Origin of the sequence: Streptomyces sp. NPDC048434, from assembly GCF_043200375.1 — a bacterium.
Classification (GTDB): Bacteria; Actinomycetota; Actinomycetes; order Streptomycetales; family Streptomycetaceae; genus Streptomyces.
The window spans coordinates 1-94,409 of the sequence record NZ_JBICXQ010000036.1 but is presented as its reverse complement, the minus strand read 5'-3'; the positions used below and the strand labels follow the sequence as shown (position 1 = coordinate 94,409).

Here is a 94,409-nt window from a genome sequence, read left to right as displayed (position 1 = left end):
ACCCGGCTCGGCCGGACACTCCCCGCGCGACGCTGGTCGGCCCGACCAAGACCAGACCTGCCAGCCGGAAAACAACCTAAATCACCGGTATTGCGTCTAGACCCATAGCGCGCATCAGGTGGACCGAGAGGCTGTTCTTGCTGCGGGCGTTGTGCACCGAGTTCACGATGGCATCCGCTGGGCGGTGGACCAGGTCGCGGAGGTCCTCGCGGTGCAGGTGGGTGGAGTTCGTGCCGGGGCGACGGACGAGGGTCAGCGGGCTGCCGTCGGGCAGCAGCAGCCCGAGCAGAATCTGGGTGTATCCCTCGGCCTCTGGGACCATGGTCAGCTGGGCGCCGCCGAGCATGTACTCGACAGACCTGACGATGAAGGTCTTCCCGGTGTCGGAGGCGCCGTAGATCGTAGTGAGCTCGGGGCCGAAGACGATTTGCGCTGATGGCTTGCCCGAGCCGGCGTAGGTGAGGTGGACCAGCTGGAGACTACCCACGATGGCCCTCTAACGGGCGGGTGGTCACGGGGGCGGGGGGAATCGTTAGCAGGGACCGGGTGGTGGCGCGTACGTCGGTGTCCGGGGCCCATTGGTGGACGGCCCACTCGGCGCGCTCGCGGAGCCGCAGGACGTACGGGGCTTCGAGAACGTCCACGAAGGCCGGGCCGCGTTCAGTGGCTCGGTAGACTAGGCCGGTCCCGTCAGCTTCGAGTTCGGCCAGGCCGGCGCGGATGAGCACCAGAAGTGCCTGTTCGAGGACTGTGCGCTTCAGGCCGAGCTCTCCCGAGTGAGCTGGCAGGTCCGGGTGCAGGCTGGGCGGCCCGTCGAACTCTCCGCTGTGCAGCACGGCATGGTCCAAGAGCGCGAGCTGGGCCAGGTCCAGAGCATCGGGATGGCTCTCCGAGAGCAGTACCAGTGCCCGCACGCCGATCTCCAGTGGGCTGTTCAGCGGTTTCATGTCCCTTCTCCCTCACACCACGTGAGCTCGTTCTCGTTCGCCAGGTGATGACATACCCCGGTACGGTCCAGAGTTCTCACGTGCTGAGCGAAAACCGTCTGCGTCAGCCCGGCACTGATCGCCTGCGAGGTGACGGCCTGCAGGCGCTTCCACCCCGTGGGGTGGTCATCCCTCGCCACGTCGATCACGGCGTCGTATACGTCCTTGACAATGGCCTCGAAATGACCCGCGGGGTATGCCTCCTCCCCGAAGCGGCGCAGAGACTCGGCGCTGAAGAACGCTTCACGCTGGTGGCGCAAGTGAGGGCCAGCCGTGGGATGCTGCGCAATCTGGGTAGCGGTGCTGGCATCACTGGGCCAGCGCTCGGCGTAGACTTGGACGAGCTGCTGCACGTAGCGGGCCTCGCGCGGTTCCAGCTTGTCGGGCGGTTCCATGACGGCCGGGCGGGGCGGGGTCTCCGGCGGGAATCGCTTCACCCAGAAGTCAGTAGTCTTGTGCTGTTCAAGCATCTGCTTCATGTTGACGGTCTGAAAGATCTCGAATGACGTAACCGCCGCCAACTCCTCGACCTCGCGCCTCAACCGCGGTCCCAGGTCCGTGATGACCTTGTCCGTGGTCTTGCCTAGCGCCTCCACGAAGTCCTTGCGAGTACCGACCGGGCGTTGCAGGGCCTGCTGCAGACTGGGGCCGATGGACGGAGCAACGAAGGTGTACTGCTCCGGCACGATGAACTCACCGGTGACCACGCCCGCGAACATCTTCCGAATCTCACCCGCGGCGGTGCTCCAGGCCAACGTTCCCTTGTATCGCTTGCACTGGTAGTTGTGCCAGGGGCCTTCCAGGCCCTGGCGAGTGAGGAATGCGGCCACGTCGATGCCGTGGTCGCCAGCGCCTCCCTGGCGCACCACCCGCACGTACAGGCTGTCCAGCGCGGGTACCCACTCCTCGACGAACCTCTCGAACTCGTCAGGATCGTAGGTGAAGACGATCTTCTCAGGCGATGGCATGGCCGGAAACTGCATGGCCGTTGGATAGTTGAGGATGAGCGACGGGGCACCTGCCCGGCTCCCTGCATCCTGCGGGCCCTGACTCGGATCCAACATCTCCCCCTGAATGCCGCCGCCATTTTCCGCGATGGGCCCACTAGAGGTATCACTGGCAGGTCGTTCACGAAAAGACCACGACCGAACGAGTACGAGCCAGGGACCGGGGCGCCCTGCGGGCAGACACATGTGACGGGTGTGACCTGGTGATTCGTCGGCTGACCGGCTCCCGCGCTGGACGGTCAGCCCTCCGGCGGCGAGGTCGGGGTCCCTTGCCGCCGCCCCTCGGTCAGTAGAACTGGAAGTGTTCTTCCCGCTCAGCATGTCTCATGAGACATGCGCCGTGCAGCGAACGACAGATGTGGATAGTTGAGACGCAGGAAATCCCGACGACCGTTAGCTAGGAGGCGAAGGCGCACCGATGGGGTCGCCGAACCCGTTGCCCTTGTGGAAGTCCAGGCGCTTGATCGCGGCTGCGACAACTGGGGTGATCAGCTCCGGCTCGTCCTCGGGGCGGGTGAGGTCGACAGCACCGAGTTCGCGTGCCCAGCCGGCAAGGCGGAACCTGTTGGAGGCCAGCCGGAATACGCCGGAAACGTGCCGTAGACCGTCTGCGGTGGTGATCTGAAGCTCGCTGGCCCACCGGCGGATCACCCGCTCGTGGGTTCTTCTGATGATTCGCGGCGGGGTGGCTGGGGCTTCTTCGCTGGTCATGTGCTTGTGGTGTCTGTGATCGACTCGGCTGCGTGTGCTTCGTATGAGTGAGCGGCCGGGATCATGCGGCGCATGGCTTCGGTGGAACGTACCGCGTATCCGCGGTTCAAGCGCACGATCTCCTCTCGCGAGTTGCACGAGGCGTTCACCCCCGGCACGGCCGAGGTGGCGTGGGCGCGGGGCAAGGCGCGCTCGCCGGAGCATCTGCTGGCGCTGGTAGTGCTGCTGAAGAGCTACCAGAAGCTGGGCTACTTCCCGGATCTGGGCGAGGTGCCGGAGTTGGTGGTCGGGCATGTGCGCGGTCTGCTGGAGCAGGACGAGAGCGTGTCACCGCGGCACGACTCGGTGCGTACGGCTGCGCGGCAGCGGGACTTCATCCGTGAACGGATCGGCGTGGCCTACGACATGGAGAAGGCCCGGGAGGTCGCTGCAGTGGCGATTAGGGAGGCCGTGCAGACCAAGGACAACCCGGCCGACCTGATCAACGTGGCGCTGGAGAAGCTGGTCAAGGCGAGGATGGAGCTGCCCGGCTACAGCACGCTGGACGAGATGGCCTCGGCGATCAGGACCGAGGCGAACGAGGACTTCTTCGCAGCGATCGTGTCGCGGATGGACGAGGTCGACCGCGCCCGGTTGCTGGGACTGCTGCGGGTGCCTGCGGGCGGTCGCAGCAGGTTCGACGAGCTGAAGCGCCCGGCGAAGGCGCCGACGGTCTCCCACCTGCGCGAGCACCTTGCCCACCTGGACAGGCTGGAAGCGATGGGGGCGACGGCGACATGGCTTCAGGGGGTTCCGCCGGGGAAGGTGGAGCACTTCGCTGGGCAGGCGAAGGTGCTGGATGCCGCCGAGATGTCCAAGGTCGGCATGGTGCAGCGGTGTGCGCTGCTGGCGAGTCTGCTGCACATGGCGAAGGTGCGGGCCCGGGACGAGCTGGTGACGATGCTGTGCAAGCGCATGGGTCGATCACGAAGAAGGCAAAGGAGGATCTGGAGAAGATCCGTGAGCGGCACCGGGCGGAGTCCGAGCGACTGATCGCGGTGCTGGGTGAGGTGCTGGAGGCGGCCAAGGACGCGGTCGGCTTCGACGGGGAGTCGGTCACCGTCCCCGCCAGTGCCCGCAAGCAGAACGCGGTGCACGCCGAGTGCGGCAAGGCGGTGCTGGAGCGGCTGGAAAAGGCCGGCGGGCTGGCCAAGCTCTCGGAGGACCACGAACTGGTCTCCGCCCACCACGGCGACAACTACGCGCCGCTGATGCGACGGCACTTCCGCAGCCACCGTAAGGTTCTGCTCGACCTGACCGAGACCTTGTCGATGGTCGCCACCTCCACCGACGACACGGTGCTCCAGGCGGTGGGGTTCTGCCAGGCCATGCGGCACCGCGGCAGCCAGTGGGTGCCGGTGACCTACACAGTCACCCAGGGGGACGGCACTGAGAAGACGAAGACGGTCTCGGCCGACTTCGCCTCGCAGATGTGGCAGCGCATTCTGTTCGACAAGCACAAGCCGGGGAACATCAACCGGCGGCACTTCGAGGTGTGCACGCTCTTCTACCTCACCCAGGAGCTGCGGACCGGAGACGTGGCGGTCATCGGCTCGGAGTCGTACGCCGACCTGCACGACCAGCTGCTGTCCTGGCAGGCGTGCGAGCCGCTGGTCGCCGACTACTGCGAGCAGGCTGGGCTGCCCGCCACCGCCCCGGCGTTCACCGCGGCGCTGAAGCAGAAGCTCACCGCCACAGCCGCGAAGGTGGACGCCGGGTACCCGGACAACGCGGACCTGACCATCGACACCGCGTCGGGGAAGATCGTGCTCACCCCGCGCAAGGGCAAAGACCGCCGCAAGTCCGCGCAGGACCTGGAGGCGGAGATCCTGCGCCGGCTGCCGGAGTGGAGCCTGCTGGACGTGCTCGCCCGCACGGCGTACTGGATCCGGTGGTGGCGGCACTTCGGCCCGGCCTCCGGAAGCGATCCGAAGATCCGCGACAAACTCGCCCGCTATGTCCTGACGGTCTTCTGCTACGGGACGAACGCGGGGCCCGCGCAGGTCGCCCGGCACATGCGGCAGAAGGTCTCGGTGCACGAGCTGTCACTGGCGGGCAATCAGCACATCACCACGGAAAAGCTGAACGCCGCCTCGGCGGACGTGATCGACATGTTCATTCAGCTCGACCTGGCGCACGTGTGGGGCGATGTCGGCAAGGCCGGGATCGACGGCTCCCAGTACTACACCTGGGAGAACAACATGCTGGCCGAGTCCCACATCCGGTATGGGGGATTTGGCGGCATCTCGATGAGGCACGTGTCCGATACCTATATCGCGCTCTTCAGCCACTTCATCCCGTGTGGCGTGTGGGAGGCGGTGTATCTGTTCGAGGGCCTGTTGAAGAACCAGTCCGAGGTGACCGTGGACATCGTCCACGGAGACACGCAAGGCCAGTCGCTGCCTGTCTTCGGGCTCGCGCACATGCTCGGGGTGGAGCTGCTGCCGCGCATCCGCAACTGGAAGGACCTGACCTTCTACCGGCCCAGCGCCACGATGAAGTACCAGCACATCGACCCGCTGTTCGGCGACCCGCAGAAGGACGTCATCAACTGGCGGCTGATCGAGAACCACTGGCAGGACCTCATGCGCGTGGTGCTGTCGATCCGCGAGGGGCGGCTGTCCTCGGCCGCCCTGCTGCGCAGGCTGGGCAACGAGTCCAGGCGCAACCGCATCTACCAGGCGTACCGCGAGCTCGGCCGGGTCATGAGGACGATCGTGCTCCTCAGGTTCTTGTCGGAACCGGAACTGCGCGAGTCGATCCAGGCGATGACGAACAAGGTCGAGGCGTTCCACAAGTTCAGCAACTGGCTGATGTTCGCCTCCGACGTGCTCCAGGACAACGACCCGGACCACCAGGAGAAGACCATCAAGTTCAACGAGCTGCTGGCGAACTGCCTCATTTTTCATACCGCGGTGGACATTACGAAGGTGGCCAATGACCTCATCGACGAGGGGTGGGAGGTGGACCCGGTGGACCTGGCCACCGTCACCCCGTACATCACCAGCAAGACCCGCCGCTTCGGTACCTGGCACCTGGACATGGAGCCGCCCGAGAACGAAGCGGTAGGGCGGCTGCGGATGGCCGCGTGACGTTGTGGTCCATGCCATGAACTGCGCCAGTACAGCCGAAGGGGCACCCGAGCTCCAATAGCGCGCGCTCTGCAACCACCTTGTCGAAGACGGCCCGCAGCTTCGGCTCACTGTTGGGCAGCTGCTTGTCGAAGACCCTATTGCCGGCCGGGGTGAGTCCGTGGCCATGGTGAGCGGTCTCGCTGACGTCCATCCCGAGGAAGACGCACACGTCGCCGATGTCGACATCGTGCTCCCAACTGCTTCGGTGTGGTGCTGGCCAGGGAGCTGGAGACGGCTCTGGTGGCGAACTCCCGGCCGTGGATGCACTCGGTCTTAATCAGCATGATCGCGGTCGGGACGGCCATCGGGCCTTCGCGAAGTGCGCAGGCCGGTGATCACGCCTAACGTGGAAAGGGCGAATAGTGCAAGAGGCCCCAAACGGTGTTGTGTTGCGTGCACTGCCGAAGGGAACCGACCTTCGCCCCCGAGGTCGGGTGCTCGCGCTTCGGCCGCGCTCACGCCGACCCATCCGACCGACGAAGCCTCGACGGCAGGGACGTTCCGATGGACATCGAAATCATGAAAGCCGCACAGCGCATCACAGCCGGCCAGGCGGTCCGCACCACAGGATCAGGCACCGTCACCCCTGCTATCAAGACGGAGGAGTTGCATACCAGTCCGTTCTTCGGGGTTGCTCTGGAAACGGTGGATCCCCCACACAACGTCAAAGTCAGAGTTCAAATAAGTGGTGTTTTCACCCTTCGCAGCCTGGGCCCCGATAAGCCCGGCGCGGTTGGCGCGGTTGGCATCGACAGTTCGGGACAGCTCGTCCGCGCTGCAAGTAAGAAATGCGTGAGCGCTCCGAACTGGATCGGCGACTGCGATGCTTCAGGCACGGTGACAATCCGCCCCCGCCGCGACACGCGCCTGAGCGTGCTCGACTTCGGAGCAGTGGGAAACGGCAAAACCGATGAAGGCGCCGACGACGCGGACGCGATCCAAAGTGCCCTGGACTGCGCGATGCGATTCGACACTACTGACGGCAGTGTCGTCTACCTCCCTCCGGGAGACTACCGTATTAAGAAGCCTCTCCGTATCTCGAACGGTTGCATTCTGGAGGGTGCCGGCCTTGCTTATCATGACGAAACCAGCCGCATACTCGCAGATGTCAAATCCGGAAATTTCAACCTCTCTGTCTCGACTAAAATCGGTGAAGTCGGCGGGGGGACAGCGCGGGAGACCGTTTATTGCGCAATTGCCCTGGTGGGCTATGAGACCGGATTGGCCATGACGCCCCCTCGCGGGCGTGGGGACTATGCTGTGCTTCGTCAGCTCGCCCTCCATTCGATCCCCGATCAAGGGACGCCGGCCGCCAGCTTCCAGGCTCCACAGATGGATGGCATACGAGTTATGGCGCACGGCGCATGCATCGAGAGCATGAGCGTGGTCAGTTTCAGGCGCAACGGAATAGCGATATCCTCAAGCGAGGTCGCACCGAAGGTTAACGCCAGCGGCGTGCAGATACGTGATTGCCGCCTTACCAGCAATGGCCAAAATGGGCTCGACATCGGCAGCCTGGGCAACGACAACGCCAGTACCATGCTAGTTATGAACGTTGATGCCTCATCAAATGGGCGTGATGGAATTTACGATAATTCGTTCTTGGGCTCCACCTTCGTTTCGTGTCACACTGCAGCAAACCGACACCGAAACTATAGCTGTGAGGGCGGCCCGAGGCCCTCCGTGTACGTCGGCTGCTACGCCGAAGCCGATGCGCCATCGGTATTCAATGGTAGGAATATCGCTGTCATTGGAGGAGATATAGACACCACCTCCGACTCGGTGTTTTGGGGCTTCAACCCTATCGGCAAGGGACCTTCTGCACTCAAGGTGACAAATAACTATTCCAAAGTGCACAAGTATTGGATCGCCGATACGGGGGTCGATATCGAGGAAGGCGAGGTGCAGACACCCGGGAACGGATACAAATATCGAGCAATTCACGCCGGGCATACTTATGGAAAGAACGGCCTACCTCGCGAAAAGAAGGGCATGCCCGACTTCCCGCAGGTGAAGGGCGAAGTGCTGCCAGAGCTCGATGGTTTGGTGTGGGAGTGTGAGGGAAAAAATGAGCCTCAGGTCACAACGTCCAACACCCTCGGCAGCTATGGTGAGGATTCCACGATCATTCAGGATATTCAGTCCTTGAGGGTGGACGGCATGTTGCAAGACGCGGGGAACTCCCTCTTCCGCACCCAAGTCCGGATAAACCCGCGGGATCCTATTAATATTAATAAAGACCCTCTTATTGGCAGGATTCAAACGTCCCTTATCAGTAATGGGTCTTTCCATACGTACTATCAAACCGCGTACGAAAACGGTCCGGTTCCCGGCAAGCTGATGCTTCCGGAAGCCTGGATTGGAAACTACATCTACGGCGAGCGGCGAATCTGTGTAGTTACTGGCGGAACTCCCTTCGATACCAAGGTGGGTAGCTGCAACTTCTACCGCCCGGGTGATCTGCTTATCAGTGCCAAGGGAGATTCAACGCGCCGGGACGAGATCGGGTGGACGGTGACGGCTGCGTGTGGAAGCCGGTCGCTGGCTTCTGGCTGGGCTCCAGGGAAGCATTACGACATAGGGCAAACCGTCACGCCGACGCCCCCCAATGGCTTTGTGTATCGGCTGAAGGAGTACAACGCCGACGGCCCGTTGAACCCGGGTGACAAAATCTCCGGAGGTCCAGAGCAGCCGCGGTCCTGGAACCTGGACCAAGCCCAGGCCCAGAGGGTTGGAGGCGTGACTCACGACAACCACCTAGAGTGGGAGACGCTCTATGACTTGGATGTTCCCGCAAACAGAAAGTGCATTGAACCGATTCCACAGCGTGTGGCAGATCAGAAGAACTCGACCGCGACGGACATTGACCATCTGAAGAGTGATTTCAACGCACTTCTTGCCAAGCTGAGAGCGGCGCACCTGTTGGAAGGAGAATAAGCGGAGGCGGACGGGACTCATACCGGGGATGCCGCATCTCATCGACTCCGCCATTGCGTGAGCTGAGCGTGGTGAACGTTGACGGCACAGCGGGCCGGTGGCACTTCGAAGGCGGCGACTGTTCCAGCAGGACTCTTGTCGCCAACTATGCGAGCACACGCGCGTCGTGACGGTATGACACGTGCAGGGACGCATGAGCGGCGGTTCTGCTTACCGGACATCCCGCACCTGTTGGCTCGTCAGGGTGGTGCCGCAGTAAATACCGGATTTACTGCGGCAGGGCCTCTACCGTGATCACCACGACCTGCGGCGGGGTATTCCGGCCACCGGGGTGAGGTGTACGCATTTACTGCGGCAGCGCTGAGTGGGGCGGGGCGGGCGTGACGATCGAACCATTGACCAAACTCGGGGCCGGGGGCGCGCTTCGGTTGCCGCGCGCCCGAGTGATGCCGCTGTCCGCCCCGCCGGCGTCGTACACCGCGGCGGTCGAGCGGTATCTCACCGGCGCGGGCATCGCGAAGTCCTCCGCGCGGATCTACCGGATCTCGCTGACGACGTGGGGGTGGATGCTCACCGGCGAACCCGCGCCGACCGGACCCGCCCGCCGGGGCGCGAAGCCGCCCGTCTTCCTCGTCGCGGCGATCGACGACCCGGCGCTGCCGGAGGTGCTGGCCGAACTGGCGGCGGCGCGGGCGGACGAGATGGACGCCGACACCGTCAACCGGGAACTGTCCATCGCGCGCAAGGCGATCGGCTGGTGGCAGCGCCAGGGCTGGATCGAAGGCGATCCCACGATCGGCATCGAGCGGCGGCCGGCGCCGCCGGACCGCACCAAGGCCCTGGCGGAGAATCAGATCGCTGCCCTGTGGCGCCTGGACGTCTCACTGCGTGAGAAGACGTTCTGGAAGATGCTCTACGAGTCCGCCGCACGGGCCGACGAGGTGCTGTGCCTGAACGTGGAAGACCTGTACTCGCAGGACAAGCGCGGCAAGATCACCGCCAAGGGCGGCGCGACCGAGTGGATCCACTGGCAGTCCGGCGCCGCCCAGCTCCTGCCCCGCCTGATCGCCGGCCGCACCCGCGGGCCCCTGTTCCTGACCGGTCGCAAGGCCCCAGCCGGAACCGCGACGCTGGACGTGTGCGAGGAGACCAGCCGGGCCCGGCTCTCCTACCGCCGGGGGGAGGAGATCTTCGAGGAGTCCACCCGGCTGCTGGCGAACCCGCTTGCCCGGCCCGAGGACGTCGAGGACCTGGCGGGATGGACATTGCACCGGCTCAGGCACAGTGCGTTGACGCACGACGCGGAGAACGGCACGTCCACGCCGATGCTGCTGGCCCGCTCCCGCCACGCCTCCGTACGGTCCCTGGAACGCTACGCTCGCCCCGGCGTCGACGCGGTCGCCCGGCACGTCGCTGAGCGCGACCCCGCCGCCCGCCGTCGGGGTTGACCCCTGCGGCACGTTTCTGGCGTATTCCGGCTGCCCTCCCTGTTGATGCTCTCCACGACGGCCAGCGACGAACCGCGGGCCAGTTGCGCGGCGAAATCAAGCGTCCCCGCGTCTGGCACGTATGCCAGGACCGGACCGACAGCCAGCACGCAGCAACTCCGAGAAGAGCGGCTCAAACTCGACCGACACCCGAACGCGCCGCATCTCTACGGGCGATATCTCGACCAAATCCAGCTGGCAGATAACAAGGAGTTCATGGACTTGAACGCAGTCGCGAGCGCTATGGCTATCGCCCAGAGGAGAATTACGGGATTCCTGTAGCGTGCTCGGGTGATCGTCGACGTAAGGCCGAACGCCGCATGACTTGGGTAGGTTTGAGTGGTATCCGAAGAATCTAGCGATATAGCGTCTCGCCAGCCGTTCCGGCCGAGGTGGCGCCGGACCGGCCCCATGCAAGTCGACTTCCCGCCGGTCCGCAACGGCATCGACTACCTCGTCAGCGTCGTGGAGCATCTGGACGCCGACACTCACACCGGGCCGCGCGAAATCAAGTACGCCGTCCTGCACCTCCAGGCTGCAGCCGAGGTCCTGCTGAAGTCGCGCCTGCTGCGGGAACACTGGAGCTTGGTGTTCAGCGACCCTGGCAGGGCCACCTCAGAGAAGTTCAGCGCCTCCGACTTCAACAGCTGCGGAACGGACGCCGCCGTAGAACGTCTGAGGAACATCTGCGGCCTCGACATCAACAAGAAGGACGCCGCGGCTCTCAAGGACCTCGGCAAGGACCGGAACGCTCTACAGCACTACGGGCTGACCCACAGTGCAGAGGCCGTGGAGTCACGAGCCGGTGCAGTGCTCGACTTCCTGCTCCGCTTCCTCGACGCCGAACTACTCCCACTGCTCGACGCGCCGGAGCGCAAGAGCATCGAAGAAGACATGTTGCGAGTACGCGGCGGCCTGAACACCATCGAGGCGTTCGTCAACGAACGCATGAACCGACTGCGGGGCAACGAACTCAAGGGCACGACCGACTCGGTTCTGCCTTGCTCCGTGTGCGGGCAGTGGGCTCTCGCCGTCATTCCGAACGGCGCCCATTGCCACTTCTGCGTCACCACGATGAGCGCCGAGGACTTGGCCTTGGCCTTCCAGGAGTTCGAGCCTGGCCATCCGGCCAACGAATGCCCCCAGTGCCACGCTTCGACACTGGCCTGCTTCGCATTCATGGACGGCCCTGGCGAGGAGATGCACTACTGCTTCACCTGCCAAGCCCGCTACAGCCTGGAAGAGTTGGCAAACTGTGGGGGGTGTGGATGCCTCTGGCCCAATGAGGGTGACAACGACGGGACTGCGCAGACCCTATGCGGCGACTGCCGGCGCCGCATCGAAGACGAGGAACTGGCTAGCCGATGGTGACACCCGTACCCGTCACGGCGTACGCGCTCACGTTGACGGTGGACGGCAACGAGCGGTCAGCCCGCTCCGTTCTCGCCATGACCACACCAGACCTGCGTGGTGAATCACCGCTCCACACACGCCGCCTGGACAAGTACCTGACCGCGCTCAACGGCGAGCACATTCAGGGTCAGTTGATATCCGAGAGAGATCGGCCCACCCTGTCAACCCTGGTCACCCTGATGATCTGAGCGCTCCGCAGCGTCTCAGGTCCTGGCCATTCGAGGGCCTGTGACTCACTGAGCAGGGGGCCGGGGCTGGCTCGGAAGGACGCGGACGTTGCTCGGTTGCTCGGTCAGCTGGAGCCGGAGCTGACGGTTCTCCATCACGACCTGGTGCAGTGCACCGACCAGTGCCTCGTTGTCGGCTTTGAGGCGTTCGAGCTCTTTCAGCGCCTCGGCTCGGAGCTCCTTGGCCTTGACCAGCTGCCGACGGAGTCGCTTCTCGCTGTCGGGCATCTCGCCGCGAGCCCGGACCTTCTCGTAGAACTCGTTCTTGAGGTCCAAGTGCCGCTGGGTGAGGGCATTGCGGGGGACGTCGGCCTCCGTAGCGAGGGCGACGATGGTGAGGGCTCCGTTCGACCGCTGCGGGGTTCCGCCGAGGATGCGGTCCATGGCCGCGCGGATGCGGTCGCGTTCGTCGGCCGCGGGGCTCATGCGGGTGTCTCCGAGAGGGGGATCCGTTTGCGGTAGTGCTTGTCCGCGAGGTCGCGCAGGCCCGCGGCATGGTCCCGGAGCCGTTCGGCCAGGGGGGCGGGGACGAAATCGCCGGTGGCTTGCTTGTCGAGTTCGTCGGCCTTGAGGGCGAGTTGGGCGGCGTGCTGGTCGGTGCGGGCGATGTTCGCGCAGGTCGACACGCAACGCTCAAGGATGGGGTTTTCCTGGCTCGCCCGGAGTCGGCAGAGCGCCTTGTCGGGGTTATAGACGCAGGTCAGGAAGGCGTTCGGGTTGTCGTGAACGGCCAGGGCGGGGTTCGTCAGGAGCTTGCGGGCCTGTCGGGCGGTGAAGACGACGCCCTCGAAGGCGGGGGCCTGGCTGGCGGCGAGGATTGCCCGCCGTGCTGCCGGTCCGGAGATTCCACCGCCGACGGCCCGGTCCGCGGCGAGGGTCGCGAGGGTGTCGGCGGTTGCTCTGGCGGTTTCGATGTCGAGCAGGTCGTGGATGCCGTCACGGCTGCGGGAGGCATAGCCGGCGCTGACGGTGGTTCGCATATGGCCGTACTGAATCGCCAGGGCGATCAGTCCTCCCGGACGACGGGCGATGTGCCAGGCCAGGGTGCGGCGGAAGCGGCCCGTGCCGATCGCGCCGTGCGGGTCCGGCGGAATAACCTCGTGCGGACGGTCCAAGCGGTGGGCCAGCTGCGAGGCCCAGTCCACGAAGTGCTCCACTCGCTCGCGCAGGGTCTCGGCGCGAAGCGCGACCTTGGTCCGCTGCCCGAAGCCGCCGAACTGGTGGAACTGGCTGCCGAAGAGGAGTTCCCCGGCGGGGACGACCCGCTCCAGCACGCGGATGGCGGAAACGACCGGGGCGATGGCGACCCAGGGGACGTCTCGCAGTTCACCAGTGGAGAGGTGGTTGCCGTCCTCGTCGACGGCCGTCTTGAAGACGTATCCGTGGATCACGTGCCGCTGGCCGGGCTCGTCTGGCTCGGGGCAGCATCCCGACCGCAGGCCGAGTACTTCGCCGGGCCGCATTCCGGTCAGGTAGGTCAGGACGATGAAGCAGGCCGTGCCCAGGTGGCGCATGAGCAACGGCGCTTCGTCGAAATCGATGTCCTCGGCCCATCTCACGTCGCCGACCTTGCCGTTGATGGGCGAAGGTAGCGGACATCCTCCCGGGTGGGCGGCCAGATACTCCTTCCACCGCTTCCGCTTGCTGGTTGCGATGTTGATCTGGGCCAGGGCCGAGTCGGTGAGGCCGGCGATGTAAAGGGACGCGGCCAGCCGCCGCCCGTTGACGTTGATCGTGGGCATCGGCCGACTGTGCTCGGCCAGCTCGGCGAGGTAGGTGTTCAGCCGGGCCAGGCCCTCCTTGGTCCGCGGGGCTGTCTTCGCGCTCGTGGTCAGCCGCCGATTCTCGGCCCAGGCGGCCAGGATGTCCTCGGCGAAGTCGTCGACCACCCGCAGGGCCCAGATCAGCAGCGGGCCCATCGTCTCCGGGCTGATCGCCTCGGTGAGGTTCTCCCCGCCGGCCGACGCGGCCGGGAGAAAGTCGTCGATCCCCTCGCGTTCCCAGGGCGGTTCGGGGATGTTCAGCAGGAACGCGCTGGTCCGGTCGAACATCCACAGCCTCGTGAGACCGACCAGGTCGGCGCCGACTGTGTTGCGGTTGGCTTTCGGTTTGCGGTTGAGCGACAGCGCATAGTCGCGGAAGTGCTCGTCGGTGCAGGCCGCCAAGCTCGTGACGTCGTGCTTGTTCAGCCAGATCGCGAACCGTCTCCACTGAAGAACCGTGCGATAGATCGTGGCCGCCGACTGTCTCGTCCGCATCGAGGGAGGACGCCCCTCCAGGAAGATATCGGGCAGCGCGATGTTGATCATCAGCCAGGCCAGGTAGCGGAACTCCTCGCGCATCGAGGCCGGGAATGGCTTCCAGAGGACGCGGACCCGTTCCGTACTCGGGTTGGCGTTGATCGGGTCCGTCGACCAGGCGTCGTCGCCGTAGCGGGACACCGGCCCGGTGTAGCCGTCGACGAACAGGGTCTCGGGGATGACGGAAGTGCCGGAGACCGGGACGGTCAGGGGAAGCTCGGCGGTCAGTGTGCTCACGAGTCGAAGTGTCCGTTCAGAAGGTCGTCGATGATCTGTCGGTCCCAGTCGCTGACCTGCTGCTGTGCCTGCTTCCAGACTGCGGTGCCGAGCCGCTGCCGCAGGTCCTCCAGCCGGGCATGGGCGTCGTACCAGTCCGCCATCCAGGTGGCCGGGTCCAGGACACTGCGGAGGTTTCCCAGGGCGGCGTGCAGATGGGCGAGCCGGGGGTGGTGGACAGGGGTGACCCGGGCGTTCGGACACGCGGTGCAGAGCAGGAACGATGCCCCGCAGCCCGCGCCGGGCAGCGTGAACGGGCTGTGCTCGAAGTCTGAGCACGACGTCGTTGCCGTCTCCTGGTCACCGGCCTGCGGAGCGTCGGAGAGCTGGGCCTGCAGCACGGTCCGGCGGGCCGCCTCGACGGCGTCGGTCACGCCGTCCGCGATGAGCTCACCCGCAGCCTCCTGGACTTGAGGCTCGGGCAGCACGTAGACACGGTCGTGGGTGTCCTGGGTGTTCTGGCCGGGCTCGCGGCGGTGCACCACGTTCACGGTCTTGCGGCCCCGCCGAAAGACCTTGCCCGGCAGTCCCTGCTCCTGTGCCCAGAGAGCGGCTGCGTCGGTGCCGGCGCCGAGCCCGAACGGGCCCACCCGGATCAGTTCGCCGACCGAGTTGGTCGCTGTCTCGCTCTTGTTGCCCTTGCTCCGCCAGACCAGCAGCCGGTCGATCTCGGGGGCCTGGTCCGCGACGTAGGCGCGGGCGCTGGCCGTGGCCTCCAAGGCGTCCGAGATCAGCCGCCCGACCGAGTCGGCGCCGTGGTCGGTGATGTTGCGCGACTCGAAGTGGTGCCCGGCGTGACGCCGGCGCTTCTCCAGCTCCAGCCGGTAGACCTTCGCTCCGCTCTTCTCCCCGGAGTCGGGGACGGCCCGCGGGACCGGCATCTCGGCCATGGTGGTGCCGTTGAACCCGAACTCCGTGACCAACAAGACACCGAGCGCGGCCGCCTCCAGCCGCGTCAGGAACAACCGCTTCCAGGTGTGCTCCGGCCTCCCACCGCCCAGCACTTTCACGTAATGGGGGACGATTCCCCGTGTCCTGCCGGTCGCGCTGGTCCGGCGGGGCAGGTCCCCGGTCCGTGCCAGCAGGTCCAGGGCCTCGCCGACCGCCCACTCCTTGCTGCCCTGGGTGAAGTCGCCGTTGCGCCAGGCGTTCAGGTACTCGGTGTTCTCACGGATCCGCAGCAGCGCGGACCGGAAGGTCTGCCGGGCCGCGGCCTTGATCCTGCGGAACTCGTCCGGCTCGAAGGCTCTCTCCTGCACTTTCGGTTCCGGCAGGCGTCGGGCCATCACCGCCCTGACCTCCTGCGGCAGGCGGCTGTCGGCCCGCAGCAGCAGCTGCGTGACCATGATCTGGTCGTAGCCAGTCTGTGCCTTGGTCTTGCGGCTCAGCCGCCAGGCCGACCACATCGTGGCCGTCAGATCCGGGACGTCCGTCGGCGGGTTCTCCTGGCCGGACAGGAACTTGCCCAGGGCATGCAGGTGCCGCCACGTGCCCTCGCTCGTCTTCAGCGACGTCCAGGCGCCGTTGGTGCACTTCTCTGCGAAGAGCACCGCCAGCGAGCGCTGCATCGCCGCCGCCATCGGCAGCCGCCCGAAGTCGTAGGCGCGTGTGGTGCCCTGTTTGGTGGTGTGGCGTACCACCGCGTCGCTCGGGTCCTCGCCGAGAACAGCAGGACGGCGAAACGGCGTCGTGGGCAGGGCGGCCTCGCGGCCGCGAGGGCTCATGCCGACACCGCCGGGATGAGCTTGGCGTCGATGTCCTGGATGCCCTCGCTCTCCTGGGCGATCCGCGCCAGCAGCGAGGTGACCCGATCGTGGGACCACCCCTCGGCGCCGCCCTCCACTGGCTCGGGCTCCGCCATCAGCGACCGCAGTTGCAGGTCGGAGACGGGCGCGAGGTAGATCTCTCGCGTTGTCTCCAACTGGGCATGTCCCAGGAGGTCCTGGACCATCCGCCACGGGTCTCCATAGAGAAGCTGGAAGTCCCGTCTCTCCTCCGGTGTCAGCCCCATCCGCAGGTCAACGACATGGTGCAGGACCACCAGCATGAACAGGGCGAAGGAGTGCCTGGCCATGTGCGGGGTGCAAAACGGCGGCTCGGCGACGACGCCGTCCAGCACCTCGGCGCATCTCAGCGACGCGGCGCGAAAGACGTTCTCCCACGACGCCGGGCGGAACGGCAGACCGGACTCGTTCAACCACAACCACATTGGTTCCGGGCCTGTCGGCCCCTCGATGAACAGCGTCATCCGCTCGGCCACGTCCGCCTCGGACAGCGGCGTCCGCCCCTCGACTCCGTTCTGGTCCCGCCAGTACAACACCGTCTTACGCAGACCCGCGACCTTCGTGACCAGCCGCATCTGCGGCAGACTCTCGTAGCAGCCCTTAGCCTGGGCCCGGCGGATCGCGTCCGCCCGCGACGACTCCATGTAGCCCTCGACGCCGCCGACCACCGGCGCCGAGACGTAGAAGGTGCGGGCCCGCTTCGACTTCGTCACCACCGGCGCCAGGCGCCCCGGGTAGTAGCGGGCACCACCCAGCCGCGTGCGCGGCATCTCGATGGTCAGCAGTGATGCCGCCTCGGTCAGCCGCATTCCCGACGACAGCAGCAGGTCCGCGAAGGCCGCGTTGCGGTCCTCCAGCCGCCCCACCCAGTCCGCCGCCGGCACCCCCTGGGCTGTGTGGCCGCGCAGACCGACGTTCACCCAAAGGCGAAACGTCCGCGGTGTCAGCCAGTGGACATCGCTGGTCTTGGCGTCCTTCGCCCGTGCCTGCGGAACCCGGATCACCTCACCGGTGCGGCCGATGAGGTCGCGCATCAGCACCGGATTCCGTACGACGTGCTCGCGCCGCTCGGCCCACTCGTAGAGGCGGGTGAGCGCGGCCAGTCCCCGGTTCCAGCGGGACCCGCCGATCTTTCCCGGGTTCGCGCTGGCCCGGGTCCGCCAGTACTCGAAGTCCGCGAGGTCGTCGTCGGTGGCCTGGTTCCAGACCTTTCCCCGGTCCCACAGGAAGTCGAAGAACAGGCAGTAGTCGTCCGTGTAGTTGCGCTTGGTCTCAGGCGCCAGCTTCGCGAACCCCGACCGGCACAGGTACAGGCTCAGCAGCTCGTCGATCCGGTAGTCCGGCGACAGCATGATCGGGTCTCCCGGATGGATCCCGAGCCGGTCCTCACGGTCGGACAGATCCTCTATCCCCGCGAGTACGGGTACCCGATCCGCTGGTATCCATCGCCGCTCGGGTACCCAATACACCTGCCACCCCATGTGCCCCGCCTGTTAGTCGTGCCGCATCGACACGCTCATCCAACAGGGAATCGTCGACAGACCACGGCCCGCCACCCCGGCGGCGGCCAGCCGGTGAGGACACGGGTGAACGGGGCGGGGCGGCACACCGCCAGGATCATCGCCAGCACACACAGCACGCACAGCCAGGGACGGCGCAGCACCCTGCGTGCGACCGGTACCAGGACCACCATGGCAGCCGCCAGCACCAAGCCTCCGGCCCAGCCGTCCGGCCAGTCGAGCTCCGCCCCCGGCAGCGCCGCTCCCGTACGGGCGACGCCGGCGATCCACTCGGCCGGCCAGCCCGCGCACCACGTCAGCGCCTGGGCGACCGGCAACGCGATCGGGGCGGCGGCGAGGGCGGCGAAGCCCAGCACCGTCGCGGGCGCCACGGCCACTTCGGCGAGCAGATTGCAGGGCACCGCGACCAGGCCCACCCGGGCCGCCAGCACGGCGACGACCGGTGCACAGACTGCCTGGGCAGCGGCCGCTGCGGCGATCACCTCGGCGATCCGGGGCGGTACCCGGCGCCGTTGCAGGGCGGCGCTCCAGCGCGGAGCGAGCAGCAGCAGCGCGCCGGTCGCCAGGACGGACAGCAGAAAGCCGTAACTACGGGCGAGCCACGGGTCGTAGAGCACCAGCAACAGGACCGCGGCGGCGAGGGCGGGGAGCAGCGAGCGACGGCGACCGGTGGCGATCGCCAGCAGTGTGATCAGGCCGCAGGCGGCGGCCCGCAGCACACTCGGGTCCGGGCGGCACACCACGACGAAGGCGAGGGCGACGGCGCCGCCGATGACGGCCGTGCCGCGCAGTGACAGCCCCAGGCGCGGTGCCAGCCCGCGGCGCTCGGCGCGCGTCGCGAGGTGCGGCGGCCCAACCAGCAGGGCGAGCACAATCGTCAGATTGCTGCCGGAAACAGCCAGCAGATGCGTGAGATCGGTGGCGCGAAAGGCGTCGTCGAGATCCGGCGGCACGCGTGAGGTGTCACCCACCACGAGACCGGGCAGCAGCGCACGGGCATCGGGACGCAGCCCGTCGGTGGCCTCACGCAGCCCGGCACGCAGGTGTCCCGCCAGCCGCTGGAGAGGGGACGGGTCACCGACCTTGACCGGCGCCGCGTCCGCGGTGACCCGGAGCACGGCGGCAGCCTGGTCGGCCGACGACAGGGGCGGTGCGGCACGCGCCACCACCCGGATACGCGTCGACGGCAGCAGCCCGCGCCATGCAGACGAGAGGCTCTCGCGAGCTTCGCGGCCGCGCTCTTCGCTACCCCCTCCACGCTGCTGTACGACCACCAGCACCGGCGTGCGTACGGCCGTGACCTCACCGTCCGGTGCGGTGACACGGACGGCATCGGCCGTGAACACCAGTACCGGGGGCGTCCGTTGAGATCCGTGCACCTTGGGACGGGTCAGTCGTGGATCACCGCTCACCGCCAGCTCCGCCGTGACCCCCGCGTAGCGCTCCGCCAGAGCCGGCAGCGGCCCGCGCCGCACATCCGACGCATGCAGCGCCGCGGACGCAGCTCCCGCCGCGGCACACAGCAGCACCGCGGCCAGGGCCACGAACGCCCCTGCGGACCAGCGACGGGGAGAGCGGAGGCCGGCCGGCCCCGCCCCTGCCCGGGCGGTACCGGCGCCAGGCCGCTCGGCCGCCTCCGGGGCACGATCCGCCCTGCGTCGGACCACCGCCATCCGCCACGCGAACAGCCCGAGCGCCACGGCCACGCCGCAGGCCACCGCCACTCCCCCACCAGGGGCGCCCAGGCTGATCACCGCCGCCGCCCAGGCCGCCAGCGCGGGCGCGACCAGCCGTAGATCGGCCGGGCCCTCTTGATGCGGATCCGAGGCGCCGTACGGCGACACCGCCCTGGTGTGCACGGCGGCACGGACACCGGTCATGGCTGCACCAGGGGGCGCAGATCGGCGAAGCGGCGGTAACCGATGCCGGTCACCTGGCGGAGCTGGTCCACCGAGGTGAACCCGCCGTGCTGGGTGCGGAATTCGACGATGTGCCGGGCCAGGACGGGGCCCACTCCGGGGAGGGAGTCGAGCTGCTGCTCGGTGGCCGTACTCAGGCTGACCGGTCCGGCCGGACCGCCTCCAGCACCCGGTGACCCGCTTCCCGTCCCGCCGGTCCCCGCACCGGCGGCGGCACCGCCCCCGCCGCCGACCGCGCCCCCGGCCGCGCCGGGGGCGCCGACCACGAGCTGTTCGCCGTCGGTCAGCAGACGCGCCCGGTTCAGCCCACCGGTGCTCGCGCCGCGCAACACCCCGCCCGCGGCCTGCAGCGCATCGATCACCCGCGACCCCGGCGGCATCCGGTGAATGCCCGGGTGCCGCACCTTGCCCGTGACGTCGACGACCAGCTGCCGCCCCGCACCGCCCGGTGGACCATGCGCGGCGGCGGACGACGACGGCAGCGACGGTGAGCGCGGGGCGGGGCCGGCTGCCGCCGCGGACCGTTCGGCCTCCGGGGCCCGTACCGGCTCGGGGCGACCGGCCCAGAAATGCTGCACGGCGAATCCCACTGCCACTACGAGCACCAGGACCAGGGCGGCGAGCGTCTTCGGGTCGGTCCCGCACCGTAACTGCACCCAGAGCGGCAGCCGTTCGCGCACGGCGAGCCACATCCGCTCCCGACGGCGCGAACCCGGCGGATCGTGCCCAGGGGGCGGCGGACCGGCCCCGGCCACCGCACCCGCACCCGCACCCGCACCCGCACCCGCACCCGCAAAGATCGCCGCAGCCCGAGCTCGTACCCGCTCGCGCTCCCACTCCCGCCGCTCCGACGCACCGGACGGAGCCAAGGTGCCGGAGGAAGCGGAGAGAGCCGACGCGGGGGCCGATGCGGAGGCTGCGGCCGAGGAGTCCGAAGCGGCACGGGAGAACACCGGAGGCTTCGGAGGCTCCGGAACCGACGAGGCCAGCGACGCCGACGAGGGCAACGGGACAGAAGCAGCTGACGAGGCCGGGGAAGCCACCCACACAGATCGAGACGAGTTCATACCGCTCGACGCTAAGGACCTCGCGCAGATCTCGCCGATCTGCGTCAATTCCGGTGGACAACACCCCAGTTGTGGATAACTCCGTCACCCACAGGGCGTCCCACCGCCCCGCTCACCGCGGCGAAACCACGACCCCCAACAGCCCCGGGCCCGTATGCGCGCCGATCACCGCGCCGACCTCGCTCACCAGGAGCTCGCTCAGCCCCGGCACCCGCTCCCGGAGCCGCTGGGCCAGGGCATCCGCGCGCTCCGCCGCGTCGAGATGGTGGACCGCGATATCGACCTGGCCCCCGCCCGCGCGCTCCACGGCGATCTCCTCCAGCCGGGCGATGGCCTTGGACGCCGTACGGACCTTCTCCAGCAGTTCGATCCGCCCGTCGGCCAGTTGCAGGAGCGGTTTGACGGCGAGGGCGGAGCCGAGCAGCGCCTGGGCGGCACCGATACGGCCGCCGCGGCGCAGATAGTCGAGGGTGTCGACGTAGAAGTAGGCGGAGGTGGCAGCGGCGCGCTTCTCCGCGGCTGCCACCGCCTCGTCGATGTCCCCGCCCGACTCCGCCGTCTCCGCTGCAGCCAGGGCGCAGAAGCCAAGAGCCATCGCGACCATGCCGGTGTCCACGACGTGTACGGGTACCGGCGCTTCCTTGGCCGCCAGCACCGCCGCGTCGTACGTACCGGAGATCTCCGAGGACAGGTGGAGCGAGACGATGCCGCTCGCGCCGGCCGCCGCGACCTTGCGGTACGTGTCCGCGAATATCGAGGGGCTGGGCCGGGAAGTCGTCACGGGCCGGCGCTTCTGGAGCGCCTGGGCGACAGATCTCGCGGAGATCTCGGTGCCCTCTTCCAGGGCCTGGTCCCCCAGGACAACGGTCAGCGGAACGGCCGTGATGCGGTGACGCTCGATAGCCGCCCGCGGCAAGTAGGCCGTGGAATCGGTGACGATCGCGACATGGCGGGACATGACTGGGAGGTTATCCGGGGATCCGGACGCCGCACAGTGCGGGCCCCTCCCCAAGATCTTCCAGGTTTCCCCAAGGCTCTGCCAAGACCCCCCGGGAAGGTGCTGTTCCCGTCCCCGGATCCGCGCGACATCGCTGACGCACCCGGCCCCGCATCGCCGTCTCCCCCGGGCCCCGCCCCCACCCCCTCACCTCTCCAAGGTCCTACGGCCTCACGTAGTCGTACCCTCCGTCCGTGACGACCGCGACGCCCGTGACGCCGGTGACGACCGTGTCGGCCGCGACGTCCGGGGCTCCTTCTGCCACGGGTAGGACGGCTGGGCGCGCGGGTCCCGGGCGGTGATCGCCGGCGGGTCCTCGGAGGCCGCACCCCCGGAGCGACTCTCGGCCGAAGCGCGGCCCGGTCGGGCAGCAGCGTCCGAGGGGTCACCGGCGGCACGCGCCCGTGACTGCCCGTCCGCAGACGGGCGTACGGGCTCCCGCAGCGGGTCCACGGCATCCTCGACCCGGGTCCAGTGGCGCAGCGCCCCCGCCTCGACATCGATCTGGTCGCTCAGCGATGCCAGATCGTCGTCCGCGAACTTGCGGGCGCGGTCGCGGGCGGCCCAGCGCAGCGACTCCGCGGAGTGCGTGAGCCGTTCCAGACGCTCCCGGAGCTCCGGGAGGCGGGCGGCGATGGTGGCCCGGTCAGGCTCACGTTCGAGCCGCTTGAGCTCGTCGTCAAGCTCATGGCCATGGACGCTCAGGCGCTCGAAGAGCCCGATCGCCTCGCTGAGGGAGGCATCGTCGGAGGAGCCGGCGTAGAGCGCCTCCTGGGTGGCACGCATGGACGTACGCAGGGAGAGCCGCAACTGTGCCAGTTCGCCGACCACGCCGGGCTGGGCGAGCTGCCGGGCCCGGAGGGTGGTGTCCTCGACGGTTCTGCGGGCCTGGGCAACCGTCCGGTCGACGCCGCGCTTGGCCGCCTTCACGGCCTTGACCGTGACGAACACCCCTGCCAGGACGAAGAGCACAAAGAGCAGTCCGAGGATGGCGACAGCAGCTTCCATGGGCTCTCCCCAGACGTGTCGGCGGCGCCGGTTTCCTCGCCCGCGCCCTGTACCTCCACGGTAAACGGCTCGGGCAGGTCACGGGTTCCGAACGAACCCCCAACCTGCCCGTAGGGGAAACCACCCATGGCGCCGGCGAGGCAACGGCACGGCGCGTGCGACAACGTCGCCGCCACCGGCCCCGCGGAGCGCCGCGACCGGCCGAAACCCCTGGCCGGGCGCCCGGGAGTCGTCCCGGGCGCCCGCCGGCGACCTACGCCGGGACGATGTTCACCAGCTTCGGCGCCCGGACGATGACCTTCCGGATGCCCGCGCCGTTCAGCGCCGCGACCACGGCGGGTTCGGCCAGTGCCGTCGCCTCCAGGTCCGCGTCGGAGATCGACGGGGCGACCTCCAGCCGCGCCTTGACCTTGCCCTTGATCTGGACGACGCAGGTCACGGTCTCGTCGACGACATACGCCGGGTCGGCCCCCGGGAAGTCCGCGTGCACCACGGTGTCCGTGTGGCCCAGCTTGTGCCACAGCTCTTCGGCGATGTGCGGGGCCAGCGGGGCAATCAGCAGCACCAGCCGCTCCGCGACCGTGCGCGGGATGGGGCCGCCCGCCTTGGTCAGGTGGTTGTTCAGCTCGGTCACCTTGGCGATGGCGGTGTTGAAGCGCAGGTTCGCCATGTCCTGGGTGACACCGTCGATCGCCTTGTGCAGGGCTCGCAGGGTGGCCTCGTCCGGCTCGGCGTCGACGACGGTGACCTCGCCGGTCGCCTCGTCGACGACATTGCGCCACACCCGCTGCAGCAGGCGGTACTGGCCGACGACGGCGCGGGTGTCCCACGGTCGCGACACGTCCAGCGGGCCCATCGCCATCTCGTACAGGCGCAGGGTGTCCGCGCCGTACTCCGCGCAGATCTCGTCCGGAGTGACGGCGTTCTTCAGGGACTTGCCCATCTTGCCCAGGACACGGCTGACCTTCTCGCCCTGGTAGTAGTAGCCGCCGTCGCGCTCCTCGACCTCGGCGGCCGGAACGGCGATGCCGCGGCTGTCCCGGTAGACGAAGGCCTGGATCATGCCCTGGTTGTACAGCTTGTGGAACGGCTCGGAGGACGAGACATGTCCCAGGTCGTGCAGCACCTTGGACCAGAAGCGGGCGTACAGCAGGTGCAGTACGGCATGCTCCGCGCCGCCCACGTACAGGTCGACGCCGCCGGCCGGCCGGCCCTCGCGCGGTCCCATCCAGTACTGCTCGATGTCCGGGGCAACCAGCGCATCGGCGTTGCCGGGGTCCAGGTAGCGCATCTCGTACCAGCACGAACCCGCCCAGTTGGGCATGGTGTTGGTCTCGCGGCGGTAGCGCCGGATGCCGTTGCCGTCGCCCAGGTCCAGGTCGACATTGACCCAGTCCTCATTGCGGGACAGCGGGGTCTCCGGCTGGGTGTCGGCGTCGTCCGGGTCGAAGGTGCGCGGGGAGTAGTCCTCGACCTCGGGCAGCTCCAGCGGCAGCATCGACTCGGGCAGCGCGTGCGCCACGCCGTCCTCGTCGTAGACGATCGGGAACGGCTCGCCCCAGTAGCGCTGCCGGCTGAACAGCCAGTCGCGCAGCCGGAAGTTGACGGTGCCCTCGCCGATGCCCTCGGCGGCCAGCCAGTCGGTGATCTTCGCCTTGGCCCCGGTCACGCCCAGGCCGTCCAGCGAGATCGCCGCGCTCGACGAGTTGACGATCTTGGCGTCGTACGAGGCGAAGGCGTCGTCCCAGGTCGAAGGGTCGGTGCCACGGTCGTCCGACGGCTCGACGACACAGCGCATCGGCAGCTCGAAGGCGCGGGCGAAGGCGAAGTCACGGCTGTCGTGTGCGGGGACGGCCATGATCGCGCCGGTGCCGTAGCCCATCAGGACGTAGTCGGCAATGAAGACCGGGACCTGTTCGCCGCTGACCGGGTTGGTCGCGAAGGCGCCGGTGAAGACGCCGGTCTTGTCCTTGGCCTCGGCCTGCCGCTCGACGTCCGACTTGGACGCGGCCTGCTTGCGGTACGCGGCGACGGCATCGGCCGGGGTGGCGTGCCCGCCGGTCCAGACGTCGTGGGTGCCCTCGGGCCAGGCGTCCGGGACGAGGGAACCGGTGCCGGTGCCGTTGTCGGAGCCGGCGACCAGCGGGTGCTCGGGCGCCAGCACCATGTAGGTGGCGCCGAACAGGGTGTCCTGGCGGGTGGTGAAGACGGTGATCCTGTCGTCGCCCACCGGGAAGTCGACCCGGGCGCCCTCGGAGCGGCCGATCCAGTTGCGCTGCTGCAGCTTGATGGCCTCCGGCCAGTCCAGCGCGTCCAGGTCGTTCAGCAGCCGGTCGGCGTAGGCGGTGATGCGCATGTTCCACTGGCGCAGCTTGGCCTTGAAGACCGGGTAGTTGCCGCGCTCGGAGCGGCCTTCGGCGGTGACCTCCTCGTTGGCCAGCACCGTGCCCAGGCCGGGGCACCAGTTGACCGGCGCGTCCGAGGCGTACGCCAGGCGGTACTCGCCCAGGACATTGGCCTGCTCGATGGGGCTCAGCCCGGCCCAGGGACGGCCGTCGGGGGCCAGTCGGGTGCCGGCCTCGAACTGGGCGACCAGCGTGTCGATCGGGCGGGCCGCGTCCGCCTCCGGGTCGTACCAGGAGTTGAAGATCTGCAGGAAGATCCACTGGGTCCACTTGTAGTACGCCGGGTCGATCGTCTCGACCGAGCGGCGCTGGTCGTGGCCCAGGCCCAGGCGGCGCAGCTGGCGCCGCATGTTCACGATGTTGGCCTCGGTGGAGGCCCGCGGGTGGGTGCCGGTCTGCACCGCGTACTGCTCGGCGGGCAGGCCGAAGGCGTCGAAGCCCAGGGTGTGCAGGACGTTGTGGCCCGTCATGCGCTGGTGGCGGGCGTAGACGTCGGTGGCGATGAAGCCCAGCGGGTGGCCGACGTGCAGCCCGGCGCCCGACGGGTAGGGGAACATGTCCATGATGAACTTCTTGGGGCGGGCCACCAGCTCGGCGTCGCCGGCCAGCTCACCGCTGGGGTTCGGGGCCTCGTAGGTCCCGTTCGTCGCCCAGAAGTCCTGCCAGCGGGCCTCGATGTCGGCGGCCAGCGCGGCCGTATAGCGGTGCGGCGCTGCCGTCTCGGCGGCGTTGGTCGTCTCGCTCATCGTCCTCAAAGCTCCATCGATCGTCTCTGCCTGCGGAAACGCGCCAAAATCCCCGGCACGCCGGAAACAAAAAGACCCCTCGCACAGGAGGGGAAGCCGCGCCGATTCCGACGGGTTCTGTCATCCGTCGGTACTGATCAGCGCGGCCCGCTAAGCAGAAGGCGTACGGCACGCATGGCGTCAGGGTACCGCAGGGCGTACGAGGCCCGCGCTGAGGATTCCCCCAACGCGGGCCCCGCCCCCGTTACCCCTTACTCCTACCGCCGCCCCACCGGGTCACGGACGGCGCGGGGAGGCGGTGCCGCGCCCGGTGTCAGGGGCGGTAGGAGCTCACATATCCGGTGCCCGGCGAGCCGACGCCCGTGACGTCGTCGTAGCCGACACCCGCGTGCAGAGAGCTGTCCTTGCCCAGGCTGCGCAGCGAGGTCGTGGTGCCCTTGCTGCCGTCGGCGCCGTTGACGTAGTCGACGCGGACGACCGCCAGGTCACGGCCGGCACCCAGCGGGTGGTCGGTGACGTCGTGGTAGGCGGCGGTGCCGTAGCGCTGGTAGATGCCGGGGTTGGCGAAGCCGATGGCGACGCCGTGCCGGGCCTGCTGGGCGAGCGCCTGGACGCCCGCGATCACCGGCGCGGCCAGGGAGGTACCACCGATGCGGTACTCGTCATAGCCGAGCTTTCCGCCCGCCAGGGTCTGCGTCTGGCCGACGAGGAAGCCGGTGTTGGGGTCGGCGACCGCGGCGATGTCCGGGACGCTACGCATCGCGCCGCCGCCGTTCGCCTTCGCGAGCCCGTCCGGAACGATTCCGCGCTGGTAGAAGGGCTGCGCGATGGTCTTGCTGGTCCCGCCGCCGGCGCCACCGTTGAAGGCCCCGGGGAATCCGGTCCAGTTGTTGTCCTTGGAGAGCGCGGCCTTCAGAGTGCCCCAGCCGGTCTCCCACTGGTAGGAGTCGTGCTTGCCGACGGCCAGGGAGGTACCGCCGACCGCGGTCACCCAGGCGGAATTCGCCGGGGTGTCGACCTGCTTGGTGCCGGTGTTGGCGACCTCGTCGCCGTTGTCACCCGAGGAGAAGTAGAAGCCGATGCCCTGCACCGCGCCCTGCTGGAAGAGCTGGTCGTAGGCGGCGGCCACGTCCGGGGTCTCGTTCGCCTCGATGTCGCCCCAGGAGTTGGAGACGATGTCGGCGAGATGCCCGTCGACGATCTTGCCCAGGGAGTCGAGCAGATCGTCGTCCATGCAGGAGGCGCCGCCGACGTAGACGATGTCGGAGTCGGGGGCGACCGCGTGGACGGCCTCGACGTCGAGGGTCTCCTCGCCGTACCAGCCGGCCGCGCCGCACTCCTCGATATGCGTGTAGTCCTTGGGCAGCACCTGGGAAAGCTGGCCGTGGCGGTAGCGGGAGTCGCCGTTACGGGCGGCGTACGTGCCCGCGTCCTGGGCGATGGTCGGCGAGGCGTAGGCGTCGGTGATCGCGACGGTGACGTGCTTGCCGGTCCACTTCTTCGCCCCGTAGGCGGCACGCAGCTGCTTGCCGGTGTAACCCTTGATCGCGTACGGCGCCTTGCTCCCGTAGGCGGACGGCAGCTTCTTGTCGGTCTTGGAGCCGTAGTACGACGAGAACGGCCCGGAGTTGCGGAAGACGCCCTCCGGCGGCGGCAGTTCGCTGGAGTGGTGCTTGGCGAGCCGCGGCGCGTTGTCCAGGCCGGTGACCGTCAGCACCGCGCCGGCCAGCGAGGCGGGCGCGGAGGCGGTGGTCGACGGGGCGTGGTAAGTGTGGCCGCTCTTGCGGTAATTGTGCAGATCGGTGGCGAAGGCGCGCTCGGCGTTGCCCGCGTCCCCCTTGACCGTCACATACCGGTTGGTGGTGCCGGTGACCGTCAGGCCGGACTTCTTCAGCCAGTCGGTCACCTTGGTTATCTGGTCGCGCGTGGCGCCGTACCGGGCGCGCACCTGGGCGGCGCTCAGGTACTTCCCGTACGCGGCGGAGTGCGGGTCGGACACGGCCGCTGCGTAGTCCGCGAGACCCTTGGCATCCCGGCCGGCCAGGTAGACGCGGGCGGTGACGTCCGCGGAAGCGGAGGTGGCGCCCTGGTCGGCCTGCCGGGTGGCCCACAGGGGCTTGGTGCCCTGCAGCGCGTGCCGGCCGCCGTCGTGGCCCGCGGCGTCGGCGGCGGGTGCGCCGAGCGCGAGCGCACCGGCGACCAGCGGCAGCGTCGCTGCCCAGGCCAGACCGGCGCGGGCGCGCAGTGATCTGGTGCGGCTTGATCTCATGTAACCCCCTGCTGTGGCGATGCGGTGCGCTGCGGGGTGCCGCGCTGCGCCGGTGCGCAGGTGCGCGGCACCGCACAAGCGGTGAATGCGCGGGATGTGACGTTCACGCGATGCGCCACTCTTTCGGTGAACCGTTCATGTCAGGGGCATGCGATCACCAAGAAGAGACCAAGGAATGGCAAGGACTGGCCAGGAATGGGCAGGGAGCGAACACTCAACTCGCCATAACGGACGCCCCACTGAGGGGATATCAGCGCAATCCGGGAGGAACTCCCGCGGGGCCGGACCGCCAGGGCGCCCGTCGCCGAGCACGCATGACAGAGCGGGCCGTCCACATCGGACGGCCCGCTCTGTTCACTGTGGAGCTAAGGAGAATTGAACTCCTGACCTCCTGCATGCCATGCAGGCGCTCTACCAACTGAGCTATAGCCCCGTATTCTGTTCCCGCGCGGCTCCCCGCTGCGGCATCGCCTACATTACACGGACCTCCCCGGCTTCTGCCAAATCGTTCTGCCCGCCCCCCTTGGCGCGACGCGCGGTACTGTCAGCGAGCCGTGTCCGATTCGTCCTGGGGAGCCGTACGCCGTGACCGCGCTGGAGCTGGACGCGCCCATCGACCCCGGCGGCACCCATCCCGGCAGGGGCATCCTCCGCCGGCACCCGACCCGCGTGGCGGCCCTCGCCTGCCTGATCTCGTTCGCCGTCTTCTGGACCGTGCAGCGCCTCGCCCAGGTGACGATGCTCGACCTCATGGTCTACCGCGCCGAGGGTTTCACCGTCCGCAACGGCGGAGCCCTCTACGACATGGCCGCGACCTCGGCACACCTGCCCAACACCTACCCGCCCTTCGCCGCGCTGCTGTTCACCCCGCTCACCCTCCTCGACGTCCCGGCGATGCGCACCCTCGCCACCGCCGGCAACCTCCTGCTGCTCCTCGCCGTCGTCCACCTCTCGCTACGCCTGGCCGGCCGGCCCCGGCGGCTCCCCGGGCCCGCCGCGACGCTCGCGGTCTCGGCATTGCTGGTGTGGTGCGAGCCGGTGTGGACGACGCTGCGCTACGGACAGATCAACCTGCTGCTCACCGCACTCGTGCTGTGGGACCTCACCCGCAAGGACACCCACCGGCTCGCGGGCATCGGCATCGGTATCGCGGCCGGCTTCAAGCTGACCCCGGCGCTGTTCGCCGTGTTCCTCGCGCTGGCCGGCGCCGTCCGTGCCGGGCAGCTGATCCGCTCCGGCGCGGGGGCCCGCGCCGCCTGGAACCCCTGGCTGCGGCAGGCCTCCGTCGCCACCGCCGCCTTCCTGGCCACCGCCCTCCTCTCCGCGCTCGCGCTGCCGCGCGACTCGCACCGCTTCTGGACCGAGATCGTCTTCGCCGCCGACCGGGTCGGTGAGGTGGAGATCACCGCGAACCAGTCGCTGCGCGGCGCTCTCGCCCGGCTGCTGCACACCCACGACCCGGGCGGCACCTGGATCGTGGTCGCCGGTCTGGCCGCGGCGCTCGGCCTGGCACTGGCGGCCGGGTCACTGCTGCGCGGCCAGCGTGCCTGGGCGGCCGTCGCCTGCGCCGCGACCGCTCTGCTGGTCAGCCCGATCTCCTGGTCCCACCACTGGGTGTGGTGCGTACCGATGATGATCCTGCTCGGCTCCGAGGCGCTGCGCCGGACCGGCACCGCCGCCCGCCGCTGGTGGGCCACGGCCACCGCACTGGGCCTGCTGTTCTGCTCGTTCGCGCTGTGGTGGGTGCCGCACCGCTGGCACCACCACGAGGAACTGCACCAGAACGGCGCCCAGCTGCTGCTCTCCGACGTCTATCCGATCGCCGGTCTTGCGCTGCTGGCACTGACCGGTGTCCGGCTCCGGCGGCTCGCCGGGCGACCGGGGCCTGACAACGAGCCCCGGACGGCCGGCGCCGGCAGTGGTCCGTGAACCGGGCGGCCACATTGCGGAATTGAGCGGTGAGGATCGCACAGTGTCACAACGCCACGTCCCGCGACGCCAGTTCCGTCCGACCGAAACCGCGCGGTACCGCCCGGGATGGCTCAGCACTGATCGATGCTGACCCGTTTTCCGACCGGAACCGTCCGCATCACCCCGGCCCTGCCCAAAGCGACGTCAGGCAACAGGGCGGGCGGACCGGGCGGACGGCTTCCCTCCGCCCTCGCGGGGGCCGACCTCGCTCACGCCCTCGCCCGCCGCCCCCGCCGACGGCACCGCTCAGGCCGTCGCGAACGAGTAGAAACGCTTCAGCGTGCAGTGCTCTTCCAGCAGCCGTCCGTAGATCGGCTCCCCGTCGAGCTCCCGGTAGGTCTCGATGGGGTCGCCCTTTATGACCAGGGCGCGGGCGCACTCCTCGCACCAGTACTGGTAGTCGATATTGACCGGTTCCATGTCGCGGACAATCGGCGTACCGCTGCCGCACCAGTCACATTTCCTGCTGTGGGCGCCCATCCATCAGCTCCAACTGTGGCCGCAGGCCGTACAAACGAAGGAAATGCCCCCGTTGTCACCCAGCACCTGCGCCACATGGGAGGAGCCGCAGGAGGGGCACTGCAGAGCGGAACCGTCGTCGCCGCAGACTGCGGAGACGGGACCGTCAACGGGGCAGGTGAAGCGGAGCGCGTACTCCGGTAGCCAGTCATAACCTTGCGCCTCGGCCACTTCGAGCAGGTCATTGACCTCCTCGAGGATGCTCGTGGGCATCGCGATCTCTCCTCCCCTGCCGGCGCCGTCCGATTCTGCCACGGACCACGGACCGGGTCAGGCCCGCCTTCCCGCCATCCCGGCGAGCCCGCCCGCCGCTGCCGCACCCGCCAGCGCGAGCATGCTGCCCCAAAGTGCCCGCGACGCCGCGCCGGCTCCCGCCTCCGCCAGCCGGTTAAGGAAGAGTGTCCCGAAAAGGGATGTGCCCAGCAGCAGTCCGACCTGGTTGACGGTCACCACGAGACCGCTCGCATCCGACGCGTGCTCCTTGCGTACGGTTCCCAACGCGGCGGCAAGATTGGGGCTGTGGGCGAAACCGAGACCCGCACCGATGCCGACGTACGCGGCGAACAGCCGGACGCCGTCTCCGGCTCCGCCGTCCTTGAACGCCAGCCCGATCCCCACCAGCGCCGCGGACACCAGCACGAACCCGCCCGGGACCAGCAGGGGGTGCAGTCGCGGGGGCAGCCGCCGCCACCACAGTCCCACCGCCCCGTACGCGAGGGCCGTCGGAACGAACGTCAGCCCGGTGCGCAGCGCGCTGTAGTGGAGCGTGTTCTGGAAGTGCAGCGTCAGCACGAACATATAGCCCGCGTTGACCGCCATCACCAGGACAAGACGGATCACCGACAGCGGCATCCCTGGCGCGCCGAGCACCCGGGGCGCGATCAGAGGAGCCCCGCCCCGTCGCGCGCGCCGGGCCTCGTACCCCGCGAACGCCCCCAGCAGCACCCCACCGGCGGCAAGCGACCACCATGTCCACGCCGGCCGGCCCGCCTCCTGGCCGAGCACCAGGGGCACCGTCACCAGTACCAGCGCTCCCGCGAGCAGGACCAGGCCCGGCAGATCCAGGCCACGTGCCGAACCGGACGGCCGGCCCCGGGGGATCAGCCGCGGGCCGGCCGCCAACAACAGTGCCCCGATCGGCACGTTCACCAAGAACACCGGCCGCCAGCCCGCACCGAAGAGATCGGCGCTGACCAGGACGCCACCCGCGATCTGCCCCACCACCGCCCCGACGGCCATCACGGCGGTGTACGCACCGAGTGCCCGTGTCCGCGCCGGCCCCGTATAGGCACGCTGAATGAGCGCCAGCACCTGCGGGATCATCACTGCCGCACCGGCCCCCTGAACCGCCCGAAAGGCGATCAGCTGGCCGGCTCCCGCGGCCAGTCCACAGGCCAGCGAGGCTCCGGAGAAGACCGCGAGCCCGGCCAGAAACGTCCGCCTCGGGCCCAGCAGTTCGCCGATCCGTGCGCCGGTGATCAGCAGCGCCGCATACGTGATGGTGTAACCGGCGATCACCAGTTGCAGCGCTGCGCCCGAGGCATCCAGGTCGGCACCGATCGACGGGGCCGCGACATTGACGATGAAGGCATCGAGCAGGGCCATGAACTGCCCGGTGAGGAGCACCGCCAGCATCGGCCGCGAACTCCGGGCACGGATGCCTCCGTTCCCGCGCACGGAGCCGTTGTCCGTGCCGTTGTCAGTGCCGGCACCTTTAATGGCCGGTGGAGTCGGCACAGTGAGCACGGGCGTCGGCGGCGCCCCCGAGGGGATGTTGTTGTCCGTCATGCCGGTGAGCCTGTCGGCGAACGGATACCCCTCACGAGAGCCCGCCGATGCTGGTACCGACAGCACCTGGCAGGCCCGCGTGCCTGCCCCGACGATGGGGGTGTGAGCAGCATGGTGAGCTCGTCCCGGCGATCGGTCGAGCGACGTCGTCCCGAACTGGCGGCGTTCTTGCGCGGCCGCCGCGCCCGGGTGACCCCTCAGGACGTCGGCATGCCCCCGGGGCTGCGCCGCCGTACTCCCGGCCTGCGCCGCGAGGAGGTCGCCCAGCTCTCCGGTGTCGGCGTGACCTGGTACACCTGGCTGGAGCAGGGCCGCCCCATCAACGCCAGCGGCCAGGTGCTGGACGCCGTGGCCCGTACGCTCCGGCTGGACGACACCGAGCGCGAGCATCTCTACCACCTGGCAGAGGTGCCCTACGCCCCCGCCCGTGAGGCGGACGCACAGTCGGTCGGCCCGGAGGTGCAGGGCATCATCGAGGCACTGGTGCCGCTGCCCGCGGTGGTCTACAACGCCCGCTATGACGTCCTGGCCGCCAACGCGGCCTACCAAGGGGTCTTCCCCACCATGGCGTTGGCGCGCGGCCCGTCCCGCAACGTCCTCTGGCAGCTGTTCACCATGCCGCCCTGTTGCTGCACGATCCTCAACCGCGACGAGGAGTTCCCCGCCCTCGTGGCGCAGTTGCGTGCGGCGTACGGCCGGCATGTGGGCGAGCCGGCCTGGGAATCGCTGATCGGGCGGCTGTCACGGGCCAGTGCGGATTTTGCGCGGCTGTGGAAGGCCGGGGACGTCTCGCCGCCGGGGAAGCGTATGAAGGTGATCCAGCATGCCTCCGTCGGTGAGATACGTCTGATCTCGACGTCGCTGGCGGTGGGCGGAGTCCCGGAGACCCGGATCGTGGTCTACACCCCGGCCGATGAGGAGAGCCGGGAGCTGACGGCGGCGCTGCGCGCTGTCCACGACCCGCTGATCGGCTGCCCGGAGCATCTGCGGCCCGCCTCGGAGGCCCGCGCGGAGCTGGAACGGAGGTGGGAGCGCAGCGGCAGCGCGCACGCGGGCGCTGACCGCGCAGCCCCGGCCCCGGCCCCGCAGGGATTCGGTACGGGTCGCTGACCGTGCCGCCCCGGCCCCCGGCGATTCGGCATAACGCAGAGATCCCGCCTCCGTCTGGAGGCGGGATCATCCGGGCTGTGGAGCTAAGGAGAATTGAACTCCTGACCTCCTGCATGCCATGCAGGCGCTCTACCAACTGAGCTATAGCCCCGGGTCTTGTTCCGCTCCCCCGGGTTTCCCCCGGCGGCGCCGCGAACAAGAAGAACTTTAGCCTGCGACCTGCCCGGATGTGAAATCCGGTCGGCCGGGGCCGCCCGGCGGGCTCAGTCGTCGTCGCCGAGCACCGGCTCCGGCAGGGTGCCGGCATTGTGCTCCAAAAGGCGCCAGCCGCGTGCGCCCTCGCCCAGCACGGACCAGCAGCAGTTCGACAGACCGCCCAGGCCCTCCCAGTGGTGGGCTTCCAGGCCGAGCAGCCGCCCGATGGTGGTGCGGATCGTGCCGCCGTGGCTGACGACGACCAGGGTGCCGTCGTCGGGCAGCTTGTCGGCGTGGTTGAGCACCACGGGGGCGGCCCGGTCGGCGACCTCGGTCTCCAGTTCGCCGCCACCGCGCCGGACCGGCTCACCGCGCTTCCAGGCGGTGTACTGCTCGCCGTACTCCACGAGGATCTCGTCGTGCGTCAGCCCCTGCCAGGAGCCCGCATAGGTCTCCCGCAGGGCCGCGTCATGCGTCACCTCCAGCCGGGTGAGCACGGCCAGCTCGCCGGCGGTCGCCGAGGCCCGCTGCAGGTCGGAGGCGATGATGGTGTCCGGTCCGAGGGCGGCGAGCAGCCGGGCGGCGCGGCGCGCCTGGCCGAGGCCTTCCTCGGTCAGCTCGATGTCCGTCGACCCCTGGAAGCGGCGTTCCAGATTCCAGGCCGTCTGGCCGTGGCGCCAGAGGACGATGCGGCGGCCCCGGCCGCCCTTGGTGCCGTTCAGAGCAGCTCTCCGTCCTGCTCGCCCGCCCTGGCGTCGGCGTGCTCCGCGGCCTTGCCGCGGGTGGCCTTGGCCTCCTCGGGGAGGTCGATCTCGGGGCAGTCCTTCCACAGGCGCTCGAGCGCGTAGAAGACCCGCTCCTCGCTGTGCTGGACGTGCACCACGATGTCGACGTAGTCCAGCAGGACCCAGCGGGCCTCGCGGTCGCCCTCACGGCGGACCGGCTTGGCGCCGAGGTCCTTGTTGAGCCGTTCCTCGATCTCGTCGACGATCGACTTGACCTGGCGGTCGCTGGGTGCCGAGGCCAGCAGGAAGGCATCGGTGATCGAGAGGACGTCACTGACGTCGTACGCGATGATGTCGTGCGCGAGCTTGTCGGCCGCGGCCTGGGCGGCGGCGTTGATGAGCTCGAGGGAACGGTCCGTGGCGGTCACAAGCGGCTTTCCGGGTCGAGGGCAGCCTCTCCGGCCGGGCGGGGCAGCTGGCTCACTGCTGAGCCGCGGCGCGCGCCGCAGTCCCCTTGGGCGACCGGATCGGCGGTCAAGTACCCCTCAAGGGTCTCACGGACCACCGACACTCCCGACTGGGTTTTCGAACCAGTGGGTCGGTTTTGGTGTCCGTGCTGGTCAGCGCCGGGGTGGGGGCTGCCCGGCCCCGCCGGTGGAGACCGACGGAGCCGGGAGCGCCTTGCCCGTCAGCCCTTGTAGTCCTGCCCCAGGAACACGGTGATGTCGGCGTTCGCGGCGCCCTTGCCCTGCTTGACCACGCCCGCCGGCAGGCCCAGTGTCTTGGCGACCTCCGCGGCCTTGGTCTTCTGGGCGGCGTCCGCGTAGGTGATCCGGGACGTGGCGGCCGCGCCGCCGGTGCCGGCGTCGACGAAGCTGTAGCCGCCGTTGAGCAGCTCGACCTGCGCCTTGTTGGTGGCGCCCTTGTTGCCGGTGCCGTTGCGGACCGCGACCCGGGCGGCCGCGTCGGGGGCGGTCTTCTTGACCGTGCCGCCGAGCACGTCCTTGACCACGCCGGTCGCGGCGGCCTGGCTGAGCGTGCCGTTCGCCTGCACGGGCAGCAGGGCCGTGCGGTACGCGCCGGTCTTCACCAGCTCCGCCCGCTGCGCCAGCGAGCTGCCCAGCTGACCCTCCGTGAGCGGCGGGTCGAGCACCTGCAGCAGCGACTTCACGGTGGCGGTGGCGCCGTCGGAGTCACTGGAGACCTTCTTCAGCGTCGCCTGCATGACCTGCCCGAATCGCTGCAGCTGCCGGGTCTGGGGCTCGCCAGGCGCCTGATAGGTGGCATAGGCGACGGCGGCCTGGCCGTTGAGGTCCTGGGCGCTGCCCTGCTTGACGACCGGGGAGGCGCCCTTCTTGGCGCCGGGCACGGTGGCGTCGGTGTCGAGGGTGACCCCGCCGACCGTCTCGACGAGGTTCTCCAGATACGGGGTGTCCAGCCGCCAGCTGGCCTTGAGGTCGGCACCCAGGAGGTTGTTGAGGGAGTCCCGGGTCGGCTCGGTGCCGTCGTCCTTGACGGACTTGCCGAGCGTCGTGGTGCTGCCGTCGTCCTTGGACACGATGAGGCTGTTGGGCAGGAGGACGGTGGTGCCCTTGTGGGTGGTCTCGTTGTCCACGAGCAGCGCCGTCGAGCTGTTCCCGGACTTGGTGTCCCGCAGATGGACGACGAGGACGTCGCGCTTCTGTCCGCCGGCCGCGGCCGCCTGCCCGGTGCCGGGACCGGCCAGGCCGGGCAGTTTGCCCGCCCACCACAGATAGCCGACGCCGCCGGCGGCCAGCAGGGCCAGCACGACGGACAGCGCGACGATCCGGCTGCGGCCGCGCCGCTTGGCCTCCTCGCGCCGCTCGGTGCGGCTCTCGGTGAACTTCAGCCAGTCGATGACGTCTTCGGAGTCCTCGTCCGGCTCCTCGATGAAGGAGAACTCGTCGGTACGGTACTCCGGGTCGCCGGGGGAGGAACCGGGAGAGCCGCCCGCGGCGGCCGGCTCCGCGAGGTCGTCCGCCGGGGCGCGGCGCTGGTCCGGCGGCCGGGGCTGCTGGCCCTGGCGCTGCGGAGCGGGCTCGTCGTAGCGGGGCTGGTCCCCGTAGGAGACCTGCTCGTACGGGGACTGCTGGGACTGCTGCGGGACCCACTCCTGCTGGTGCGGCTGCTGCTGGTGCGGCTGCTGCTCCTGGGGCCGGCCGTACGGGTCGTACTGCTGCGGGTAGCCGGGCTGCGCCTGCACCTGCTGCCGGCCGTACGCGTCGTAGCCGTACTCCGTCTGCCCCTGGTACGTCGGGTGGTCCTGCTGTCCCTGCGGGGCCTGGCCGCCGCCCTGTTGGCCACCGTAGGGGTCATAGCCCTCATAGGCGGAGGGGGCGGCCGGCTGCCCGTAGGCGTCGTAGTGCTGCTCGTACGACGCCTGTGCGGCGTCGCGGTACACCGGCTGCCCGTAGGCGTCATAGGTGTAGCTCGTATGCCCCTGCTGCTCCTGGGCATAGGGATCGTGGGCATACGGGTCCTGCGGCCCGTACGGATCCTGTCGGTCGCTCACCGGTGCCCCTTTCCGTCAGCCCCGTCAGCGGTCGTTGCGGTACAGCTCTTTTTTGTCGATGTAGCGCACCACACCGTCCGGCACCAGGTACCAGACCGGATCCCCCTGGGCGACCCGCGCCCGGCAGTCGGTCGAGGAGATGGACAGCGCCGGCACCTCGACCAGGGACACCGCTCCCTCGGGCAGCCCGGGGTCCGCGAGGACATGGCCGGGCCTGGTCACCCCGATGAAGTGGGCGAGCGAGACCAGCTCCGCGGCATCGTGCCAGGTCAGGATCTGGCTGAGCGCGTCGGCGCCGGTGATGAAGAACAGATCCGCGTCACGGTGCTCCGCACGCAGGTCACGCAGCGTGTCTATCGTGTACGTCTTGCCGCCGCGGTCGATGTCGATACGGCTGACGGAGAACTGCGGATTCGACGCGGTCGCGATGACCGTCATCAGATACCGGTCCTCGGCCGGGGACACCTTCTTGTGGCTCTTCTGCCACGGCTGTCCCGTCGGCACGAAAATGACCTCGTCGAGGTGGAATTGGCTGGCCACCTCGCTGGCGGCGACCAGGTGTCCGTGATGGATCGGGTCGAACGTGCCGCCCATCACTCCGAGTCGCCGCTTCACGGGCCCTGTGTGCTCTCCCATGCGTGCAGACCCTACTGGGCGGCGCGCGATGCCGGGGGCCGGGTGCCGGGGCTCAGCGGTCCCGGTTGAAGCGGGTCGTGATCCAGAGCAGGAGGAGCAGGACAAACAGGGCGCCGCCGCCGGTGACGAAAGGGCTGAGGCTGGCGTGACCGCCCTCGTGGCCGGGTTCGGCGGCGAGGGAAACCAGGGACTGTGCAGTGGTGTGCAGGCTCATCGTCAGCAGAACCAATCCGGGCTGGGGTCGGGCGGAGACTTCCACCACATCGTAAGCGCCGCCTCACCGGGGGCCCACGGCGACTCCGCCCCGGACGCGTCCGGAGAGGCCCGCGGCGGTCAGTCCTGGCCGTAGCCGCGCAGCAGGAACCAGGCGAGCAGGGCCGCGCCCACGAAGCCGACGATGATCACGGTGCGCAGGATCCATCCGGGTCCGCCGTCCCTGGCGGTCTCCTGGGCTGCGGCGAGCAGCACGCTCGGATACGGCATGACGGTGCGCTCCCTCTGGTACGGCCCGTACGGTCTTTTGTACGGGCCTGTGCGGTCATTGGTGCGATCGCCAGCGTACGCCCGAGCATCCAATCGCCTGTCGGTGGCGTCCTCTAGTCTGAAACACACGCAGTCGAACAGGGGGAGGCCCCAATGACGGAGAGCCCAGACGGCAGCGCGAACGTTCCGAGCCGGGACCGGCGGCGATTCCCCGGAATCTCGTCGCGGTCGTACGAGCACCCGGCGGACCGCTCGGCGCTGGTGGCGCTGCGCAAGTTGAGCGGGTTCGACACCGTCTTCAAGACGCTCAGCGGCTTGTTGCCGGAGCGCAGCCTGCGGCTGCTGTTCCTGTCGGACTCGGTGCGGGTGAGCGACCAGCAGTTCGCGCACCTCAACGACATGCTGCGCGATGCCTGCTACATCCTGGACCTGGAGAAGGTCCCGCCGATGTACGTCAACCAGGACCCGCAGCCCAATGCCATGTGTATCGGCCTGGACGAGCCGATCATCGTGGTGACGACCGGTCTGGTCGAGTTGCTGGACGAGGAGGAAATGCGGGCGGTCGTCGGCCACGAGGTCGGCCATGCCCTGTCCGGGCACGCCGTTTACCGCACGATTCTGCTGTTCCTGACGAATCTGGCCCTGAAGGTCGCCTGGATCCCGCTGGGCAATGTCGCGATCATGGCGATCGTGACTGCGCTGCGCGAATGGTTCCGCAAGTCGGAGCTGTCAGCGGACCGCGCGGGGTTGTTGGTCGGGCAGGATCTGCAGGCCTCGATGCGCGGGCTGATGAAGCTGGCCGGCGGCAACCATCTGCACGAGATGAATGTCGACGCCTTCCTCAAGCAGGCGGACGAGTACGAGTCGGGCGGCGATCTGCGCGACTCCGTGCTGAAGATCCTCAACCTGCTGCCGCGCAGCCACCCGTTCACGACCGTGCGGGCGGCCGAGCTGAAGAAGTGGGCGGCCAGCCGCGACTACCAGCGGATCATGGACGGCCACTACCCGCGCCGGGACGAGGACAAGGACACCTCGGTCTCCGACACGTTCCGGGACTCCGCGGCGCATTACGCCGACTCGGTGCGCAACAGCAAGGACCCGCTGATGGGTCTGGTGCGCGACATCGCGGGCGGTGCGGGCGATCTGGGCGGCAAGCTGCGCGACACGGTCTTCCGTGGCGGCACGCGCCCCGACGGCGGCTCGGGCGGCGCCAACGGCAGCAACGACAGTGGTGGATCCGACCGCCCTGAGGGCTCCTAACGAAGCGGATGGCTCGGCTTCGGCTGGGCGGCGGGCGCCAGCTCACCGCAGAGTGAGGGGTTGGCCCGGTCCCTGGCGTAGGGGTCGGTGCCCGTGGGCCGCTCCTTGCCGGCGTGCTGTCCCGCGAACAGCGGGCGCAGCGCGTCGGCAGGCTGCGAGGAGCAGGCCAGCGGCCCGGCCTGCAGGCTGCTCTGGACCACTTCGAGCCGGTGGTCGTTGAGGTTCTCGCGGCTCAGCCGGAAGTGCACCTCGCGCCGGACGGTGACCAGCGAGGCCGCGCCCGGGGTGGCCTTGCCGGCGCCCTGGCCCGAGGCGGCCTCCGACGCGCCGGGGGCGGGCCGTACGGCATAGACGAAGGTGTAGTCGGCGGTGACATCGAGCGCGTCCGGGCTCAACTCCGAAGCGGTGAGCGTGCCGTTGACCCGTACGTTCCGGTCGGCGAGGCGGGTCTGCTTCGGGTCGAAACGGACCAGCCAACCGGTCGCCGCATCGTGGCCGTTGTCATCGGGGCGCGCCAGACTGCGGTCGAACTGGTCGAGTTGGCCGGTGTCGAGCAGCAGCCTCACCGGCCGTACGGCGCCGCCGGTGAGGGTGTCCGGGTCCAGCGAGGAACGGACGATGTAGTCCTTCGCGACGGTCAGGGCGGAGACGATCTGGCCGTCGGAGAAGTGCTCGGTGCGGGTGACGGCGGGCAGATTGACGCCCGCGGCGCCGATCCGGTAGTTGGCCGCGGGGCTGTGGGCGAAGAGATCACCGGGAGTCGCGCCCGGTACCTTCCCGGCCGGCGCCAACGGCACCACCGCGGACCGCAACGGCTGCGCCCGGACCGTCTCGGGGGTTTTGTACGGGTGGCGTACGCCCATGTAGACGGCGGTACCGAAGGCGAGAACGATCAGCAGCACCAGCAGGACGGCCTGCCGGGAGCCGCCCAGCCGCATCCACGCATGCCGGGTTTTGACGGCCGGCGAATGGTGCTCGCCCAGCCGCTCGTCAGCGGAGAATTCCTGCAGCCGCGCAGCCCGAACAAACGATTCGTCGAAGACGACGGATCGGTATTCGTCCTCACCACCTCCCGGGGCGCCGTTGGGCGTCCCTTCGGGAGGGTCACCAGGCCCGGTCATACAACAAGAGTAGGTCTGCCGGGGCGAAGGTAAACGCCGGGGCGATGGGCAACTTCGCCGGTCGATTCCGTTTCGGAAACCCGTTTTGCGGGCACCGTGCCGCGGCGTCAGTGCGACCTGGGCACCGTGGAGAACGACGGGCGCAGGGACTCCGCCGACGGCAGCGAGGGCAGGCCGGGGCGAGCCGTCCGCACGCTGTCCACACCGCCCGTGGCGGGGGCGTCCACCCCGCTGGACGTGGGCGCAGGTGCCGGGCTCTGGGTGCGCCCCGAGGAGCCGCGGTAGACGGCACTGAAGGCCAGCGCGACCAGCCCGATGCCCATCACCACGGCCAGCACCCAGGCGACCGGACGGTGCCAGCGGGTGCTGCTGCGGTAGGGGCGCAGCGCACCGCCGTAGGGGCCGTACGGGCCGTACGGCGGGTAGTCGCCGTACTCACCGTCGTCCTCGTACTCGGCGTAGTCGGTGTACCCGTCGTAGTCGTCGGTCCCCCGGATGCGGCGGTGGCCGCGGGGTCCGATCTCGTCCGGGTCGTCGCCGTCGGAGCCGAAACCGGGCCCGGAGCGGGCCGCCTCGGCCTCGGCGCGCGCCTCGGCGGCGGCCAGCATCCGCTCGACCGCCGAGGGTTCATGAATCCGTGCGGACCGGACGAATTCCTCGTCGAAGACCACGGAGGCGAATTCTTCGTCCGCTTTTCCGTGGCTCCCGTGGTGGTGCTCGTCGGGCTCTTCACCGTCCGGGAACGGCTTGCCCCCCACGTCGTCCGGCACCCGTCCAGGTTAGCCCCGAGCGGTCATTTTGGGCAGAGAGAACGGGGAATCCGGGGGACGCTTCAGCGGGTGTGGCCGTCGCCCGTGAGGATGTACTTGGTGGACGTCAGCTCGGGCAGTCCCATCGGCCCGCGGGCGTGCAGCTTCTGCGTCGAGATGCCGATCTCCGCGCCGAAGCCGAACGCGCCGCCGTCGGTGAAACGGGTCGAGGCGTTGACCGCGACGGTGGTGGAATCCACCAACTGGGTGAAGCGCCGGGCGGCGGCCTGCGACGTGGTGACGATGGCCTCGGTGTGGCCGGAGGTCCAGCGCCGGATGTGCGCCACGGCCGCGTCCAGGTCGGGCACCACGGCGGCCGCGATGTCGTACGAGAGGTACTCCGTCGCCCAGTCCTCGTCGGTGGCGGGGGCGACCAGCCCGGGGCCCGCCTGCTGCCAGGCGGCGTCACCGTGCACGATCACGCCGGCCTGGGTCAGCGCCTCCAGGGCGCGCGGCAGGAACTTCTCGGCGATCCCGGCGTGCACCAGCACCGTCTCGGCGGCGTTGCAGACGCTGGGCCGCTGGGCCTTGGAATTGACCAGGATGTCGACGGCCATGTCGAGGTCGGCGGCCTCGTCGACGTAGACGTGGCAGTTGCCGGTGCCGGTCTCGATCACCGGGACCGTGGACTCCTCGACGACCGTACGGATCAGGGACGCGCCGCCGCGCGGGATCAGCACATCGACCAGGCCGCGGGCGCGCATCAGCTCGCGCACCGAGTCGCGGCTCTCGCCGGGCACCAGCTGCACCGCGTCGGCCGGCAGCCCGGCGCTCTGGACGGCGTCGCGCAGCACGTCCACCAGGGCGCTGTTGGAGGCGTACGCGGAGGACGAGCCGCGCAGCAGCACCGCGTTGCCGGACTTCAGGCACAGGGCCGCGGCGTCCACCGTCACATTGGGCCGGGCCTCGTAGATGATGCCGATCACACCGAGCGGGACCCGGACCTGCCGCAGGTCGAGGCCGTTGGGCAGGGTCGAGCCACGCACCACCTCGCCCACCGGGTCGGGCAGCGCCACGACCTGGCGGACGTCCGCGGCGATGGCCGCGATCCGCTCGGGGGTGAGGGTGAGCCGGTCCACGACCGACTCGGCGGTGCCCGCCGCCCGCGCCTTGGCGATGTCCTCGGCATTGGCGGCGACGAGGGTGCCGGTTTCGGCCACCAGGGCGTCGGCGATGGCGAGCAGCGCTGCGTCACGGGCCGTACGCGGCAGCGGCGCCAGAACGGCGGCGGCCTCCCGCGCGCGGCGGGCGGTCTCGAGGACGGGCGAGGTGTGCGATGCGCTGCTGGTCATGGCCGCAGCCTAACGGGGCGGCAGGCTGCGGCCATGCGGTATCTCACAGCGCGGGACGCGGACGACCGCGGGTCAAAAGGGGTGGACGCCGACCGGTGAGGCCGGCGGCGGGCCGTACCCCTCCGCGATGCGCTGGTGGTAGGTCTCGCGGCCGATGACTTCCAGGCCGACGATCTCCCACGGCGGCAGCCTGGCCGTCGAGCGGTGCTCGCCCCACAGCCGCAGCGCGACCGCCGCGGCGTCGTGCAGGTCCCGCGCCTCCTCCCAGTAGCGGATCTCGGCGTGGTCGTTGGCGTAGCGGCTGGTCAGCAGGAAGGGATGGTCGTGGGCGAGCTGTTCCAGCGCCCGCCGGACCTCCTTCAGCGGGGCCTCGGCGCCCGAGACGCTGAGGGTGATGTGCCACAGCCGGGACACCTCGCGGCGCCCGCCCTCCGGCCCGTGCTGCGCCGCTCCGTCCCGCTGCGCGCCCCGGTCCTCCGGCAGGCCGGTGTCCTCGCCGGTTCCGACGCTGGTCAGTGCGCGTTCCGCCGTCCCTCGGGGCAGCGCCCCTGGGCGCCCTCGTCTCACCGGCGGCCTCCTGTGATGCGAATCGCTCCGCCCTCGGGGGGTGCGGAGCCGTCGTACGTCGGCGGGTGCGCTCGCGCGCTGCGGGCGCCGCTCCCCTGCGGCGCCTCCGCAACAAAGTTGACCAGCCCGCGGCCCGTCGCGGGGCGTTTTCACCAAGGTCTGTACGGAAAGGCTGGTCTCCGCACCACGAGGGTGGGGGGTGTGTACGGAGCGTGACGTCCGCCCGCCGGCGGACGGCCTCAGCGGTGCAGCAGCACCAGATCGTCACGGTGGACGACCTCCCGCTCGTACGCGGGGCCCAGCTCGCGGGCGAGATCGCGGGTCGAACGGCCCATCAATCGGGGGATTTCCCGGGCATCAAAATTGACGAGCCCGCGGGCGACCGCGCGGCCCTCGGCATCCCGCAGCTCGACCGGGTCACCGGCGGAGAACTCGCCGTCCACCGAGGCGATGCCGGCCGGCAGCAGGGAGGAGCGCCGTTCGACGACGGCCCGTACGGCTCCGTCGTCCAGGACCAGGGCGCCACGCGGCGTGGAGGCGTGCGCGAGCCACAGCAGCCGGTCGGCGGAGCGGCGGCCGGTACGCAGGAAGTGGGTGCCGGTCGAGCCGCCGGCCAGTGCGTCCGCGGCGTGCACGGCGGAGGTCAGGACGACCGGGATGCCGGCCGCGGCCGCGATCCGGGCCGCCTCGACCTTGGTGACCATGCCGCCGGTGCCGACACCGGCCTTGCCCGCGCTGCCGATGGAGACGCCCGCCAGGTCCTCGGGCCCGTGCACCTCGGCTATCCGGGAGGTGCCGGGGGTGGCCGGATCGCCGTCGTAGAGGCCGTCCACGTCCGAGAGCAGGATCAGCAGGTCGGCGCGGACCAGGTGGGCGACCAGGGCCGCCAGCCGGTCGTTGTCGCCGAACCGGATCTCGTCGGTGGCGACGGTGTCGTTCTCGTTGACGATCGGTACGGCGCCCATGGCCAGCAGCTGGTCGAGGGTCCGGTAGGCGTTGCGGTAGTGGGCCCGGCGGCTGGTGTCGTCGGAGGTCAGCAGGACCTGGCCGACACGGCGGCCGTAGCGGGCGAAGGACGCGGTGTAGCGGGCGACCAGCAGGCCCTGGCCGACGCTGGCGGCGGCCTGCTGCCGGGCCAGGTCACGGGGCCGCTTGGCGAGCCCCAGGGGCGCCAGACCGGCCGCGATGGCTCCGGAGGAGACCAGCACGATCTCCTTGTCCTCGTGCTTGGCCAGCACATCCACCAGCGCGTCCACGCGGTCCGCGTCCAGTCCCCCGGCGGCCGTGGTCAGCGAGGACGAGCCGACCTTCACCACGATCCGGCGAGCGTCCTTCACGTCCTGCCTTGCGCCTGCCACCTGCATACCCCTCGCCGATCCCACCGCCGTACGGGGGATCATTGCCCGACCCGCACCACGGCCCTACGGGCGCAATCTACGGCAGGGCGGCCTGCGGGCGCTTCGCGATATCGCCTGGCGGACGCGCCGCGGACACCCTGCGGGGGCGGGACCGGCCGGGCCCGGCACGGCGGAGAGGCGCGCAGAACAGGGGCCGCACCTCCTGGATTTTTCCCACCCACGCGGTTTCCCTTAAGACGGCAGCCGAGGCCGAGAGGTTGCGTTCGATTGGTCCGCTTTCGCGGTGATGAGAGCCACAGCAGATTGTCACCAAGGCCAACAAGGTCATACGGTCGGGTGTCCATCGGTCCCGTTTCGCCGCTCCGGCGGCGTCGCAGCGCGGGACCCGGCCGCCCCCCTCGGCCTCCCCTTTGACCATTCGTGCTGCCAGGAGCCCTCCCCCGTGCCTTCCGCCGGAATCGCCCCCCGCCGAGCCGTCCAGCTCGCGGCACTCTTCGCGATGATGGTCGCGTTCACCGCCCAGTTGGTCGGTGCGCTGCTGCCCGTCATTCCGCTGTTCATCGCCGCATCCGTGGTCAACCTCGGTCTCGACCTGGTCCTCCAGCACAAGCAGCCCGGCCTGCTCGCGGTGCTCGGCCGGATCCGGTTCGATGTCACGGTGCGCCAGTTGCTGCGCGACATGCTGATACTGGTCGGCCTGCTGCACATCGACGGCATCAACCCACTTGAGGAGCAGGCGCCGCTCACCATCACCCTGCTCCTCTTCTACGGCACCCACTTCGTGTGCCAGGCGGTCGCCGTGCTGGTCCGCAGGACCCGCAGCCTGCCGTTCGTGACCCGCAACATCGATGCGAGCGAACTGCGGCTGTCCGACGCCCCGCCGCGCATCCTCTCCCGCCAGACCGGTCGCCGGCTGCTGCGCTTCTCCGTGCCCACCACGGTCGGCATGATGCTCACCTCGATCACCACGGACGCGTACTGGGGCGGCATCGGCCTTGCCGTCTCCCTGGCCCTGTCCGCCGGCGGCACCCTCTACCTGGGCACCTGGCTGCTGCCCAAGAGGCGGGTGGCCAGCGAGAAGCAGGCCCTGGAGTGGCTGGACAACTGGCTGGCCGAGTACCGGCCCACGGTCGGCATGTACTTCTCCGGCGGCTCCTCCTCCGCCTACCAGGCCAACATGTGGCTGAGCACCCTGGCCGCCCTGGACGGCAACCCGATCATCGTGCTCCGCGAGCGCTTCATGGTGCAGAAGATCGAGGCCACGGACGTACCGATCGTCTGCATCCCCAAGGTCGCCAACCTGATGCGTCTGGAGCACTCCGCGCTCAAGGTCCTGCTGCACCCGGCGAACTCCGGCAAGACCTCGCAGATCCTGCGGATCCCCTCCATCAAGCACGCCTTCACCAACCACGGCGAGAGCGACAAGCTGTCCTCCTGCAACCCGTACGCGAAGGCGTACGACGAGGTGTGGGTGGCGGGCCCGGCGGCCCGTGACCGCTACCAGCTCGCCGACATCGGCGTCGAGGACAAGGACGTCGTCGAGGTCGGCCGCCCCCAGCTGGCCCCGATCCGGCCGATCCAGCAGCAGGACAGTGCCCCGGCCGACCGGATGACGACCGTGCTGTACGCCCCGACCTGGGAGGGCTGGGACGGCAACCCGGGCAACACCTCGGTGATCCTGGCGGGCGAGAACATCGTCCGCGAGCTGCTCGCCGACGAGAACGTGCAACTGCTGTACAAACCGCACCCGATGACCGGTTCCGTGGACCCGCGCGCGGGCGCCGCCAACAGCCGTATCCAGGCGATGATCACGGAGGCGAACACCCGGCGCAGCGGGGCGCAGACCGGCCCGGAGGCCGCCGCCGAGCTGGCCCGCTGCTCCGAGGAGCTGAATGGGCTGACCACGTCCGCGTTCCGCAAGAGCGCGGACGAGCTGGAGCGGATGCGGCTGCAGGGCACCCCGGAGGAGGGCCGTGCCGCCGCCGTCGAAGCGGCCGTCACCGCCTGGGAGGCGGCGTACTGGAACTCCTTCCCCCGGTGGGAGCACCGCATCATCACCACCGCCCGCCCCGGCATCTTCAGCTGCTTCAACCAGGCCGACGTGCTGATCAGCGATGTCTCCAGCGTCGTCTCCGACTACCTGACCAGCGAGAAGCCGTACGCGGTCGCCAACACCTCGGGGCTGAGCGAGGACGACTTCCGGGCGAACTTCCCGACGGTGCGGGCGGCGACGATCCTCACGCCCGAGGCGCGCGGTGTGGCCGGTCTCCTCGACGCGGTCCGCAACCCGGAGCAGGACACCCTGGCCGCGGAGCGGGCCGAGCTCAAGGAGCATCTGCTGGGCCCGTCGGACCCGCCGTCGTCGGTCCGCTTCAACCAGGCCGCGCTGGATCTGGCCGCGAAGGCCGACGAGCGGCGCGTCCGGATGGAGAACCGGCTGTCCGGTATCCCCGGCCAGCGCTCTCAGGAGGACGTGGACGCCTCCGAGACGGCCGAGCACGAGGCCAACGGCGCCTCGGACACCACGGCCGCCGTCTAGGCCGCAGCGGGCCGCTCACGGCTTCGGCCGCGGCGCAGCCACAACGGGGAAGGCCCCCGGGAGTTCTCCTCCCGGGGGCCTTCCCCGTTGTGGCGTGCCGTGGACCGCCGGGCGGCTCGGTCACGCGGACCGTCAGAAGGGCCGGAAGCCGTCGTACTCCTGGTCGGCCTCGTCCCGCGCCTCGTCCCGGTCCCGGCGGCGCTGCGCGGCCGGCCGGGGCGCCTCCAGGCGGTGGTCCTCGCCACGCCGTCCCAGCATCTCCGCACCGGCCGCCATCATGGGCTCCCAGTCGAAGACGACCGCGTTGTCCTCGGGGCCGATGGCGATGCCGTCGCCGGCGTGCGCGCCTGCCTTGCGCAGCGCGTCCTCGACACCGAGACGGTTGAGGCGGTCGGCGAGGTAGCCGACGGCCTCGTCGTTGCTGAAGTCGGTCTGACGGACCCAGCGCTCGGGCTTCTCGCCGCGCACGCGGAAGAAGTTCTCGCCCTCCTCCGTGATCGTGAAGCCGGCGTCGTCCACGGGCTTGGGCCGGATGACGATACGGGTGGCTTCCTGCACGGGCTTGGCGGCGCGGGCCTTGGAGACGACGTCGGCGAGCGCGAAGGACAGCTCCTTCAGGCCCATGTGGGCGACCGCGGAGACCTCGAACACGAGGTAGCCGCGCTCTTCCAGGTCGGGGCGGATGATGTCGGCGAGATCCTTGCCGTCCGGAACGTCGATCTTGTTGAGGACGACCATCCGGGGCCGGTTCTCCAGGCCGCCGTACTGCTTGAGCTCCTCCTCGATGATGTCAAGGTCGGAGACCGGGTCACGGTCGGCCTCCAGGGTCGCGGTGTCCAGGACGTGGACGAGCACCTCACAGCGCTCGACATGCCGCAGGAACTCCAGGCCCAGGCCCTTGCCCTGGCTCGCGCCGGGAATCAGGCCGGGGACGTCCGCGATCGTGTAGACGGTCGAACCGGCCGTCACCACACCGAGGTTGGGCACCAGGGTGGTGAAGGGGTAGTCGGCGATCTTGGGCTTGGCGGCGGAGAGCACCGAGATCAACGAGGACTTGCCGGCGCTCGGGTAGCCGACCAGCGCGACGTCCGCGACGGTCTTGAGCTCCAGCACGATGTCGCGGGACTCACCGGGCTCGCCGAGCAGCGCGAAACCGGGGGCCTTACGGCGGGCCGAAGCCAGCGCGGCGTTGCCGAGGCCGCCGCGGCCGCCCTGGCCGGCGATGAAGGTGGTGCCCTGGCCGACGAGGTCGGCGAGCACATTGCCCGCGCGGTCCAGGACGACGGTGCCGTCGGGGACCGGCAGGACCAGGTCCTCGCCGTTCTTGCCGGAGCGGTTGTCGCCCGCGCCCGGCTGGCCGTTGGTGGCCTTGCGGTGCGGGTGGTGGTGGTATTCGAGAAGCGTCGTGACGTCCTGGTCGACGACCAGGGTCACGTCACCGCCACGGCCGCCGTTGCCGCCGTCCGGGCCGCCCAACGGTTTGAACTTCTCCCGCATCACGGAGGCCACGCCGTGGCCTCCGTTACCCGCGGCGACGTGCAGCTCGACGCGGTCCACGAAGGTGGTCATGGTGGGGGTGCCTCCAGATAACTACGGGTATGTCGCTGTACTGCGCGAATGTCTCTGTACTAACACGCAAGGGCGGACCGGCCTTCCCGCTCTCGCGGGAAAAGGCGGTCCGCCCCTGAGTGATGCTGATGCTGAGCTATCGCTCGGTCAGGCCGGAATTACTCGGCGACCGGGACGATGTTCACGACCTTGCGGCCACGGTGGGTGCCGAACTGCACCGCACCGGCAGCCAGGGCGAACAGGGTGTCGTCGCCGCCACGGCCGACGCCCGAGCCCGGGTGGAAGTGGGTGCCACGCTGGCGGACCAGGATCTCACCGGCGAGGACGGCCTGACCGCCGAAGCGCTTCACGCCGAGCCGCTGAGCATTGGAGTCGCGACCGTTCCGAGTGGACGATGCGCCCTTCTTGTGTGCCATGTCTCCTCAGTCCCTTACTTCGCCGGAGCGTCGATGCCGGTGATCTTCAGCGCCGTGTGGAGCTGGCGGTGGCCGATCCGCTTCTTGTAACCGGTCTTGTTCTTGTACTTCTGGATCCGGATCTTGTCGCCCTTGTGGTGGTCCACGACCTCGCCCTGGACCTTCACGCCGGCCAGGACCCACGGGTCGCTGGTAACCGCGTCACCGTCGACGACCAGCAGCGTGGAGAGCTCGACGGTGTCGCCGACCTTGCTGGTGGAAATGCGGTCAACCTCGATGACGTCGCCAACAGCAACCTTCTGCTGGCGTCCGCCGGTGCGCACGATCGCGTACACGCGGAACTCTCTTTCGCTAGGAACGGATCCTCTGATGCCAGCCGCTCACACGGGCTCGGGAAAGGGCCCGTGGAATCCGAGTGGACGAGCGGCCTCCCTCGGCGGACCGAGAGGTGTTTGCTCAGGGGTTTGGTGTCACAGACACCGACGGTCAAGGTTACGGGGCCTTGACCAGGGGGTCAAACCGGCCCCGGACCGCTGACGGTCCGGGGCACGGCCCTGCTGCTCAGTCCTCCGTGGAAGCCGACACCGACGCCACCGAGGCCTGCTCGGCGGCAGCGGTCTTCTTGGCCGCCGCCTTCGTCGTCTTCTTCGGAGCCGCCTTCTTCGTGGTGGTCTTCTTCGCCGTGGCCTTCTTGGCGGTGGTGGTCTTCGCCGCCGTCTTCTTGGCCGTGGTCTTCTTCGCCGCGGTCTTCTTGGCCGCGGCCTTCTTGGCCGTCGCCTTCTTCGCGGTCTTCTTGGCCGCGGGCTCCGCCTCCGCCTCGGCGCCCTCGGCGGGCTCCGTGACCTCGGCCGGCTCGGTGACCGGCTCGGCCTGCACCACGATCGCGGCGGCCTCCTCGGCAACCTTGGGAGCACCCGCGGGAGCGGTCGCCTTACGGGTCGCCCGACGGCGCGGACGGGCCGGTGCGGGCTCAGCGGCGGGCGCCTCGGCGACCGGCTCCGGGGCCTTCTCCGGCTCGGCCGGCACCACGATCGCGGCGGCCTCCTCGGCAGCCTTGGGGGCACCCGCAGGAGCGGACGCCTTACGGCTCGCCCGGCGACGGCCACGGCCGCGTCCGGCGGCCGCCTCGGCCTCGGCGGGGCTGCTGAACCATTCGTCGGTCCCGTCCACCGCGGGCTGCAGCTCGGCCTCCGTCACGGGGGCGGGCTCCAGCTCCGGGGCGCCACCGTCCGGCGTCGGCTCGACGACCTCGGCCTCGTGGACATGCGGCTCGGGCTGGGCGCCCTTGCCCTTCTTCTTGCGCTTGCCACCGCCGCCGACCGCCGTCGGCTGGTCCATGTGGACGATGACGCCGCGGCCGTTGCAGTGCACACACGACTCGGAGAAGGACTCCAACAGGCCCTGGCCGACCCGCTTACGGGTCATCTGGACCAGCCCGAGCGAGGTGACTTCGGCGACCTGGTGCTTCGTACGGTCCCGGCCCAGGCACTCCAGCATCCGCCGCAGCACCAGATCCCGGTTGGACTCCAGCACCATGTCGATGAAGTCGATGACGACGATGCCGCCGAGGTCGCGCAGCCGCAGCTGGCGCACGATCTCCTCGGCCGCCTCCAGGTTGTTCCTGGTGACCGTCTCCTCGAGATTGCCGCCCTGACCGGTGAACTTCCCGGTGTTGACGTCGATCACGACCATCGCTTCGGTCTTGTCGATCACCAGCGAACCACCGCTGGGCAGCCAGACCTTGCGGTCCAGCGCCTTCATCAGCTGCTCGTCGATGCGGTACGTCGCGAAGACATCGACGTCCGAAGTCCACTTCTGCAGCCGGTCGGTGAGGTCCGGGGCGACGTGCGCGACATAGCCGTGGATGGTCTCCCACGCCTCGTCACCACTGACGATGACCTTGGAGAAGTCCTCGTTGAAGATGTCGCGGACGACCCGGACGGTCATGTCCGGCTCGCCGTAGAGCAGGCTCGGCGCGTTGGAGCTGCCGCCGCTCTTGGCCTTCTTCTGGATCTCTTCCCACTGCGCCTGCAGCCGCTGGACGTCGCGCGCCAGCTCGTCCTCGCTCGCGCCCTCGGCGGCGGTGCGGACGATGACGCCCGCGTCCTCGGGGACGATCTTCTTGAGGATCTGCTTCAGCCGCGCCCGCTCGGTGTCGGGGAGCTTGCGGCTGATACCGGTCATCGAGCCCTCGGGCACATAGACCAGGTAACGGCCGGGGAGCGAGACCTGGCTGGTGAGCCGGGCGCCCTTGTGGCCGATCGGGTCCTTGGTGACCTGCACCAGCACGGACTGGCCGGACTTCAGCGCGGTCTCGATGCGGCGCGGGCCGTTGGACATGCCGAGCGCCTCGAAGTTGACCTCACCGGCGTACAGCACGGCGTTGCGGCCCTTGCCGATGTCGACGAAGGCGGCCTCCATCGACGGCAGGACGTTCTGCACCTTGCCGAGGTAGACATTGCCGACGTACGAGGTCGCCTGCTCCTTGTTGACGAAGTGCTCCACGAGCACGTTGTCCTCAAGGACGCCGATCTGCGTGCGCTCGCCGCTCTGGCGGACGACCATCACCCGCTCGACGGCCTCGCGGCGCGCGAGGAACTCCGCCTCGGTGATGATCGGCACCCGGCGGCGGCCCTGCTCGCGGCCCTCCCGGCGGCGCTGCTTCTTGGCCTCCAGGCGCGTCGACCCCTTGATCGACTGCACCTCGTCGGCGCTGGTGCTCTCGTCCTTCTTGCGGGGCTCGCGGACCTTGACGACCGTACGCTCCGGGTCGTCCCCGCCTCCGCTCTCGCCCTCACCGGCGTCACCGGTGCGACGGCGCCGACGGCGACGACGGCGGCTGCTGCTGGAGCCGCCCGACTGCTCGTCGGACTCCTCCTGCGCCTCCTGCTCGTCGGCCTCCTCGGCCTCGGCCTGCGCGCTCTCCCGCTCCTCAGCACCGCGGCCCTCGGAGGGCTGCTCCTCGCCGCCCTCGGCGGACTCACCGCGACGGCGGCGACGGCCACCACGGCGGCGGCGGCGCGAGGGGCGGTCGCCGGACTCGTCCTCGCCGTGGACGCCCTCGGCCTGCTCGGCCTCCGGCTCGGCCACTTCTTCGGCTTCTTCGGCTTCTTCGGCCGCCGGCTCCTCGACGGGGGCGGCGGACACCTGCTCGGGCTCGGCCGGGGCGCCACGACGGCGACGGCGGCGCGCACCGGCGGCGGGCTGCTCCTCCACGGCCTGCTCGGGCTCGGCCGGGGTCTCCTCCTGGCGGGCCGCGGCATGGGCGGCGGCCGCGCTCTCCGGCGTCTGGAACATCGGCTCGGTGAAGACCGGCGCCTGGAAGACGGCGGTCGGCGGCCGCTGCGCCCGGCGGCGGCCGCGCTGCGGCGCCTCCTGGGCGGGCTCCTCCTCGGCGCGGGGCGCCTCGGCGGCGGGCTCGGCGGCACGCTCGCCACGGCGGCGCCCCCGACGGCGGGGGGCCTCGGCCGTCTCGGCCTCGGCGGCCGGCGCCTGCTCGGCTTCCGGCTCCGCGGCTTCCTCGGCGGCCTCCGGCGCACCCGAGGGCGCGGTGACCTTACGGGTGGCACGGCGGCGCGCGCGGGCCGGCTTGGCGTCCTCCGCGGGAGCCGGGGCCTCCTCCTCGGCGGCGGGGGCGGCCTGCTCGGCGCTCTCGGCGACGGCCTCGTCGGCGGCGCTCACCTGCGGGGCGCCGGCCGGAGCCGTGGACTTACGGGTCGCCCGGCGACGGGAACGGCGCGGTGCGGCGTCCTCGGTCTCCTCGGCGGCGGCCGGGGCGGCCTCGACGGGCTGCGCGGCGGGCGCGGTCTCCTCGGCGGCGGCCGGCTCCTGGCCGGCCTCGGCCTGCGGGGAGCCGGTGGGGGCGGTCACCTTGCGGGTCGCCCGGCGGCGGCCGCGGCGCGGCGCGGCGTCCTCGGCCTGCGGCTCCTCGACGGCGGCCGTCTCGACGGCGGGCTCGGGGGATGCCTCGACGGCGGGTTCGGCGGGTGCCTCGGCCGGCTCGTCGCCGGTCTGCGGGGCTCCGGTCGGGGAGGTGACCTTACGGGTCGCGCGGCGGCGGGTGCGGGCCGGCTTGGCCTCGTCCCCGGTGGTGACCGCGGATGCGGTGGCTTCCTCGTCGAGGGCCGGATCGGCCGCGGGCGCGTCAGCGGCTTCGGTGCTCACCACCGCGGCTTCGGCGGCACCGTCGGCCACCGGCGGACCGGCCGGCCGGGACGCCGCACGACGCCGGCGGCGTGGCGGCAGCGTGTCGCTGGGTGAGTGGTTGTCGTCGGCACCACGGTCCTCGGACTGCGTGGCGCGGGTGGGCTCAATGGGCTCGAGCATGCGGGCGGTTCTCCCGTCACGCTCCCGGGCGCCGCGCCTGATTCCGGCCGCGGTCCGCGTGATGAGCGCGGTCCCGCTGTCCGGGGCGTGGGCGCCGCACGGGAGCTGTCGTCTCGCTCGCCGATCCCCGTAGGGCAGGGACCGGCGAAAGTCTCCTGGTCAGTGCGTCTGCCGGACCGGGGTGGCTCCCTGGCTGATCGGCGACGCGACGACGGCGGTCCTACGCAGTACCTTCCCCGGCTGCCGGGGAGGCCCCACTCGTCACCTTCGCGGCACTCAGCCCGGCGGCCGTGGATGGGGCGGCCGTGGCAGCGTCGCGGTCGGGCGCTAGCGGGTCAGTCACCGCGCCGGACTCCTCATCGAGCAGCCCCTGCGCCAGCCTGGTCACCGCTGCGGGGACCGGCGGCGCCAGGTCGGCCGTAGCTCGGAGGCCGGACAGGACGTCGTCGGGTCGAACGGCAGGTGTCAGATGCCGAACAACCAGCCGCAGTATCGCACAGGCTTTGCCGTCAGGCCTATCGCTGTCGTGGTCGGCGGCCTCCAGACGCGCCACTGCGGCCCGCGCGTCAAAGGTCCGCATGCCGTTTTTCGTACGCCGCTCGACCTGTACTTCTTCGGCGGCGAGGAACGCCTCGACGGCGCGCTCGGCCGCCGATGCCTCGACCCCGTCGAGCCGGATCTCCCACACCGAGGCCTGGAGCCGGTCGGCCAGACCACTCGTGTGTGCCTCAACGGCGTCGGTCACATCGAGCCCGTCCGGAAGCGACTCGTCGAGAAGGGTGCGGAGAGCGTCCGGATCGCGGCGCTCGGCGAGCTGGATCTCCAGATACTCGGCCTCGCTGCCCGTACCGGTCGGGGCGGCGTTGGCGTACGACACCTTGGGGTGCGGGGTGAAGCCCGCCGAATAGGCCATGGGGACCTCGGCGCGGCGCAGCGCCCGCTCGAAAGCGCGCTGGAAGTCGCGGTGGCTGGTGAACCGGAGGCGGCCGCGCTTGGTGTAGCGCAGTCGGATGCGCTGCACCGCCGGTGCGGGCGGCGGGCCTTCGGGCTGTCGCTTGCCCAGTGTCGTTCAGTCCTTCGTGAGAGCGGTCGTACTGCTACCTAGAGTACGTGTCCGGGAAGCCTCCGGTTCCCGGCGGGGCTGCGCATCGGCCGCCTGCCGGGGCTCCTCGGGCGCCCCGAACAGCGCCCGCCGGATCTCCCTGCGGGTCTGCCGCACGGTCTCGCGGGCGGTGCGCAGCGCCTGCCGGACCGGCCGCCAGATGCCGTCCCTGATGCCGTGTCCGAGCGGGGTGAGCACGTTGCGGTACGCCCACCGGATCGGTTCGACGAGGAGCCACCGCAGCAGCGTGCCGAGGAACCGGCCGATGGCCCGGGAGACGATCCCGGCGGCCCGCCAGCAGTGCCCGAGCGCCGACCCGACCTCGCGCACGACCACCGTCACCACGGCGGCCAGCAGCCGCCCGGCCGGCGCCAGCACATACCGCCACAGAGCGACCAGCGGGACGATCACGAGCCACCGGAAGAGCGTGGCGAGAACGGTGCCGATACCGCGTACCAGCCAGGCGAGGCCGCGTCCGGCCGGCGTCAGCACATATGCGTACAGCCACTGCGCGGGGAGCACCAGCAGATACCGCACCAGCCACGCCAGGGCCGCGCCGATCCCCCGGCCGACGGGTGCCAGCACATACCGCCACAGGGCCACCCACGGCCATACGAACAACGCGCGGCCCAGCCACCGCAGGGCCGCCCCCAGGCCGCGCAGCACCCGGGCGATGCCGTGCCCGACCGGCGTCAGCACATACGTGTACAGCCACTGGGCGGGGAGCACCAGCAGATACCGCACCAGCCACGCCACCGCCGCGCCGATTCCCCGGCCGGCCGGCGCGAGGACGGCGCGCCACAGCCACACCAGGGGGGCGACGACCAGCGTGCGCCAGATCCACCCGATCGGGAGCACGACGAGGGTGCGCCAGGCCCACACCACGGGGATCACGATCAGCGTGCGCCAGGCCCACGCCGCCGGGACGGCCACGAGGGTGCGCCACAGCCAGGCGAGGCCGCGGCCGAGAGGGCGCAGCACGCTCCGCTGCACGGCCCGGCCGGCGGCGGTCAGTGCATCCCACACCAGGCGCACCGGCACCACGAGCACCAGCACCACGATCCGTACCGGCAGCCGGATGACCGTGGTCACACAGCCCTCGCCCGGCTCGTAACGGGCGGGCACCCGCCGGTCCTTGTCAGTGGGCTCCATCCTGTATCTCCCCCTGCGTTTCTGTCCTTGTCCTGCCTGCCCCGGCGCCTCAGACGGGCCGGTGCGGCCGCTGTGAGGCGGCGGCTCCCGCGGAGATCCAGTAGCGCAGCTTCTCGTCGCGCTGGTCCTCGAAGACCCCGCCGCAGGCCTCGATGACCCTACGCGAGCCGGTGTTGGTGTCATCGCAGGTGACCAACACCGGGTCGATGCCCAGCTCGTGATGGGCGACCGGCAGCGCGGCGCGCAGTATCGCGGTGGCGTGGCCGCGGCGGCGGGCGCCGGGTCGTACGGCGTAGCCGATGTGGCCGCCCCAGGTGAGGAGGGAGGGGGTGAGGTGGTGGCGGAAGGTGACCCGCCCCAGGTAGCTGTCCCCGTCCACCCACCAGCGGGTGGTCATGGGGACCACACCGTCGACGCGTGGGTCGCGCAGCACACCGCCGGCCAACTCGACGTAGGCGGCGAAGCCTTCGGCGGTCGGCCAGCGGCTGCGCCAGGTCGTCAGCTCGCGGGCCAGGCCGGAGTGCGGCACGGATTCCGCGCCCTCGGCACGGAACTCGTCCATCGCGGCGAGGAACGAGGCATGGACGGCGAGGGTGGGCGCGACGAGTTGCGGCGGCATCGCCTCATTGTGCGCGAGCATGCCACGGCCCGGCCACCGCGGGTGCGGAGCCGGGCCGAAGAGGCGTGCGGGAGGCGCTACTTGACGACGGTCAGCGGCAGCAGCTTCTTGCCGGTCGGGCCGATCTGGATCTCGGTGTCCATCTGCGGGCAGACGCCGCAGTCGAAGCACGGGGTCCAGCGGCAGTCCTCGACCTCGGTCTCGTCGAGCGAGTCCTGCCAGTCCTCCCAGAGCCAGTCCTTGTCGAGACCGGAGTCCAGGTGGTCCCAGGGCAGGACCTCCTCGTACTCCCGCTCACGGGTGGTGTACCAGGCGACGTCCACGCCGAAGGCGGGCAGCGTCTCCTCGGCGGCCTTCATCCAGCGGTCGTAGGAGAAGTGCTCGCGCCAGCCGTCGAAGCGGCCGCCGCCCTCGAAGACGGCGCGGATGACCGAGCCGATGCGGCGGTCACCGCGCGAGAGCAGGCCCTCGACGATGCCGGGCTTGCCGTCGTGGTAGCGGAAGCCGATGGAGCGGCCGTACTTCTTGTCGCCGCGGATCTTGTCCCGGAGCTTTTCGAGACGGGCGTCCGTCTCCTCCGCCGACAACTGCGGCGCCCACTGGAACGGGGTGTGCGGCTTGGGGACGAAGCCGCCGATGGAGACCGTGCAGCGGATGTCGTTCTGCCCGGAGACCTTGCGGCCCTCGGCGATGACCTTGACCGCCATGTCGCCGATCTGGAGCACGTCCTCATCGGTCTCGGTCGGCAGACCGCACATGAAGTAGAGCTTCACCTGCCGCCAGCCGTTGCCGTAGGCCGTGGAGACGGTCCTGATCAAGTCCTCTTCGGAGACCATCTTGTTGATGACCTTGCGCATCCGCTCCGAGCCGCCCTCGGGCGCAAAGGTCAGACCGGAGCGACGGCCGTTGCGCGTCAGCTCGTTGGCAAGGTCGACGTTGAAGGCGTCGACACGGGTCGACGGCAGCGACAGACCGATCTTGTCTTCCTCGTACCGGTCGGCGAGCCCCTTCGCGAGGTCGCCGATCTCGGTGTGGTCAGCGGAGGACAACGACAGCAGGCCGACCTCCTCGAATCCCGTGGCCTTCAGCCCCTTGTCCACCATGTCGCCGATGCCGGTGATGCTTCGCTCCCGTACGGGGCGCGTGATCATGCCGGCCTGGCAGAAACGGCAGCCGCGGGTGCAGCCGCGGAAGATCTCGACCGACATCCGCTCATGGACGGTCTCGGCCAGGGGAACGAGCGGCTGCTTGGGGTAGGGCCATTCGTCCAGGTCCATGACGGTGTGCTTGGACACCCGCCACGGGACGCCGGAGCGGTTCGGCACGACGCGGGAGATCCGGCCGTCGGCCAGATACTCCACGTCGTAGAACTTGGGGACGTACACGCTGCCGGTCTTCGCCAGGCGGAGCAGCAGCTCATCGCGCCCACCGGGCCGGTCCTCGGCCTTCCAGGCGCGGATGATCTCGGTGATCTCCAGCACCGCCTGCTCGCCGTCGCCCACGACCGCACAGTCCAGGAAGTCCGCGATCGGCTCGGGGTTGAAGGCCGCGTGGCCGCCCGCGAGGATGAGCGGGTGGTCCTCCGTGCGGTCCTTGGACTCCATCGGGATACCGGCGAGGTCCAGGGCGGTGAGGAGGTTGGTGTACCCCAGCTCGGTCGAGAAGGAGACACCGAGCACGTCGAAGGCGCCGACGGGGCGGTGCGCGTCGACCGTGAACTGCGGGACGTGGTGCTCACGCATCAGCGCTTCGAGGTCGGGCCACACGCTGTACGTGCGCTCGGCCAGCACGCCCTCGCGTTCGTTGAGGACCTCGTAGAGGATCATGACGCCCTGGTTGGGCAGACCGACCTCGTAGGCGTCCGGGTACATGAGCGACCACCGCACGTCACAGGAATCCCAGTCCTTGACGGTGGAGTTCAGCTCACCGCCGACGTACTGAATGGGCTTCTGCACATGCGGGAGCAGGGCCTCGAGCTGCGGGAAGACCGACTCGGCAGACATCTCGAACCTTCGTGAGCTGGCGGGGGCGACTCTCAAGCGTAACCGCTCGGAGCCACCCCCTCGGACGGTGACCGGATACTCCGCGGCGGCGGGGTGTACGAGGGCCGGGGCACTGCGCACGCGCCCCGGGGCGGATCACCGCCGCGTCTGCCGGGCCGCGGTGCACCGGCCGGGACGACCGGCGGCCCGTACGGCCGGTCACGGTCGGAGCGCGGCCAGGTGCTTGCGCCGCGAGATCTTCTTCCACAGGCCCGGCAGTTCCCGTTCCCGGTCGGCCGCACGGGCCTCCTCGCGCCCGTGGAGCAGACCGAAGGTGAAGCCGCCCTCACCGGCCTTGTGTGCCTGGACGGCCAGTTCGCGCAGCGCGCCGCGCGCCACCACGCTGTCCTGGTGGTCGCCCAGCAGCTGCTGGACCCGCTTGATCCGCTTGGCGAACTTCTTCGCCGGCCTGCCGAGCGCCGGACGGGCGGCCTCCGCCGCGTACCGCGTCCGCTTGGCGGCCTTGCGGGCGCCGTGCAGCGCCTCGTCCCGCTCCCGCCCGGCCGGTGCCGCCAGCGCGGCCTCCACACGGCGGGCCAGCCGCCGGTAGTCCTTCAGCACGGCCTTGGCCATCACGTCGGGGGCCGGCCGGCCGGCGGCCGGGAGCAGTGGCGGCGCCTCCAGGAGACCGTGCAGGGTCTTCAGCAGCGCCAGATAGCGGGGGCCGTCCAATACGGAGAGCACCTCCCGCCGCGAGCCGGTCCGGCGGCGCTCGGACCAGATGCGCAGCCGGGCGGCCACCGGGCCCAGCCGCAGCGTCCGGGGCACCTCGGCCAGCGCGTCATACAGCCGCGCGGTCAGCACCTCGCGGTCCCGGTCCACCCCCAACTCCGCCGCCAGCCACTTGAGTTCCAGGCCGATGGGCAGGGTGACGCCGCGGTCGAGCACCTTTGTGTACGAGCGGAAGGCGCTGCGCAGCCGGCGGGTGGCGACCCGCATCTGGTGCACCGAGTCGGGCAGATCCCGCCGTACCGCCGGATCCAGCTCGATGATCACCCGCACCTGCTCACGGACATAGCGGAGCACCACGTCTCCGGCGGTGGGCCCCTTCTTCTTCCCGGCCCCTTTGCCCTTGCCCTTGCCCTTGCCCCCGCGCTTCCCCTTGCCCCCGTGCTCGCCGGAGCCTCGGGGGCGCCGCTCGCCCTGTCCCGCGCCGGGGGGTGCGGGCCGGTCGCGCGCCAGGCCCGTCTCGGCCAGCGCCCGCGCCAGCTTCGACTCCGACGAGGCGGGGTGCGCCCCTGCCGCGACCAGTGCCCGGCCGATCTCGTCCAGCAGTGCGGTGTCGTCGCCCCCGACCAGCTCCGCCTCGATCTCGCGCCAGCGGGCCTCGCTCGGCCCCGCTCCGGCCTCCGCGGCCTCCCCCGTCCGCTGCGCGTGCACCTCGTCCACCGCCAGCTCCACGAGCGGTGCGCCCGCGGAGTCCTGCAGCACCCGGACCGTACGCCGCGTCCGCAGCCGTACGAGGGGGACCAGCTCCTGGTCCAGCACGCGTGACCGGACGAGCGCGATCAGCTCCCGGGGCGGCCTGTCGGACAGCGGCGCCCGCACTTCGTCGCGTACACCCGGCGCGACCGGCAGCTTCAGATGCCAGCCCGCATCCTTGCCGCCGGTGCGCCTGCGCAGCGTGATGCGGTCGGCGGCGAGGCGCTGGTCAGGAGTGTCGTAATAGAGGGCGTCAAGATCCTCGACACCCGCCTCCACCACGGTGACGACCCGGCCGACACCGGTCAGGTCGGGCAGCTGCGTGTCGTCGCCGACCTCGTACTTCCGTTCGATCTCCCGCACGGTGTCCGCCATGCATCGAGGCTAGCCACGCACCCCGGCCGGGGCCACCCGCCCGCCCCGGAGAGCCGCCGCGAGGCGGGATCCGGAGCAGTGGTAGCACGCGCCATGCAACATGACTTACCGTGTGTGACGAAGTAAATACGCAGAGTGCAACCGGCGCTCGCTCGACCCCTTCGGGGAGGGAGACACCCGTGCACCCCCCAACCGCACCCGTCGCCCGGACACCCATCCGCGTCTCGTCAGGCGCCCGCCCGTACGTCCTGACCGCACCGAGCACACCCGTCGCCCCGAAGGCCGCCCGCGATTTCGTCCGCGCCGTGCTCCGCCGCACAGCGCTCGCCCCGCTCCTCGACACCGCCGTGCTGCTCACCTCGGAGGCGGTGACCCGCGCCCATCTGCACACGCCAGGGTCCGCGGACATCCTGCTGCGGATGCTGACCGCGGGACACGGACTGCGGATCAGCGTGCACGACGAGGCGCAGGCCCGGATTCCGTCGCCGGCACCGGCGGCCGGCGAGCAGCCGGACGATTACGGGCTGCTGCTGGCCGACCGCCTCGCCGACGACTGGGGCACGGCGCCGTTCACGGGCCTGCCCAGGTCCACCTCGCTGTGGTTCGAGCTGCGCCTGGGGCAGTGACGCGGCGTCAGCGCGAGGCCGACAGGGGGCGCTGTACGCGGATCGACTGGAGCAGCCCGATCGCGATCCAGACCGCGAACATGGAAGTGCCGCCGTAGGAGACGAACGGCAGGGGGAGGCCGGTGACAGGCATGATGCCGAGGGTCATACCGACGTTCTCGAAGGCCTGGAAGGCGAACCACGCGATGATGCCGGCGGCGACGATCGTGCCGTAGAGCTCGGTGGACTCGCGTGCGATCCGGCAGGCGCGCCACAGGACCACACCGAGCAGCACGATGATCAGGCCCGCGCCCAGGAAGCCGAGCTCCTCACCGGCGACGGTGAAGATGAAGTCCGTTTGCTGTTCGGGGACGAACTGGCCGGTGGTCTGGCTGCCGTGGAAGAGGCCGGAGCCGGTCAGTCCGCCGCCGCCGATCGCGATCCGGGCCTGGTTGGTGTTGTAGCCGACACCGGCCGGGTCGAGGCTCGGGTTGGCGAACGCGGCGAACCGGGCGATCTGGTAGGCGTCCAGCAGACCGAGCTGCCAGATGGCGACACAGCCCACGACGCCGGTGCCGGCCAGCCCGAGGATCCAGCGGTTGGAGGCACCGGAGGAGAGCAGTACGCCCAGGATGACGGCGCCGAGCACCATGACCGAGCCGAGGTCGGGCATCAGCATGATCACGCCGACGGGAACGGCGGCCAGACCGAGGGCCTGGACGACGGTGCGGTGACCGGGGTGCGGGCGGTCCCCCGCGTCGACCCGGGACGCCAGGATCATCGCCATGCCGAGCGTGATGGTGATCTTCGCGAACTCGGCGGGCTGGAGCGAGAAGCCGCCGGGGATCGCCAGCCAGGAACGCGAGCCGTTGATGGTGGCGCCCAGCGGCGTCAGCACCAGCAGCGCCAGCACGACCGAGAGGGCGTACAGGATCGGGACCGCACCGCGGAGCGTGCGGTGCCCGAGCCAGATCGTGCCGGCGGCCAGCGTCAGGCCGATGCCGAGATTGAGCAGATGGTGCAGGAAGTAGTAGTACTCGTCACCGTGGTTGAGCTCGGTGCGGTTGCGGGTGGCGGAGAAGACCAGAATCGAACCCATCAGCGACAGCACCAGACAGGACAGCAGCAGCATCCAGTCCAGCTTGCGCAGCACCGAATCGCGCGCCGTCAGCTTGCCCCAGGTACCGAGCTCGGGGGTGTAGCGCCGGATCGAGAACGCCCGGGAGGTATGGCTGGTCGTCACTGTGGGCTCTCCGATGCGGACGGCGACGGCAGGACATACGGCTTGATGGGCTGAGCCTGGATGCTCCCGTCACCCTCGATCTTGGGGAGCGAGCCCTGGGGCTTCGGCAACAGGGCGGCCTTCGGGTTGATCCCTCCCTTCTCGTCGACTCCGTACAGGGCGTTGTAGATGTTGCGTACGGCCGGACCGGAGGCACCGGAGCCGGTACCACCCTGGGCGATCGTCATGACGATCGTGTAGTCCTTGGTGTACGTCGCGAACCACGAGGTGGTCTGCTTCCCGTAGACCTCGGCGGTACCGGTCTTGGCGTGCATCGGGATCTTGTCCTGCGGCCAGCCCTGGAAGCGCCATGCGGCGGTACCGCGGGTGGCCACACCCGCCAGCGCGGAATCGATCTGCCGGAGCGTCTTGGGGGAGTCGGGCAGCTTGCCGTGCGACTTGGGCTCGATCCGCTGCACCCTCTTGCCGTCGGGGCTGACGATGGCCTTGCCGACGGTCGGGTTGTAGAGCGTGCCGCCGTTGCTGATCGCGCCGTAGATGGACGCCATCTGGATCGGTGTGACGAGGGTGTCGCCCTGTCCGATGGCGTAGTTGATGGAGTCGTAGGCGTGCAGCTTCATGCCTTCGAGGCAGCCCTCACGGGCGAGCTTGGTACCGAAGTCCTTCTTCTTGGGCCAGGCCTTGGCCTGCTTGCACCAGCCGGCCTTGTTGGCCTTCCAGAAGGCGTTCTTCCACTTGCGGTCGGGGACCCGGCCGGTGACCTCGTTGGGAAGGTCGATGCCGGTCTCCTTGCCGAGACCGAACTGGTGGGCGGTCCGGTAGAACCAGTCGTTGGGGTCCTTCTTGGGCTTGTCCCCGCCGTCCTTCTTCCACTCCTCGTGCGAGAGCCGGTAGAAGACGGTGTCGCAGGAGACCTCCAGCGCCCGGCCCAGGCTGATGTCGCCGTGGCCCTCCCCCTCGAAGTTCTTGAAGACCTGGCCGCCGATGCTGTACGAGCTGGTGCAGGGGTAGTGGCCGTTGAAGTCATAGCCCGCGTTGATCGCGGCCGTGGTCGAGATGACCTTGAAGATCGAGCCGGGGGCGGCCTGTCCCTGGATGGCGCGGTTCAGCAGCGGATAGTTGGAGCCCTTGCCGGTGAGGTGGGCGTAGTCCTTGCCGGAGATGCCGCCGACCCAGGCATTGGGGTCGTAGTTGGGGTTGGAGGCCATGGCCACCACCCGGCCGGTCTTGGCCTCCATCACGACGACGGCGCCCGAGTCGGCCTTGTAGTTGGTGCCGGTGTTCTTGTCGTGCACCTTGCGGGCGTCCTTCATGGCCTGTTCGAGCTGCTTCTCCGCTATGGCCTGCACCCTCGCGTCGATGCTGGTGACGACGCTCGAACCGCCCTGGCCCTTCTCGCTGTTGGCCTGGCCGATGACCCGGCCCAGGTTGTCGACCTCATAGCGGGTGACGGCTGCCTTGCCGCGCAGCGAGCTGTCGTACGTACGCTCCAGACCGGACCGGCCGATCTGGTCGGAGCGCAGGAACGGCGAGCTGGTGTTCTTGGCCTTGTTGATCTCCCCGTCGGTCACCGGCGAGAGGTAGCCGAGCACCTGGGCGGTGTTGGCGTTGCCGGGAGCGGCGTAGCGGCGGACGGCGGTGGGCTCGGCGCTGATGCCGGGGAAGTCCTCGGAGCGCTCGCGGATCTGGAGGGCCTGCTGGGTGGTGGCCTCGTCGGTGATCGGGATCGGCTGGTACGGCGAACCGTTCCAGCAGGGCTGCGGGGTCTTGGAGTCACACAGCCGGACCTTGTTGCGGATCTCCTTCTCGGACAGGCCGAGCACGTTGGCCAGCCGGCCGAGCACGGCCTTGCCGTCGTCCTTCATCTTCAGCAGCTCGGTACGGCTCGCGGAGACGACCAGACGGGTCTGGTTGTCGGCCAGCGGCACCCCGCGCGCATCGAGGATGGAGCCGCGGGTGGCGGGCTCGATGACCTGCTGGACGTGGTTGTTCTTCGCCTCCGTGGCGTACTCCTGGCCGTTGCGGATCTGCAGATACCAGAGCCGGCCGCCGAGGGTGAGCAGCAGGGAGAAGACCAGGATCTGGATCGCGATGAGCCGGACGCTGACCCGGGAGGTCCGGGTTTCCGGGAGATTACTCATGGCGCGCGGCGCCTCCACGAGAGGTGGTGGTCGGGAAAAGGAAGGGCGTCACAGTCGCTTGACCCCCTTGATGCGGCCCACCTTGTCGCGGGCCGACTTGCCGAGCAGACTGCCGCGCTGGCTGCCGATGCCCGTCCCCGTGCGCAGGGATTTCATGGCGCCGCGGCTGGCCTTGAGTCCCGTACCGGTGGTGAGCCAGCCGTACCCGGAATCCCGGCCGCCGGCCACACCGCTCGGGCTGCCGGAGCCCTCGCCGGCCAGCGGATCGTGCTCCGTTCTCCGTGCCAGTGCCATCACCAGAGGAACGGTGAAGGGGGCCAGCAGCAGGTCGTAGAGGGTGGCGCTGAGCAGCAGTCCGACGATGCCGACGTGGCGGGCGGCGGTGTCACCGACCAGCGCGCCGACGCCGGCGTACATCAGCGTCGAGCCGACGGCGGCACCGAGGACGACGATCAGCGGCAGCGTCGCCGAGCGGTGCCGGCCCGAGTCCGGCTTGGTCAGGCCCGCGGCATAGCCGATGACGCAGAGCACCAGCGCATAGCGGCCGATGGCGTGGTCGGAGGGCGGAGCGAGGTCGGCCAGCAGCCCGGCGAAGAACCCGACCAGCGCACCACCGACATGGCCGTAGACCAACGCCAGACCGACCACGACGAGCAGCAGCAGGTCCGGTACGGCACCGGGAAGTTGGAGTCTGGCCAGCATGGTGACCTGGATGACGAGGGCGACGACCACCAGCGGGGCCGCGAGCAGGATCCGGTTGATGCGCATCGGTCAGCTCCTGGGAGAAGCGCTCGCGGAGGGGGTGGCCGTGACGGTGACCGTCGGCGTCGGCTTCGGCTTCGCGGGCGCCGGCGGCAGGACGGTGTCACGCGGATCCTGGCGGGGCGGTGCGACGACTACGCCGACGATGTCGAGCTGGGAGAAGGCGACATAGGGCCGGACCTGGAGGGCGCGGGTCAGATCGCCGTTGGACGGCTCGACCTTGACGACCTTGCCGACGGGCACGCCGGGCACGAACGGCTTGTCCTTGCTGGAGCCGAAGGTGACCAGGCGGTCGCCCCGCTTGATGTTGGCCTTGCCGTTGAGGAGCTGGACGCGCAGCGAGCCGACGCCCTGCCCGTTGGCGAAGCCGATCTCGTTGGTCTTCTCCATGCGGGTGCCGACGGTGAAGTCGGGGTCGGCGGCCAGCAGGACGGTGGAGGTGTCGGCTCCGACGGTGGTGACCCGGCCGACCAGACCGTCGCCGTTGAGCACGGTCATGTCGCGGGCGATGCCGTCACGGCGGCCGGCGTCGATGGTGACGGTCCAGGAGAAGCCCTGGGCCGAGCCGATGGCGATGACCTGGGCGCCCTTGATGCCGTACTGGCCGGTGCCCGCGGTCTTGAGGATCTTGTCGAGCTGGGCGGCGCGGCTGCGGTTCCGGTCGGAGGAGCCGAGCTTGGCCTTCAGCGCCTCGTTGTCGTGCTCCAGCTTGCTGATCCGGTCGTGCCGTCTGCCGGAGTCCCGCACGGCACCGACGGCGTTGCCGACCGGGCTGACGACGCGGGCGACGCCGCTTTCGACCGGGCCGAAGGCGGAGGCGGCGGCTTGCCGGGCACCATCGAGCGGGGACTGTTCGCCGCCGCGGATATCGACCGTGATCAGCGCGAACGCGATCGCGACCAGCAGCACCAGCAGCAGCCGGCTCTCTCGTGTGTCCCTCACGTGCGGCGGCCGTGTCCTTCCTCGTAGGACCGGCCGGCTGCGGGCCCCGCCGGTCTCGTTCGGGAGTTGAGCGTTGTGCCTTGATATGACGGTGCCGAGGTGAAGCGTCAGCGCACCGTGTCTGTCGGGATGTTGTGCCTGTATATCAGCGATCCGCCGGACGGACCGGCCGCGGTCGCAGGGGTCCCGACCGCCGCGGACGCCGCTCGACGGCCGCGGCGCGGATCGGGACCCGGGCCGTGCTACCTGCGCGGCTGGGAGTCGAGAACCTGCTGGAGCGCCTCGAACTCCTCGACGCACTTGCCGGAACCGAGCGCGACGGAGTCGAGCGGGTCCTCGGCGATGTGGATGGGCATACCGGTCTCGCGGCGCAGCCGCTCGTCGAGGCCGCGGAGCAGGGCGCCGCCTCCGGTGAGCACGATGCCGCGGTCCATGACGTCACCGGACAGCTCCGGCGGGCACTTGTCGAGCGTCGTCTTGACCGCGTCGACGATGGAGTTGACCGGCTCCTCGATGGCCTTGCGGACCTCGGCGGCCGAGATGACGACGGTCTTCGGCAGGCCGGAGACCAGGTCACGGCCGCGGATCTCGGTGTGCTCGTCCTGTTCGAGGTCGTACGCCGAACCGATGGTGATCTTGATGCTCTCGGCGGTGCGCTCGCCCAGCAGAAGGCTGTACTCCTTCTTGATGTGCTGGATGATCGCGTTGTCGAGTTCATCGCCGGCCACCCGGATGGACTGCGCGGTGACGATGCCGCCGAGCGAGATGACCGCGACCTCGGTCGTACCGCCGCCGATGTCCACGACCATGTTGCCGGTGGCCTCGTGGACCGGCAGGCCGGACCCAATCGCGGCGGCCATCGGTTCCTCGATGATGTGGACCTGGCGCGCGCCGGCCTGGGTCGAGGCCTCGATGACCGCGCGGCGCTCGACTCCGGTGATGCCGGAGGGGACACACACGACGACCCGCGGGCGGGCCAGATAGCGCCGCTTGTGGATCTTGAGAATGAAGTAGCGGAGCATCCGCTCGGTGATCTCGAAATCGGCGATCACGCCGTCTTTCAGGGGCCGTACGGCGACGATGTTGCCGGGCGTGCGCCCGATCATCTTCTTCGCCTCAGCACCTACCGCGAGGATGCCGCCGGTGTTGGTGTTGATGGCCACGACCGACGGCTCGTTGAGGACGATGCCGCGGCCCCTGACGTACACCAGCGTGTTGGCGGTCCCGAGGTCGACAGCCATGTCACGGCCGATGAACGACATGTTGTTCCCCATGAGGATACGTCTGGCCTTCCCAACTGGAGCGAATGCTTACTGGAGGTCGGCAGGAGGTGATGCGCTGTGCGGCGCGGAAGTCTCCATCGTAGTTCGTAGTGCGCCCACTCGAACACGTCGGGAGGCTGTTCCGCCATTGTCAGCCGTACACGCACCCGCCCCCCTTAATGGTGACGTCGTGTCGCGGTGATGCGTTCCCCCGATCGTGTCGTATACACCAAAGGGCGACCGATGATTTTGTCGGTCGCCCCTGGTCACGGGGGTTATGCAGCTGACGATCCGTCAGGAAATCCCGGGGAAGAAAATCTTGATCTCGCGCTCGGCGGACTCTTCGGAATCCGATGCATGGATCAGATTCTCTCGGGTGATCGTTCCGAAGTCCCCACGAATGGACCCACTCGGCGCGGCAATCGGGTCAGTCGGACCCGCGAGCATCCGTACGCCCTCGATCACCCGCTCACCCTCGACGACCATCGAGACCACCGGTCCGGAGGACATGAAAGCGACCAGGGGCTCGTAGAACGGCTTGCCGACATGCTCGGCGTAGTGCTGCTCAAGAAGCGCACGGTCCAGGCCGCGCAGCTCCAGCGCGCTGATCGTCCAGCCGGCCTTCTTCTCGATACGGCCGATGATCTCGCCGATCAGACCGCGCTTGACGGCGTCAGGCTTGAGGAGGACGAGGGTGCGCTGGCTCACGGAGGGACTCCCTGGATATGAACAACGGTCAGCGGGTGAACTTGAGGCTACATGGGTGACCAGGGCCTGCCCGGCCCCGCCCCCGGCCTCCGGCACGGCCCCTGAGGGCCTCCCCGCGGCCGGGCCGGGACGGCCCGCTAGGCCGGCTCCCCCGACGCCTCGGCCTGCGCCGCCCAACGGGCCTTCGCCTCATCGATCTTGCGGCCGAAGTGGACCGACGCCCACCACAGGGCCGCGAAGACCACACCCAGGAAGAACATCGTCGGGACCACGAAACCGCTGGCGATCAGGGCGAACTGCAGCACCCAGCCGAGCTGGACACCACCCGGACGGGTCAGCATCCCGCACAGCAGGATGGTCAGCAGCATCGCGATGCCGCTGACCGTCCAGATCGTGGCCGCCGGCAGTGCGGTCATCTGCATCGCGACCAGACCGGCGAAGCCGATCACGAAGAATTCGCCTATCAGAGTGCCGGCACACAGTGTCCGCATGTCAGCTCCTCCCCATCAGCAGCCGGGCCTCGCCGACCGTGATCACCGAGCCGGTCACCAGCACGCCCGCTCCGGAGAACTCGCCCTCTTCCTCGGCGAGGGTGATCGCCGCCTCCAGGGCGTCGTCGAGCCGCGGCTCGACCTGGACCCGCTCGGCGCCGAAGACCTCGACGGCGATGGCCGCCAGCTCATCCGGATCCATCGCACGATGGCTGGAATTACGTGTCACCACGACCTCGGCGAAGATCGGCTCGAACGCCTCCAGGAAGCCCCGTACGTCCTTGTCCCCGCTGGCGCCGACGACGCCCACCAGCCGGCTGAACCCGAACGCCTCGGTGACCGCCTCGGCCGCCGCCCGCGCACCCGCCGGGTTGTGTGCCGCGTCCAGCACGACCGTGGGGCTGCGCCGCACGACCTCCATCCGGCCGGGCGAGGTGACGGCGGCGAACGCGGAGCGGAGGGTGTCGATGTCCAGGGTGCGGGCGTGATCCGAGCCGACACCGAAGAACGCCTCGACCGCGGCGAGCGCCACCGCGGCGTTGTGCGCCTGATGGGCGCCGTACAGCGGAAGGAAGATCTCGGGATACTCGCCGCCCAGTCCGCGCAGCGTCAGCATCTGTCCGCCGACCGCGACCTCGCGGGTGAGCACCCCGAACTCCATGCCCTCACGGGCGACCGTGGCATCCACCTCGACCGCGCGCTTGAGCATCACCGAGGCCGCGTCCACCGGCTGCTGGGCCAGCACGACCGTGGCGTCCTTCTTGATGATCCCGGACTTCTCACCGGCGATCTGCTCGGGCGTCTCCCCCAGCCGGTCGGTGTGGTCCAGCGCGATCGGGGTGATCACCGCGACATCGCCGTCGATGACGTTCGTCGCGTCCCAGGTGCCGCCCATGCCGACCTCGACGACCGCGACGTCCACGGGGCTGTCCGCGAAGGCGGCGTACGCCATCGCCGTGAGCACCTCGAAGAACGAGAGGCGGTACTCCTGCTGGGAGTCGACCATCTCCACATACGGGGCGATGTCCCGGTACGTCTCGATGAACTGCTCGGCGGAGATCGGGGCGGCGTCCAGGCTGATCCGCTCGGTGATCGACTGGACGTGCGGGCTCGTATAGCGGCCGGTGCGCAGGTCGAAGGCGGACAGCAGGGACTCGATCATGCGGGCGGTGCTGGTCTTGCCGTTGGTGCCCGTGATGTGGATGGACGGGTAGGCGCGCTGTGGTTCGCCCAGGATGTCCAGCAGCGCCACGATGCGCTGGACCGACGGGTCGAGCTTGGTCTCGCCCCAGCGGCCGGCCAGCTCCTCCTCGACGGCGCGCAGTGCACGGTCGACCTCGGGGTCGGCCGGCCGGGCGGGAATCCCGTCCCCCTGCGGCGGCCCGGCCTGGGCGCGCAGGGTCCGGCTGCCGGCCTCGATCACCGCAAGATCCGGGTCACGGTCGGTCTCCGCCTCGACCAGTTCGTCGAAGGCTTCGTTCGGGTCGGGGTCGTCGTTCTGGGGGCGCTCGCTCACACCGACCAGTCTACGAGGCACGTGTGACAGCGGTGCGCTGCGCTGCCCTCCCCCGATACCGCGCCGTATGCCGGGGGCCGGCCGGCGCGACCGGCTCCCCGACCGCGCCCGTACGCCGGAGCCGCCCCTCGCCTACGTCAGTGCCGCCTTCATCATGGCCCGCGCGATCGGGCCCGCCAGGCCGTTGCCGGAGACCTCGTTGCGGGCGGCATGCCCGTCCTCGACCATCACGGCCACCGCCACCTGGTGTCCCTTGCCGTCCCCGGCGTACGAGACGAACCAGGCGTAGGGCGTACCGCTGTTGTCGACGCCGTGCTGGGCGGTGCCCGTCTTGCCGCCGACGGTCAGTCCGCCGATCTTCGCGCCGGACCCGGTGCCCTTGTCCACGACCGTCTGCATCGCCGACCGCAGCTGCCGGGCCGTACCCGCCGACATGGCCTTGCCGTCGCCGTACGTCGCCGGCCCGAAGTCCTGGACGGTGTTGCCGCCGCCGTCGGTCAGCTTGTCGACCAGCTGCGGGGTCTTGAGCTCGCCGCCGTTCGCGATGGCCGAGGAGACCATCGCCATCTGCAGCGGGGTCGCCTGGTCGTCGAACTGGCCGATCCCGGAGAGCGCGGTCTGTGCCTCGTCCATGTCGGAGGGGTAGACGCTCTTGCCGGCCCGCACCGGGGTGTCCATCTTGTCGTCGTTGAAGCCGAACTTCTCGGCCTGCGCCTTCACCTTGTCCTTGCCCAGGTCGACGGCCATCTTCGCGAAGACGGTGTTGCAGGAGTACTGGAGCGCGGTGCGGATGTCCGCGTTCTTGCAGGGCGCGGAGGTGTTCTCGTTGGAGAGCTTGGTGTGGGTGTGCGGGAGGGTGTACGGGTCGGGGCTGTCGGTGGGCTCGTCCACCGAGGAGTACAGACCGTTCTCCAGCGCGGCCGCGGCGACCACCAGCTTGAAGGTGGAGCCGGGCGGCAGCGGCTGCCGCAGCGCCCGGTTGACCTCGGGGTGTTCCGCGTCGCCGGACATCTTCTTCCAGGCCTTCTGGTCGGCCCCGGCGGACCCCGCGAACTTCCCCGGGTCGTACGACGGGGTGCTGACCATGCCCAGGGTCCGCCCCGTGGCCGGGTCCATGGCGACGGCGGCGCCCTTCTTGCCGTCCAGCGCCCGGTAGCCGGCCTTCTGCACCGCGGGGTCGACGGTGGTGGCCACATCGCCGCCCTTGGCCCGGGTGCGGGTCAGCGCGTCGGTGGGGCTCTGCAGCCGGCTGTCGGAGCCGTCGAGGAGGTCGCCGTAGAGGCTCTCCAGCTGGTTGTGGCCGTAGATCTGCGAGGTGAAGCCGGTGACCGGGGCGTAGAGCTTGCCGTCCTGGTAGGTCCGCTTGTACTTGAGCGTGGAGGAGGTGGCGGCGGAGCCGGTCACCGGCTCCCCGCCGACGAGGATGTTGCCCAGCGGCGCCGCGTACTTGCCGATCGTCACCCGCGGATTGTGCGGGTCCTCCTTGAAGTCACTCGCCTTTGCGCCCTGAAGCCAGGTGGCCCAGCCCATCAGCGCGACGATGAGGGCCAGACAGAAGATCGAGGCACGGCGCAGGGGCTTGTTCATGGGGCGCGGCTCCTCGTGGTGGACGTGCGGATCTGCCGGAACTACGGCATTCCGGTCCACCGTGCCTCGGCTTCATGAGAGGGCAATGAGAACGGCCGGATGCACCGGCCGGGACAACTTTCCGCCGCCTTTCGCCCTCTTCCACGGCGGGCTGTATTCCTCCCCGGTGATCACCACGAGGCAGCGCACGGAAAGGCAGGAGCTGAAGAGGGGTGCCGGCAATCAGTCAGCGGATGCACTTAATACTGCTCACCGCCTGGACGGTGCTGTGGTTCGTCGTCGTCGAACCGCACGGCGGCTTCTCCTGGCACTATCTGCGCACCGGCGGCGAACTGATCTACCAGGGCGACGCGGGCGACGGCTCCGGCGGGCTCAACCTCTACGCGCACCACCCCGAGCTCCAGATGGGCCCGCTCAGCTTTCTGACGGCCGGCCTGTTCAACCCCTTCCCCGAGGCCACCGGGCAGTTCCTGGCCGCGGCCCTGATGTCGCTGCTCGGCCTGGTCATCGTGGTGCTGGCGGGCCGCAGCGCCGCCCACCACTTCCTGGGCACCGGCACCAACCACCAGCGGCTGCGGCAGCGCGTACTGATCGCCGGGCTGGCCTTCATCCCCATGTGGATCGAGGTGGGGGTCCGCTTCGGGCATCTCGACGACGTCCTCGCGCTGTTCTTCACCGCCCTCGTGGTACGTGCCCTCACCCGGGGCAACGCCGCGCTCACCGGCGCCTGCCTGGCCCTGGCGATGGATTCCAAGCCCACCGCACTGGCCTTCCTCCCCCTGCTGCTCGCCCTGCCGAGGGAGAAGTGGCTGCGCGCCGGGCTGTGGTGCGCGGGTCTGGTCGCGGTCGCCTGGCTGCCGTTCTTCATCGGCGACTCCCAGTCGTTCGCCGCGGCGAAGTTCGCCATCCCCAACCATCCGGCGTCCGCGCTGCGTTGGCTGGGCGTCGGCGACCCCGAGACCCCCGGCTGGGACCGCCCCGCCCAGGCCGCCCTCGGCCTGGCACTGGGCTCGGTCGCCGTCTGGCGGGGCCGCTGGGCGGCAGTCGTCCTGCTGGGCGCCAATGCCCGCATCGTCCTCGACCCCAGCGTCTACACGTACTACACCGCGTCGGTACTGCTCGGCACCCTGCTGTGGGACGTCATCGGCCAGCGCCGACTGGTCCCCTGGTGGAGCTGGCTGGCCCTGCTCACCCTCTACGGCAGTGTCTTCGCGGTCCCCGACGATGCCGCCCGGGGCCTGATCCGCCTGGCGTTCGTGGCCGTCTCGACGGCGTATGTCCTGCTCTGGCCGGTACGCGAACGGGGGCGGCGGGGACCGGGACGCCGCAGGCCCCCCGCCCGTACGGACGAGGGGCCTGCGCACGACGGTCCCCTGGGCGGCCCGGGTCCCGGCCCGGGGCCGGGTGCCGCGCCTACGCCTTGGGCAGGGCCGCCAGCTGCGCGGTGATCCGGACGATGTCCGCCTCCGCGGCCTCCAGCCGGCCGCGGATCTTGTCCACGACCTTCTCCGGCGCCTTGGCGAGGAACGCCTCGTTGCCGAGCTTGGCGGTGGCCTGCGCCTTCTCCTTCTCGGCGGCGCCCAGGTCCTTGGTCAGCCGCTTGCGCTCGGCCTCGACGTCGATCACGCCGGACAGGTCCAGGGCGACCGTCGCGCCCGCGACCGGCAGCGAGGCGGTGGCGCTGAAGTCCTCACCGGCCGGCTGCAGTCGCAGCAGCGAGCGCATCGCGGCCTCGTGCGCGGCCAGTGCCGTGCCGGCCAGCTCCAGCCGCGCCGGGACCTTCTGGCCCGGCTGCAGCCCCTGGTCGGAACGGAAGCGGCGGACCTCGGTGACGACCTGCTGGACGGTCTCGATCTCCCGCTCGGCCGCCGCGTCCCGGAAGCCGCCCGGGGCGTCGGCCCCGGCGACGAGCACAGCCTTCGGCCAGTCGGCGATCACGACCGACTCACCGCCGGTCAGCGTCGTCCACAGGGTCTCGGTGACGAACGGGACGATCGGGTGCAGCAGCCGCAGCGTGACGTCCAGGACCTCGCCCAGCACCCGGCGCGAGGCATCGGCGGCCGGGCCGCCCGCCATGAACGTGGTCTTGGACAGCTCGACGTACCAGTCGAAGACCTCGTCCCAGGCGAAGTGGAAGAGGGTGTCCGACAGCTTCGCGAACTGGTAGTCGTCGTAGTACGCATCGACCTCGGCGACGACCGAGTTCAGCCGGGACAGGATCCACCGGTCGGTCGCCGACAGCTGCTCGACGGGCGGCAGTTCGCCCTCCACCGTCGCGCCGTTCATCAGCGCGAAGCGGGTGGCGTTCCAGATCTTGTTGGCGAAGTTACGGGACCCCTGGACCCAGTCCTCGCCGATCGGGACGTCGACACCGGGGTTCGCCCCGCGTGCCAGCGTGAACCGGACCGCGTCCGAACCGTAGGCGTCCATCCAGTCCAGCGGATTGACCGCGTTCCCGAAGGACTTGGACATCTTCTTGCCGAACTGGTCGCGGACCATGCCGTGCAGCGCGATGGTGTGGAACGGCGGGGTGCCGTCCATCGCGTACAGCCCGAACATCATCATCCGGGCGACCCAGAAGAAGAGGATGTCGTAGCCGGTGACCAGGACGGAGTTCGGATAGAACTTCTCGACGCTCGGGGTCTGCTCGGGCCAGCCGAGCGTGGAGAACGGCCACAGCCCGGAGGAGAACCAGGTGTCCAGGACGTCGGTGTCCTGCGTCCAGCCCTCCCCGGTGGGCGCCTCCTCGTCCGGTCCGACGCAGACGACCTCGCCGTTCGGCCCGTACCAGACGGGGATCCGGTGGCCCCACCACAGCTGCCGCGAGATGCACCAGTCGTGGAGGTTGTCGACCCAGCCGAAGTAGCGGGACTCCATCTCCTTGGGGTGGATCTTGACCTTGCCCTCGCGGACCGCGTCACCGGCGGCCTTCGCCAGCGGGCCGACCTTGACCCACCACTGCATCGACAGCCGCGGCTCGATGGTGGTCTTGCAGCGTGAGCAGTGCCCGACGGAGTGCGGGTACGGGCGCTTCTCGGCGACGATCCGGCCCTCGGCGCGCAGCGCGCCGACGATCGCGGAACGAGCCTCGAAGCGGTCCAGGCCTTGGAAGGGGCCGTGCGCCGTGATCACGCCGCGCTCGTCGAGGACGGCGAGGTTGGGCAGCCCGTGACGGCGGCCGATCTCGAAGTCGTTGGGGTCGTGCGCCGGGGTGACCTTGACAGCACCCGTGCCGAACTCCGGGTCGACATGCTCGTCGGCGACGACCGGGATCCGGCGGCCGGTCAGCGGCAACTCGATCTCGGTACCGACGAGATGGGCGTAGCGCTCGTCCTCCGGGTGGACGGCGACCGCGGTGTCCCCGAGCATCGTCTCGGCCCGCGTCGTCGCGACGACGATGGCGGTGTCGCCCTCGCCGTACCGGATGGAGACGAGCTCGCCGTCGTCGTCCTGGTACTCCACCTCGATGTCCGAGATGGCGGTCAGACAGCGCGGGCACCAGTTGATGATCCGCTCGGCGCGGTAGATCAACTCGTCGTCGTGGAGCCGCTTGAAGATCGTCTGGACGGACTTGGACAGGCCCTCGTCCATGGTGAAGCGCTCGCGCGACCAGGCGACGCCGTCGCCGAGCCGCCGCATCTGGCCGGAGATCTGTCCGCCGGACTCGTTCTTCCACTGCCAGACCCGCTCGACGAACGCCTCACGGCCCAGGTCGTGCCGGGAGACGCCCTCCTTGGCGAGCTCCCGCTCGACGACGTTCTGGGTGGCGATACCGGCGTGGTCCATACCGGGCTGCCAGAGCGTCTCGTAGCCCTGCATGCGCTTGCGGCGGGTGAGGGCGTCGATCAGCGTGTGCTCGAAGGCGTGCCCCAGGTGCAGGGAGCCGGTGACGTTCGGCGGCGGAATGACGACGGTGTACGGCGGCTTGTCGCTCTTCTCGTCCGCCTCGAAGTAGCCCCGCTCTACCCAGCGCTCGTACAGCGGCCCCTCTACATCGGCCGGCGTGTACTGAGTCGGCAGTTCGGGGGCGCTGTGGTTGCTCTGCTGAGTGTTCTCGGTCACGACGGACAGTGTACGGGCGCGGATGTAGCAGCTTCGAATCGGTTTCGCCCCCGGGGCCACGGCTGTCAGCGGCGTCGTACAGGATGTCGGGAGCGCATAAACATCACGCAGAACTCAACTGGCTCCAGTTGTCACGAGGGGAACCGTTCCATGAGCTTCAACCAGCCGCCGCCCGGCCCGTACGGCCAGCAGCCCCAGCAGCCCGGCCCGTACGGCCAGCCGCAGCAGCCGCCGGCCCCGCAGCCGGGTTACGGCTACCCGCAGCAGGGCGGCCAGGTGCCCGGGCAGCAGCAGGGCTACGGCTACCCTCAGCAGGCCCCTCAGCAGGCCCCTCAGCAGGGTTACGGCTACCCCCAGCAGGGCGGCCAGCCCGGCTACGGCCAGCAGCCCCCGTACGGCGGCCAGCAGACCCCCTACGGCATGATCCCGCAGGGGCCCCCGGAGACCGGCGGCGGCAACGGCAAGAAGATCGGCCTGATCGTCGGCGCGGTCGCGGTCGTCGCGGCGATCGGCTTGGGGGCGTACTTCGCGTTCGGGTCGGGGGGCGGGGAGGTGAAGCCGTACACGATCTCGTTGCCGAAAAAGCTGCTGAGTGGGCAGTTCACGAAGACTCAGCGAGCCGGCAACTCGGGTACCGAGGACTTCACCAACGACAAGGAAGCCAAGGCGCTGGGCATCACGAACGCCAAGGGCGTCAGCTCCGGCTACAGGGGCGACGGCGGGCTGCAGCTGACGATCAGCGGCGTGTACGGCACCGTCGCCGACCCGGAAGGAACCGTGGGCCAGGTGCTCGCCAAGGTGGACGAGGGACAGAAGAAGTCCTTCGCGGGCCGGGACGCCAAGATCGAGGACGTCACTCCGACCACCCAGTACTCGCCGAGCGGCTTCGACGGCGCCGTGATGAAGTGCAGGACCCAGAAGATCACGCTCTCTCAGGGCGGCGTGAGCGTTCCCGTCACGGCCTCCACCTGCGTCTGGGGTGACAGCAGCGCCATCGGCATCGTCCAGGTAGCGGCCGCGCCGTCCCCCACCGGTGGCACCACCGCGACGACGCCCAGCGCGGAGCAGCTCTCCGAGAAGACCGCCAAGATCCGCAGTGAGGTCCGCAAGGAGAAGTAGCGCTCCCGGCCCGTCACGGTGCAAGGCGTTCGGCGAGGATCCCTTCTTCGCCGGACGCCTCTCGCTTGCGGTGAGGAGAATCGGCGCACCCGGCAGAACCTCGGCCAAAACGGAGCCGCCCGGCAGCACCTGGCTGCCGGGCGGCTCTGGTACGACTTCGGAGCGCCTACGCGCTCTTCTCCTGCGGCTCCCCCGACTCGCCGCGATTGCGCGGTACCAGGGTCGGGTTCACATTCGAGTGCACGACGTCCTCGGTGATGACGACGCGGGCCACGTCCTTGCGGGACGGGATCTCGTACATCACCGCCTGGAGGACTTCCTCCATGATGGCGCGCAGACCGCGGGCGCCGGTGCCGCGCAGGATGGCCTGGTCGGCGATGGCCTCAAGGGCCGGGCGGTCGAAGTCCAGCTCGACACCGTCGAGTTCGAAGAGGCGCTTGTACTGCTTGACGAGCGCGTTGCGCGGCTCGACCAGGATCTGCAGCAGGGCCTCGCGGTCGAGGTTGTGGACCGAGGTGAGGACGGGGAGGCGGCCGATGAACTCCGGGATCATCCCGAACTTCACCATGTCCTCCGGCATGACGTCCTGCAGCTGGTCCTTGGACTCGATCTCCCGCTTGGAGCGGATCGTGGCGCCGAAGCCGATGCCCTTGGCGCCGGACCGGGACTCGATGATCTTCTCCAGGCCGGCGAAGGCACCGCCGACGATGAAGAGGACGTTGGTGGTGTCGATCTGGATGAATTCCTGGTGGGGGTGCTTGCGGCCGCCCTGGGGCGGGACGGAAGCGGTGGTGCCTTCCAGGATCTTCAGCAGCGCCTGCTGGACGCCCTCGCCGGAGACATCGCGGGTGATCGACGGGTTTTCGCTCTTCCGGGCGACCTTGTCGATCTCGTCGATGTAGATGATGCCGGTCTCGGCCTTCTTGATGTCGAAGTCCGCGGCCTGGATCAGCTTGAGGAGGATGTTCTCGACGTCCTCGCCGACATAGCCGGCCTCCGTCAGCGCCGTGGCGTCGGCGAAGGCGAAGGGGACGTTCAGCATCCGGGCGAGAGTCTGCGCGAGCAGGGTCTTGCCGGAGCCGGTCGGGCCGAGCAGCAGGATGTTGGACTTGGCGAGCTCGATGCCCTCTTCGCCGCGTCCGGGGCCGTTCTCGCCCGCCTGCACCCGCTTGTAGTGGTTGTAGACGGCGACCGAGAGCGCCTTCTTGGCGGGATCCTGGCCGACGACATAGCCGTTCAGGAACTCGTAGATCTCCCGCGGTTTCGGGAGCTCCTCCCACCGCACCTCGGAGGTCTCGGCGAGTTCCTCCTCAATGATTTCGTTGCAGAGGTCGATGCACTCGTCGCAGATGTACACACCAGGTCCCGCGATGAGCTTCTTCACCTGCTTCTGACTCTTTCCGCAGAATGAGCACTTGAGCAGGTCGCCGCCGTCACCGATGCGTGCCACGAGGTGCTTCCCCTTCGCCTGGGATCCGCATTGCTCCGCGGACCCGGGTGCTTGCCTATCGACGGTACCTTGCCGGGCCCCCCGTACGGGCCCCCCTTGGACCGACTCGGTTCACTCGATCCGGGTCCGGTCCAAGGGGGCAACGCTCCGGCTCACTTCGCGAAGATCGCTAGCCGATCGCGACGGACGACTTCCGCGTCGAGACGATCTGGTCGACCAGACCGTACGCCAAGGACTCCTCGGCGGTCAGGATCTTGTCACGCTCGATATCGTCACGGATCTTCTCGATCGGCGTGGAGGAGTGCTTGGCCAGCAGGTCCTCCAGCTGCGAGCGCATCCGCAGGATCTCGTTGGCGGCGATCTCCAGGTCGGAAACCTGGCCCCGGCCGGTCTCACTGTAGGGCTGGTGGATCAGCACACGGGCGTTCGGCAGCGCCATCCGCTTGCCGGGGGTGCCGGCGGCGAGCAGCACCGCCGCGGCGGAGGCCGCCTGGCCCATGCAGACCGTCTGGATGTCCGGCTTCACGAACTGCATCGTGTCGTAGATGGCCGTGAGCGCCGTGAAGGAACCGCCCGGGCTGTTGATGTAGATCGAGATGTCCCGGTCCGGGTCCATCGACTCCAGGCACAGCAGCTGCGCCATGACGTCGTTGGCCGAGGCGTCGTCGATCTGCACGCCGAGGAAGATCACGCGCTCCTCGAACAGCTTCGCGTACGGGTCGTACTCGCGCACGCCCTGCGAGGTGCGCTCGACGAAGCGCGGGACGATGTAGCGGGACTCGGCGCGCGGGCCGGAAAACTCGGACTCCGCAACCTGGGAGAGGCCGCTGCCGGGGTAGTTGTTCATCGTGGTGTTCACCGTCCTGGTGGCGATCAAGTGGGCTGGGGGCTGTAGGGCGAGTGGTACGGGGCTCAGGCCCCGGTGCCGCCCCCGCCCGGAACGCCGGCGGCGGAAGTCATCACATCGTCGATCAGGCCGTACGTCTTGGCCTCATCGGCGGAGAACCAGCGGTCGCGGTCCGAGTCCTGGGTGATCCGCTCGACGGTCTGACCGGTGTGGAAGGCCGTCAGCTCCGCCATCCGCTTCTTGGTGTGCAGCAGCCGCTCGGCGTGGATCTTGATGTCCGACGCGGAGCCGGCCAGGCCCGCGGAGGGCTGGTGGATGAGGATCTCGGCATTCGGCAGCGCGAAGCGCTTGCCCGGGGTGCCGGCGCTCAGCAGGAACTGCCCCATGGAGGCGGCCAGGCCCATCGCGATCGTCACCACGTCGTTCTTGATGTACTGCATGGTGTCGTAGATCGCCAAGCCGGCCGAGATCGATCCGCCCGGGGAGTTGATGTAGAGGAAGATGTCCTTGTCCGGGTCCGCGGCGAGAAGAAGCAGCTGCGCGGTGATCTTGTTGGCGATGTCGTCGTCGACCGGCTGGCCGAGGAAGATGATCCGCTCGCCGAGCAGCCGGTTGTAGACCTGGTCGCCGAGGCCACCGAAGGTCGGCTCAGCGGCGGCGGAAGGCATCGGGATCGTCACGTGTCCACCTGCTCGTTGTCGGACGGCTCCAGGCCGTCTCAGCGTCGTCTGCTGGGGCGTGGGGAGGCGGCGCCGTGTGTGGCCCCGGCGCGGTTTCAGGGACTCCCCTGCCCTCGTATCTACGGACCCTAACGCGCAGGTCGGACAACGCCATCCCGCATCGATAACTGTTCGCTGTGAGCGCAGGCTCACGGGGTGGTACGACCACGGGCCCGAACACGCGGACGTGCGTGTTCGGGCCCGTGATGCAGAGAACTGCGCGCAGGCGCGAGATGTCCGGGGCTCAGGCCTCGGGCTTCTCCTCCGCGCCCTCCGCCTCGACCTCGGCGGCCTCAGTGACCTCGACGGTCTCGGCGGTCTCGTCCTCGTCGTCGAGCTCGATGACCTCGCCGTTGCTGTCCTTGACCGTGGCGGACTCGACGACGACCGCGAGGGCCTTGCCGCGGGCGACCTCACCGACGAGCATCGGCACCTGGCCGCCCTCGACGACGGCCTGGGCGAACTGGTCGGGGGACATGCCGGAGGACTGCGCGCGGCGCATGAGGTGCTCGGTGAGCTCCTCCTGGCTGACGTTCAGCTTCTCCTTGTTGACCAGCTCGTCCAGGATGAACTGGGTCTTGATGCCCTTCTCGGCCTGCTCCTTGGTCTCGGCGTCGAACTCTTCCTCGCTCTTGCCCTGGATCTCCAGGTACTTCGCGAGGTCGAGGCCCATCTGGCCGAGCTGGTGGTTGACCAGGTTGTGCTTGCGGGTCTCCATCTCGTCCGCGAGCAGCTTCTCCGGCATCGGCACCTCGACGAGCTTGAGCAGCTCGTCCAGGACCTTCTCCTGCGCCTGGGTGGCCTGGTCGTACTTCTTCATCTGCTCGAGGCGCTTGCGGCTGTCCGCCTGGAGCTCCTCGAAGGTGTCGAACTCACTGGCAAGCTGCGCGAAGTCGTCGTCCAGCTCGGGCAGTTCGCGGGACTTGACCTCGGTGACCTCGACCTTGACCTCGGCCTCCTTGCCCTCGGCGGAACCGCCCTTGAGCTCGGAGGTGAAGGTGGCGTCGGCGCCGGCCTCCAGGCCGGTGACGGCCTCGTCGATGCCGTCGAGGAGCTCGCCGGAACCGACGGTGTAGGTGACGCCCTGGGCGACGCCGTCCTCCAGGACCTCGCCGTCCACCTTGGCCTCGAGGTTCAGCGTCAGGACGTCGCCGTCCTGGGCCGCACGCTCGACCGGGCTGGTCGTCGCGAAGCGCTCACGCAGCTGCTCGACGGACTTGTCGACGTCCTCGTCCGACACCTCCACGGCGTCGACCTCGACCTCGATGCCGGAGTAGTCCGGGATCTCGAGGGCGGGGCGGATGTCGACCTCGGCGGTGAAGGCCAGCAGCTCGCCGTCCTTCAGCTCGGTGATGTCGACCTCGGGCTGGCCGAGGACGTTCAGCTCACCCTCGTTGACCGCTTCGGTGTAGAACTTCGGGAGCGCGTCGTTGACGGCCTCCTCCAGCACGGCGCCGCGGCCGAACCGCTGGTCGATGACCCGGGCCGGGATCTTGCCCTGGCGGAAGCCCTTCACCGTGACCTGCTGGTTGATCTTCTTGTACGCCGCGTCGAGGCTGGGCTTGAGCTCCTCGAAGGGCACCTCGACAGTGAGCCGAACCCGAGTCGGGTTCAGGGTCTCCACGGCGCTCTTCACGGTTCGGTCTCCTTGGGGCTGACTTCTGGGGTCCTGCTTGAGATCTGCCGACGCCCGATGATCCGGGTCCGGCCGATCACGCCCGGTACACAGACACACGGGCACGCAGCTTGCATAGTAACCGCAAGGAGGATGACGCCCACAACGCGATCTTGGACGGCCGCCGATCTTGCGGCACTGCCATGGTGGGCCGAAGGTTCCGCCCGACTCCGTGCTGTCGGGCTGACCTGCTGCTGGTCGGGGTGGCCGGATTCGAACCGACGACCTTCCGCTCCCAAAGCGGACGCGCTACCAAGCTGCGCCACACCCCGTCGGTGCGACACGTAGGGTACATGGCCGCGGACGGTACGGCTGCCAGTTATCGGGAGCCCGCCGGGGCGTGTGCGGGTGAGGGCGGGCGGCACACACCGTCGGCGTGAAGGGATGTGCGGCGCACCGCCGCGACCCGCTAGGATGCACTGCGTGCCGAGGTCCTGCGACCTGCGGCGCTCGCGGGCGTAGCTCAATGGTAGAGCCCCAGTCTTCCAAACTGGCTACGCGGGTTCGATTCCCGTCGCCCGCTCGTAGAGGAAGCCCCAGGCCGGATGGCCTGGGGTTTTCCGCTTTCCGGAACGGGCTGTCGGGCTTCCGGAGCGGGCTGCGGGGTGTCTGCACCCCTCTTCGCCCGGCGGACGCGAGTGAATAGGGTGGCCGGCATGGAGATCTGGCTCAATCCCGCGTGCTCCAAGTGCCGTTCGGCCGTGGAGATCCTCGACGAAGAGGGCGCCTCGTACACCGTGCGCCGATATCTGGAGGAGCCGCCGGACGCCGATGACCTGCGCGGGGTGCTGGCGCGGCTGGGACTGGAGCCCTGGGACATCACCCGGACCCAGGAGGCCGAGGCGAAGGAGCTGGGCCTCGCGGAGTGGGAGCGCACCGACGCCGCGCGGGAGCGGTGGATCGCGGCGCTGGCGGCACACCCCCGGCTGATCCAGCGGCCGATCATCACCGCGGACGACGGGTCGGCGCTGGTGGGACGGAGCGAGGAAGCCGTGCGCGAGGCAGTGGCGCGGACCGGGGGCGAAGAGACCTCTGACGGCTGAACCGCGTGCGGCGTCCGGCACGGGGTCCGGCGGGCACCCGCCGAGGCGGAGCGCCTAGAAGCTGATGTGGTTGATGGTCTCCGCCAGGGAGTTGAGGAACCGGTTGATGGACGGCGCCATCCCCGTGGAGGCCAGGAAGAAGCCGAACAGTATGGCGACGAACGCCGGACCCGCCTTGATCGACTTCCCTCTGATCAGCACGATCAGAATGATCCCCAACAGCAGCACCACTGACAGCGAAAGAGCCACACTGATCACACCCTCGGTCGGAACGCCTCGCCGGCCCGGGGGCATGCCGCGCACACCCCCCTGCACCCATCGTGCCACCAACTCCATGCCCACTGCAGGCCGGTGACGAATCATCGGCCAACGCTTTGCCCGATTCCAGCCGGTGGTGGGCCGTGGGGCAGCGACAGGGTGACGCGGGGGCGGCGAGGTGACGTCCGTGCGGCGGGCCACGAGCGGCCGGGCCGGGGCGGGAATTTCCCGCCCGACGCGGTGCGGGCAATTCGCTCCGGTCATTCACCCGGGGGCATTCTGATCATTTTCCGGGCCGGATAATTTCCCGTCCGTGGTATCCGTCACTGCCTTACAGCGCACCACGAAGGCTTATTAGCATTCGGACATAAGACTAAGGAATCGGACATTCCCCCAGAGTCGTTTGCGGGGGATAGAGGACGATTTGAGATGACGATAGGGTACGAAACGGACAGCCGTGGGAGGGGGTCTCCGCGGTGTTAGCGGATTTTATCCGCGTCCCGTCCACGGCGGAACCCGGGGAAAAGGGGAATGCTTCCGATGCGGTTTTACGCATTCGCCGACCGCCGCTATCGTGCCTCCAATGTTTCCCGCTGCCCCGACACCCCGACGCGAACTTCCCCCTGCCCGGGCGGCGGAGGGAACCGATCGGCCGGAGCCCACGGACCGGCCGTCCGGCGCGGCGGAGGGTGCGGCGGCGCCCTCACCGAAGACCGGTAGCCGTCACGCGTTCTTCGACAACGCGAAGTACCTGGCCATCGTGCTGGTGGCGATGGGGCACTCATGGGAACCGCTGACGGACAGCAGCCGCGCCGCCGAGGCGCTCTACATGACCGTCTACACCTTCCACATGCCGGCCTTCATCATCATTTCCGGCTACTTCTCGCGCAGCTTCGACATGCGCAGGGACCGGCTGCAGCGGCTGGTCACCGGGGTCGCGGTGCCCTATGTCCTCTTCGAGACCGCGTATGCGTTCTTCAAGCGCTGGGCGGACGACGATCCCGGCCACCCCATCAGTCTGCTCGACCCGTGGTTCCTGACGTGGTTCCTGGTGGCCCTGTTCATCTGGCGGCTGACCACCCCGCTGTGGAAGGTCGTGCGCTGGCCGATTCCGCTCGCGGTGGCCATTGCCGTCCTCGCGTCCGTGTCCCCGGACATCGGCGATGATCTGGACCTCCAGCGGGTGCTGCAGTTCCTCCCGTTCTTCGTCCTGGGGCTGGCGCTGCGGCCGGAGCACTTCAAGCTGGTACAGCGGCGGATCGTGCGGATCGCGTCGCTGCCCATCTTCGCCTGTGCGCTGTTGATGGCCTACTGGGCGGCGCCCCGGATGAGCTCGGCGTGGTTCTACCACCGGGACAGCGCCCAGGAATTGGGCACCACCTGGTGGATCGGCGCGGTGATGACGCTGGCGCTCTTCGGCTGCTCGATCGTGATGGTGGCCTGCTTCTTCTCCTGGGTGCCGACGCGGCGGACGTGGTTCACGGTGCTGGGCGCCGGGACGCTGTACGGCTATCTGCTGCACGGCTTCCTGGCCAAGGGCTCGCGGTTCTGGGGCTGGTTCGACGACTACGCCTGGCTGCACTCGCCGCTCGGTGAGGTCGCGGTCACCCTGATCGCGGGGGGCATCGTGACGGCCCTGTGCACCCCGCCGGTCCGCAGGGCGTTCCGCTTCGCGATGGAGCCGACGATGGCATGGGCGTTCCGTAAGGACCCGGCCGATACGGCACGGGCTCGCGTCAGCGCCTGAGCGCGCGTCCCTCCCGGTCCGGCGGAGCCCGGCCAGGCGGGCGGGGAGAGTGCCCGGACCGCGTCCGCCCCAGGCGCCGGCAACCCAATCCCCGTCCCCGTTACGCGTCCCGGCAGATCAGCAGCAGCGCGCGGTCGTCGTTGACGTCCTTGGCGACGGCCTCGATCAGATGCCAGGCGGCCCCGGCGAAGCCACTAGCGACATAGCGGTCGGCCTCGCCGGTCAGCCGGTCGATGCCCTCGGCGATATCGCGGTCGGCGGCCTCGACCAGGCCGTCGGTGAACAGCATCAGGACATCGCCCGGCCGCAGCGTCCCCTTGACCGGGTCGAACTGGGCGCCGTCGTAGACGCCGAGCAGCGGCCCCTCCCCCGACTTCTCCTCCCAGCGGCCGCTGCCGGCGCTGAGCTGGAGGGCCGGCAGATGTCCCGCGGAGAGGAGTTCGTAGTCGCCGGACTCCAGGTCGAGGACGAGATGGATGGAGGTCGCGAACCCCTCGTCCCAGTCCTGGCGCAGCAGATAGCCGTTGGCGGCGGGCAGGAAGCCGTGCGGCGGCAGCGAGCCGAGCAGGCCGCCGAAGGCGCCGGACAGCAGCAGCGCGCGGGAGGCCGCGTCCATGCCCTTGCCGGAGACATCGGTCAGCACCACTTCGAGGATGTCGCCGCCGTGGGTGCGGGAGGCCACCACGAAGTCGCCGGAGAAGGACTGTCCGCCGGCCGGGCGCAGCGCCATCTCGTGGTGCCAGCCCTCGGGCAACTTGGGGAGTTTGCTCTGGACGCGGATCCGTTCGCGCAGGTCGAAGAGCATCGTGCCGCCGCGCCGCCAGGGCACCCCGACCCGGCTGCGGAACTGCGCGATGAGCAGCCCGAAGAGCCCGACCGCGGCGACGACCAGGACCGTGCCCGGAGTGATCCGGTCCGGTCCTTCGTCGTACGGGCCGAACAGCGCGGCTTCGACGACCAGCGCGGCCGCGGACGCGCCGTACAGGACCAGCAGGTTGGCCGGCCGCAGCAGCAGTCCGCCGGAGATGACCGGGAGGACCAGCGCCGTCGGGGCGATCCATTCGGGCCACCGGAGAGTGCCCGCGGCGATGGCGGGTATGGCGAGGAGGAGGACGGCCAGCGCGAACCGGTCGGAGCCCTCACCCCGGAAGTAGTCGACCCCGGCCTTGCGCACGCCGATGCGGGCCCGGTGCAGACCTTTGTGCATCCGGGCTGTCAGGGGTTCCGTTCCCTGGCCACTTGTCATTTCTCTGGGACCTTATCCACCCGTTCGGCGGCGCGTCGATTCGCCGCACGTCGCACCGTCGGATTGCCGGGAAACACCGTTCGAAATGCGGTCGCGCGGCCGGAGGGTGTCCTGCTAGGCATGGGGTATGGCGACGGAATTGCGCATGCTGCGGGACGTCGAATGGGACAGTTGGTCCGACGCGTTGGACCTGGCGTTCGGCGGGCTTCCGCTGTCTCCCGAGGAGCGCGCCCTCCGGCGTGACCTCACCGAGATCGGGCGGTCGTTCGGCGTCTGGGACGACGGCGACTGCGTCGCCACGGCGGGAGCGTGCTCCTTCGAACTCACCGTGCCGGGCAGGGCCGAAGTGCCGGTGGCGGGCGTCACGATGGTCAGTGTGCAGCCGACGCACCGCCGCCGCGGGCTGCTGCGTTCGATGATGCGGCACCAGATGGCGGACGTCCGGGAGCGCGGTGAGCCGCTGGCGGTGCTGACCGCCTCGGAGCCCGCGATCTACGGCCGGTTCGGCTACGGCCCCGCGGCTCAGAACATGCAACTGACCGTGGACACCGTGCGGCTGCCCGCCCCCGAGCTGCCCGGGGTGGACGGCGTACGGCTGCGGCTGGTGGACCCGGTGGCCGCGGTGGCCGACTGCGAGCGGGTCTATGCCCGGCTGGTGCACGCCCGGCCCGGGATGCTTGCCCGGCGGCCCGGCTGGGAGCGGATCCCCGTACAGGACGCCCCGGACAAGCGGCACGGGGCCGGGGTACTGCAGTGTGTGCTGGCCGAGGTGGACGGCGAAGTGCGGGGGTATGCGCGCTTCGCGGTCAAACCGGGCCACGACCACGCCGGGCCGTCGGGCACGGTGCTGGTGCGGCATGTCGAGGCGCTGGACCCGGTGGGGTACGCGGCGCTGTGGCGCTTTCTGTTCGGCATCGATCTGACGTCGTCGGTGTCGGTGTCCACCCGGCCGGTGGACGATGCGCTGCTGCATCTCGTCCCGGACATGCGGCGGTGCGGTATCCGGCTGAACGAGTCGCTGTTCGTGCGGCCGGTGGAGGTGGGCGCGGCGCTGGCGGCACGGACCTACCGGACGCCGGTGGAGGTGGTGCTGGAGGTCGCGGACCCCTTCTGCCCGTGGAACGAGGGGCGTTGGCGGCTGTCCGGTGACGCGGCGGGCGCTTCGTGCGAGCGGACCACGGACCCGGCGAGCTGGCCCTGTCCGTACGGGAGCTGGGGTCGGCGTATCTGGGCGGCTTCACGCTGTCGTCGCTGGCGGCGGCCGGCCGGGTCCACGAGCTGCGGCCCGGTGCGCTGACGGCGGCGTCGGTGGCGTTCGGGTCGGATGTGGCGCCCTGGCTGCCGTTCGGGTTCTGAGGCCGGCGCCGGCCCGGGCCGGCGGTCAGCCGCCGCCGGCGGACGGCTGGCAGCCCGGGCACCAGAAGAGGTTGCGGGCGGCGAGACCGGCGGTGCGGATCTCGCCGCCGCAGATGTGGCAGCCCTGGAGGGCGCGGCGGTAGACGTACACCTCGCCGCCGTGGTCGTCGACCCGCGGCGGGCGGCCCATGGCCTCCGGCAGATGTTCCGGGCGGACGGTGTCGATCCGGTTGTGCCGGACGCCCTCGGCCATCAGGAACACCAGGTCGGCCCAGATCGCGTCCCACTCGCGGCGGGTGAGGTCGCGGCCGGGGCGGTAGGGGTCGATGTGATGGCGGAAGAGGACCTCGGCGCGGTAGACGTTGCCGACGCCGGCGATGACCTTCTGGTCGAGCAGCAGCGCCGCGATCGTCGTACGGCTGCGGGAGATCCGCTGCCAGGCGCGGGTGCCGTCGTCCTCGGGGCGCAGCGGGTCGGGGCCGAGCCGGTCGTGTATCGCCTGCTTCTCGCCCTCGGTGATCAGCGCGCAGGTGGTGGGGCCGCGGAGGTCCGCGTAGGCGGACGGGTTCGCGAGCCGGAGGCGCACGGTGTCGGTGGGCGGCGGGGCGGGGGCCGTGCCGAAGCCGAGCTTGCCGAACAGGCCGAGGTGGACATGGATCCAGCGGTCCCGTCCGAAGCCGAGGAAGAGGTGTTTGCCGTGCGCCTCGGCGCAGGTCATGACCTGGCCGTCGACGAGGGCCGCGCCGCCGGCGAACTTGCCCTGGGGGCTGCTCGCCCGTACCCGTCCGCCCTCGAAGCGGGAGCGGTGGTCCAGGGCGAGGCGGTGGATCGTATGCCCCTCGGGCACGGGTGTCCTCCAGTGGGCGCGCCCGCCCGCCCCGGCGGCCGGGGGTGGACGGGCGGCGGCGTGAGCGGTGGTCAGCCCTGCGGGTGGTGGGCGGGGACGGGCGGCAGTTCGCCGGTGGTCTCGTAGGCCGAGAGCATGTCGATGCGGCGGGTGTGCCGTTCCTCACCCGAGTACGGGGTGTTGAGGAAGATCTCGACGAACTTGGTCGCCTCCGCCTCGGTGTGCATCCGGCCGCCCACGGAGATGACGTTGGCGTCGTTGTGCTCGCGGCCGAGCTTGGCGGTCTCCTCGCTCCAGGCCAGCGCGGCCCGTACGCCCTTGACCTTGTTGGCGGCGATCTGCTCGCCGTTGCCGGAGCCGCCGATCACGATGCCGAGGCTTTCCGGGTCGGCGGCGGTCTTCTCCGCGGCGCGCAGGCAGAACGGCGGGTAGTCGTCCTGGGCGTCGTAGATGTGGGGACCGCAGTCGACGGGCTCGTGGCCATGGGCCGTGAGCCACTCGACGAGGTGGTTCTTGAGTTCGAAACCTGCATGGTCGGAGCCGAGGTACACGCGCATGCGATGAGTGTGACACGGCCGGTGCCGGGTAGGCGCCGCTGGGTCTTCCCAGGGCTGCGTGCACAGAAAGCCACCCCCCGCCTTCCGTACGCAAGCGCATTGCGCAACCGTCCAGGGTTTCACACAACAATCCGGCTTCAGACCTTCCAATCAACGGATAACGAAGATCTAATGCGGGGGATCCATCCGCGAATCACAAAGGACGGTGCACATGGGCGCGCACCTTCCCCCGAGCTCCTCAGGAGCAGGGGGTACCCCCACCACCACAGCGGTCCCCGGCGCCGGTGGCCCCGGCGGCGGACCCACCGGGGGGCAGTCGCAGGACGGGCTGCAGGCAGGGCTGAAGAACCGCCATCTGTCGATGATCGCCATCGGCGGCGTCATCGGCGCCGGTCTGTTCGTCGGCTCCGGCGCCGGTATCTCGGCCGCCGGTCCCGGCATCCTGCTCTCCTACGCACTGACCGGTCTGCTGGTCGTGCTGGTGATGCGGATGCTGGGTGAGATGGCTGCGGCCTCGCCCACTTCCGGCTCGTTCTCCGCCTACGCGGACCGGGCGCTGGGCCGCTGGGCCGGGTTCACGATCGGCTGGCTGTACTGGTTCTTCTGGTCGGTCGTGCTGGCCGTCGAGGCGACCGCGGCCGCCGCGATCCTCACCGGCTGGGTGCCGGCCGTCCCGCAGTGGGCCTGGGCGCTGCTGGTGATGATCGTGCTGACCGGCACGAACCTGGTCTCGGTCGGCTCGTTCGGCGAGTTCGAGTTCTGGTTCGCCGGGATCAAGGTCGTCGCGATCGTCATCTTCATCGTGGTCGGCGCGCTGGCGGTATTCGGGCTGCCGCCGGGCGGCGCCCCGGTCGGCACGGAGAACCTGACCGGGCACGGCGGATTCCTGCCGCACGGTCCCGGCGCGATCCTCTCCGGCATGCTGCTGGTGGTCTTCTCCTTCATGGGCAGCGAGATCGTCACGCTGGCGGCGAGCGAGTCGCCGAACCCGGTGCAGGCCGTCCGCAAGGCCGTCAACAGCGTGATCTGGCGGATCGCGCTCTTCTACATCGGCTCGATCGCGGTGATCGTGACGCTGCTGCCGTGGAACTCCGCGGCGGTGAAGAAGAGCCCGTACGTGGCCGTCCTGCAGTCGCTGGACATCCCGTACGCGGGCACCGTGATGGATGTCGTGGTGCTGACCGCGGTGCTGTCCTGTCTGAACTCCGGGCTCTACACCGCCTCCCGGATGGCGTTCTCGCTCGGCCAGCGCGGCGATGCGCCGAAGGCGTTCGCCACCGTCAACAAGGGCGGGGTGCCGGCGGTCGCGATCTGGGCGTCGGTCGCCTTCGGCTTCGTTGCGACGATCTTCAGCTACACCTCGAAGGACACCATCTTCCAGTTCCTGCTGAATTCGTCGGGCGCGGTGGCGCTGTTCGTGTGGCTGGTCATCTGCTTCTCGCAGCTGCGGATGCGCCGGATCATCGAACGGGAGACGCCGGAGCGGCTGACGGTGCGGATGTGGCTGTACCCGTGGCTGACCTACGCGACGATCGCGCTGATCCTCTTCGTCATCGGCTACATGTTCTACGACCCGGACGGGCGCAAGCAGATGGTGCTGTCGGTGGTCGCGGCCGTAGTGGTGCTGGCGGTCGGGCTGATCCTGGACCGGCGGCGGCCGCGGGACACCGCGGCAGCGGACGCGGCAAGCACCCCGGGCGTCGGGGCGCGGGCCGGGGACCGGGTCTAGGTCCGGCGGGCCAGGGCCGGACAGGCCCTGGCAGGGCGTACGAACGGGCCGGGCCCCGCATGCACCGTTTCGGTGCGCGCGGGGCCCGGCCCGTTGTCTACGGGGTACGGCGCCTGCTCAGCCGCGGCGCCCGGCCAGCTTCCAGGCCGTCGGCAGCGCGCCCATGGCCAGCGCGGCCTTGAGGGCGTCGCCGATCAGGAACGGGACGAGTCCGACGGCGACGGCCTGGCCGAAGGACATGCCGGTGCTCAGCGCCAGGTAGGGGACGCCGACGGCGTAGATCAGCGCCGTGCCCGCTGCCATGGTGGCGGCGGTGCGCAGCACACCGCGGTCGCCGCCGCGGCGGGCCAGCGCGCCCACGGCGGTGGCGGCGAGCAGCATTCCCACGATGTAGCCGAAGGTGGCGCCGCCGGCGCCCGAGGCACCGCCGGCGAACCACGGCAGGCCCGCGATTCCCGCCAGGGCGTACAGCGCCAGCGACAGCAGACCGCGGCCGGCGCCGAGCGAGGCGCCGACCAGCAGGGCGGCGAAGGTCTGGCCCGTGACCGGGACCGGGGAGCCGGGGACCGGGACGGCGATCTGGGCCGCGACGCCGGTGAGCGCGGCGCCGCCGAGCACCAGCGCGGCGTCACGGACGCGGGCGCGGGAGGCGGTGGCGGCCGGCAGCAGATCGGCGAGGACCTCCCCCAGGCTCTCGGCCTGGCTGGAGGGGGTGCCCCCATCGGGACGGGAAAGAGCGGCAGTGCTCATCGGGGCTCCGCGGGTGTGAGAGGGACAGGACGGGACGCGATGACGTTAGTCCAGCGGACCGCCGGCGATCATCGTGTGGCGGCGACAAAGCCGCACCGGCCCGCTTGGAGAGTTCCGAACAACCGCCAGAATGCCCGGCCGTGGCGAGGCGCGAGACGTCTTTGCAGGTCACGTGATGCTCATCACGGCCCGGACCGCTTCCGGACGCCGGTTTTGTGGTAGCGCGCGACGTGCGGCGACACTGGGGCCGCCCCGCGGTGACCTGTGGAGTTCCCCCAACCTGCCGGCGGCCCCGCCGCCCCGGCCCTTGCGAGAGTACGAGCCCATGCACGACGCACCGACCCCAGCCGTCGAGTCCTCCCCGGGGAGGGGCGCCGACAGGAGCGAGCCCCTGTCCGCGGGCCTCAAGCAGCGGCATCTGACGATGCTGGGCCTGGGCGGAGTGATCGGCGCGGGCCTGTTCGTGGGCTCCGGTGCGGGGATCGCGGTGGCCGGGCCGGGGATCGTGCTGTCGTATCTGATCGCGGGCGCGCTGGCCATGCTGGTCATGCGGATGCTCGGCGAGATGTCGGCGGCGATGCCGGCCTCCGGCGCGTTCTCGGTGCATGCGGAGCGGGCACTGGGGCGCTGGGCCGGGTTCAGCGTCGGCTGGCTGTACTGGTTCCTGCTGGTCGTGGTGCTCGCCGTGGAGGCCACCGGCGCGGCGCAGATCGCCAACGGCTGGGTGCCGGCGGTGCCGCAGTGGGGCTGGGTGCTGATCTTCATGATCGTCTTCACCGCCGCCAACCTGGCCGCGGTGAAGAACTTCGGCGAGTTCGAGTTCTGGTTCGCGACGCTGAAGGTCACCGCGATCGTGCTGTTCCTCGTGCTGAGCCTGCTGGCGGTCTTCGGGGTGCTGCCGGACACCGACCCCGTCGGGACGGCGAACCTCACCGGGCAGGGCGGTTTTCTGCCGCACGGCTGGTCCGGGGTGATCTCCGGGGTCCTGGCGGTGGTGTTCGCCTTCGGCGGCCTGGAGGTCGTCACCATCGCCGCGGCCGAGTCGGACGATCCGGCGCGTGCGGTGGGCCGGGCGGTGCGCAGCGCGGTGTGGCGCATCCTCTTCTTCTACGTCGGCTCGATGCTGGTCATCGTGACGCTGCTGCCCTGGTCGTCGATGCAGCCCGGCAAGAGCCCGTACGTCGCGGTGCTGGACAGCATCGGGGTGCCGGGCGCCGGCCAGATCATGAACATCGTGGTGTTCGTGGCGCTGCTCTCCGCGCTGAACGCCAATCTCTACGGCTCCTCGCGGATGGTCTTCTCGCTGGCCGAGCGGGGCGAGGCACCGCGGGCGCTGCTGAAGGTGTCGGAGGGCGGGGTGCCGCGCCGGGCCGTGCTCGCATCGGTGGCCTTCGGGTTCGTCTCCGTACTGCTGAATCTCGAATGGCCGGATTCGGTCTTCCTCTACATGCTCAATGCGGTCGGCGCGGTGCTGCTCTTCGTGTGGGGCCTGATCGCCGTCTCCCAACTGCGGCTGCGTCCGCGGATCGCCCGCGAGGCACCCGGGAAACTGACCCTGCGGATGTGGGCGTTCCCCTATCTGACCTGGGCGGCGCTGGTGGCTATGGGCGCCGTGCTGGTGCTGATGCTGACCGATGACGCGGCCCGGCCGCAGCTTCTGTGGTCGGCCGGGGCGACCGGCCTGGTGCTGCTCGTCGCGGGCCTGCGCGCGCTCCGGGAGCGCCGCGCGCGCCGCTGAGGCTCGTGCGGCGGGGGTCACACCGCGTCATAACTGACGACGCATCGAACACACACAGTCGCGAAAACGTCTGAATACCGAACATTCGCTGCACGACTGTTGCCCTGAGCGGACACCGGCGCTCAAACTGAGCCCGCTTTGCCGAGGACCCCGGAGTTCAGCCGTCGGCAGGCCCCTGCGCGATCCGCCGCTCCGGCGGGGTCCGGGGGCCCGGCAGCACCGTCGCACCGGTCGCGGCCCGGGGAGAACGCAGTAACGCCTTGCTCCGCTCTCACCTACTGGGACAGGTACGACATGAATCGGACACCCTCGTCCGCCGCACCCGCGCGCGAGCACGGCGACGCGGTTCAGGGCCCCGGCCCCGGCAGCGGCTCCACGCTGTCCAACGGCCTCAAGCAGCGCCATCTCTCGATGATCGCCCTGGGCGGGGTGATCGGCGCGGGCCTGTTCGTGGGCTCCCGCGCCGGCATCGCGGCGGCCGGACCGTCGATCGTGCTGGCCTACGCGGTCTCCGGCGCGCTGGTCATGCTGATCATGCGGATGCTCGGCGAGATGGCCGCGGCGAATCCGGCCTCCGGCTCCTTCTCCGTGCACGCCGAGCGCTCCATCGGCTCCTGGGCCGGGTTCACGGCGGGCTGGATGTTCACCGCGCTGCTGTGTGTGGCGGTGGCCGCCGAGGCGCTGGGCGCCGCGGATGTGATGCTGCAGTGGTTCCCGGGCACCCAGCCCTGGATGTGGGTCCTGCTGTTCATGGTGATCTTCACGGGAACGAACCTGACCGCGGTCTCCAACTTCGGTGAGTTCGAGTTCTGGTTCGCCGCCCTGAAGGTCGCGGCGATCGGCATCTTCCTGGTCCTGGGCCTGCTGGCCATCTTCGGTGTGCTCCCCGGCACCCACGCCCCGGGCACCTCGCACCTCACCGGTGACGGCGGCTTCCTCCCCAAGGGGGTCGACGGCCTGATGGTCGGTCTGCTGGCCTCGGTGTTCGCCTACGGCGGTCTGGAGACGGTGACCATCGCGGCCGCCGAGTCCAAGGACCCGGTACGCGGTGTCGCCAGCGCGGTGCGCACCGCGATGTGGCGCATCGCCCTCTTCTACGTCGGCTCGATGGCGATCATCGTCACGGTCATCCCGTGGAGCGCCCCCTCGATAGCCAAGAGCGGCCCGTACGTGGCGGTCCTGGACTACCTCAAGATCCCGGCGGCCGGCCAGATCATGAACGTCGTCATCCTGGTCGCGCTGCTCTCCGCGGTGAACGCCAACCTCTACGGCTCCTCGCGGATGGCCTACTCGCTCATCTCCCGCGGCCAGGGCCCGGCCTTCCTCGGCAAGGTCAGCGGCGGCGTCCCGCGCCGCGCCGTCCTGATGTGCTCCGCCTTCGGCTTCCTCGCGGTCCTCCTGAGCTTCTGGTGGCCCACCACGGTCTTCCAGTGGCTGCTGAACATGGTCGGCGCGGCCGTCCTGGTGGTGTGGGGCTTCATCGCCACCGCCCAGCTGCGGATGCGGCGGCAGCTGGAGCGCGAGGCGCCCGAGAAGCTCGTGGTGAAGATGTGGGCCTTCCCGGTCCTGACCTGGGTGGCGCTGGCGGGCATCGTCGCCGTGCTGCTGCTGATGCTGCGCGATGAGAACCAGCGGATCCAGCTGCTGTTCACCGGCGGCTTCGGGGCGGTGCTGGCCGTGATCGGACTCGTCCGGCAGCAGTCGCTGGGCAAGGGCGCGGACCTGGCCAAGAAGTAGCGCTCCCCCACTCCCCGCAGGCGGGGGGGGGGGGGGCCCCCCCCCGGGCCCCCCCCCCCCCGCGGGCGGTGGGCCGCGCGCCGCCCCCCCCCCCCCCGGGGAATAACGCAC

General features: G+C 69.8%; 74 protein-coding genes, 4 tRNA genes and 3 pseudogenes. 21 read left to right on the top strand and 60 right to left on the bottom strand.

What is annotated here, in order from left to right:
* Positions 1-76: 76 nt before the first annotated feature.
* From ACGFWI_RS33690 to ACGFWI_RS33675, 4 genes are all read right to left on the bottom strand, one after another.
* Positions 77-487, bottom strand: a complete 411-nt coding sequence (locus ACGFWI_RS33690; protein WP_393909849.1) for a hypothetical protein — start codon at positions 485-487, stop codon at positions 77-79.
* Positions 480-947: an ABC-three component system middle component 2 gene (locus ACGFWI_RS33685; RefSeq protein ID WP_393909848.1), complete on the bottom strand. Its 468-nt coding sequence runs from the start codon at positions 945-947 to the stop codon at positions 480-482. Before ACGFWI_RS33685 ends, ACGFWI_RS33690 begins: the two co-directional genes overlap by 8 nt.
* Positions 944-1,969, bottom strand: a complete 1,026-nt coding sequence (locus ACGFWI_RS33680) for an ABC-three component system protein (RefSeq protein WP_393909847.1) — start codon at positions 1,967-1,969, stop codon at positions 944-946. The genes ACGFWI_RS33685 and ACGFWI_RS33680 overlap by 4 nt, the downstream gene beginning before the upstream one ends.
* Positions 1,970-2,386: 417 nt before the next feature.
* On the bottom strand, positions 2,387-2,704 hold the full coding sequence (locus ACGFWI_RS33675; RefSeq protein ID WP_393909846.1) for a hypothetical protein: 318 nt from the start codon (positions 2,702-2,704) through the stop codon (positions 2,387-2,389).
* A 72-nt stretch (positions 2,705-2,776) separates the two neighbouring features.
* Here ACGFWI_RS33675 and ACGFWI_RS33670 point away from each other — a divergent pair, with 72 nt between their 5' ends.
* The gene (locus tag ACGFWI_RS33670) at positions 2,777-3,736 is read left to right on the top strand and encodes a DUF4158 domain-containing protein (RefSeq protein WP_393909845.1); all 960 of its coding nucleotides are present in this window, start codon (positions 2,777-2,779) and stop codon (positions 3,734-3,736) included.
* Complete coding sequence (locus ACGFWI_RS33665) at positions 3,649-5,835, top strand: transposase (RefSeq protein WP_393909844.1); 2,187 nt, start codon at positions 3,649-3,651, stop codon at positions 5,833-5,835. Before ACGFWI_RS33670 ends, ACGFWI_RS33665 begins: the two co-directional genes overlap by 88 nt.
* Before the next feature lie 67 nt (positions 5,836-5,902).
* Here ACGFWI_RS33665 and ACGFWI_RS33660 read toward each other — a convergent pair.
* A pseudogene (locus tag ACGFWI_RS33660) lies at positions 5,903-6,028 on the bottom strand (IS110 family transposase); the annotation flags it as partial.
* A 353-nt stretch (positions 6,029-6,381) separates the two neighbouring features.
* Between ACGFWI_RS33660 and ACGFWI_RS33655 the strand changes: the two are divergent.
* The 4 genes from ACGFWI_RS33655 (at position 6,382) to ACGFWI_RS33640 (ending at position 11,902) form a co-directional block, all read left to right on the top strand.
* Complete coding sequence (locus ACGFWI_RS33655) at positions 6,382-8,814, top strand: glycosyl hydrolase family 28-related protein (protein ID WP_393909843.1); 2,433 nt, start codon at positions 6,382-6,384, stop codon at positions 8,812-8,814.
* Between the two features lie 395 nt (positions 8,815-9,209).
* Positions 9,210-10,262 (top strand): tyrosine-type recombinase/integrase, encoded by a 1,053-nt coding sequence (locus ACGFWI_RS33650; protein ID WP_393909842.1) that lies wholly within the window; start codon positions 9,210-9,212, stop codon positions 10,260-10,262.
* A gap of 450 nt (positions 10,263-10,712) precedes the next feature.
* Positions 10,713-11,672, top strand: coding sequence for a hypothetical protein (locus ACGFWI_RS33645; protein WP_393909841.1), 960 nt, complete (start codon positions 10,713-10,715; stop codon positions 11,670-11,672).
* On the top strand, positions 11,666-11,902 hold the full coding sequence (locus ACGFWI_RS33640) for a hypothetical protein (protein WP_393909840.1): 237 nt from the start codon (positions 11,666-11,668) through the stop codon (positions 11,900-11,902). The genes ACGFWI_RS33645 and ACGFWI_RS33640 overlap by 7 nt, the downstream gene beginning before the upstream one ends.
* 45 nt (positions 11,903-11,947) lie before the next feature.
* Here the strand turns inward: ACGFWI_RS33640 and ACGFWI_RS33635 are convergent, their stop codons facing one another.
* The 6 genes and pseudogenes from ACGFWI_RS33635 to ACGFWI_RS33610 form a co-directional block, all read right to left on the bottom strand.
* On the bottom strand, positions 11,948-12,367 hold the full coding sequence (locus ACGFWI_RS33635) for a hypothetical protein (RefSeq protein WP_393909839.1): 420 nt from the start codon (positions 12,365-12,367) through the stop codon (positions 11,948-11,950).
* Positions 12,364-14,478, bottom strand: a complete 2,115-nt coding sequence (locus tag ACGFWI_RS33630; RefSeq protein ID WP_393909838.1) for an integrase — start codon at positions 14,476-14,478, stop codon at positions 12,364-12,366. The genes ACGFWI_RS33635 and ACGFWI_RS33630 overlap by 4 nt, the downstream gene beginning before the upstream one ends.
* Positions 14,475-16,241, bottom strand: a complete 1,767-nt coding sequence (locus tag ACGFWI_RS33625) for a hypothetical protein (protein WP_393909837.1) — start codon at positions 16,239-16,241, stop codon at positions 14,475-14,477. The genes ACGFWI_RS33630 and ACGFWI_RS33625 overlap by 4 nt, the downstream gene beginning before the upstream one ends.
* Complete coding sequence (locus tag ACGFWI_RS33620) at positions 16,238-17,653, bottom strand: tyrosine-type recombinase/integrase (protein ID WP_393909836.1); 1,416 nt, start codon at positions 17,651-17,653, stop codon at positions 16,238-16,240. Before ACGFWI_RS33620 ends, ACGFWI_RS33625 begins: the two co-directional genes overlap by 4 nt.
* A 185-nt stretch (positions 17,654-17,838) precedes the next feature.
* Positions 17,839-19,701 (bottom strand): annotated as a pseudogene (locus tag ACGFWI_RS33615) (ComEC/Rec2 family competence protein); the annotation flags it as partial.
* Positions 19,698-20,432 (bottom strand): helix-hairpin-helix domain-containing protein, encoded by a 735-nt coding sequence (locus tag ACGFWI_RS33610; RefSeq protein ID WP_393909835.1) that lies wholly within the window; start codon positions 20,430-20,432, stop codon positions 19,698-19,700. The gene ACGFWI_RS33610 and the pseudogene ACGFWI_RS33615, both read right to left, overlap by 4 nt.
* Positions 20,433-20,610: 178 nt before the next feature.
* Here ACGFWI_RS33610 and ACGFWI_RS33605 point away from each other — a divergent pair, with 178 nt between their 5' ends.
* Positions 20,611-20,886, top strand: a complete 276-nt coding sequence (locus ACGFWI_RS33605; RefSeq protein ID WP_393909834.1) for a hypothetical protein — start codon at positions 20,611-20,613, stop codon at positions 20,884-20,886.
* A 33-nt stretch (positions 20,887-20,919) separates the two neighbouring features.
* On the opposite strand, the gene ACGFWI_RS33600 is transcribed toward ACGFWI_RS33605, so the two are convergent.
* The 5 genes from ACGFWI_RS33600 to ACGFWI_RS33580 form a co-directional block, all read right to left on the bottom strand.
* Positions 20,920-21,765 (bottom strand): DegV family protein, encoded by an 846-nt coding sequence (locus ACGFWI_RS33600; protein ID WP_393909833.1) that lies wholly within the window; start codon positions 21,763-21,765, stop codon positions 20,920-20,922.
* A 210-nt stretch (positions 21,766-21,975) separates the two neighbouring features.
* Positions 21,976-22,812, bottom strand: a complete 837-nt coding sequence (locus tag ACGFWI_RS33595; protein WP_393909832.1) for a hypothetical protein — start codon at positions 22,810-22,812, stop codon at positions 21,976-21,978.
* A 253-nt stretch (positions 22,813-23,065) separates the two neighbouring features.
* The gene (locus tag ACGFWI_RS33590) at positions 23,066-25,963 is read right to left on the bottom strand and encodes a leucine--tRNA ligase (protein ID WP_393909831.1); all 2,898 of its coding nucleotides are present in this window, start codon (positions 25,961-25,963) and stop codon (positions 23,066-23,068) included.
* 313 nt (positions 25,964-26,276) lie between these two features.
* A complete protein-coding gene (locus tag ACGFWI_RS33585) occupies positions 26,277-28,232 on the bottom strand; it encodes a protease pro-enzyme activation domain-containing protein (RefSeq protein WP_393909830.1) in 1,956 nt (651 codons plus the stop codon).
* Positions 28,233-28,592: 360 nt separating this feature from the next.
* Positions 28,593-28,665, bottom strand: a tRNA-Ala gene (locus ACGFWI_RS33580).
* Between the two features lie 152 nt (positions 28,666-28,817).
* Between ACGFWI_RS33580 and ACGFWI_RS33575 the strand changes: the two genes are divergently transcribed.
* Positions 28,818-30,161 carry a glycosyltransferase 87 family protein gene (locus ACGFWI_RS33575; RefSeq protein WP_393909829.1) on the top strand — a complete coding sequence of 448 codons (1,344 nt, stop codon included), beginning with the start codon at positions 28,818-28,820 and terminating at the stop codon, positions 30,159-30,161.
* A 288-nt stretch (positions 30,162-30,449) separates the two neighbouring features.
* Here ACGFWI_RS33575 and ACGFWI_RS33570 read toward each other — a convergent pair whose 3' ends face one another.
* From ACGFWI_RS33570 to ACGFWI_RS33560, 3 genes are read right to left on the bottom strand one after another with little or no spacing between them, the layout of a single operon-like run.
* Complete coding sequence (locus ACGFWI_RS33570; protein WP_393909828.1) at positions 30,450-30,683, bottom strand: hypothetical protein; 234 nt, start codon at positions 30,681-30,683, stop codon at positions 30,450-30,452.
* 3 nt (positions 30,684-30,686) lie between these two features.
* The gene (locus ACGFWI_RS33565; protein WP_393909827.1) at positions 30,687-30,935 is read right to left on the bottom strand and encodes a hypothetical protein; all 249 of its coding nucleotides are present in this window, start codon (positions 30,933-30,935) and stop codon (positions 30,687-30,689) included.
* Between the two features lie 57 nt (positions 30,936-30,992).
* Positions 30,993-32,510, bottom strand: a complete 1,518-nt coding sequence (locus tag ACGFWI_RS33560) for an MFS transporter (RefSeq protein WP_393909826.1) — start codon at positions 32,508-32,510, stop codon at positions 30,993-30,995.
* Between the two features lie 111 nt (positions 32,511-32,621).
* Between ACGFWI_RS33560 and ACGFWI_RS33555 the strand changes: the two genes are divergently transcribed.
* Positions 32,622-33,620 carry a helix-turn-helix transcriptional regulator gene (locus ACGFWI_RS33555; RefSeq protein ID WP_393909852.1) on the top strand — a complete coding sequence of 333 codons (999 nt, stop codon included), beginning with the start codon at positions 32,622-32,624 and terminating at the stop codon, positions 33,618-33,620.
* A gap of 78 nt (positions 33,621-33,698) precedes the next feature.
* Here ACGFWI_RS33555 and ACGFWI_RS33550 read toward each other — a convergent pair.
* The 7 genes from ACGFWI_RS33550 to ACGFWI_RS33520 form a co-directional block, all read right to left on the bottom strand.
* Positions 33,699-33,771: transfer RNA gene (locus ACGFWI_RS33550), tRNA-Ala, on the bottom strand.
* A gap of 112 nt (positions 33,772-33,883) precedes the next feature.
* Entirely contained in the window at positions 33,884-34,537 is a 654-nt protein-coding gene (locus tag ACGFWI_RS33545; RefSeq protein WP_393909851.1) for a histidine phosphatase family protein, read from the bottom strand.
* Positions 34,534-34,968, bottom strand: a complete 435-nt coding sequence (gene rsfS / locus ACGFWI_RS33540) for a ribosome silencing factor (protein WP_393909825.1) — start codon at positions 34,966-34,968, stop codon at positions 34,534-34,536. The genes ACGFWI_RS33545 and rsfS overlap by 4 nt, the downstream gene beginning before the upstream one ends.
* A 260-nt stretch (positions 34,969-35,228) precedes the next feature.
* Positions 35,229-37,073, bottom strand: a complete 1,845-nt coding sequence (locus ACGFWI_RS33535; RefSeq protein WP_393909824.1) for a LytR C-terminal domain-containing protein — start codon at positions 37,071-37,073, stop codon at positions 35,229-35,231.
* Between the two features lie 24 nt (positions 37,074-37,097).
* Positions 37,098-37,709, bottom strand: coding sequence for a nicotinate-nucleotide adenylyltransferase (gene nadD, locus ACGFWI_RS33530; RefSeq protein ID WP_393909823.1), 612 nt, complete (start codon positions 37,707-37,709; stop codon positions 37,098-37,100).
* Between the two features lie 52 nt (positions 37,710-37,761).
* A complete protein-coding gene (locus ACGFWI_RS33525; RefSeq protein WP_393909853.1) occupies positions 37,762-37,968 on the bottom strand; it encodes a hypothetical protein in 207 nt (68 codons plus the stop codon).
* A 74-nt stretch (positions 37,969-38,042) separates the two neighbouring features.
* Positions 38,043-38,192: a hypothetical protein gene (locus ACGFWI_RS33520; protein WP_393909822.1), complete on the bottom strand. Its 150-nt coding sequence runs from the start codon at positions 38,190-38,192 to the stop codon at positions 38,043-38,045.
* 153 nt (positions 38,193-38,345) lie between these two features.
* On the opposite strand from ACGFWI_RS33520, the gene ACGFWI_RS33515 reads away from it, so the two are divergent.
* A complete protein-coding gene (locus tag ACGFWI_RS33515; protein ID WP_393909821.1) occupies positions 38,346-39,452 on the top strand; it encodes a M48 family metallopeptidase in 1,107 nt (368 codons plus the stop codon).
* Here ACGFWI_RS33515 and ACGFWI_RS33510 read toward each other — a convergent pair.
* The 5 genes from ACGFWI_RS33510 to proB form a co-directional block, all read right to left on the bottom strand.
* Positions 39,449-40,573 carry a hypothetical protein gene (locus tag ACGFWI_RS33510; protein WP_393909820.1) on the bottom strand — a complete coding sequence of 375 codons (1,125 nt, stop codon included), beginning with the start codon at positions 40,571-40,573 and terminating at the stop codon, positions 39,449-39,451. The two genes, ACGFWI_RS33515 and ACGFWI_RS33510, sit on opposite strands and share 4 nt — an antisense overlap.
* Before the next feature lie 107 nt (positions 40,574-40,680).
* On the bottom strand, positions 40,681-41,343 hold the full coding sequence (locus ACGFWI_RS33505; protein ID WP_393909819.1) for a hypothetical protein: 663 nt from the start codon (positions 41,341-41,343) through the stop codon (positions 40,681-40,683).
* A 62-nt stretch (positions 41,344-41,405) separates the two neighbouring features.
* The gene (locus ACGFWI_RS33500; protein WP_393909818.1) at positions 41,406-42,674 is read right to left on the bottom strand and encodes a glutamate-5-semialdehyde dehydrogenase; all 1,269 of its coding nucleotides are present in this window, start codon (positions 42,672-42,674) and stop codon (positions 41,406-41,408) included.
* A gap of 72 nt (positions 42,675-42,746) precedes the next feature.
* Positions 42,747-43,241 (bottom strand): hypothetical protein, encoded by a 495-nt coding sequence (locus tag ACGFWI_RS33495; protein ID WP_393909817.1) that lies wholly within the window; start codon positions 43,239-43,241, stop codon positions 42,747-42,749.
* A gap of 239 nt (positions 43,242-43,480) precedes the next feature.
* Positions 43,481-44,605 (bottom strand): glutamate 5-kinase, encoded by a 1,125-nt coding sequence (gene proB, locus ACGFWI_RS33490; RefSeq protein WP_393909816.1) that lies wholly within the window; start codon positions 44,603-44,605, stop codon positions 43,481-43,483.
* A gap of 436 nt (positions 44,606-45,041) precedes the next feature.
* On the opposite strand from proB, the gene ACGFWI_RS33485 reads away from it, so the two are divergent.
* Positions 45,042-47,138, top strand: coding sequence for a hypothetical protein (locus ACGFWI_RS33485; RefSeq protein WP_393909815.1), 2,097 nt, complete (start codon positions 45,042-45,044; stop codon positions 47,136-47,138).
* Positions 47,139-47,270: 132 nt separating this feature from the next.
* Here the strand turns inward: ACGFWI_RS33485 and obgE are convergent, their stop codons facing one another.
* From obgE to ACGFWI_RS33440, 9 genes are all read right to left on the bottom strand, one after another.
* On the bottom strand, positions 47,271-48,707 hold the full coding sequence (gene obgE, locus ACGFWI_RS33480; protein ID WP_393909814.1) for a GTPase ObgE: 1,437 nt from the start codon (positions 48,705-48,707) through the stop codon (positions 47,271-47,273).
* 158 nt (positions 48,708-48,865) lie between these two features.
* Entirely contained in the window at positions 48,866-49,123 is a 258-nt protein-coding gene (gene rpmA, locus ACGFWI_RS33475) for a 50S ribosomal protein L27 (RefSeq protein ID WP_393909813.1), read from the bottom strand.
* A gap of 14 nt (positions 49,124-49,137) precedes the next feature.
* Entirely contained in the window at positions 49,138-49,458 is a 321-nt protein-coding gene (rplU, locus tag ACGFWI_RS33470) for a 50S ribosomal protein L21 (RefSeq protein WP_030082047.1), read from the bottom strand.
* A 226-nt stretch (positions 49,459-49,684) separates the two neighbouring features.
* The gene (locus ACGFWI_RS33465; RefSeq protein WP_393909812.1) at positions 49,685-53,449 is read right to left on the bottom strand and encodes a ribonuclease E/G; all 3,765 of its coding nucleotides are present in this window, start codon (positions 53,447-53,449) and stop codon (positions 49,685-49,687) included.
* A gap of 220 nt (positions 53,450-53,669) precedes the next feature.
* Positions 53,670-54,470 (bottom strand): TIGR03936 family radical SAM-associated protein, encoded by an 801-nt coding sequence (locus ACGFWI_RS33460; RefSeq protein ID WP_393909811.1) that lies wholly within the window; start codon positions 54,468-54,470, stop codon positions 53,670-53,672.
* A 48-nt stretch (positions 54,471-54,518) separates the two neighbouring features.
* Complete coding sequence (locus tag ACGFWI_RS33455; protein WP_393909810.1) at positions 54,519-55,703, bottom strand: hypothetical protein; 1,185 nt, start codon at positions 55,701-55,703, stop codon at positions 54,519-54,521.
* Between the two features lie 49 nt (positions 55,704-55,752).
* Positions 55,753-56,322, bottom strand: a complete 570-nt coding sequence (locus ACGFWI_RS33450; RefSeq protein ID WP_393909809.1) for a GNAT family N-acetyltransferase — start codon at positions 56,320-56,322, stop codon at positions 55,753-55,755.
* 77 nt (positions 56,323-56,399) lie between these two features.
* Entirely contained in the window at positions 56,400-58,325 is a 1,926-nt protein-coding gene (locus ACGFWI_RS33445) for a TIGR03960 family B12-binding radical SAM protein (RefSeq protein ID WP_393909808.1), read from the bottom strand.
* A gap of 198 nt (positions 58,326-58,523) precedes the next feature.
* Positions 58,524-60,161, bottom strand: a complete 1,638-nt coding sequence (locus ACGFWI_RS33440; RefSeq protein ID WP_393909807.1) for a CHAD domain-containing protein — start codon at positions 60,159-60,161, stop codon at positions 58,524-58,526.
* A gap of 179 nt (positions 60,162-60,340) precedes the next feature.
* Here ACGFWI_RS33440 and ACGFWI_RS33435 point away from each other — a divergent pair, with 179 nt between their 5' ends.
* Positions 60,341-60,787 carry an ATP-binding protein gene (locus ACGFWI_RS33435; RefSeq protein WP_393909806.1) on the top strand — a complete coding sequence of 149 codons (447 nt, stop codon included), beginning with the start codon at positions 60,341-60,343 and terminating at the stop codon, positions 60,785-60,787.
* Between the two features lie 7 nt (positions 60,788-60,794).
* Here ACGFWI_RS33435 and ACGFWI_RS33430 read toward each other — a convergent pair whose 3' ends face one another.
* From ACGFWI_RS33430 to ACGFWI_RS33390, 9 genes are all read right to left on the bottom strand, one after another.
* A complete protein-coding gene (locus ACGFWI_RS33430) occupies positions 60,795-61,976 on the bottom strand; it encodes an FtsW/RodA/SpoVE family cell cycle protein (RefSeq protein ID WP_393909850.1) in 1,182 nt (393 codons plus the stop codon).
* 29 nt (positions 61,977-62,005) lie between these two features.
* Positions 62,006-64,150, bottom strand: a complete 2,145-nt coding sequence (mrdA, locus tag ACGFWI_RS33425; RefSeq protein WP_393909805.1) for a penicillin-binding protein 2 — start codon at positions 64,148-64,150, stop codon at positions 62,006-62,008.
* 48 nt (positions 64,151-64,198) lie between these two features.
* Positions 64,199-64,918, bottom strand: a complete 720-nt coding sequence (gene mreD / locus ACGFWI_RS33420) for a rod shape-determining protein MreD (protein ID WP_393909804.1) — start codon at positions 64,916-64,918, stop codon at positions 64,199-64,201.
* A gap of 3 nt (positions 64,919-64,921) precedes the next feature.
* Positions 64,922-65,854: a rod shape-determining protein MreC gene (mreC, locus tag ACGFWI_RS33415; protein WP_393909803.1), complete on the bottom strand. Its 933-nt coding sequence runs from the start codon at positions 65,852-65,854 to the stop codon at positions 64,922-64,924.
* A 242-nt stretch (positions 65,855-66,096) separates the two neighbouring features.
* On the bottom strand, positions 66,097-67,116 hold the full coding sequence (locus tag ACGFWI_RS33410) for a rod shape-determining protein (protein ID WP_003985182.1): 1,020 nt from the start codon (positions 67,114-67,116) through the stop codon (positions 66,097-66,099).
* A 294-nt stretch (positions 67,117-67,410) separates the two neighbouring features.
* Positions 67,411-67,824, bottom strand: a complete 414-nt coding sequence (ndk, locus tag ACGFWI_RS33405; protein ID WP_393909802.1) for a nucleoside-diphosphate kinase — start codon at positions 67,822-67,824, stop codon at positions 67,411-67,413.
* Positions 67,825-67,961: 137 nt separating this feature from the next.
* Entirely contained in the window at positions 67,962-68,315 is a 354-nt protein-coding gene (locus tag ACGFWI_RS33400; protein WP_393909801.1) for a DUF4233 domain-containing protein, read from the bottom strand.
* 1 nt (position 68,316) lies between these two features.
* Entirely contained in the window at positions 68,317-69,831 is a 1,515-nt protein-coding gene (locus ACGFWI_RS33395; RefSeq protein ID WP_393909800.1) for a bifunctional folylpolyglutamate synthase/dihydrofolate synthase, read from the bottom strand.
* A gap of 132 nt (positions 69,832-69,963) precedes the next feature.
* Entirely contained in the window at positions 69,964-71,418 is a 1,455-nt protein-coding gene (locus ACGFWI_RS33390) for a peptidoglycan D,D-transpeptidase FtsI family protein (protein ID WP_393909799.1), read from the bottom strand.
* Positions 71,419-71,651: 233 nt separating this feature from the next.
* Between ACGFWI_RS33390 and ACGFWI_RS33385 the strand changes: the two genes are divergently transcribed.
* Positions 71,652-72,866, top strand: coding sequence for a hypothetical protein (locus ACGFWI_RS33385; RefSeq protein WP_393909798.1), 1,215 nt, complete (start codon positions 71,652-71,654; stop codon positions 72,864-72,866).
* On the opposite strand, the gene ACGFWI_RS33380 is transcribed toward ACGFWI_RS33385, so the two are convergent.
* Positions 72,832-75,480, bottom strand: a complete 2,649-nt coding sequence (locus ACGFWI_RS33380) for a valine--tRNA ligase (protein ID WP_393909797.1) — start codon at positions 75,478-75,480, stop codon at positions 72,832-72,834. The two genes, ACGFWI_RS33385 and ACGFWI_RS33380, sit on opposite strands and share 35 nt — an antisense overlap.
* Positions 75,481-75,630: 150 nt before the next feature.
* Between ACGFWI_RS33380 and ACGFWI_RS33375 the strand changes: the two genes are divergently transcribed.
* A complete protein-coding gene (locus tag ACGFWI_RS33375) occupies positions 75,631-76,599 on the top strand; it encodes a hypothetical protein (protein ID WP_393909796.1) in 969 nt (322 codons plus the stop codon).
* A gap of 166 nt (positions 76,600-76,765) precedes the next feature.
* Here the strand turns inward: ACGFWI_RS33375 and clpX are convergent, their stop codons facing one another.
* From clpX to ACGFWI_RS33350, 5 genes are all read right to left on the bottom strand, one after another.
* The gene (gene clpX, locus ACGFWI_RS33370; RefSeq protein WP_393909795.1) at positions 76,766-78,049 is read right to left on the bottom strand and encodes an ATP-dependent Clp protease ATP-binding subunit ClpX; all 1,284 of its coding nucleotides are present in this window, start codon (positions 78,047-78,049) and stop codon (positions 76,766-76,768) included.
* A 169-nt stretch (positions 78,050-78,218) separates the two neighbouring features.
* Positions 78,219-78,908: an ATP-dependent Clp protease proteolytic subunit gene (locus ACGFWI_RS33365; RefSeq protein ID WP_393909794.1), complete on the bottom strand. Its 690-nt coding sequence runs from the start codon at positions 78,906-78,908 to the stop codon at positions 78,219-78,221.
* A 53-nt stretch (positions 78,909-78,961) separates the two neighbouring features.
* A complete protein-coding gene (locus ACGFWI_RS33360) occupies positions 78,962-79,564 on the bottom strand; it encodes an ATP-dependent Clp protease proteolytic subunit (RefSeq protein WP_030082101.1) in 603 nt (200 codons plus the stop codon).
* A gap of 295 nt (positions 79,565-79,859) precedes the next feature.
* On the bottom strand, positions 79,860-81,251 hold the full coding sequence (tig, locus tag ACGFWI_RS33355; RefSeq protein WP_393909793.1) for a trigger factor: 1,392 nt from the start codon (positions 81,249-81,251) through the stop codon (positions 79,860-79,862).
* Positions 81,252-81,485: 234 nt separating this feature from the next.
* Positions 81,486-81,562, bottom strand: a tRNA-Pro gene (locus ACGFWI_RS33350).
* A 180-nt stretch (positions 81,563-81,742) separates the two neighbouring features.
* Here ACGFWI_RS33350 and ACGFWI_RS33345 point away from each other — a divergent pair.
* Positions 81,743-81,813, top strand: a tRNA-Gly gene (locus ACGFWI_RS33345).
* Between the two features lie 133 nt (positions 81,814-81,946).
* Complete coding sequence (locus ACGFWI_RS33340; RefSeq protein ID WP_393909792.1) at positions 81,947-82,333, top strand: arsenate reductase family protein; 387 nt, start codon at positions 81,947-81,949, stop codon at positions 82,331-82,333.
* A gap of 54 nt (positions 82,334-82,387) precedes the next feature.
* Here the strand turns inward: ACGFWI_RS33340 and ACGFWI_RS33335 are convergent, their stop codons facing one another.
* On the bottom strand, positions 82,388-82,582 hold the full coding sequence (locus ACGFWI_RS33335; RefSeq protein ID WP_393909791.1) for a hypothetical protein: 195 nt from the start codon (positions 82,580-82,582) through the stop codon (positions 82,388-82,390).
* 592 nt (positions 82,583-83,174) lie between these two features.
* On the opposite strand from ACGFWI_RS33335, the gene ACGFWI_RS33330 reads away from it, so the two are divergent.
* Positions 83,175-84,338, top strand: a complete 1,164-nt coding sequence (locus ACGFWI_RS33330; protein WP_393909790.1) for an acyltransferase family protein — start codon at positions 83,175-83,177, stop codon at positions 84,336-84,338.
* Between the two features lie 100 nt (positions 84,339-84,438).
* Here ACGFWI_RS33330 and ACGFWI_RS33325 read toward each other — a convergent pair whose 3' ends face one another.
* Positions 84,439-85,545: a PP2C family protein-serine/threonine phosphatase gene (locus ACGFWI_RS33325; RefSeq protein WP_393909789.1), complete on the bottom strand. Its 1,107-nt coding sequence runs from the start codon at positions 85,543-85,545 to the stop codon at positions 84,439-84,441.
* 166 nt (positions 85,546-85,711) lie between these two features.
* Here ACGFWI_RS33325 and ACGFWI_RS33320 point away from each other — a divergent pair.
* Positions 85,712-86,940, top strand: a pseudogene (locus ACGFWI_RS33320) (GNAT family N-acetyltransferase).
* Positions 86,941-86,965: 25 nt separating this feature from the next.
* Here ACGFWI_RS33320 and ACGFWI_RS33315 read toward each other — a convergent pair.
* A complete protein-coding gene (locus ACGFWI_RS33315; protein WP_393909788.1) occupies positions 86,966-87,787 on the bottom strand; it encodes an Fpg/Nei family DNA glycosylase in 822 nt (273 codons plus the stop codon).
* Between the two features lie 71 nt (positions 87,788-87,858).
* Positions 87,859-88,344 (bottom strand): ribose-5-phosphate isomerase, encoded by a 486-nt coding sequence (locus ACGFWI_RS33310; protein ID WP_393909787.1) that lies wholly within the window; start codon positions 88,342-88,344, stop codon positions 87,859-87,861.
* A 211-nt stretch (positions 88,345-88,555) separates the two neighbouring features.
* Between ACGFWI_RS33310 and ACGFWI_RS33305 the strand changes: the two genes are divergently transcribed.
* Positions 88,556-90,073: an amino acid permease gene (locus ACGFWI_RS33305; protein WP_393909786.1), complete on the top strand. Its 1,518-nt coding sequence runs from the start codon at positions 88,556-88,558 to the stop codon at positions 90,071-90,073.
* A 117-nt stretch (positions 90,074-90,190) separates the two neighbouring features.
* Here ACGFWI_RS33305 and ACGFWI_RS33300 read toward each other — a convergent pair whose 3' ends face one another.
* Positions 90,191-90,823, bottom strand: coding sequence for a biotin transporter BioY (locus tag ACGFWI_RS33300; RefSeq protein ID WP_393909785.1), 633 nt, complete (start codon positions 90,821-90,823; stop codon positions 90,191-90,193).
* A 325-nt stretch (positions 90,824-91,148) separates the two neighbouring features.
* Between ACGFWI_RS33300 and ACGFWI_RS33295 the strand changes: the two genes are divergently transcribed.
* The gene (locus tag ACGFWI_RS33295) at positions 91,149-92,561 is read left to right on the top strand and encodes an amino acid permease (RefSeq protein ID WP_393909784.1); all 1,413 of its coding nucleotides are present in this window, start codon (positions 91,149-91,151) and stop codon (positions 92,559-92,561) included.
* A gap of 294 nt (positions 92,562-92,855) precedes the next feature.
* Positions 92,856-94,298: an amino acid permease gene (locus ACGFWI_RS33290; RefSeq protein WP_393909783.1), complete on the top strand. Its 1,443-nt coding sequence runs from the start codon at positions 92,856-92,858 to the stop codon at positions 94,296-94,298.
* Positions 94,299-94,409: the final 111 nt, after the last annotated feature.

Excerpts from the sequence above, each read along its gene's own strand:
- ACGFWI_RS33565 (WP_393909827.1), bottom strand. The coding sequence starts at position 30,935 with ATGCCCACGAGCATCCTCGAGGAGGTCAATGACCTGCTCGAAGTGGCC.
- ACGFWI_RS33590 (WP_393909831.1), bottom strand. The coding sequence starts at position 25,963 with ATGAGCGAGACGACCAACGCCGCCGAGACGGCAGCGCCGCACCGCTAT.
- ACGFWI_RS33560 (WP_393909826.1), bottom strand. The coding sequence starts at position 32,510 with ATGACGGACAACAACATCCCCTCGGGGGCGCCGCCGACGCCCGTGCTC.
- obgE (WP_393909814.1), bottom strand. The coding sequence starts at position 48,707 with ATGACCACCTTCGTGGACCGCGTCGAGCTGCACGTCGCCGCGGGTAAC.
- ACGFWI_RS33595 (WP_393909832.1), bottom strand. The coding sequence starts at position 22,812 with ATGGAAGCTGCTGTCGCCATCCTCGGACTGCTCTTTGTGCTCTTCGTC.
- proB (WP_393909816.1), bottom strand. The coding sequence starts at position 44,605 with ATGCAGGTGGCAGGCGCAAGGCAGGACGTGAAGGACGCTCGCCGGATC.
- ACGFWI_RS33330 (WP_393909790.1), top strand. The coding sequence starts at position 83,175 with ATGTTTCCCGCTGCCCCGACACCCCGACGCGAACTTCCCCCTGCCCGG.
- ACGFWI_RS33610 (WP_393909835.1), bottom strand. The coding sequence starts at position 20,432 with ATGTGGCTCGCCGTGCGCGAACGGCTGCCGCTCTGGGTGCAGTTACGG.
- ACGFWI_RS33555 (WP_393909852.1), top strand. The coding sequence starts at position 32,622 with ATGGTGAGCTCGTCCCGGCGATCGGTCGAGCGACGTCGTCCCGAACTG.
- ACGFWI_RS33670 (WP_393909845.1), top strand. The coding sequence starts at position 2,777 with ATGGCTTCGGTGGAACGTACCGCGTATCCGCGGTTCAAGCGCACGATC.
- ACGFWI_RS33640 (WP_393909840.1), top strand. The coding sequence starts at position 11,666 with ATGGTGACACCCGTACCCGTCACGGCGTACGCGCTCACGTTGACGGTG.
- ACGFWI_RS33625 (WP_393909837.1), bottom strand. The coding sequence starts at position 16,241 with ATGAGCCCTCGCGGCCGCGAGGCCGCCCTGCCCACGACGCCGTTTCGC.
- ACGFWI_RS33510 (WP_393909820.1), bottom strand. The coding sequence starts at position 40,573 with ATGACCGGGCCTGGTGACCCTCCCGAAGGGACGCCCAACGGCGCCCCG.
- ACGFWI_RS33410 (WP_003985182.1), bottom strand. The coding sequence starts at position 67,116 with ATGTCGTTCATCGGCCGTGACATGGCTGTCGACCTCGGGACCGCCAAC.
- ACGFWI_RS33685 (WP_393909848.1), bottom strand. The coding sequence starts at position 947 with ATGAAACCGCTGAACAGCCCACTGGAGATCGGCGTGCGGGCACTGGTA.
- ACGFWI_RS33390 (WP_393909799.1), bottom strand. The coding sequence starts at position 71,418 with ATGAACAAGCCCCTGCGCCGTGCCTCGATCTTCTGTCTGGCCCTCATC.
- nadD (WP_393909823.1), bottom strand. The coding sequence starts at position 37,709 with ATGGGAGAGCACACAGGGCCCGTGAAGCGGCGACTCGGAGTGATGGGC.
- ACGFWI_RS33455 (WP_393909810.1), bottom strand. The coding sequence starts at position 55,703 with ATGGAGCCCACTGACAAGGACCGGCGGGTGCCCGCCCGTTACGAGCCG.
- ACGFWI_RS33515 (WP_393909821.1), top strand. The coding sequence starts at position 38,346 with ATGACGGAGAGCCCAGACGGCAGCGCGAACGTTCCGAGCCGGGACCGG.
- ACGFWI_RS33300 (WP_393909785.1), bottom strand. The coding sequence starts at position 90,823 with ATGAGCACTGCCGCTCTTTCCCGTCCCGATGGGGGCACCCCCTCCAGC.
- rpmA (WP_393909813.1), bottom strand. The coding sequence starts at position 49,123 with ATGGCACACAAGAAGGGCGCATCGTCCACTCGGAACGGTCGCGACTCC.
- ACGFWI_RS33465 (WP_393909812.1), bottom strand. The coding sequence starts at position 53,449 with ATGCTCGAGCCCATTGAGCCCACCCGCGCCACGCAGTCCGAGGACCGT.
- ACGFWI_RS33440 (WP_393909807.1), bottom strand. The coding sequence starts at position 60,161 with ATGGCGGACACCGTGCGGGAGATCGAACGGAAGTACGAGGTCGGCGAC.
- ACGFWI_RS33375 (WP_393909796.1), top strand. The coding sequence starts at position 75,631 with ATGAGCTTCAACCAGCCGCCGCCCGGCCCGTACGGCCAGCAGCCCCAG.
- ACGFWI_RS33570 (WP_393909828.1), bottom strand. The coding sequence starts at position 30,683 with ATGGGCGCCCACAGCAGGAAATGTGACTGGTGCGGCAGCGGTACGCCG.
- ACGFWI_RS33620 (WP_393909836.1), bottom strand. The coding sequence starts at position 17,653 with ATGCTGTCGCCGGACTACCGGATCGACGAGCTGCTGAGCCTGTACCTG.
- mreD (WP_393909804.1), bottom strand. The coding sequence starts at position 64,918 with ATGCGCATCAACCGGATCCTGCTCGCGGCCCCGCTGGTGGTCGTCGCC.
- ACGFWI_RS33675 (WP_393909846.1), bottom strand. The coding sequence starts at position 2,704 with ATGACCAGCGAAGAAGCCCCAGCCACCCCGCCGCGAATCATCAGAAGA.
- ACGFWI_RS33400 (WP_393909801.1), bottom strand. The coding sequence starts at position 68,315 with ATGCGGACACTGTGTGCCGGCACTCTGATAGGCGAATTCTTCGTGATC.
- ACGFWI_RS33500 (WP_393909818.1), bottom strand. The coding sequence starts at position 42,674 with ATGACCAGCAGCGCATCGCACACCTCGCCCGTCCTCGAGACCGCCCGC.
- ACGFWI_RS33310 (WP_393909787.1), bottom strand. The coding sequence starts at position 88,344 with ATGCGCGTGTACCTCGGCTCCGACCATGCAGGTTTCGAACTCAAGAAC.
- ACGFWI_RS33585 (WP_393909830.1), bottom strand. The coding sequence starts at position 28,232 with ATGAGATCAAGCCGCACCAGATCACTGCGCGCCCGCGCCGGTCTGGCC.
- ACGFWI_RS33340 (WP_393909792.1), top strand. The coding sequence starts at position 81,947 with ATGGAGATCTGGCTCAATCCCGCGTGCTCCAAGTGCCGTTCGGCCGTG.
- mrdA (WP_393909805.1), bottom strand. The coding sequence starts at position 64,150 with ATGAGTAATCTCCCGGAAACCCGGACCTCCCGGGTCAGCGTCCGGCTC.
- ACGFWI_RS33655 (WP_393909843.1), top strand. The coding sequence starts at position 6,382 with ATGGACATCGAAATCATGAAAGCCGCACAGCGCATCACAGCCGGCCAG.
- ACGFWI_RS33520 (WP_393909822.1), bottom strand. The coding sequence starts at position 38,192 with ATGCCGTATCCGAGCGTGCTGCTCGCCGCAGCCCAGGAGACCGCCAGG.
- ACGFWI_RS33645 (WP_393909841.1), top strand. The coding sequence starts at position 10,713 with ATGCAAGTCGACTTCCCGCCGGTCCGCAACGGCATCGACTACCTCGTC.
- ACGFWI_RS33600 (WP_393909833.1), bottom strand. The coding sequence starts at position 21,765 with ATGTCCCGCCATGTCGCGATCGTCACCGATTCCACGGCCTACTTGCCG.
- ACGFWI_RS33635 (WP_393909839.1), bottom strand. The coding sequence starts at position 12,367 with ATGAGCCCCGCGGCCGACGAACGCGACCGCATCCGCGCGGCCATGGAC.
- ACGFWI_RS33385 (WP_393909798.1), top strand. The coding sequence starts at position 71,652 with ATGCACTTAATACTGCTCACCGCCTGGACGGTGCTGTGGTTCGTCGTC.
- ACGFWI_RS33305 (WP_393909786.1), top strand. The coding sequence starts at position 88,556 with ATGGGCGCGCACCTTCCCCCGAGCTCCTCAGGAGCAGGGGGTACCCCC.
- ACGFWI_RS33290 (WP_393909783.1), top strand. The coding sequence starts at position 92,856 with ATGAATCGGACACCCTCGTCCGCCGCACCCGCGCGCGAGCACGGCGAC.
- ACGFWI_RS33450 (WP_393909809.1), bottom strand. The coding sequence starts at position 56,322 with ATGCCGCCGCAACTCGTCGCGCCCACCCTCGCCGTCCATGCCTCGTTC.
- ACGFWI_RS33445 (WP_393909808.1), bottom strand. The coding sequence starts at position 58,325 with ATGTCTGCCGAGTCGGTCTTCCCGCAGCTCGAGGCCCTGCTCCCGCAT.
- ACGFWI_RS33360 (WP_030082101.1), bottom strand. The coding sequence starts at position 79,564 with ATGCCTTCCGCCGCCGCTGAGCCGACCTTCGGTGGCCTCGGCGACCAG.
- ACGFWI_RS33325 (WP_393909789.1), bottom strand. The coding sequence starts at position 85,545 with ATGCACAAAGGTCTGCACCGGGCCCGCATCGGCGTGCGCAAGGCCGGG.
- ACGFWI_RS33680 (WP_393909847.1), bottom strand. The coding sequence starts at position 1,969 with ATGCAGTTTCCGGCCATGCCATCGCCTGAGAAGATCGTCTTCACCTAC.
- ACGFWI_RS33295 (WP_393909784.1), top strand. The coding sequence starts at position 91,149 with ATGCACGACGCACCGACCCCAGCCGTCGAGTCCTCCCCGGGGAGGGGC.